Below are 115343 nucleotides of genomic sequence, written 5' to 3'. Positions count from 1 at the left end.
CCAGACCCCGTCGACGAAAAAACGTTTGAAGAGTCAAAGCTTCAATGGGATTTATTGCAGCAGCCTCAGCATAAGACGATGTTTGAGTATTACAAGACGTTGATCAGCCTCAGAAAGCAAGAACCAGCTTTGAAGCATTTAAACAGGAATCAGCTGAATGTAGAAATAAACGAGCAAAATCAAACGCTGTTGTTGCACCGGTGGCATGAGGGTGACCACATCTTATGTGTTATGAATTTCTCTAAATCTCCGCAACCTGCAACATTGCCAACATTTAAAAACGAATGGAAAAAATTATTAAACTCTGCTGAGTCAATATGGAACGGTCTGGCAACTGCTGAAGATCGAAACGGAGCGGTCGTTACCATTCAGCCGGAGTCAATTTTAATTTATAAGAACAGCCATGAATAATCCAGTATCTACATATCGTATCCAATTTCATAAAGACTTCACATTTTCCGATTTTGAAAAAATCATCCCTTATTTAATCAAACTAGGCGTAGGAACTATCTATGCCTCACCAATTTTTGAAGCAACACCGGGAAGTGTACATGGATACGACGGCGTTAATCCCCATAAGATAAACCCGGAAATAGGAACAGAGGAGCAACTACTAAGTATCAGCCAAAGGCTTAAGGAAGCAGGTATAAAGTGGCTGCAGGATATTGTTCCAAACCATATGGCGTTTGACCCCAATAATCCGTGGTTGAAAGATGTGTTGGAAAAAGGTCAGAAGTCCGTCTATGCATCTTTCTTTGATGTACCCTGGACCGGTAAGATTTATCATGGCAAAATAATGATTCCGTTTTTAGGCAATCCATTACAAGAGGTGATCAAAAACGGGGAGCTTACAATAGATTTCGAAGAACCAAGATTTGTCTTAAAATACTATGATAGTACCTATCCGCTAAGGCTTCGTTCTTATATCACTATCCTTCAGACCGGCGACGGGGAGCCAAACCAGGCAATACAACAGTTACTGGATCAGGTAAAAGACATCCAAAGATCCGAGGAGCCCGAGGCATACAAAGAGACACTCCATGAGTTTCAGCTACAGTTGAGCGCACTTACTAAGAGTAATACGACTAAAGGCTATTTAGAAAGTTGCCTGCAGAAAATAAACGAGGATCATGAACTGATCAAGCAGATTGCTGACGAGCAGGTGTACCAACTTGTTAACTGGCAAAAGACCGATCAGAAAATTAACTTTCGTAGGTTTTTTACAGTCAACGGTTTGATATGCCTGAACATGCAAGACAACGATGTCTTTTTGTATTACCACAAATACATAAAAGAATTGCTGGACAAGGGCGTTTTCCAGGGGCTGAGAATAGACCATATTGACGGCCTTTTTGATCCAACCTTATATCTGCAACAGCTAAGAGAACTGGCAGGCGAAGAAACATATATAGTGGTTGAAAAAATTCTGGAACCCGGGGAAGGCTTGCCTGATTACTGGCCAATTGAAGGAAACACAGGTTACGACTTTTTGGGAATAGTAAACAATGCCTTCACAAATAAGACAAGCGAAAAACAGTTCACTGAATATTATGAGGACCTGGTAAAGGACGACAGGTCGATTCACCAGCAACTGCACGACAAGAAGTCCTACATTCTGCATGAGAACATGGGCGGTGAATTATCAAACCTGCACCATCTTTTTGAAGACATGAATTTGGTTGAGGATAATGAATTAAGCAACGTCGCTCCTGAAGTATTGAAAGAAGCAATTGGCGAATTTCTTATTCAATGTCCAGTGTATCGATATTATGGAAATAAACTTCCGTTAGATCAAACAGAAGCTGGTGATGTTCAGGACATTTTAAACAGGATAAAGCAAAACAAACCAGAACTAGCTCCGGCGATTCCTTTGCTTGAAACTGCCTTGTTGCATAAGCCCAAAGAAGGTGACAAAGCCTACAATGCACGGGCGCTAAGGTTTTATCAGAGGTGTATGCAGTTTACAGGTCCACTTATGGCGAAAGGGGCTGAAGACACGTTAATGTACACCTACAATCGTTTTATTGGTCATAACGAAGTCGGTGATTCTCCTGACGCTTTTGGTGACAGTCCTGAAGAGTTCCATCAAAAAATGCTGGACCGGCAGGAAAAGTGGCGCCTAAGTATGAACGGAACTTCTACCCATGACACCAAGCGTGGTGAAGATGTACGGGCAAGATTAAACGTACTAACTGACCTTCCTGATGAATGGTTTGCTGTAGTAAAAGAATGGCAGGAGCTCAATAAGGAATTGAAAGAACAAGAAGCGCCAGATGCCAATGATGAATACTTAATTTATCAGACTTTGGTTGGGGCATACCCTATGCCTACCCAGGGAGACGACGACTTTAAAAACCGAGTTCAGGAATATTTACAGAAAGCTTTACGCGAAGCAAAGACCCATTCTAACTGGACTACACCCAACGAAGAATACGAAACAGCCGCAAAAAATTTTGCCGTAAACCTCTTGCAGCAAAACAAACCTTTTTGGAAGCGTTTTGAACAATTCCATAAAAAGGTTTCTGACTTTGGCGTCGTTAACTCGCTTGCACAAGTAGTTGTCAAGTTTACTGCGCCTGGTGTTCCTGACGTTTACCAGGGGACAGAATTGTGGGATTTTAGTCTGGTAGACCCGGACAACAGAAGGCCTGTAGATTATGAACTTCGGCAGCAGCTAATGAACGAGTTAGAGGCCCAGGCAAATGACGAACATGAAAACCTGATGTCTCACTTATGGGAAAACAGGTATAGTGCTAAAATAAAACTTTGGCTGACGCACCAATTGTTGAATGATCGAAAGGAAAATAAAGAGTTTTTTGAAAAGGCTGAATATATTCCTTTAACCGTTCTTGGAGAATTTGCTTCAAATGTGCTGGCTTATGCCCGCCGTTATCAAAATGAATGGTACGTTGTTGCAGTCCCACTTCATCTGGCGGCTCTAAGTAAAGAGCAACAACAAGAGATTTTATCAATCGATTGGAAGGATACACGAGTAGCCCTACCCGCAGGCGCCCCTGCCACTTATCAGCATCTCTTCTCCAAAGTAAATAGAACGCACGAACAAGAAATTACTATTAAAGACATTTTTAAAAGCTTGCCATTGGCAGTGCTTAAACTCAAATAATTATGACTAACAATAAAAGAGGAGCGGGTATCCTGCTTCATATTTCCTCTCTTGCTTCACCGTTCGGCGTAGGCGATATGGGTCCGGAAGCATGCGCCTTTGCCGATTTTTTGCACCGCAGCAATCAAAAATATTGGCAGTTGCTTCCCCTAAATCCTACTGAGCAGGGACAGGGACATTCACCTTATAGTTCCATTAGTAGCAGGGCCGGGAACACACTTTTAATTAGTCCCGAACTAATGGTTAAGGATAATCTCTTAAATGCCGAAGAAATTAAAAAATACCATCTACCGCAGGAAGGAAAAACAAATTTTGCCGAAGTAGAACGGGTAAAGGCGGAAATCTTTGAACAAGCATGGCAGAATTTCAAACAGGGAAAAGGGAAAAAGTTAGAAGCTGACTTTAAACAGTTTTGTGAAAAAGAAGCGTACTGGTTGGATGATTTTGCTCTTTATATGCTGCTGAAAAAGCAGAACGAAAGTCAGCCGTGGTTTAAGTGGACTGAAGAATATAAGCTACGAAATGAAGTGGCTGTAAAAAAGTTGGTAACGGAAAATAAGGACGAAGTAGACAAAACTAAATTTCTTCAATTTCTTTTCTTCAAGCAATGGCATGAGTTAAGAAAGTATTGCAATAGCCTGAACATTAAACTTTTTGGAGACCTTCCATTTTATGTCAGCTATGATTCCGTGGATGTATGGTCTCATAAAGATCTTTTTAGCCTTGATAAAAAAGGTAATATGATTGGAGTTGCAGGAGTACCGCCTGATGCATTCAGTGAAGATGGACAGCTTTGGGGTATGCCTGTTTTCCTGTGGGATGTTCTAAAAAAACAAAATTACGCTTGGTGGATAGAACGCTTTAAAAAGAACCTGGAGTTATTCGATATTTTGCGTCTTGACCATTTTAGAGCCTTTGCAGATTATTGGGAAGTGGCTGCAGATGAAGAAACTGCAAAAAAAGGAACATGGAAGCCTGGGCCACGAGGCGATTTGTTTAAAGCTGTGAACAAAGCGCTGGGTGAAGTGCCCTTCATTGCTGAGGATCTTGGAGAAATTAATGATGCTGTATACGAATTGAGAGACGAGTTTGCGTTTTCGGGAATGAAGGTGTTGCAGTTCGCTTTTGGCGAAGGCATGCCTCAGAACCCTTATATTCCACACAACTACGCCGAGAACTTTGTTGCCTATACGGGTACCCATGACAACAACACGATCAGGGGATGGTACCGGCAGGAAGGAAGCAAAAATCATCACCAGATCGAACAATACGTTGGGAGAGCATTAACTGAGGATGATATTCCTGTAGTTTTCGGTCGGCTTGCTTATGCTTCCGTTGCAAACATTGCTATCTTACCTATCCAGGATGTACTTGGACTTGATGAAATAGCTCGTATGAATACTCCGGCTTCCGGCGAGAATAACTGGCAATGGCGTCTACTTCCCAACCAAGTAACCAGCGATGCGGAAACCTTACTTAAGGAATGGACAAAATTGTATAACCGGGTTTAGACACACAAGATTTCGAACTCAAAAACTCTTGTCCAACGACAAGAGTTTTTTTATGGGTAGTAGTGACTGGTTTGCTGCAGGAGCTCCGGGTAAAAACTGCAGTTTCTTAACAACAGTCAGATGAAGTGATTGCGCTGCAACTATTACGCTAAGGAGCAAACCCTGGGATTAAGATCCAAAAACAAAAAAGCCCCGCTTTATCAGCAGGGCTCTCATATAATTGATTATTAAAAAGCTTATTCTTCTTCTACCTTCAATTTTCCTTTTTGTTTTGACATTACAGTCTCAGCGACGTTATTTGGAGCCGGATTGTAATGGCTAAACTCCATAGTTGAAGTTGCACGGCCAGAAGACAATGAACGCAATTGAGTTACATAACCAAACATTTCGCTTAATGGAACTTTAGCCTTAATAACCTGCAAACCTGCACGACTATCCATACCTTCTAACATACCACGGCGCCGGTTAAGATCACCTGTTACGTCACCCATGTACTGGTCTGGCGTAGTTACCTCAACTTTCATGATCGGCTCAAGTAGTACCGGCTTAGCTTTTTTACCAGCTGCACGGAAACCTTGACGAGCACACAATTCAAACGACATTGCATCGGAGTCAACTGCGTGGAATGAACCATCGAATACACGAACTTTCATACTTTCAACAGGGTAAGCGGCAAGAACACCTGTGTTCATTGACTGCTCGAAACCTTTTTGAATAGCAGGAACAAATTCACGAGGAATAGATCCACCAAAAATGTCGTTTACAAACTGGTAAGTTCCTTTTCCTTCCTTCAAGAATTCTTCGTCTGCGGGCCCGATCTCGAAAACAATATCGGCAAATTTACCACGACCGCCCGTTTGCTTTTTTAAGGTTTCTCTATGCTCAACTTTTTGAGTGAAAGCCTCTTTATAAGCAACTTGGGGAGCACCTTGGTTAATTTCCACTTTAAATTCACGACGCATACGGTCAACAATGATCTCCAAGTGAAGTTCACCCATTCCACTAAGGATAGTTTGACCAGTTTCCTCGTCAGTCTTAACTCTAAGTGTAGGATCTTCTTCAACCAGTTTGGCAATAGCCATACCCATTTTGTCAACATCAGCCTGGGTTTTGGGCTCAATTGCAACGGATATAACCGGCTCTGGGAAAGTCATACTTTCAAGAGCCACAGGGAATTTCTCATCACAAAGCGTATCACCAGTCTTAATATCCTTAAAACCAACAGCAGCTCCGATATCGCCAGCTTCAATAAAATCAACCGGGTTTTGCTTGTTAGCATGCATCTGCATTATACGGCTGATACGCTCGTTCTTTCCGGTACGTACGTTTAATACATAAGAACCAGAGTCTAAGCGACCAGAATAAGCCCGGAAGAAGGCAAGACGACCTACGAATGGGTCAGTCATAATTTTAAATGCTAATGCAGCAAAAGGACCTTTAGGATCAGCATGACGAAGAACTTCTTCACCAGTGTCAGGGTTTGTACCTTTTACAGCCTCAATATCCAGAGGACCTGGCAAATATCTTACTACAGCGTCCAATGCAGTTTGAACACCTTTATTTTTGAAAGATGATCCACACATCATAGGAATGATGGAAAGATCAATAGTTGCTTTACGGATAGCTTCATGAATCTCGTCTTCAGTAATAGTGCTTGCATCTTCAAAGAATTTTTCAAGCAGCTTATCATCGTAATCCGCAACCGCCTCTATTAACTCCTGGCGATATTGATCAACCTCTTCTTGCATGTCAGCAGGAATAGGCACCTCTTTGAAAGTCATACCACGAGACTCTTCATCCCAGATAATTCCTTTCATTGTGATTAGATCAACAACACCTTTGAAATTATCTTCAGCACCAATTGGCAATTGAAGGGGAACTGCTTTTGCACCCAACATTTCACGAACTTGCTTAACCACGTTTAAGAAGTCAGCACCACTACGGTCCATTTTATTTACGAAACCAATTCTTGGTACTTTATACCTGTTAGCTTGACGCCAAACAGTTTCAGACTGAGGCTCAACACCGGAAACTGCACAAAACAATGCTAATAAACCATCCAGTACACGTAAAGAACGCTCTACCTCAACAGTAAAGTCAACGTGACCCGGAGTATCAATAATGTTGAATTTGTAAAGTTTAGTATCCGGACCTTTAACACCTTGAACGGTAGGAAAGTTCCAAAAACAAGTCGTTGCAGCCGAAGTAATGGTAATACCTCTCTCCTGCTCCTGTGCCATCCAGTCCATCGTTGCAGCGCCATCGTGCACTTCACCAATTTTGTGATTCACACCAGTATAATACAGAATACGTTCTGTAGTTGTCGTCTTACCAGCATCAATATGCGCGGCAATACCGAAGTTCCGTTGATATCTCAAGTCGCCCATGACTTTTTATTTGAAATTGTTATTGACTTTTTTTGTAGTAACCAACTATTGTACTGTTAGTACAACATCCTTGTGTCACTCCCTTCTACAGAAACTCTTTTTTCACCTATTAAGAATATGATTTGCAGAGAACGTGTAATTGGCAATCCTATTTAAATCTTCTCTAAAATATGGGAAATTAGATTTCGAGGCGCAAAGGTAATGATTAGAAATTTAAAAAGAGGACGCTACCGTTAATAAATGTCGAAAGTTTCATGTTTGGGGACTAGCACCTAATAATAAACTCCACCTCTTGAGGGTGGAGTTTTATTAAATGATGCAGTAGCTAAGCGATACCTTAGTAACCAGGATTTTGTTCCAGTAGATTGCCGGCAACCTGCGCAACCTGTATTTGCCTATTAGGAATAGGGAAATAATTATTCTTTGCAGCAAATGTACTGGCCGCATTCTTATAAGTTCTTCTCTCCTTTTCTTTAGTTACATAGGCATTTAAAACCTCGGGCGCAATGCCCCATCTTACAAGATCAAAGAAACGATGGCCTTCCATAGCCAGTTCAAGTCTTCTTTCAAAGCGAACAGCTTGTCTTGCCATTGCCTGATCCGCGAACGGTACTGTGTATGGTTTTATTTGATAATTAGCTGGAGACCCTGGCACTAAGCTTCCCGGATTAGCAGCTCTTGCACGTACACGGTTTATATATTCGCGAGCTTTTGTAAGCGAACCAACTTCAATTTCAGCTTCTGCGGCCATTAACAGTACATCGGCAAATCTGATAATATTGTAATTTTTAGCGGTTTGCCTGAAGTTGTTAATGTTAGTAAGGCCGCCAATGTCAGAATTTTTATTGACGTGTTTTTTAGGACTGAAAGGACCAGCATAAACCTGGTCACGGATCCAGCTTCTTCCGGGATGAGGGCCATAATCGTAATAAGGAATACCTCTTCTTCCAACAGTCCAATCCAATCGTGGATCGACTGGAATAGTTGCATCATTAGTAAAGGGATCGTTTGAAGTAATACCCTCATCATTTTTAATATTACTATTATTGAAAGAGCCATCTAAAAGAGGTAAACCATTTGCATCTACTTTAAACGCGTTTACCAGGTTTTGTGACGGCTGGTAAAAGCCGCAACATCCCCAGACACCGCCGTAAGGGTAGGCGAGCTCATAACTTGCTTCAGCAGCAGCAGCAACAGTGCCACTGGCGGCAGCTTGCATCGAAAAAACTGCCTCTTCGCTATTCTCAAAAGCAACATCAAAGTTCTTCCAATACTCCTTCTGCAAATCATATGTCTTACCGTTAGAGGTAACACCCTGGCTGATGATCACATCATATAGTGCCTTTGCTTCGGTAAATTTCTTCTCATACATTAGCACTTTGGCAAGTTGGGCACCTGCTGCCCATTTATTTACTTTACCAACAAGAGGTTGTGTAGCTGAAAGATTATCGTAAGCAAACTTACAATCTGCTTCTATCTTGGGCCAAATATCTGTTTTGTTGTCGTATTTGGTAACTGTCTCATCTATGTAAGGCACCTTGTTCCACATGCGTTTAGCCTCAAAGTGAAAAAGCGCTCTTAAGAACCTTGCTTGTGCGATGTAATCTTTTTTCTCATCAGCTGTAAGTACGGCGACCTGGTTAGCAAGATTAATTACATCATTTGCCCTGGCAACGCCATCATAGATCGAAATCCATTTATAATAAAAATAGGTATTGGCAGCCTGTGTATTCCATAGTTCTATTTCAGTCATTTGTGGCTGGTCTCCTGCATCGGTACCCTTATAAGCATCATCAGAAGCGACATCGCCATACACCCAATTAGTAACTCCAACCATCCATCCACTTGAACCCGGTGTTCCCTGTCCATCAAGAAGACCGTATGTTCCAAGCAACACTCCTTCAATACCTTTTTTGTTTTGTAATAACTCTGGCGCGTACCTTCCGTATGGCTTCGGGTCGAGAAATTCCTTTTTACAGGAATTGAATCCGACCATGAGGAATGCCAATCCTGCGATCAAACAATATCTTTTATTCGATTTCATAAATTTCTTTTTCAGTTTTTTAATTAAAAGCCCAAGTTGATACCAAAAATTATTGATTTATTGGTAGGGTAGTTACCAAGATCAACTCCTAAATTCCTATCTGCAAACCTTCTTGTATAGTCGTTGCGTCCAGTATTAGCAGTAGTAATTTCAGGGTCTAATCCAGTGTATTTAGTAATAGTAAACAAGTTTTGAACTTGTACATAAACTCTTAACCGATCAATACTAAACCTATCCATTATCTTTTTTGGAAGAGTATATCCTAAGCTAAGGTTACGTAACCTTAAATAACCACCGGGCTCAATGTAATAGTTAACAGGTAGAGTACCACTTGATGCATCATTACTTGTTATTCTTGGAAGCTTAGCATCATGGTTTTCCGGAGTCCAGCTTTCATACAATAAACGACGTGTTCTACCACCTTGGAAAGTATTAAAATCAGTCCAGTAACGAGTATAATTAGCTATCTCTCCACCCGCTTTCCAATAAAGGAAAGTTGCGAAGTCAAAACCTTTATAGCTCATATTAACGTTGAAGCCCATAATGAATTTGGGGTGAGGACTACCGATAAAAGTTCTGTCTTCAGGAGTTATCTTTCCATCTGGCTTACCATCGGGACCTGAAAGATCTTTGTATTTCCACCCGCCAATAAATTTGCCTGCTTGAGTAAGTGTCGCTAGTTCTGCCGCGTCGTCAAAAAAACCGTCTATCACATATCCGAAAAAGCTTGATATAGGTTGGCCCTCTACAGAGCGATTAAAGGGATCAATCCTCGTTCTATCACCCTCAAAAAAGGGATCAGCAAGTTTACCAACCCTGTTCTTGTATAAAGAAAAAGTAGTACTTAAATCGTATCTAAAATCCCTTCCAGCATTGCCTCTATATGATAATGAAAGGTCTATACCTTTATTGTTCATATTTCCAATATTAATTGGTTGCCTGGAAATAAATCCTCCATAGATACTTGCATCTAATTCTTTTTCAAATAGCAGGTCTCTTGTTTCACGGTTGTAAAGATCTAGAGTGATAGCAAGCTTATTATTTAATATAGTTGCATCAAAGCCTAAAGTAGATGTCTCGGTTTGTTCCCACTTGATATCAGGATTAGCTACCGTTTGATGACGCAATGCAGGGGTGTAGCTTGTATTGCTTCCATTAATAGGATAACCTGCATCATTTGCTATTGTAAAGAAGTTAAGGTAAGCAAAACTGCTGATGTTATCATTTCCTAAAACCCCATATCCAAAGCGAATTTTAAAATCGTTTATTCCTTTAATATTCTTGAAAAAACCTTCCTCAGAAACCCTCCAGCCTAAACTAAAAGCAGGAAAATTTCCGAATTGATGAGTGGGACCAAAAGCATCGGATGATCCATCTCGTCTGTATGACGCGCTTACCAAATACTTGTCTTTATAAGCATAGTTTACCTGGGCAATAACAGGAGAGTATTTTCTGCTTCTGAAAAGACTACTTGAACCAAATGGTGTAAGACTAAGAGAAGACGCAGTCTGTTGAAAGTTAGGGTCTAAGCTAAAGAAATCTGAAGCGCTCGCATTTATATTTCTTCCCTGATTTTGAACTATTTCGGTTCCTAATAGCGCTTTTACCTCATGTACATCGTTAAATGACTTTCTGAAATTTAGAGTGTTGTACCAGGTAGCTTGGTATCCGTATCCTTGCGCTTCAGCAAACTGTGCAATGTTTGTTCTTCCTTCCGGGTTCTCATAAATTGGAGGAGTAAAAAGGAAGCTGCTCGTGTTGCCAAAGTCAACACCCAAATTCGATTTAAAAGTAAAATACCGCAAGAAATCAACTTCAGCATAGATGCTTCCAAGAAGCCCTAACCTTTTTTCACGTCCATCTTTCCGTCTGTCCAAATTAGCATAGGGGTTTGAGGAATTTCCCAAATTGGCGCCCCTTGCCCCACCATAGTTTCCAGCTATATCAAAGACAGGAACAATTGGCTGTTGACGATATGAAAAGGAAATTGGATTGCCTTCATCCTGATTTGTAAACGCTTGAACACCTGATCTATTTGTGAAGTTTACTTGTAAATTCTCACCTACCCTTATTTTGTTTTTTATAACAAAGCTTGTATTGGACCGAAGGGCAATACGCTGATACCTCGTCGTGTATATAATACCCTTTTGATCGAAATAATCGAGACCAAAAAGGTAATTAGCATTATCTGTAGCACCTGAAACAGAAATTTGGTGATTCATTTGAGGAGCGTCTTGAAGAATAGCGCCAAGCCAGTCTGTACCCTCCTTGTTTGCAGGAACAATTTGATAAGTTCCAGGACCGTTTACATCAAATAAATCAAGTTTGTATTTGGTAGGATCTGCAGATGCCTCTCCAGCAAATATTCCACCGCTCTTTCCACCGGGAAGGCCGCCTCCGGCATAAATGAAGTCAGGGATTATGGGTCCTGTAGTACTTATACCAGTAGGACCGGCATATTGCCCATGTTTAAACTGGCCATTTACTACGTTTCCTGAATTAAGTGCTAACAAATAAAGATACTGTCCATACTCAGCGGTATTTAATAGATCAAAACGCTTTTTAAAAGTCTGATTGCCATAATAAGCATCGTAAGTCACTTTAGCTCGTCCCAGCTTTCCTTTTTTTGTTGTTATAATGATAACCCCACCCGCAGCAGCAGAACCGTAAATAGAAGCAGCTGACGCGTCTTTCAACACCTGCATGCTTTCAATATCGTTCGGATTTAGCTCGGTAATCGAACCTACCCGGGCACCATCAACCACATACAGTGGTTCGTTGTTACCAAACGTACTATAACCATGTATTCTTACATTCGCTCCTGCACCAGGAACACCAGATGTACCAACGTTAACACCGGCAGCACGACCCTGTAAAAGGTTTTGAATGTTAGATCCAGGGTTAGCAACCAATTCTTTTACGTTGACTACAGCGACTGAACCTGTAATGTCTTTTTTAGCTTGCGAGGAGTATCCTGTAACAACAACCTCTGTGAGTGTAACGTTGGATGGTTTGAGAGAAACATTTACCATACCGTTACCCGATGGTGTTATTTCTGTTTTTTCGAAACCAACGTTAGAGATTACGAGGGTTGACTGACCACTTGGAGCTGAAAGAGTAAAAGTTCCTTCGGCATTTGTTTGGGTAGCAATAGTTGTTCCTTTTACCGACACTGTTGCACCAGATACGGGTTCGTTATTGGCTCCCAAAACTTTGCCGCTTATTGTTCGTTGCGCAAACGTCGATGTAGCAAAAAAGAGGAGAAATGCAGTTATTAGAAAACTGCGAGCAGTTAAAAATTTTGGCATAGCAATCAGTTAATTGGCGTTAAAAAAATTAAATCTAATATTTGTTACCCTTATTAACAAAATTTTTTTATATTAAAAAACAATTAAAACCAAAAAAAATCGGCAAAAAACAGGTTTCATAGGTTAAACTTTAAATAAAAAAGGACAAAAAAAAGCCACCTCTTAGGTGGCTAAAAAAATTAAGTTATAACGTTTTAAACTTTAAAGTGAGAAAAAGCCTTATTTGCTTCTGCCATACGGTGCGTGTCTTCTTTCTTTTTGAAAGCTCCACCTTCACCCTTGCTTGCCGCAATTATCTCGTTAGACAATTTTTCTGCCATACTACGCCCGTTTCTTTCGCGACTAAAACGCACCATCCACTTAATACTTAATGAAATCTTTCTGTCTTGGCGGACTTCCGACGGAATTTGGAACGTTGCACCACCTATACGGCGGCTTCTAACTTCAACACCAGGAGTAATATTAGCTAGAGCTCTTTTCCAGATCTCATAACCATCCTCCCCGGTTTGCTTAGATACTCTGTCAATAGCATCATAGAATATTGTCAAAGCAATGCTCTTTTTACCTTGCCACATGATGTTGTTCACAAAACGGGTAACCAGCTTATCGTTAAAGCGAGGATCTGGGGCTAAAGGAATTTTTTTAGGTTGCGTCTTCCGCATGTTCTTTTATTTTATAGCAGCAAGCTGCTTAGTTTATTTAATTTTAAATACTTAGGGCTACTTCTTTGCTTTTGCTTTCTTAGTACCGTACTTAGAACGACTTTGCTTACGGTCTTTAACACCTGCAGTATCGAGGCTTCCGCGAACAATGTGATAACGTACACCAGGCAAGTCTTTTACACGACCTCCACGAATAAGAACAATAGAGTGTTCCTGCAAATTGTGTCCTTCGCCGGGGATGTAAGCAATAACCTCAATCTTATTAGTCAAACGCACCTTCGCTACTTTCCGTAAGGCCGAGTTTGGTTTTTTAGGAGTAGTTGTATATACCCTAGTACATACACCACGACGCTGAGGACAAGCATCAAGAGCTCTCGACTTGCTTTTTGCCTTTATAATTTCTCTACCTTTTCTTACTAATTGTTGTATTGTAGGCATCTTTACCTTTTAAATTTTTCGGATTGCAAAAGTAGCCCCGGTAAGTTGAAATTCCAAAACTAGAATAAAAAAATTTCGGGATCAGTCGAATTCCACTACTATTCTTAATAATTATCCAATTCTTTTAAGATATCTTTTTGAGTCTGGCGGTTTTAATATTTATCGATTTCTCTAATCTATCAATTAAACATGCAAACCTCGGGGCTTAAAAAAGTTAGTCTTTTAAACCCTAAACATCCAACCAAACCGATCTGCAACTTTTGAATTTCTAATGTCATTCAAATTTCTCTTTAACTCCGGGGAAACAATCCACTTTGAGACATCAAACTCCATCACGTAATCTTTATATCTTAATTCCTTTATGGGAGATATAGTCGCAGCAGTACCGGTACCAAAAACTTCCCTTAGTTCACCAGCTTTGTGAGCTTTAATGACATCATCAATGCTTATTCTATCTTCTATAATCTCAAATCCCATTTCTTTTAAAATAGTAATTGCACTATCGCGTGTTACACCTGCCAGGATTGTTCCTGATGTTAGCTCAGGAGTATAGGCTTTATTGCCAATTATAAAAAACACGTTCATTGTTCCGATCTCCTGCACGTATTTGTGTTCAACAGCATCTGTCCACAACACCTGGTCGTAACCAAGCTTGTGTGCTTCGGCCGCAGGAAGTAAACTTGAAGCATAATTTCCAGCTGCTTTTGCGAAACCAATTCCTCCTGGTGCTGCCCTTGAAAACTTTTCTTCCACATAAATACGCATTGGCTTACTATAATAAGGACCAGTGGGACTTAATATAATCATGAATTTGTAAGAGTCGGAAGGCTTCACTCCTAACGTAGCTTCCGTGGAAAACATAAATGGTCTTATGTACAAGGAATGGTCGTCTTGGTTCGGTATCCAATTCTTATCAATCTGTACCAGCAACCTCATTCCCTCCATAAAAACTTCCTCTGGAACTGGCGGCATTCTTAACCTTTCAGCCGAAATATTGAAGCGCTTGTAATTATCTATTGGACGAAAAATAAAAGCATTCCCCTCATTGTCTTTATAAGCTTTTATACCTTCGAAAATTGCCTGACCATAATGTATAGCAGCAGTAGACGGATCTAGCAGTAGGGGTTGATATGGTTTAATTTCAATATTTTTCCACTCACCATCTTCATAATCCGCTTCAAGCATATGGTCTGTGAAATATTTTCCAAAGGGTAAATTTTCGAAAGAAAAAGACTGAAGCTTACTCGTTTCCGCCTTTTGCACATTTATCTGGGGAGCTGCAACCATAACTATTAATTTTGTTGCAAAGAAACGAAAAATGCCTGCACAGGCAACAAATTTTGGTGTAATATGAGTGAAGAAAAGATTCAATTGCCTGACTTTTTAATTGCAGAATTATACAAGGGAAGCCTTGTTGACCTTCAAACTTTTAACTCAGATACTGACTACAGCAAGACAGAAGAAAAATCATTGGAAGTGAGGGAGCCGATAGCAACTACCCAAAAAATATCGTTTTTAGGAGAAAATAAAAAAGGTGTTATAGTTATAGTCTATCAACTTGATGCTGTTTTTTTGAAGGAAGAAGACCTTGCCTTTTTAACCAATATTTTAAAAGCCTGCCAATTGAACCTAGCGGATATAGCTATTATAAACCTTTCAAAGCAGGAGATTGACTATAATACCTTGCAAGAGCAATTGACTTCTAAAACCATTCTTTTGTTTGATGTTGAGCCATCAGCACTAAAGTTGCCTTTCATGATACCTGCTTTCCAGGCACAAAAATTTTCGGGCTCAACTATTATGGTCGCTCCTTCGTTGTCCCTTATTAACAAAGCTGGTTCAGAAGGCAAACTTTTGAAGACGAAATTATGGACAAGCCTTAAAGTTGTTTTTGATCTTTGACAGAAATCTAACTATTTAAACGATAAGAATAGTGCTGTGTTACCAAAGCTTGTGCAAAGCAACAGTGACAAATTAAATGTAGTGCTGATACTATAAAAGCTCAATCAAAATTCTGCGATCAAGTCTGCATTCTTTCTTTTTTGATAATTCTTGTTTTCTTAAATAAAAAATTTATCACCACTACATGGAAGATTTAATTTTTGCTACAAATAATAAAAACAAAGTTGAGGAAATAAAAAGCCTGGTTGGAAGTCGGTTTAAGGTAATTTCTTTGAAGGATGCAGGAATAGAAATAGACATTCCGGAGCCATTTGACACTTTAGAAGAAAATGCCGCAGAAAAGTCTAAAGCTATACATGCTCTTACCAGCAAAAACTGTTTCAGTGAAGATACAGGGTTAGAAGTAGATGCACTAAATGGTGAGCCCGGAGTGAAAAGTGCCCGATATGCAGGCGAAGGAAAAAGTGCAGATGACAACATAGAGAAACTACTAAACGCATTGATAGATGTACAGAACAGAAAGGCACAATTTCGAACAGTTATTTCCCTTATAATTAACGGCAGTGAGCACTTTTTTGAAGGAGTATGTGAGGGCGTAATTACAGAAGTTAAAAAGGGCAATATGGGCTTTGGTTATGATAGTATTTTTGTTCCAAACGGGGCTGATAAAACTTTCGCAGAAATGCAATTGGAAGAGAAAAATAAATTCAGCCATAGGAAAAAAGCAACAGAAAAAATGGCCTCATTTTTGTCCAGAATTGGGAAAAATAGTTGCAATTAGAGAATAGATTTCAAAAAATTGCAACCAAATGAATAATAGGGCCGTCATTACAATAAAGAAAGCATTTGCTATGTTATATAGTTTATAGTTTGCTGTTATCCTGAGACAAACGTTAAATTAATATGGTATCGAGTAAAACCAACGAATTATGAAAAACAGTTCTTTAGAAAGCCACCTTTACAGTATCCCATCTAACCTTGATCAAAAGGGTTTAGAAAACTTACAGAAAAAAAGTATATCTCCCTCCAAAACGTTTAATTCTACAATGACAGAACAGCTGATTGAACCGCCTGCGCGGGTTTGGGATAAGATTGAGAAAATTTTGGATGAACAAGATTACAGACGGAGTAATGCAAATAACATAATTGCATCTTCTTTTAGCAATAAGCCTAACTACAAAAAATCCAGGTTTTATCTAGCGTCTGTAGCTGGCTTAGGTTTGGTGGCCGGGTTATTTTGGATTATTCGTTAATTCTCTTGTTATCTCGTTTCTAGTAATAGGGCTGAGATCATTATTACATGGAAAGAATCAAAGTTTCCCTTCCGCAGGAGTTCCGTTTTTCTACTACTTTAAAGATTCGCATAACTGATTTGAACTATGGCGGGCACGTTGGCAACGACGTGTTTCTTTCGCTGGTTCATGAGGCACGCCAGCAATACCTTAATCAATTTGGTTATTCAGAATTGGATATGGAAGGGGCCGGATTAATTATGGCAGACGCTGCAATTGAATATAAACGCGAATTGAAATACGGTGATGAGGTACAAATATCAGTTGCGGCAGCAGGAATGGATAGGCTAGGTTTTGATATTTTTTATAAGATTGAGGTGAGAGTTGGTGAAAGCTGGGAAGTAGCCGGGAGAGTGAAAACAGGAATGTTATGTTTCGATTATACAGCCAACAAGAAGGTTTCTGTTCCGCAAAAAGCTATTGAAAAAATAGGTTTTTTATAGTTTTTTTAATCAAAGCTCCGTCGGTGGCAATTGCTTAATTTTCGTTCCAAATGTTCCAGCTTTCTTCTGCCTGGATGATCAACATATCTGCACCGTTTTTTATGGCCGCTCCCATCGATGCACCTTTTTTCAGAAACAAAGTTTCACCTGGATTATAGACGAGATCGAAAAGATAATGATCAGTAGTTAAAAATTGATAAGGGATATCAGGACAACTATCAACCTGGGGATACATGCCCAACGGAGTGGTATTAATAATAAGCTTGCTTTCTTCTACAATCTCCTTCGTTAATTCCTTATAGCTCACACTGTTCTTCTCTTCGTTATTTTTTCTGCTAACAAAATAGTAGTTGATCCCCAGTTCTTCAAGAACATATGCCACGGCAGCAGCAGAACCACCCGTGCCTAATATGAGCGCCTTCTTGTGAATTTTTAAAAGTTTGGGAGAAAGAGATTTTTTAAATCCTATTACATCAGTATTATAGCCCGTCAACTTTCCATCTCTTATTTTAATGCAATTGCACGCTCCCACTTTCCTAACTGGTTCAGTTTGCTGATGCAGAAATGGTATTACTGCTTTTTTATACGGAATCGTAACGTTTATTCCTTCAAGGTTGGGCTTGTCAGATAAAAGCTGGGGGAACTTATCAATGCTATCAATCGGATAAGCCTCATAAGAACATCCAACAATGCCTTCTTTTGAAAATTTTTCTGCAAAAAAAGCCGGGGAGAATGAATGGGATAACGGAAAACCGATTAGGCCGAATTTTCTCATTATTAATTTTTGTTTTCGAGGTATAAATGAAAAGTATCTCCCCGTAAACCAATTCGCATGGCTTCTAGCGGAATTATTTCAGTCGGTGCTATATTTCCAAGATTTACATTACAGCCAATTAATTCGAGAAAGTATAGTTGCTGATCTTTCTGAGGCGCCTCCCATATTATTTTCTCTGCCGGTATCTGGGTCAAAATTTCCTGCACCAACCCTTCCCTAACCTCTCCCGAACCCCTGTAAATACCTACAGTTCCTGCTTCCCTGGCTTCAGCAATCACGTAAGTCGATCCAGCCTCTAATTCAGCGCGCATTAGTTCAATCCATTTATACGGTGGAATAATATGAGCCGCGTCTTTGCTTCCAACCTCACTTAGTACAGTTCCAAATTTGGTAAGTTTTTCTATGTACCCACATTTCTCCGCATGCGGTATGGTTATAGATCCATCGCTTACTTCCACGTGCTCAACACCATAATCTTTTATCATCGTGATATATGCGTCAAACTGATTTCTTATTAAAAAAGCTTCAAAGAGAGTACCGCCAAAATAAACAGCCATTCCAGCCTTTTGATAAACCTCTATTTTTTGTCGGAGATTTGGAGTAACGAAAGCTGTACCGAAACCGAGCTTGACTATATCGATGTGACCAGAACCAACACTCATTAAATTTTCAGCTTCCGAAAGACTTAAGCCTTTGTCCATAATCATTGTTAATCCATTTTGCCTTGGTTTTGCTGTTCTTTCTGGTATTTGGCTCAAGTTAAAATTCATTTCTCCGGTAGTTAGTTTAGAGCGCCAAAAATAGTGATTGAAGGTGAAATTGTAATTTAACAATCGGCTAGCCCCAAATACATTTTCCTAAGCTGGTATTCTTTATTTTTGGTTGAATATTTGACAACTAATAATAAAATTCATGCGCTTTATAGTCATCCTATTTGCATCGCTATTTCTGTCTTTGTTTGTTACCGCTCAAACTAACACGAGCACGAGTGCACCTGATACATTGGCGCCATACCAAAAGAAGCCAACTATACCGCCCTTTAGAATTCAAACGCCAGATAGCAGTTGGTTTAGTAAGGTCAATTTGAAGGATAAAAAGCCAACGCTGATTTTATACTTTAGTCCCGACTGCGGCCATTGCCAGTTAGAGACAGAAGAGGTGATAAGTAAAATGAAAGATTTGAGCAACTTGCAGATTGTGATGGTTACCAGCCGGCCTTTTCAAGACATGGTCAACTTCGCAGACCATTACAAAATAAACCGCTTCCCATCCATAAAAATCGGAACAGATCCATCACGAATGGTAACCCAATTTTATGCAGTTAAATTTACCCCGTTTTCAGCTCTGTATGATAAAAACGGCCAATTGGTAAAAGCGTATGAAAAAGGAATTGACATGCCCGAGCTAATCAGCCTGATAAAATAATTTTCGGTCATGTTTTGAAATAGTGAGGAGGGTATAATTTCTGATACGAGAAATTATAATCACACCGTTATGAAAAATACTTTACTACCTTTTCTTTTATTGATTGCACCGGTATTTGTTGTTGCGCAACCCCTTATTTCATTTCAGCCTATTGTATCAAACTTGTCTCAGCCGGTAGATATGGTAGAGGCAAACGACAATTCTCATCAATTTTTTATAGTAGAGAGAACCGGTAAAATACGTCTCTGGAAAAATAATCTCCTTTCAACAGCACCTTTCCTTGATGTCACTCCTATAATTACCGCTTCCGGCTCAGAGCAGGGATTACTAAGCATGGCGTTGCACCCCGATTATAAGAACAACGGGTATTTTTTTATCTACTATACAAATACTGCTGGTGCTATTACTGTCGCCCGTTATCAGCGCGCTAATGAAAACACTGCAGACCCAGCCTCAGGTGTGGTTTTGCTAACAATACCTAAGCGATTTCCAAATCATAACGGTGGTCACCTATTATTTGGACAAGACGGATATTTATACTTTGCTACAGGTGATGGCGGCTCAGCCGGCGACCCGGACAACAACGCTCAAAACGGTCAATCTCTACTTGGAAAAATGATACGTGTTGACGTTAACAATCCTGTAGCTCCTTACTATAAAATTCCACCTACGAATCCTTTTATAGGAAGTTCTACCACAAGAGAAGAAATCATCGCTACAGGTTTAAGAAACCCATGGCGCTGGTCTTTTGACAGACAAACCGGGGACATGTGGATTGCAGACGTAGGTCAGAATTTATGGGAAGAAGTCAATGTGGTAAGTTCATCGAGCATATTGAATAAAGATTACGGCTGGTCGTGTTTAGAAGGCACCCATGCTTACAAGGGATGTGCTGCTAAAGAAAACAATGTCTCACCTATTTTCGAGTACCCCCACAACAACTCTAGCGGTGGATTTTCTATAACAGGCGGATATGTGTATAGAGGTTCAGAGTTTACTTCATTGCAAGGGTATTATATCTGCAGCGACTTTGTAAGTGGCAACGGATGGCTAATAAAACCAAATGGCAACGGAGGCTGGAGTGCTACAATGCAGGCATCATGGCCACAACTTTCTTCATTTGCAGAAGGGCTCGATGGTACACTATACGCCTTGGCGCTAAGCGGTACCATTTATAAAATTAACGCCGGCAGTGCTTTGCCTTTGAAACTAATTTCCTTTGTAGGAAAATCTGCCGGAAATATGTTCGAACTAAAATGGCAGGTGCAAAACGAGACGGCAGGAGACGTTTATATTGTTGAAAGAAAGACAAGTTCCAGCGAACCTTTTACCGAAATAAGCAGGACAAAAGCATCTATAAATTCATCGCTAAATAACTACTCTGTAAAAGTACCGGCCTCTCAAGGTCAAAGCTTTTACCGCTTGAAAACTATTTCTATGCAAGGCCAGTCCAGTTATTCCGCGGTCATCAGTGCTAATAATAAAATTCCTCAGCTGGTTAAGGCCACTGTTATCGGTTCAAGCCTTAGTGTCGCCATGCCTTCAGGTACAACGATGATAGAAGTTTTCGATGCATCGGGCAAAGCTTTGAAAAAGCAAAAAGTAAATGCGGGAGAAACTCACATCGTAATACCATTTAACAATATAGCCAAAGGAATTATTTCTTTAAGGGCTACAGTGAATGGCGAAAGGCAATCGATACAAATAGCCTATTGATGAGTGAACGGGTAGCGCAATGCATCAGCTGTGAGTAGAGTTTAAAAATGTTGTTACCGGCATTAGTAACTCTTCTCATCCTTTGTTGCGTCGCACTCTTGAACTATTATTTATATAGCGTCAAGATCAGGCTTTTCCGCAGGTTAATCGTAGCATTTTATTTGCTTCACATCCGTCAACAATCAATTGCGTGCAATGGAAGGATTTGTATAGCAGTATCAATCTATATGTTATTATTTTGTAGAATTTGGACTGCAGTTTGTGTCGCGGTTCGGTTTCTTTATTTTTACAAAAATCAAATTTTACTTTCTGAACAAATTTCTTATCATAACAGGGCGGATTGTTTTAAGCATTATTGCGTTATTGCTTTTTATATGGCTTATCATTCAAACCTCGTTTGTTCAGACAATTATAGTTAAAAAGGTTGCCAAACGCTTATCGAAAGACCTACATACTGAAGTAAAAATAGATCATGTTAATTTTACTTTATTCAACAGCATGAACCTCGAAGGTACCCTGGTTAAAGACCTTCGAAAAGACACCTTGTTATATGCAAACAAAGTAAAAGTCAGAATTACAGATTGGTTTTTTCTAAAGGACGAACTTGTTCTCAAATATATCGGTCTTGAAGATGCCTATGTTAACATGTATCGCAAAGACTCAGTTTGGAACTACCAGTTTCTTGTTGACTATTTTTCTCCCGCTACTCCGAAAGACAAAAAAAAGAAAAGCAACCTAAAATTTAATTTGAAGAGGCTCGATTTTAAAAACATTGCTTTCGTTCAAAAAGATGAATGGGTTGGAAACCTAATGGAAGTCAGGGCTGGCAACTTACAGTTAGAAGCCAACGATATCAACATAGATAAGAACCTTCTTGACATAAAACAGATTGATTTAGAAAGACCTTTTTTCTCTGTAACAAGCTTTAAAGGTTTAAGGCCTGTTTCTGCTATTACGACAAAGAAAGAAGCGAACGGGATGTACTTCAACAAAGGCGACCTTCGCCTGCTTGTTAATAAAATCAACATTAAGAATGGTACTTTCCAAAGCTTAAAGAGTTTAGATCGGGCTCCCTATTCTTACTTCGATCCGCTCAACATGCGCTTCGATAAAATAAATGGAACCTTTTCAAAAATCAGTTTCATAAAAGATACTATCAAAGCGAGCATAGACTTAGCCACAAAAGAAAGAAGCGGATTTGATTTGCGAAAACTGAGGACTTCCTTCAAACTTACTCCACAGATAATGGAGTTTGCAAAACTTGAACTAGTTACACCCAGAACGCGCTTGCAAAATTATTTTTCCCTTGGTTATAACGACTTCACGAAAGACTTTTCGAATTTCGTTGAGAAGGTTACGATGGATGCCAGGTTTAATAACTCGGAAATTGATAGTGATGACCTGGCATACTTTGCGCCTGCGGCCAAGACGTGGAAAAAAAGAATAAGTTTATCAGGAAACGGAAAAGGAACGATTGGAAATCTTTCGATAAAGAACTTGTTTGCAAGAGCCGGTGGTAGCACGTCGGTCAGTGGCGACCTCACTATGGTTGGGCTTCCTGATATTAATAAAACCTTTTTCAATTTTCAGTCTGGAAATGTTCAAACTACTTACCGTGATGCTGTGGCTTTTTTACCTGCCATCGGCAAGATTGAGAACCCTTCACTTTCCAGTTTAGGCCAGGTAAAGTTTAAAGGCAACTTTAAAGGAACGATTACAAAGTTTGCCACTACCGGTGCTTTCAGTACGAACCTTGGCGGTTTCCATACTGATATTCAAATGGAACTTCCAGCCAAAACTGCAGCCGTCTATCATGGTCACCTGGGGACAGATAAATTTAATCTTGGAAAATTTCTACAAATCAAAGACATGGGCACCTTGTCTTTTGATGGAAGCGTAACGGGAGTCGGATTAACAGTTAACAGTCTGAAAACAAGTGTGACCGGAAAAATTAGCCAGTTCAACTTCAAAGATTACAACTACCATAAAATAGATATTGAAGGAACATTTGCGCGCCGGCAGTTTGATGGAACAGTGAAGATCGACGATGAGAATATAGATTTCGTTACTACCGTTAAAATGGACTTTCGAAATGCACAACCTCATTTCAACCTGCTTGCAGATCTTGCTCACAGTGACTTTCAAAAATTACATCTGTATAACAAACAGCTTGAACTAAGTGGCTTGTTTGACTTAAACTTTAGTGGTAAAAACATTGACCAATTCCTGGGATCAGTAAAAGTCTTTAATGCTAATCTCATCCAGGACAGTGTACAGTTAAACTTCGACTCTCTAAGCCTGCAGTCAAAGTTTGAAGGCAGGCGCCGATTACTTTCTTTAACCAGCAACGAATTTGATGCATCAGTCGAAGGGGAGTACAACATCCTTGATTTGCCTAACACCTTCCAGATCTTCCTCAATAAATATTACCCTGCTTACATCAACAAGCCGAGGACTAATGTGAAGGATCAGCAATTCAACTTTATAATCAATACAAAAAATATTGCAGGCTATACGCTGCTCTTCAATAAAGATTTGACCGGTTTTAGCAATAGTAGTATATCCGGTACCATCAATACAATTGATACAGTATTTGAATTGAATGCAGACGTACCGGCTTTTGCTTTCAAGAAGTATAGGTTTAATAACATAGCCATTAATGGAAGAGGAAACCTCGACATCCTACAGCTGAATGGAAACATTGAAAACATCTGGCTTAGTGATAGTTCAGGATTTCCAAACTCAACTATTAGCATTTTGTCTCAAAAAGATTTATCACAGATAAGTATTAAAACAAAGGCAAATAGCACACTTAATGAACTTAACCTTAATGCAGACCTGACCACTTTTTCTGATGGAGTAAAAATAAAATTCAACCCGTCGGACTTCGTTATCAACGACAAGCGTTGGATACTAGAAAAAGAAGGGGAAATCAGCATCAGGAAAAATTTTGTTTCCGCGGAAAACGTAAGGTTTACTCAAAATGAACAGCATATTGAGGTAAAGACTACCTACGATGAAGAGTTTAATAAGAGCAATTTGCTTGTGACCTTGCAAAGTTTAAATATTGGTGACTTTGCACCGTTCCTTACTACCAACCCGAGGTTAGAAGGGCTGGCTTCGGGACAAGTAATTATGAGGGACTTTTTTGGAAAGTTTAAAATAGATGCCGACATAAAAGCAGAACAATTTAGAATTGATAATGATTCAGTCGGAGTTGTAGGTATTAAAGGAAACTACAACAGCAGCAATGGCAAGATCGGCTTCAATGTTGCCTCTGATAATGAGTTTTATAAGTTTATGGCGGACGGAAGCTACGACCTCGCTGATACGACCGGCATTCCTTTGCTTACTTCCATCAAGCTGAATAACACTAAGATTAATATTCTTAATAAATTTCTTAGTACCATTTTCACCAATGTCCAGGGCTTAGCTACGGGAGAATTACACATAAACGGTAATCCTAAAAGGCCCGAACTTCTGGGGCAGGTTACTTTAACAAAAGGAAGCCTTTTAGTGAATTTTACTAAGGTTGAATACTTTGTTGATGCGGCAACCTTCAATTTTACGGAAGGGGCAATAGATTTTGGAACATTCAATATCAAAGACAAGTTTGGAAACGTGGGCCAGGTTTCCGGAAAGCTATATCAGCACCAATTTAAAGACGTAAAATACGATCTGGATCTAACCACAAAGCGGATGCTTTTAATTGATACAAAGGCTAACGACAATAGTCAGTTCTATGGTACTGCAATTGGCAAAGCATCTTTAAACATCAGTGGTCCGCAGGAGAACATGCGGGTTAAGATAACGGCGGAACCTGTTGATAGTTCTCATATTTACATTCCTACCAATACAACCCGGGAAAGTGCCGAAGCAGACTTTATCGTTTTTAAGAAATATGGCACCGAGATGAAGGAAGCTGTTGTAGAGACAGAAAGCAATATAACCGTCGACCTTGACCTTACCGCAAATTCGTTTGCCAAGATTGATGTGATTCTGGATCCTGTAACAGGTGACATTATTAAAGCTGTTGGAAACGGAAGATTAAGAATACATGCGGGTACAACTGATAACATGACGATTAACGGTCGTTATGATATCCAGAAAGGAAGCTACGATTTCAACTTTCAGTCTTTTATAAAAAAGCCATTTATTTTAAGAGAAGACGCTGGCAGTTTTATAGAATGGAATGGCGATCCTTTCAATGCGAAACTATCTGTGGAGGCGTTATATGTTGCTGAGAATGTTCGTCTCGGCGATTTGGTAGGAACGCAAAACTTGAGCGGAACAGTTCAAAGCTACCAGGGAGATGTATACGTAGTGGCGAACATTACCGGCAACCTGCTAAAACCAAATATTGATTTCGCCCTTGATTTTCCCGCTGGCTCCCAGGTAAAGAGCGATGAGACTTTCAACCAATTTTTAACCAAATTGGAAAAAGACAATAATGAGATGTTGAAGCAGGTTACTTACCTCATTGTGTTTGGTTCATTTGCGCCTTACGGCGAAGGAAGAACTCTGGGGGCAAATTTTGCTACCCTAGGTTTCAATACTATTTCGGAGTTAATTTCAAAACAGGTAAATAATGTAGTGTCCGGCATTCTATATAAAATTACGGGCGACCGAAGTTTACAGTTTGATGTAAGCACCTCGGTGTACAACAGTAGTAATCTGTTCAGTGGAAATGTAACAGCGACCAATGCGATTGACCGACAAAAGGTGAATTTTAAGTTAGGCAAGAGCCTCTTTAATAATAAAGTGATTGTAACGTTTGGCGGCGACATCGACTTTAGAATGGGAACCAATACCGCCACTTCACAACAGCTAGGAAACCTTCAATGGTTACCTGATTTAACTGTAGAAATCGTTCTGTCTAAAGATCGAAAAATCAGGGCAATTGTGTTTAGCCGAAACAACCTCGACATTTCTACCGGCGCGCAATCAGTTGGCCGTCGCAACAGGCAGGGAGCAAGTATTTCTTATAGAAAAGATTTCGAGCACATTTTCCCAAATAACAAAGAAAAGCCCGTTGAAAAACGAGACACTGTGCCCGCTGCAGTTCTGCAACCGGTCACTATGATTAATAGTGAGGAAGAGAAGAAGTAAGATTTATTGCCTTCTCTGTAAGAGTGACTTGATCGACTAGTTGTTTTCCAATAAATCATTTAGAATTTCGTGGCCAAGTTTATCCTTCTTAGTCTGGAGGTACTTTACGTTGTGAGGATTTGATTTTACTTCGATTGGTATAATGTCGATAATCTCGATTCCATAGCCTTTTAAACCTGCACGCTTTTTAGGATTGTTGCTCATTAGCTTTAAACGGGTAGCTCCCAGGTATCTTAAAATTTGAGCTCCCACCCCATAATCCCTTTCATCGCTTGCAAAGCCAAGATGAATGTTTGCCTCTACAGTATCCATTCCTCCTTCCTGCAGTTTGTAAGCTTTCAGTTTATTAACCAGGCCAATTCCACGACCTTCCTGGTTCATGTACAAAATAATTCCTTTGCCTTCTTTTTCTACCATTTGCATAGCCTTGTGTAATTGCTCGCCGCAATCACATCTAAAACTTCCCAGGATATCACCTGTAAAACAACTGCTGTGCACCCTTGTCAGTACCGGCTCGCTCTTTTCCCATTCTCCTTTAATCAAAGCAAGGTGTTCCCGCTCGGTACTTTTTTCACGAAACGCAACAAGCTTGAAGTGCCCCCATTTTGTCGGCATGTCTACCCGCACAATTTCTTCTATAAGGGAGTCTTTTTTAAGCCTGTATTCAATTAAATCTTTAATCGACACAATCTTTAAATCAAACTTCTTAGCTATTTCTTCTAGTTGAGGCAACCTTGCCATGGTGCCGTCTTCATTCATAATTTCTACCAATACGCCTGCCGGCTCAAAACCTGCAAGTCTTGCTAGGTCAATCGTCGCTTCGGTATGCCCTGTTCTTCGAAGCACCCCCCCTTTCTTTGCCCGTAGCGGAAAAATATGCCCGGGTCTTCCAAGCTCTTCAGGCTTTGTCGCCGGATCAACCAATGCTTGTATTGTTTTTGCCCGATCGTGGGTAGAAATTCCTGTAGTACATCCATGACCAAGAAGGTCGACAGACACGGTAAAAGGCGTTTCGTGAAGAGATGTATTGCTATTTACCATCAGTTCAAGCCCTAATTCATCACAGCGATCTTCTATAAGCGGAGCGCAAATGAGACCGCGGCCTTCCCTGCTCATAAAATTGATTACTTCAGGAGTAACCATTTTTGCAGCGATTACAAAATCACCTTCATTTTCTCTATCCTCGTCGTCGACTACTATAACCATTTTACCGCGACGAATATCCTCAATAGCACTTTCAATTGTATCTAACATATACCGGTTTGTACAAAATTACAATCAAAGAAGTAAAGTGTTTAAAATATAACAATTCTCCTTTTTGCACCAGTGGCAAATAAAATAGTGACAATTTTAAGCAGCAGATAAATGTGAATAAATGTCTCGCTTTCGTTACGATTTGTTAACAATGCACGGAATTAGATAAAGTTTTATTTGTTTTCTTTGCAGCCAAAAATTTAGCCCCATTTATGCTTATCAAAAGAATTTTACCCCTTATTCTGGTATTCTTTGCACCATTTCTTGTAATTGGTCAGGTTACTACCAGTAATATTTCAGGTACAGTAACCTCTTCAAGTGGCCCTCTGGCAGGCGCTACAATTACTGCTACCCATTTACCCACAGGTACCATTTTTCGCAGCAGCAGCTTATCGAAAGGAGTGTACAATTTGGTGAACATGATACCTGGTGGACCTTACAAACTAGATGTTTCATTTGTAGGTTACAGCACATTTTCACAAGACAGCATATATCTTGCTTTGGGTGAAAATACCCGCATCGATGTTCCATTAGCTAATACCAGCAGCACGTTAGCTGAAGTTGTAGTAACCGGAATTGGAGGAGGAACAAGGAGAAAAACCGGTGCGGCTACCAGCATCAGCCGGGCGCAAATAAATGCTCTACCTACCCTAAGCAGAAGCTTACAGGATTATACACGTTTAACTCCACAAGCCAATGGCAACTCCTTCGGAGGTGCAAGTAACAGGTATAATAACATCACTATTGATGGCGCAGTAAATAACGACGTTTTTGGATTATCCGGTTCCGGAACTCCTGGTGGACAGGCAAGTACTACACCCATTTCTTTGGATGCCATCCAGGAGATCCAAGTAGTATTGGCCCCCTATGATATTACTTACGGAAACTTTACTGGAGGGGGGGTAAATGCTGTTACCCGTTCAGGTACAAATAAAGTTGATGGTTCTGTTTACTACTTTTTAAGAAATCAAAACACAATTGGCAAAGACCCAATTACTCGCGAAAAAGCAACAAGTTTTAGTGATAAGCAATACGGGGCAAGATTTGGCGGACCAATCATTAAGAACAAATTATTCTTCTTCGTTAATGCTGAATTGGCAAGAAGAACAGCGCCAACTTTATTTAATGCAGGCGAGAACCAGTCATTATTAACCACGGAAGAAGCTAAAACTTTAGCTGCTTACATGCAGACAAAATATGGTTACGATGCCGGTTCTTATGATACCTATAATGCCCAAACTCAAAGCAATAAGTATTTTGCCAGGATAGATTGGAACATCAATGAAAAGAACAGGTTAACTATTCGTCATAACTACATTAAAGCTTATGATGACAACATTTCGCGTTCGGCAACTTTGTTCCGTTTTGGAAACAATACTTACAGGTTCAACAATAGCCAGAATATTACCGTAGTTGAATTAAGAACACGTTTCAGCAATACTTACTCAAATGATTTGATTTTGACTTCACAAAGAATTAGAGATTTCCGTAGTACTTACGGTTCTTTATTCCCGCAGGTTGAAATATCTAAAGGGTCAGGAACTATACAACTTGGTTCAGAGAGAAGCTCTACAGCAAATGAGCTTGATCAAGACATCTACGAGCTCACTGATAACTTTAAAATCTTCAAAGGTAAAAACACCTTTACTATCGGTACCCACAATGAATTTTTCAAGTTTAGAAACCTCTTCATCAACAACCTCTACGGAAGATGGAACTTCAACAGCCTAAACGATTTTTATAACAATAATCCGCGGCAGGTACAGGTAACATATTCTAACATCCCCGGTGAAACAAAACCTTCGGCAGCGTTTAGCGCAGCGCAATTAGGATTTTATGCTCAGGATGAAATCCAGGTAAACCCTCAATTTAGAATTACCGCAGGTTTACGTCTCGACGTACCTGTTTTTGGAGACAAGCCAGGGTACAATCCGATAGTCGACACGACTTTCAAAGGGAAATACAATACATCTAACATTCCTAACGGGCAGCTATTGTGGTCTCCAAGAGTTGGTTTTAACTACGACGTTACCGGACAAAAAAGTCTGATTATCAGGGGTGGAGCCGGTATCTTCTCAGGTCGTGTTCCATTTGTATGGATCTCCAACCAGTTTTCTAACTCAGGTTTGTTGCTGAATACTATAAACGTTTCTGACAATACGGCTACTCCGGCCAACGAAGTAAACAACGGTAATGGCTTTCAACCTGATCCTTTAAAACAAAGCACTTTAGGTACCGCAGGTAAAACTTTTGAAGCGGACGTGATTGATCAGAAATTCAAATTGCCTCAAGTGGCTCGTTTCAATCTTGCCACTGACATAAAACTTCCTGGTGGAGTAATGGCGACTTTTGAAGGCATTTATTCTAAAACCCTCAATAACATTTTATACCAGGATGTAAACTTAACTGCACCTGTAGGTGTCGTTGACCCGGTGTATAATAATGGAGCTGATAAAAGAATAGCCTACTCAACTTCTACAAACGGTAGAAGACTTAATCCAAATATTACTAACGCAATTTTAATTACAAATACAAACCAGGGTTATACTTACAACCTGACTGCTCAGTTTAGTAAGACATGGAAAAATGCATTCGTACAGGTAGCCTATAACCACAACGACTCAAAAGACGTAAACAGTGGAGCAAGTTCGACTGCCCTGTCCAACTGGGAATTTGTGCAGGTGGTAGGTAATCCCAATGCACCTCAGCTATCGAAATCCAGTTATGCTTTAACGCATCGTATTACGGGAGTGATGTCATTCAACCTGAACTACACTAAGTTTATGAGAACTTCTCTTGCCTTCTTCTATTCAGCGAATTCCGGCCAGAGATTTACTTATGTTGTAAATGGTGATCTTAACAGTGACGGTCGTTTTGGTAATGATCTTATTTACATACCAAGAAATACAAGTGAAATTAATTTTGTTGATTTCCTTAATACCAACAACACCGTTAGATATACTGCCGCACAGCAGGCTGCTGCATTTGAATCATTTGTTAGAAATGATAAATATCTAAATAGCAGAAGAGGTGATTATGCTGAAAGAAATGGTAGCAGCACACCTTGGGAGCATGTAGTTGATATGCGTTTCGCACAAGATTTTTTTGTTACGAAGGGCGAAAATAAACACACGCTTCAACTAACTTTTGATGTTTTCAACCTTACCAACCTTTTAAATAAAGATTGGGGAAGGCAATACTTTGTAGGTAATCAGGCCTATAATGTATTAACAGCAGTTAATAGAACAACCGGAGCAAATATTGGTAAAGGGTATAATTTCAGTATCGGACAAGATCCGTGGAATATGAACTTTAGTTCAAGGTTCCAGGGGCAAATTGGCCTTAGATATTCTTTCAACTAATACAACAACTTTTTGTTTCTCGATTAATAAAAGCTTAATTGAAGCGCTTTTAACAGTTTGTAAGTATTTTTGTTTCTCTAACGAAAGAGGCTGCCGGACAAGCAGCCTCTTTTTAATTATATTAAGATATAAGATAATAAGATCAGCTCCTTTTGAAGTAGGTAGGTAAATCACAAGTAAAAAATAAACCCCTAAATATGCTAACTAAGAGAATTACAAAATTTATTCTCGTTCTTTTTACGCCCCTCTACCTGTTTGCGCAGGAAACTACATCCGAAATAACGGGAACAGTGACAGATGGTAAAGCACCGCTTGTCGGCGCGACAGTGACTGCGCTGAATGTTCCCACCGGAACAAAGGCGGCGACCACAACGAGAAAAGAAGGACGTTACAATTTACCCAACCTTCGTGTCGGCGGTCCCTATCTTATCACGGTCTCCTATGTGGGGTTTGAAACAGCAAAACATGATAGCGTTTTCCTTTTGTTGGGCCAGGAGTTCAAGGCAGATTTTGATCTAACTGCATCTTCGGGAGCATTGCAGGAAGTAGTAGTAACTACCATGAGACAGAACTCAGTGTTCAACTCGAGTCATACAGGTAGCCAGGAAATAATTGGGCGCAGCCAGATTGAAAGATTGCCGACGATCAACCGCTCATTGCAGGATTTTACAAAACTTGAACCTAGTTCTAACGGCTTAAGTTTTGGTGGCAGAAGCAGCCAGTATAATAACCTCACAGTCGACGGTGCTAACTTCAACAATTCGTTTGGCTTATCAGGAACTTTGGGAGGTCAAACAAGTTCTCAACCGATTAGCATAGAAGCTATCGAGCAAATCCAGGTAAACGTTGCGCCTTACGATGTTAGGCAAGGAGGCTTTTCGGGTGCGGGCATCAACTCGGTAACACGTAGCGGAACTAACCAGTTTAAAGCTTCTGTATACACTTATTTGAAAGGAGCAGGTACGCAAGGTTATCATGTAGGCGCTGTTGACGTTGCAAGAACTCCGATTAAATATAACTTAAGCGGTTTCACTGTAGGCGGACCGATTATAAAAAACAAGTTGTTCTTCTTCTTTAGTGGTGAACAGGTAAGACAAGAATTGCCGGCTACGAGTTTTACTGCATCAAATGCTTCAAGCCCTGCGGTTACAGGAAGTGTTTCCCGCGCTAACTCAGATTCTTTGAACGCATTATCTGACCTTTTAAAGAAGACTTACAATTATGATCCGGGTGCATACCAGGGATATAATTTCAAGACAACCAGTAATAAAATAACGGCCAAAATTGATTGGAACATCAATAGCAAAAATACATTTACCATTAAGTACAATTATTTGAAGTCGTATGCTGACCAATTTCCAAGCAGTAGCAGGCCAAATAATGGTACTAGTCTCGTAACTAGTGGAGCGGGTTCGGCCAATAATACTGGCTTGCCTTTCTTCTCAGCTGGCTACGGAATCAACAACAACTTTAATATTGTGATTGCCGAGTTAAATTCGAGAATTAGCAGCAAGTTGTCTAATAAGCTACAGGTCGGCTACACAGCTTTGCGTGATTTCCGTTCTCCTCATTCGCCTTCAGCGACTATGCCATTCGTTGATATTTTAGATGGCTCAGGTAACGTCTTTACTTCGTTTGGATACGAAATGTACACGTATAACAATATCCTGAATACGGACGTGTATCAGTTCTCCGACATCGTTACGCTGTACAAGGGAAAACACGAAATCACGGCCGGTACGCAAGACTATTACCGTAAATACGAAAATGCTTTTGCACCAGGATACCAGGGAGTTTACCAGTACAACAGCTTGAATGATTTTAGGAACAGCGCTCTTTACGGAGCAGCGAATTCAAGAAATTATTATCTGCAATATTCTGCTCTGCCAGGTGGAGAATTTCCTTTTGCTTACGCTGGTTCCACTGAATTAGGTGTTTTTGCACAGGACAAGTGGCGCGCTACAAATAATTTCACTTTGACTTATGGTCTTCGTTTCGACATGACTATTTATAGACAAGACTTTACTGATAATCCATATTTTGATGCATTAAAATTCAAAAACGGAGAATCTTATAATATCGGCCAGGCTCCTGGTAATGCTGTAATCTTTTCTCCAAGAGTAGGATTTAACTGGGATGTGAAAAGCGACAAAAGCTTACAAATCAGAGGCGGCGCGGGTATTTTCTCAGGCCCCCCTCCTTTCGTGTGGTTAAGTAACCAGGCAAGTAACAATGGTATCCAATTTGGCGCAGTACAAACTATTGGGACTCCATCGGTAGCTACCAATGCAAATAGCCCTATAGTAAACGGGTCAGGTGTAGCTTATAATGCAAGCATCGCAAAGCCTACTGCTGGAAAGGCAAATACAAGTTATAGTGTTGCCTTAACTGATAAGAATTTTAAATATCCTACAGTTCTAAAATCTAGTTTAGCTATTGATAAGAGGTTAGCGGGTGACTGGATATTTACAGTTGAGGGAACGTACTCTAAAGATATTAATGCAGTTTATTACCAGAACCTAAATCTGAATGAGTCAAATGGGTTTACGCTGTCAGGCGTAGATAATAGGCCCCGTTATATTGCCGCAAGCGGAACGTCTTACCAGATGTATGCAAGCAACAAGTACTACTACAACAAGCCAACCGCAAGTAGTTTTGCTAATAACACTTTAGCAGATCCTTCAATTGGTACGGCTATCCTGATGAAAAATGCTAATGCAGGTTATTCTTACACACTTACAGGCCGTGTACAAAAGAGCTTTAAAAACTTGTACGTAAGTGCAGCTTATACCTACAGCGATGCGAGAAATATTGCGGAAGGTGGTAGTACTGCCTCTTCGTTGTGGAGCGCAAGAGCGGTTAGCAATACCGATCCTAATGCACCGACTTTAGGTTATGCTTCTTTTTATCAACCGCACAGGGTGATTGTTGCAGCGTCTTACAAAGTTGCCTACGCTAAACATTTTGCTACTTCACTAGGGGCCATTTTTGAAGCCTCTCCTTCTGGCACCAGTTCATATATTTATAGCAATGATTTAAATGGAGATGGTAATACAAATGACCTAGTCTACATTCCTAAAGATCAAAGCGAAATTAACCTTGTGAAAGTTGGGTCAGGTGGATTAGGAACGGGTACAAGTACCGACCTTAGAACTCCTGCACAGATTTATTCTCAGCTGGACAATTACATCAAACAGGATAAGTATTTAAGTGCTCACAGAGGTGAATATGCGCAGGCTAACCAGTTCGTATATCCATTCTACAAAAGACTTGATTTAAACCTTACACAGGATATTTATTTCAACTCCGGAAAAGATAAGCACACGCTACGCCTGACTGTAGATTTGATCAACGCAGGAAACTTTGTAAACAAGTATTGGGGATTGCTTAAAACCCCGACGTTGTCAAGCAATGCTTCCGGATACCAGTTGTTGACTTTTGAAGGTTTGACTGCAGATGGAAAGCCGAGCTTCTCGTTCCCTTACCAAGACGCGACAAATCAAATTCCACGTACTGCAAGTTTTACTAACAGTACGAGCATTCTTTCTCGTTGGCAGATGCAATTCGGGATCAAATACCTATTTAACTAATAACAATAAAAGCATAAAAAAGAGCCGAACCTGTCATCCAGGTTCGGCTCTTTTTTATGCAAATTTCGCTAAGCCGAATAAATAGAAAAAGTACAAGAGCGCGACGCAAGAGAAGCTGAAAACTGCTTTGCTGCTGGCTTCAAAAAACTTCCTGCCATTACCGATCTACCTTTTCCCCCAACCCCATTTTAGAAACTTTGGAAAAGCGCTTGCCCAGGTTTCAATGTTGTGTTTACCGTCTTCAAGTTGTAGGTAACGGATTTGATCGTCGTGGTAACCGATGTTTTTTAAATCTTCAATAAGGTCTGTTGTGTCTTCAATTGAATCTATTATACCATTGTTATTTCTGTCTGCTGTCTCATCAAGACAACCGCATTCGAAAAAGAACCGGAGCGACGGATGATAGCTTCCTTTCTGCACCTGCAAATGCATAATCCGATCCTTATCCCAGTCGTAACCTTCGTCTTCGTAACCACGCCTTCGCCACCAAAGAGATCCGCTAAATACCCCCGCATTTGTAAACTCTTGATAGTGATTCCATACCATGTCTAACGCGCTTAATCCACCGAGAGAGAAACCGGCAAAAGATTTATTATTGAAGGAAGATACGGCAAATTCGCTTTGCAAAAACGGCAGCAATTCATCTAAAACAAACTTGCTATACAAGCCTGCCCTTGCTCCCCTCCCTTTGTAATCGGCGCTATAAACTGTTCCGTATTCGTTCATTCTATCCGGGCCGCAATGAATGGCCACATAGAGTAGGGGCTGAATTTGTCCTAAGAAAATCAAAGGGTCAAGGATAGCCGCAAACTCCATTGTTCTCAAATCTTGTCCATCATTAACTAGCAGTAGATCGACGCCTTTTGTAAGATCCAATTTATTAGGAAGGTAGACGTCAATGATTACATCCCTTTGCAAATATTCTGAATAAAGTTTTCGTTCCTCGATCCTTAATGTAGAGTAAGTTTTTTCTTGAATTGCTATATTTCCTTGCACCATAATTATAAGTAAAGCTAAAAGTAATGTTGCTTCTAAAATTTTCGTTGCTACAATTAAGCCGCCTCTATTGAGATATTTATTTAAATAATCCCTTACGCATTAAAGGTGAGGAATGATTGTATCAGGTAAACCAGTTATATAAAAAATTAAAATAATCTGGCAGCAGCTAAGGTACGTGGTACATTATTTATGTCTAGATACCTGTATCTTGAAAAATCAAAATAGCAACAACAGCTCATTCTATACATTTTCAAAAACAAACAGCTTATGAAAAAGATTGGCATCCTTCATGGAAAAGAAAGAAGTTTTCCTACAGCATTTATTGATAGGGTAAACAGCAAAGGAATAGACGGAATTATCGCTGAACCGGTAAGAATAGAAAAAGTTGTGCAGGGAGAACCAACGGAGTATGCGGTTATCATCGATCGTATCAGCCAAGATGTTCCTTTCTATCGTGCTTATCTTAAAAATGCAGCTTTATGCGGAACGGCTGTTATCAATAACCCCTTTTGGTGGAGTGCTGACGAGAAGTTTTTCAACAATTGCCTCGCTACTAAAATAGGAGTTCCGGTTCCAAAAACCGTCATACTACCATCTTACCAATTACCTCCTGACACTACCGGGGAGTCATTCAGCAATCTTGCCTATCCTTTAGACTGGGATGGGATTTTTAACTACATCGGATTTCCTGCTTATATGAAACCATTTGCCGGTGGCGGTTGGAAAAGCGTATACAGGTTAGAAAACAAAGACGAGTTTTTGCAAAAGCATGGAGAAACGGGCGAACTGGTTATGTTGCTGCAGGAAGAAATCATCTTTGAAGAATACTACCGTTGTTATTGCATTGGCGGAAAGTACGTTCGCATAATGCCTTACGAGCCAAGAAATCCATTTCATCTTAGGTATGTAGCTGATTTTTCTCCAAGTGCAGAAAAGCTGAAAGAAATGGAGGAAATTGTTTTGCGAATAAACAAATACCTCGGCTACGATTTTAATACAGTAGAACTGGCGTTACGTGATGGCGTTCCCTATGCTATTGATTTTTGCAATCCGGCTCCTGACGCAGATATAAATAGTGTTGGACAGGAAAACTTTGACTGGGTCGTAGAAACAGCCGCAACTTTTGCAATAGAAAAAGCTCAATCTAACGAACCCGCAAAAGATAACCTCACTTGGGGTGAATATGTAAAACGAAGCAGCAGCAGTCAGAACCTAATTTGAACCAATTTGAAAATAACTCAATATCTCAATGTCTCAGTTTTTGGAAAAGAAATGAATTGACCACGAGTTAGCGCGAAGCAGATACATTTTCAAATCTTCACATTTTTAAATTTTCACATTAGTAACTATGGGACCAATCAATTATAAGCACTTTACTTTAGGTATAGAGGAAGAATACATGGTTATGGATCCACAGTCGCGTGAATTGAAAAGTCACGAACAGAAAATCGTTTCTGAGGGCCAAAAGGTTATTCGCGACCAGGTAAAGGCCGAGATGCACCAGGCAGTGGTTGAAGTAGGCACTGATATTTGCGAAAATATAGACGTTGCATTACGCGACGTAACGACGCTAAGAAATACCATCTCGCACATTGCGGGAGACCTGGGATTATGGGTGGGTGCATCGGGTACACACCCTTTTAGCCATTGGGAACGACAACTAATTACTGACCACGCGCGGTACAACGCGATAGTTAATGAATTGCAGGAGGCTGCACGCAGCAATCTTATTTTCGGTCTACACGTGCATGTGGGAATGGAGAGCCGCGAAATGGCCATTCATATTGCTAATTCTGCCCGTTATTTTCTTCCGCACGTGTATGCACTCAGCACGAACTCTCCCTTTTGGGAGGGCAGGCTAACAGGTTATAAATCATTTCGAACAAAGGTATTTGACAAGTTTCCCCGCACCGGTATACCTGACTTTTTCGAAAGTATAGAGGCTTATGACAGTTATATAAAACTGCTTGTAAAGACCAATTGTATCGACAACGCTAAAAAGATCTGGTGGGATTTAAGAGTTCATCCGTTTTTTAATACGGTTGAATTTCGCATTTGTGATGTACCAATGACGATTAATGAAACGATCGCTATTGCTGCTTTGTTCCAGGCCATCTGTGCGAAGCTTTACCTGCTTCGTAGTAAAAACTTAAATTTTATCATGTACTCTCGCCTGCTGATTAATGAAAATAAATGGCGCGCTGGCAGATATGGTATTGATGGAACAATGATAGATTTCGGAAAAGAGTCAGAGGTAAACACGCGCGTGCTAATTTACGAGTTACTCGATTTCGTTGACGACGTAGTAGACCAGCTGGGAAGCAGGCATGCCATTGCCCACGTACATAAAATGCTTGAAAATGGCACGGGCGCCGACCGTCAGCTAGCTGTATTTAAAGAAACTAATAGTCTCGTTTCCGTGGCAGATTTTATTCACGACCAGTTTCTGGCGACTTAGTTTCACCAAAGCACAATTTGATTCCTTTCCAATATGTATGATTTATTAACCCAGCGTTGGTAATGCTATAATGCTTTTGTTGCGTCGCACTCTTGTACCTTAGTTTAAACAAATTCAGCCTGTTTTTGCTGCTTTGAGAATATGCGGTTGAAGGGTGTGACACAACAAAAGAACCACAATGAAAAGATGCTTGAACCAAATCAAATACTAGCTCCCGTTGCATAACTTCTTTCCAGATTGAAAAGCAACAACGGGTAAACGACTTGCTCCGAAACAGCAGCTTCTCGTTGAAGAACGAACTAGCACCTCTCTCCTATTTTCGTTAGCTACCTGAAACTTTCCTAGACCCACATGGGCTCGTTCTTGGTGATCTAAAAAACTTACTGCACGTTTCCTTAGGTAAAGCAGTGGTGATTTAAGCCGGCTTTTTCCGTTTACACTACTTGCCAGATAGAATTAGTATGAGTTCCTATCCTTGCCCTTAGCCTATGAACTTTCAACATTTTTATTAGTAAATCTTTGAAAACTGAAAAAATCTTTTCCGCCGAATCTCCCGTAATTTTTACTATGAAAATAACGGCCCATATAATTTTATTAACTTTATTAATCATGCGCGGATTGGCCGGGGAAAAAGTTGATGGCAAGTTTCAGGGAGTAAATATTATTGAAACATCACAACAATTATTACTACAGGCAAAGACCCGTGAACCAACAGACTCGCTTGTAAAAGTAATTGAGCGCATAACAGAAGGTGACCTTACGAGCCAACTTACTAATGACACTTATAAAAAAACTTTTTGGATAAATATTTATAACGCTTTTACCCAGGTTATCCTTACGAAAAACCCCGATAAGTACAAGAACCGAGGTTCATTGTTTGGAGACAAACAAATTAACATCGCCGGTCAAAAGTTAAGCCTCGACGACATTGAACATGGTGTTTTAAGACATTCAAAAGTGAAATGGAGTTTGGGGTATATCAACAAATTGTTTCCTTCTTCATTCGAGAAAAAACAAAGAGTTGACAGCCTGGATTACAGGATTCACTTTTCATTAAACTGCGGTGCGAAAAGCTGTCCGCCAATTGCCTTTTACAATCCTGAACAGTTAGACAAGCAATTGAACATGGCGACCAGGGTGTATTTGCAAGGCGAAGCTGAATACAACGAAAAAGAAAACCGTGTGGCCCTGCCGGCAACTATGGGTTGGTTCAGGAAGGACTTTGGCGGCAAGAAAAAAATGTTAGAACTATTGCATCAGCTAGAAATTATACCGAAAAGTAAGCAGCCGGCGATCGAGTTTAAAAAGTATAATTGGAACCTTTTTCTGGAGAATTACAAGGCCGAATAAAAGGGTTGGAAAAATATTAAATCGATATTGAGGTAAAAATGATAAAGGACACAAAATCGTTAAAAGCTAAAGGAAACATATTAGCAGACGCACAATACCAGGTGGAGTTATTGGAAAGCGATAACCACAATTTATACAGGCTCATTCCTTTTCAGCAGAACTTGGAAAGAGCTGGATTGTTTCCTTTACGCCCAACCGATCTTCAAATTTTCCAGGTTAATGTTGGCAAAATGTGTAACCAGGTTTGCAAACATTGCCACGTAGATGCAGGCCCTGATCGAAAAGAAATTATGACGAAGGAAACGATGCAACTATGTATTGATGCATTGGTTCAAAACCCATCTATAGGCATAGTTGATTTGACAGGCGGCGCACCTGAACTAAATCCTGATTTCCGCTGGTTTGTAGAGAACATAAAAGCACTTGGACGACATATTATTGTACGCTGCAACCTTACAATCATTCTTGCTAATAAGCGTTTCAACGACCTTCCTGAGTTCTTTAAATTACATCGAGTGGAAGTAGTATCGTCGCTTCCCTCCTATTCCCGCGAAAGAACAGACAGGCAGCGGGGCGACGGAGTTTTCGAGGATTCAATAAAAGCCTTAAAAATGCTTAATAGTGTTGGATATGGACAACCGAATTCCGGCCTGATTTTAAACCTTGTTTACAATCCCGCAGGTGCTTTTCTTCCACCCAACCAGGCGAGCCTCGAACTTGAATATAAAGATGCTTTATTAAAAGACTTTGGAATTGTATTCAACAACCTGTTTACCATTACCAACTTGCCCATTAGTCGATACCTGAATTACCTGCTAAATAGCGGCAATTACGAAAAATATATGGAGAAGCTAGTAGCTGCTTTCAACCCTGTTGCAGCAGCAAATGTTATGTGTAGAAACACAATTTCAATTGGATGGGATGGCTTTCTATATGACTGCGACTTTAACCAAATGCTCGATCTTAAAGTTAGTTCTTCTGCGAAGCACATTTCTAAATTCAGCAGTTCGGAATTAGGCGACCGAGAAATCATAGTTAATCAACATTGCTATGGTTGCGCGGCCGGTGCTGGCTCAAGTTGTGGAGGCGCAGTAACTTAGGTTGAATTAGGCTTGTGCAGTAGGTCCCCCGAAGTTTAAAGGGATCTCGACCTGCTCCAAATCTTGTATCGTACCGTTAGCGGCCTCGTAACGATTGACATTGTCTTCAAGCGCTTTTAGGAAACGTTTGGCATGCATTGGAGTAAAAATAATGCGGCTCTTTACTTTGCTCTTTGGAGTCCCCGGCATTACGCTAACAAAATCTATTACAAATTCTGCATGGCTATGAGTAATAATAGCGAGATTAGCATAAGTTCCTTCGGCAACTTCTTCGCTTATCTCAATATTTATTTGGTTGGGAGCTTGTTGGTCAGCCATGTTTTAAATTTGGTAGCAAATGTAAAGAAACATGTTGTTACAAATCCATAATCGTTGCCCGTGACCGAGAGACTTAATTCTGTTCTACAGGTTGTTATTATAACTATTAATCAAGATGACCAGCTCCGCTTCTTTAGAGAAATCAATCTCTCTGTTGGTAGTATAACTTTTAATGAAAGGATCATCGCCAAATTCTTTTAAAATGTCTTTTTTCCTGGGTTTAATACTATGTAGCGTTTTGTCACCTTTCAAATAAATATAATATTCACTATACTGCTCAAAAACCTTCAAACTCTTATCCATATTATTAATAGGATCAGCAATCAATCTGATTTTAAATTGCTTAAGAAGCGTCGCTTTTTTCCCGTCCTCCAATACGTTCAGATAACCCTTCATTTCAGGCTTCCCATATACGAATCCGCTATGGAACAAAAGCTTCTGCTTGCCCATGTGCTCGGGAAGACTCATGACAAAACTTTCAATTGGAATATCTCTTTCAAATATTTCTTTTTTGATATCAATTCCGGCTTTCTGGTTGTAGAGGTCGTAGAGAATTTTTTCGTCAGTTACCGTCTTACCATCCTTATAAGTTATCACACCCGGGAAAGCCTCTCCTAATAAGTATGGCGACCCTTTAACTTTAAATGCCCCAATCCGCAAGTAATCTCCTGTCCATTTCTCAAAAACATGCCGATTGAAACTGCCAACGGGGTCCACCTGGCTAAATACGTGATCACAGATCAGAAACAAAACGCCCAGGACAACAACTATTTTTTTGACATTAATAATAAGACTTCTCAAAACTTTTTTTATTAAATATAACCAAAAAGGAAACATTTTTTCATTGAAAATAATACTACGGTTTTTATAAACATTTTCCGCCTTAACACCAATTTCCAGCAATAAAAAACCACCCAATTATGGGTGGTTTTCTTTTCATTTATACAATATTTACTGTTTTGTAAATACCTCGTCTATTATACGGTCAGAACCGCCTGAGCCTCCAGCACCGTTGTTATATAGGGATACAATATGAAACTGCTTAGTAGCAGGATTATAAGTATGTACACAATAATTGACAACAGGTAAACCTTCTAAGAGAGTAGCATTAGATTTAACAATGGCATTATTAGGATTATTGGGATCAATGCTAATTAAATATTGATATCCACTTCCCCCAAGGTTAGCGTAATCTATTGAGATAGTTTTATCATCTACCGGCCTTGCTAATTTTGGGGAAGGACTTGCTGCAGTGGATCCATAGCCAGTTGGAATAGGAGCACCACAACTGTAACCGATTGTACCGGTATAGTTATACCTGGTTCCAACAACAGTATAGTTACCTGCAAGGGGGTTACCTATAATATTATAATATCTGGTATTTAAGTTACTACTCAAGGTAGCACCTGGAGCATCAAGTATTGTAATCGGTATCAAATAACTGGTAGCAGGGTCAAACTTCGCTTGATTAATGGTAAGTTTTGTAGTTACAGAACTTGCACCTGCCGGTATAGTCAAATCTGTACTACCCAGTTTTACCATCTCAGTCGTAACTGGCTGAAAATTCTTACTGTTGGCTGAATTATAACCAGCAATCTTAGAGTTGTCAATGCCTATTTTAACAGATTGCGGCTCTGTTGTTTTTGCCGCGTAATCCAGGTTAATAGTTACATCTACAGTTATTGCGCTGTCTTTCTGTGTATTAATTAAGATACTTGACTTAGAGAAGTTTTGAAGTCCTCCTATTCCAACAGAAACATATTTCTTACCTTCTGTATCCCTGATCGCTCCATATAATCCTTTATCGTATCCGGCATCTTTAAGACATGAACTTAAAGTAACAGAGATCGAGAGGATTAACAAAAGACTATTAAAAAATATTTTTTTCATTTTTCTTATTTAGATTATTCAAGTTTATTATTTATCCCAAAACACTTTTGGAGAATAAGGTGTAACCGTTCCTACATTCTTAATAGTTTCTGCATTATAGCTATATTCTGAAGTTGGATAAAGTAATCTTCTTGGGATTAAATTGGTACCTCTTTCAGGTGCTATTGACAACGGTGGCTGCACTATACCAAGTCTTCTCCAGTCGTTATAAGTCTCGTTGGCTTGAATGCCATTTAAAGCAAAATACTTCTGCCAAATGATGGTGGAAATCTTCTGATCTAAAGTACCTGCCGCAGGGAATGCGACGCGTGGATCTGAACTTGTAAGATATGTATTAGCCTGCGCAGCAGTTAAACCAAGAAAAGTGAAAGATTCCCGCACGGCATTTTCATAAGCTGCCTTTGCATCACCAGAAAGAAAACCTCTCGCAGTTGCTTCTGCTACCAGGAATTGGCTTTCAACAGATGTCATTATCCACATTGGTGCTGAAGGTGATGAAGCAGGGCCTGGACCAGGTCCGGAAGTATTGTCACTTCCGTTAGTAGTAACAGGATCAGCTCCGTAATCGGTTCCCTTGAAAGCACTACCTGTTTTTGACGGACGGTAAACCTTTTGTACTCTAGGATCAGCTAATGAATTCATTATACTAAGTGAAAAATTGTTAGCCCTATTATAGTTATCGGCCTCGTTTCCATTAGAAAGGAAAAGATGTGCATTATAGTAAGGGTTTGGCTTGTCTGTTGTATAGCCTGGTTGAACAGAAGCGCTTACTCCATTACCAAGAAATCCAGAACCTTCTGCAACAATTTTTGCAACTTCCGCTGGAATATTAAAAGTACTTGTCTTAGTTGTATGAAGCAGTAAGCGAAGTTTTAGCGAATTTGCAAATTTTGCCCAGTTTGTTTTGTTTCCTTTGAACACTATATCCTGTGTGGCAATATTTGCATCATTACCTGTTGCACTTTTTATAAGTGCCAAACCAGTATCAACTAAGGGTACTAATGTTTTATAGATATCTTCACCCTTATCATAAGTTGGCCTGATGTTACCTACTAAATCAAATGCTGTAGAATAAGGAGCATCACCGTAAAAATCTACCACGATAGCCATTTCATGTGCTTCCATTATTTTAGCTATCCCCTGGTAGAATTTCCAGTTTAGTCCGGCAGCTTTTTTTCCAATAGACCGAAACTGACCTACTATGTAATAGCTGTTCTCAAACAAGCCCGCCATTGTACCGTTTGTTATGTTGTAACTCATCTCAACTGTAGACCTGGAAAAAGATCCTGACGCACTCCAATAACCCATCCATCGATTAAGCATATCATATGTACTCGCATTTTGTGCTGCTACATTGCTTAACTGGGCTGCAGTTGCGAGATCTGGAGTAATGGAAGATTCAGTTGGCCTGTTTGGATCCGTGTTAATATCTAAATATTCCTTTTTACAACTGCCGAGTAACATAACGAGGCCAATTGCTATTATTGATAAACTATATTTTCTCATTTTTAATATTTATATCGATTAAGATGATTAGAAGACTAATACCGCGTTGAAACCATAAAGCCTGTTTGGAGGCAAGTTGGCTGTAGTATTTACTCCTAATCCATTTCCAGTGCTTGTGTTGAATTCAGGATCAGTCCATTGATTAGACTTTGGTAAGAACGTGAACATGTTACGCGCAGTTAAACCAATCGTTGCAGATTTAAGGAATTTAGCGCCTTGTATAAACGAAGTCGGTAAACTGTATATCAAAGAAATCTCACGAATTTTGAAAGCAGCGGCACTAGTAAGATAATTTGTATTGATACCCCTGTTGGTATTTGTACCCTCATAGAAGCCATAGCCACCGTTTGTAGTTAGTATAGAGGTGTTCTCTATATATTTTCCGCTTCCGTCGTCATACACTGAATTAGGCACAACAAAACGTTGGCGATTGTTGCTTCCACTTCTGGCAGAACTTCCGGTAAAATCCATGTCGGATCCAATCGCGTTATAAACCTGGTGTCCGCCTCTATAATCAGCAGTTACATTTAATGTTAAACCTTTCCATGCAATAGAAGGCACTAGACCAAGAATAGTCTTAGGCATTGTATTTCCGAACGTCTTTAAATTTGGATCCAAAGAAGGATAACCTGTATTACGGTCAACGATAATACGACCTTGCGGGTCACGTACGTAATCAGTCAATTTAAACATAAAGGCCGGATAGCCTACAATTGCGTAGTTGCTGTTACCAACAGGTAATTCATTCAATCCTTGGTAAACTGAGTTTACCCTACTATCCATCAAGCTTAGGTTAGCATTAAAATTCACTCTAAAATCGCCCAGATTAACAAGTGGGGTTAGACGTAAATCAAATTCAAGTCCCTTATTATCAAAGTCAGCAGCATTAACTGTGGTAGATCCTACGCCTGTTGCACGGGATACGTTTACATTAATTATCTGGTTGGTATTGTTTTGCAAATAACCAGTCACTTCCAGGTTAACCTTGTTCTTTAATATTGAAATTTCAAACCCAGCTTCTTTTGAGTTTACAAACTCAGGCTTAATATCTGGATTATTTACAGCAGTTGAACCTTGGAAACCAGGAAGGTTGCCATAAGGGAAACCGGCTGCAACACCGTAAACACTTTCAAGCTGATAAGCACCAAAAACAGGATCCTGGTTTCCGCTTAAGTTTACGTTACCTGACTTAACAATTGAACCTCTTACTTTTAAGTAAGAAATCAAAGAGCTGTTTTTAATTGCAGGTATTGCATCACTTAACACAATCGAAGCATTTGCTCCTGGGAAGAAGAATGATCGATTATTAGAAGGAAGTCTCGAATCCCAGTTGTTTCTTCCTGTAAGTTCTAAAAACGCCCACTTTTTGAAGCCGAACGTTACCTGGCCATAAGCACCTAATAAACGTGATTTATAATTACTTCCCCCCGCACCAGGTTCGCCAGTTCTATTTGCTACGTTGAAAAGAGTTGGAATAATAAGATTAGAACCGGAAATACCTACTGAGGTATACCTGTCTTCTCTTAACGACTGCCCTACAAGTCCGTCAATAGAAAAGTCACCAAACTCTTTCTGAGCAGTTAAGAAAACCTCTGAGTTTAACCTGTTGAATTTTGTTTCGTTGTTGCTGACACTCGCTTTGATATCATTTGAAGCATTGTACTTATGAGTTACGTTGTGCGCATAATCAGAAAACGTAAATGCTTCACTCGTGAACATTTCGTCGTTACTACGCATATTTGTGCTTGCCCTGTAAGTCAGGTTAAGCCAATCTGTAACCTTTAATCCTAGCTGAATTTGAGCAAAAAGGTCGTCGTTTAAACCGGTTCTCCTGTTTGCATCTTTTATGAAGTAAGGATTAGCGTAATATTCGTTGTAGTAATGATTAGGGCTAGAAGCGGGGTCGTTTCTCCAATCTTTATACTTCTTCAGATCTATCCAGCCAGCTGTATTAAAAACTTCCCAGTAAGGAGATACCGAAGCAACATTAAATTGCTGACGAGTATATGATAGATTGAAGTTTGTTGAAAACCTGCCGTATTCATTACTGGCATTGAAACGCAAAGTTGTACGACGGTTTTTATCTCCACCTAAAGTGCCGGAGATGTTTGCGTCTTGCGCAGAAAACAAAAAGTTTTTAGCCGAATACGAAATATCGTTTTGAATAGTTCTACCAGTTTCAAAGAAGTCTAATCTTCCTCTTTCTTTGTAAGAGTATTGCTCCATTTGAGGAATATTTCCTGGAAGAGGATGTCCTATTTCTCTCATAGAACCATCGTAAGGATCACCATACTGCTGGTTTTCCAAACCATCGAAAACACCAATTCCGGTAACCGGATCTACACTTGAACCAGAACCGAATTGCTTTTGAAATTTAGGTAAGAAAGATACTCTTTCAAATTGTGTTGAATTGCTTACTCTAACTTGAGGAGCACCAGTTTTAGAGCCTCTTAGCGTCTTTACGAATATAACTCCGTTTACTCCATCAGGACCATACAAAGCTGCTGCAGATGCACCTTTAAGAATGGTAATATCTTCTACGTCGTTTGGATTTAACCTGCTTAATTGATTTAAAGGAACAGGAGCACCATCAACAACCAATAGTGGTTGGTTGTTACCTGTTAAAGAACGAATACCACGGAGCGTGATACGTGTATCACCAAAAACACTGCTGTTTGTAGAAGCGATGTTAAGGCCGGATACTTTACCGGTTAAACCGTTTTGGATGTTTACAGGAGAAGCTTGCGTCAGTTCCTTGTTACCCAGTCTTGAAACTGAATATCCCAATTCCCGAGGTTGCTTTCTTACACCCAACGCAGTTGTTACAACTACTTCAGATAAACTTTGAGTTTGCTTAGCCAAAGAAATTGTCAAATTAGAAGTAGAAGTCACTGTCACTTCTTTTGCAGGGGCGCCTACTGCAGAAATAATTAAAACATCACCAGTTTTAGCATTAATTCTAAAAGCGCCATCTACATCAGCAGATGTTCCTACTGTACTTCCTTTAATGGAAACTGAAGCGCCGCCTACAGGCTGACCAGCTTCATCTAGGACTCTTCCGGTAATCGGACGAGTTTGTGCAAATACTAGAATTGACACTAGCATTAACACACTAAAAAGTGATAGAATTTTTCTCATGTGCATTTTTAATTTTAAACAATGACCGTAAAAATACTTAAATCAGGAATTGTTAACCAAATATTAATTCTAGAAATACTTTTCCTGAACGGTAAATAAGATTGACAAGCGGCAAAAAAGAAATGCTGCTTTAAAGATTTAAATAAAAAATTGTTTTTTTTGGCATTGGCGCTTCAACCACGGCATAAAGAAAAAAAAGAAGAAGAGAAATAAAAAGAAGTAAATGCTTTGTCACGTGGAGTACTCGAATACAAATATCAAGGTCATTTTAAAAAGTAACTCGTAATAAAAAAAAAGCAAAGGCAGTCAAAAGACTGCCTTTGCTTTTTTAGATTAATAATTCTTTCTAAGGATTTAGTTTATCCCACTGCACCTCCGCATCAGGGCGTGCAAAATTATCAAACACAACAAAGGTGTTGGCTCCAATAGTACCTTGTAATGGTAGAATACTTTTCTTTCCATACCTCAACACATCAAACCAGCGCTGTCCCTCAAAAAATAGTGAATACCGTCTTTGATTTAGCACTTCATCAATTAGACCGTTTTTATTGGCAAGGATTGTTGGTTTTGCAACAGCTAAAGGTCTTAAACCGTAAGCCGTTCTTATTCTGTCTAAAGCAACAATCGCATCTGCAAACTGATTTGACTGAATTTTCGCCTCCGCATACATCAATATCAACTCCTCATTTCTAATAATAGAAATAGAAGACGTGTTGGAAGCATACAGGGTAACGTCATGAGTAGAGGTTACGGCTCCTGAAGTTCGGGGAGAAGTTCTTTGGGCGACCTTCGCACTTGGGCCAAAAACTCTTGTATCTCCCGGCTCTGCATCAGTAATGAACTCATTAAAAGCTACAAAAGGAGCGCCCGAACTATTAGGCACGTGGTATAAAGGATTTACCTGGTCATTTGTCGTAGTTGAAAAAGTCATTACGGGACCAGTTTGCAAAGGACCTGTAAGGCTGAGAAAACTTTCATTTAGCGCAGCAAGCACGCCAGCCCAATCTTTCTGATACAAAAATATACGAGCAGCAATTGCCCTATTAAATTTCTTAAAATCAGGAACAGTTGTAAAGCCTGTATAGCCACTTGTCATGGTAAAAGGAAATTCTGTACCCCCTGCCGCCAAATCTGCATTTGCTTCATTCACTAACGTTTTTGCCAGGGCTAATCCTGATTCATATGTTCCGAACTTTCCCGGCTTTAGTAAATCACCCGGTGCTGACAAATCAGAAAATGTTTCGCGTATGCCGTTTTTACCCTGCATGTTTACCAGCACCCACACAGAATAGGCTTGCATTGTTTTTGCAAATCCACGTGTAGCTGCTTTTTCCTGGTCCGTTAACGCAGTCGTATTATTAGCAGACCTGATAAGGATTTCTGCGCGACGACGTAACGACGAGTAGTTTAGATAATAGGTATTCATTATACCAGCAGGATCGTTCATTCCATTGTACTGAGCTGCCTGCGTACCCAATAGTTCATTAAAATACCTGCTTTCAGTAGAAGCAGAATAAATGATTTCGCGTCCTACAGTTCCAGTTTCTCTATAATAACTCAGAATGCCATTCCGCATGCTTGATTGTACGCCCACAGCTAACTGGCTAATTTGTCCGCGTGTTGCATTGTTTAAAACAGACTCAACTGACGCGCCGTTTGGGTCGACCAGTACGTCTTCGTCATAAAACTGCTTTTTGCAGGCTGTCAGGCCAACAATGGCCAATACAACCAATATCGATGTATTTATTCTCATATACTATTTTTAAAAGTTTACGTTGAAGTGGAAGAAAAACCTTTTTGATGAAGGAAATGATAGAAGATCAACTGTTGCACCTGTTGGCCTGTTACCAAAATTTGCAGCCTCAGGATCATAACCATAATATGGCGTCCACATAGCAATATTGTTTCCTGAAACACCAACTCTTATGCTTTCAAACTTGTTGGCAAAGCTTCCAAAAATTGTTTTAGGAACTGTATAATACAAGCTAATCTCCCTGATCTTGGTATAGCTGGCGTCTACGATAAATTGTCTTGTTGTAATCCCAGGTTTTCCTAGTTTTCGTGATTGCCCAAGTGGATTGTTGTCTTTATCAATAGTGCTCCAATCTGGCGAACTGCCACCTTCATCGGTAATTTCCTGGTTCAAAGTTGAATTAAAATTCTTGTGACTTCTGTGAATCAAAATTGAAAATTCAAAGTTTCTTAAGAATGTAATTGAGTTGCTCCACGATGCTTGCCATAGAGGCTGAGAGTCTTCGTACAAGGTAGGAACTCCGTTTACATTTGGTGTACCATACCATGCAGTTGGGGAAGCACCTTCACGAAGTCTTTGCGTACCAAAGGAACCAAAACCTGATGAGGCAACGACTTTCTCGGGAATGATCAAACGCGTCATTAAGCTCCTGTTTCTCCACCAGTTGATATTCGTGTTCCATGTTACATTTCTACTTCTTACTGGCGTACCTCCAAGGGATAACTCTATCCCTTTGTTTTGCAAATCTCCTACAGGAAATACCTGGATACTTGACACCCCCGTACCAGTTGACAGATTATAAGATTCTATTAGATTCTTTACCTTTTTATTGTAGACCGTAAATTCAATTCTTAGCCGGTTGCTAAACGCGCCTATGTCAACACCTGTTTCAAACTCGGTTGCTCTTTCGGGTTCGATACCGGCGTTACCCAGAATAGTTGGATAACCGGCGCCTGCCTGACCGCCAATTATCAGGTCAGTTAAGGTCGTGAATGTTGAATTGAAGGAAGCTGATCGTCCTGTTTCACCGTAGGCTGCACGAAGCTTTAACTGAGAAATAGCAGGTATTTTCCAAAAGCCAAAATTGGCAACGTTTACTGCTAAAGAGGCTTTAGGAAAGGTGAAGTATTTTTTAGGATCTCCGTTCAAAGTAGAGCGATCCTGGCGTACTCCGGCAGTTGCAATGACGATATCGTTCCAGTTTATCTCCTCCTGTACCACACGGCCAAGTTCTTTTTCACCCTGGAACGTTTCCGAAGCTTGCTGCACAGTACCTGTGCTCGGATTTCTTTGAGCTGGCTTTAGTCCCTGTCCCTGGAAATAATTTAAACGAACATCTCTTCTAAGCTGCGTTAACCCGGCAGATGTGGTAAAAGAAAAGTTGCCAACGTGAGCGTTATAAACCAAAAAGCCTTGAAGGTTTGTGTTAAGCGCCCTGTTGGTCGTATATCGCGAAGCACCCGGATTTGCGGAAGCAGCCTGGAACTGAACATCATCTGGGATGTATACCTCATCTTCAGCAGTTAAAAAGTCGACTCCACCGGTTGAGGTTAGGCGCAGATTATGAATATCATTCTTCACCAGTTGCACTCCAACAGTATAATTAGAGATCATCCTGTTGACCTTCTCATTATTAACAGTCCTATCTACTATCTCCAGTGGGTTTTGCCCTGTTAATGGTTGTTTTGGATAGACTCCGTTCACCGGCAATTGTGGTAACCAGTTTGGTAGATAGGCCAGATTGTATCCGATTGCTACACCGTTATTGTCGTTACCACTAAAGCTCCTGTCACTGTTCGAGTTGATGTAGTTAGCGCCAACAGCGATGTCTATAAACGAAGTAGGTTTCAGATCTACATTTAGACGAAATGAATTTTTAGAGTAACCTGTGTTCTTTTGAATGCCCTGTTCGTCCATTACGTTGCCACCTGCGTAAAAACGAATTTTATCAGTACCTCCTGATAAAGCCAAACGCGTGTTTCTTAAAGCACCTGTATTGCCGTACACAATCTTTTCATAGTCCCATGTTTCGTCCGTCGGGTTCAAAGTGCTTTTAAGGGTAGTAAGCCTTGCTGCGTTTGCAAGTTCGGTTCCAAACTGAAATTGTTTATCCCATTTTGTTTTGTGTAAACCAATCAGCTTCAAAGCTTTTGCAAACCCAACATCCTGACCAAAGTTCACAGTAAGTTTTCCAGCCCTGCCCTTCTTAGTTGTGATCAGAATAACCCCTGCATTAGCCCTTGTTCCGTAGATGGCTGCAGCACTGGGGCCTTTCAAAATTTCAATATTCTCTATGTCTTGTGGATTGATGTCTGCGATACGATTAGCCGAGTTGTCTTGAGACCCGGTTGGAGTTCGCGCAGCCCCGGTGAAAGCATTTGTGCCGGCACCTGTACCAAATTGGCTGTTATCCATATACACTCCGTCGATAATATACAACGGTTCGGCACTCTGTGTTAGTGAAGATGCACCGCGTAAGCGAACTAAAAAACCGCCGCCCGGTGCACCACTATTCGACGTAATCTGTACGCCCGCAACTTTACCTTGCATCGCTGCATCAAGCGTTTGCGAACGGGTAGAGCCTGTTAATTGTTTGGCCGAAATAGTAGCTACAGCGTTCGCTGCATTTCCCCTTCGGGTTGTTGTTGCGAGACCCGTAACAACCACTTCACTAAGTGTCGTGTTTTCTTCGTCTAAAGACACGTTCATACTTTCTGCAGCATTCACTGTTTTAGGCGCATATCCAACATGAGAAATTACGAGCCTGGCTCCGTTGCTAACCCTGATAGAAAAATTTCCGGTTGCATCAGTAACAGTTGAATTATTGCTGTTCGCAACACTTACCGTAGCGCCAGATAAAGGATTGTTTTGAGCCCCGGTAACTCTACCTGAAGCAACAAAACCGCTTTGAGCGAAAACGGTAAAAGGCATCAGAAGAATAAGTAGTAGTAAAGGTTTTAATTTCATAATTTTTTAGTTTAGTGTAAGAATTTTTGTTTCGTTTAATAGGAGAATGTCTGTTAGAAACATGTTTGTGAGGTTTGGATAAAAAATAAAGGTTATTGCTTTTTTGCGAAAATTATATTTAAACGTAGGTCTATAAAAACCTGTGATTCCAAATCTATTTTACTTAAAAACCAACAACAGAACTTTTTTGAGGGCGGATTTTACAAAGACTAAAATAGGTAATTCGATATTTCAAGTCAATAGTATATAAGCATGTTGAACTATGAATTTGAGACATGACATATCGGAAAACGCTTGTGCTGCTTATAGAACAAACAAGTCTGATAGAAATTTTTTCTTACAGTTTGTAACTATCAACGATTAGCATAAACTCTCACTAGAAATTATATAGTAGTTGCAGTTTTATCTCAGTTCTCTTATTTCCTTGAATTTTATCCAAACCACTGCTTATGGAGTTTTGATTTGAATAGATTGTCTGCGACCACCTGGCCCACACTGTCATTTTCTTGTTTACATCCCAGCTAGCATTCATATAGTAGCGGAGCCCTTTTCCCATAAACTGCGGAATGGAATAACTGTATAAAACATCGTTCTCAAAAGCATACAGACGGCTGTCAAAACCATCCGTTTCAAAATATTGCACACGGGCATTAATAGCAAAAGGCCTTGTTTTTGGTTTAAACCTTCCATCCACATACAGTAAAAAACCCTGCTCGCTTCTGCTCTTTTCATGCCGATCAAACCACATAATTTCTACTCTTTGATGATAAGTAAATTGACGACTCACGTTATAAGTTATTTGCGTTCGCCAGCTATCTTTTGGCCGCAAATAAACCTGGCGAGTGAATGAGTTAAGACCTGTGAGGTTGAAAGCCTTATTCTCATTTTTGAACCTTGTATATACTTCTATTTTCTTATTCGGTTTATATGAAACCTGCAATAAATATTCTGATCCTTTGCTGGGCGCATCGACTCTGTACTTCAACCATGGGAAGCTAAAAACATCGGCGTAAGCATCTATTTTTAAAAAAGTATAAGGTCGGATTGAAATGCCTGTAAATAGGCCTTTCTCGTTAGTAGGAAATGTACTTTCGGTGAAAGCATTTCCGTACAATGTCTGATAACTCTGATCTATATTTCTATACACTACTGAGGCATCAATTTTTTCATCAAGGCTTGCCAGCAATCCTCCTACAAAAGCTTTCGATTTATTTTGATCAATAGCTGCCTCGCCAAACAAGTGAAAGTTGCGGTAAGTATAACTATAATCAACACTGTAATTAGACCAGCTTTTTCCTGTGATCGCATACTGGTTATAGCTAGTAACATTTCTAATTAGTGGAGTTAAAAAATTAAAGGCAATAGCATTGATGCCTATGTGAAGAGCATCTTTTTTAAAGGAAATGTTTCCTCCAAATGAACGTTGAATAATTCTGTTTTTCTTTTCGACTTCAGCCGGAGTACGATGATAGCCGGAGTTTAATATAGAGGATATATAGTCATCGTTTGTCTGCGAAGTATCGTTATTTAAACTTCCATCTAACTTACGAGAAGATGCAAACGCGGTAAAGTCAAAAAGCTTTGTACCGACAGTAATACCGGCACCCCGCATAAAGTTATATTCCCCGGGAGAATTGTATGGACGCAAAATATCAGCTTGCCTTTTAACTGAAGTGATGTCGGCGCTTTTTTTGAAAGCCAGGCTTTGCCAATGTATTAATCCCTGACCAAGGTTAACCGTAAAGTCTCCTAACGCAAGTAGTTTAATCGGCCCCAGCTTTCTTGCAAATAAATGGAATGAATAAAAATCAAATCCTTGTTTTTGATTTCCTTTTAAGAACTGTTCACCCGCATCTTTATCGCCTGTAATTCCAAATTGAAATAGGTTTCGAAAGACATACTTATATCTGAACAACACCTTGCCAGAGCTTCCCGGGTACCTGTTCGCAATACTATCGGCTCTGATGAAGCCGTTGCTTTTCTCGAGAACCTGCTGCAATCTTAATAGTACCGAATGTCGCCCTGATGTTAATCGTTGCCTTAAATTATCTAACAACGATTGACTGGTCGATACGGTTACAAACGGCAGTAACTTCTGTATTGTTACAACGTCCCATCCCGGTATTGATTGTAACTCATAAATACTAATTAATTGTCCCAATACTCTTTTATAACTTATTAAGCTTTGTACCTGTAGTTCAGAAAGCAAATGAAGACGTTTCAAGTCATCTTCATCAGCGGTATTAAGATTCAATTTGTTTTTTCGGTACTGATCCATTGCCTGCAAGTACGCGTCATCTTCGGGCTCACCGTTCTGCCGTTCGGCCAGGTTTTCCAATTGCTGTATGGCATCATCTTCCAATTGCGAAGTATTTTCCTGTCGGGCAAAAGCGCCCGGCAAGATGAAAAATGCAACGACTATTAGCGTTACTTTTCTCACTCTTCGGCAAGTTTCTTAAAATTGAACAGAAGCGAAATACCCGGAGTAAATCCTATTTGTGGATGGTAGGCGGTACTGAGATCTACACGCCCAAAGCCGATGTTCACTCCTACACCCGCGTAGCCATTGTCATTGTTCGTACAAATTCCACCTCGTATAAAAACTTTCGCGTGAAGGTTGTACTGCATACCTGCAATTACACCTACCGGCTGGTCTTCATGTTTTATTATTTCGGTACTGATAAAAAGCCTTTCAGAAGCTTCATAGCCCAAGCCGCAAGTGTAAATCGACTCTAACTTTTCTGTCCCTATTTTACCCAGCTTACTGCCGGAGGGATTGTAGATATGAATGCCTGAATAAAGCTTTTCCGTTAGATGAAAAATTGCTCCTACATCGAAGTTCATTGCTGATACATTTCCATACCCTGCAATTCGTACTGTATGGTAGTTGAATTTAGCTCCTACCTCCACTACCTCTGTGATTTTACGGGCGTAAATAATTCCTAATTCAGTGGCGTTAAAAAAGGTTGAGCCGAAATAATCAACCTGCAATCCAAAAGTTCCTGAAGATGTTGGCACCGCTACTATTGCGGTATAGTTTGAAAGTTCCTGGAGCATAAATCTCTTTTCTCCATAAACTCCAAAAGCTCCTGTTTTCAAGCTTGCAAGAGCTGCCTGGTTTGACGTAGCTGAAAAAATGTCTGAAAAATTTTTACTGTAAGCGCCCAATGCAGCATAACGATTAAAAGAAGACGGTCTAACTACCTGCGCATTTAGTTGTACAGAAAATAAGAGCACTAATACTAAAATAACTTTTGCTGCTAAGAACATACAATAAGAAAAGTAATGAGAAAACACATTAAAGTATATTTTATTTTATTTGCAGAACTATCAAAGGCGGTTAATTCAATTCTACCTTAATACCTTTGATTTATGTTAATACTAGATGGAAAAGTTGCTTCTCAATCAGTAAAGGAAAATCTTACTGAAGCGACGAGGCAGTTGAAAGAACAAGGTAAACGGCCGCCACATCTTGCTGCCATTTTGATTGGAAACAACGGAGCAAGCGAAACTTATGTCGCGAGTAAAGTAAAATTTTGTGCTGAAATAGGATTTACCTCTACACTCATCAGGCTCGATGATACTACCGAAGAAAAGGAGTTACTTGCAAAAATTGAAGAGCTAAATACAGATGATCGGGTTGATGGCATACTGGTTCAGCTGCCTTTGCCAAAACACATTAGTGAGGCAAATATCATCAATAGTATAGACCCCGATAAAGATGTAGACGGCTTTCACCCTGTAAGTGTTGGCCGCCTCGTGCAAGGGCTGGATACGTTTATTCCGGCAACTCCTTATGGCATTATGTTGATGCTTGAACATTTTCAATTAACTACTAAAGGCAAGCACGCAGTGGTTATCGGGCGTAGTAACATTGTAGGTCGCCCCATGAGCATTTTACTTAGCAGCAATATTCCCTTTGGCAACTGCACTGTTACTATTTGCCATAGCCATACTCCTGATCTAAGACAAATGACGCTGCAGGCCGACATAATCATTGCAGCGCTCGGTAAACCAGAATTTGTAAAAGCTGATATGGTAAAACCAGGCGCCATCGTAATCGATGTCGGTATAACAAGAGTCGACGACGCGACCGCAACAAGAGGATATAGAATTAAAGGCGACGTTGATTTTAAAGCAGTGTCTTCAGTGGCTTCTGCTGTTTCGCCAGTGCCCGGTGGTGTTGGTCTGATGACTATTGCCGGATTAATGAAAAATACCTTGTCAGCATACGAAAGAAGAAATCAATGAAACAAAGAGAAATAACTGACAGCGAAAATACCAGGTGGACATGTGTGCAGGCTTTTAGTATGAGCAACAAAGAAGCATCAGAAAAAGCCGAAGCAATTACTGAAACAGAGCAAGGTAAAGTGACGGTAGTATGTACACCAACCGGGGGAGCTAAAACAGTGAGACTAGAGCTGGATGCAAACTGGGAAGAACAAATGACAGATGAGCATTTGTCGAAAGCAATTACATCGTCTGCCGGGTAAGTAGTTTTTGTAGCGGGCTTAATAACTCTGTTCAACTTCGTTGTGTCACACCCTTGTGCTCACAAATTTTATTCGACTGCCTTGTTTTGTATTTATCTCTTTAAAGGATAACTGCCCTAAAACATCCTAACCGTGAACAGATAAAAACCCGGTCTTATCTACCTGATTAATGTAACATCTCCTTTAAAACTAAAGACTTGCCCGGTTTCGCAGATCACTTCTATTTGATAGACAAATACATTCGGCTCTTGCGGCTTTCCGTTAAAAGTTCCATCCCATCCCGAAGACGGATCATTGATTGCAAAGTCTGTTTTCTGAAAGACCTGGCTTCCCCACCTATTAAAAATTTGCAAGCTTTTGACTCCCGCAATTCCTTTACCCCTTGGATAAAAGATGTCGTTGCTTCCATCGTTGTTAGGCGAGAAGGTATTCGGAACGAAAAGATTACCATTGTTGCAAAAGACATTAATAGTTATTCTATCCTCAGCCTTGCAACCACCTTCATTGGTAGCGATCGCCTTATAAACAATTGTATTGGTAGGAGTAGTTACTGTTTCAGCACAATTGCTACAACTTAAGCCTGTGGTTGGAAACCATTGCCAGTTTATAACATCCGCAGAACTTTTGGTTTTAATTGGTGCACTGTTTCCTATAGCTATGGTGATATTATCTTCAATAATATTGAAAACAGGTATAGGATACACCGTTATAGGAATGGTAGCAACATCGGTAAAACAATTGAGGTAATCATGGCCGGTAACTGTATAAGTCGTAGTGCTGCGGGGAGTTGCAACGGGTGTTGAACTGGTAGGATCATTTAAGTCTGCAGCTGGTGTCCAATTATAAGTATCGGCCCCCGTAACAAATAGTTTTACGGACTCTCCAATGCACAAAGTATCAGTAACTGTGGTAGTAATTTTAAAAGGCTGAACAACTTTGATCTGAACTGAATCCGTTTTTTGACACGACGTAGCAGCATCGGTGCCTGTCACAGAATAGTAGACGACGGGGTTTACAGGCGTCGCGACAGGAGTTGAACAAGTGGAGCAGCTTAAGGTAGTATTGCTCGTCCATAAATAATTATCGGCGCCGGAAGCATTTAAAGTAATTGTTGCTCCAAGGCAAATGGCCGAGTCTACACCTGCGCTAACATTAGGCAGAGCATTCACCTTTTGAGGGGTTATTTTGCTAGTCGTACAACCTGACGTATTAGTGACAGAGGTATTAATTGAAAAACTGCCGGCAGTGGTATATACCTGTGCTGGTGGCGACGGGTTAATAGAGCTGGCTCCATTACCAAAATTCCAATTCCACCTGACGGCAGATGTGTCTTTTACAGTAGCAGAGTATTGCGCTGGTTGATTAATGCAGACCGCAATTGGTCCGGTTACTTCAAGTTCAGGGCTTTTTACAATTTTGACAAAACTGCTTGTTGACGAGTCTGTACAACCTGCAGTAGTTGTTACTGTTAATCGCACAGGGTAAATACCGGGAGCAGTATAATTATGAAACGGACTTACCTCGTCAGATGTAGTACCGTCACCGAACGACCATTGATAATTACTTATCTGGTCAAACCGTACTACCGAAGAGTCAAAAAATCGCAATGTAGCACTATCACAAAACAAATTTTTAGGGGCCTTCATATAGCTGATAATTTCGGGCACAATAATACTATCAGAACCAAAAATCGAAACGGTACACTTAAGCTTAGTATCAATCAACAACAATTTTGGAAGGTATTTTCCTATTGACGTGTACTCGTGAGAAATTGCAGGTTCACTAGTGGTTACTGCTGTTCCATCTCCAAAATCCCATGTATAGGTGTTGTCATTGTTAGCCGCGGTACCCGTAAAGTTTATCAAAGCCGGCAAACATTTAATAATGGGATCATATGCGATAGTGCCGCTCGGGCCCTTCACAGTTACAGTTCTTACCAGCGAATCAGCGCAAGCTCCATGGCCGTAAGCTGTCAGCTTTATATTATAATCACGGGCAGCTAAAAAATAGTGCGATGGATTTGAAATATCTGAGAAATTTCCGTCATCAAAATCCCATTTAAGCGAGGTTGCATAGGTTGAATTATCAGAGAAATTTATTTGAGCGGGAGGACACGAAATATTAGAGTCGCTCATGGCGAATGCAGCCTTCGCGTTCTGAATAATAATGGCATTTAGTTTTTGCAGAGTGTCTGTGCACCCGTATCGATCCTTTATAGCTAAAGAGATATTATAAGTTCCTTCTGCTGCAAAGGGATGAGAGGGATTTGCAACAGTTTCAGGCTGGCCATCACCAAAATCCCAAGCATATGAAAGATCAAAACCATTTGATTGGTTGCTAAAATCAATGTTTGAATTACTACACGAAATTGAATCCTTCAACGAAAACAAAGCCTTGGGATCGGTAATGTTAACTCCACCAGGACTAAATAAAGTATCCTTACACCCCGAGTCGTCGGTCACAACCAGGAAAACTTCATAGTTCTTAACACCTGTATAAGTATGAACAAATGTGGGATAAACAGTTTTAGAAGTATCAAACTTCCCATCTCCATAATTCAGCATCCAGGAAGTAATAGGGTGATTGGCGGTGGCAATGCTACTATCTAAAAATGTAAGGCTTGAGTTGATACAGGTGCCTTCAGGATGCGTAAGTTTTGCTATCGGTCCATAAATAGTAATGCTCGCTGGCTTTTGCACCCGCTGCGTACAACCAAGCCGATCGGTGATAGTCAATGCCGGACTGTAAGTACCAGCAATAACATAATTGTGATCTATTGTAGGACTGGTAGTGGTAACAACATTTGAATTATCTCCAAAGTCCCAACTATAGGTGGCTACATTTTGAGAGTTGGTAATTTTTGCGGTAAATACAGTTGGATTATTCCTGCAGAGTAAACTACTACTAACAGTAAAGTCAGGATTTTCACCAATAACTTCTAATGTATCAGTAATATCATCAAAACAGTCCCCATTTGTTACATGCAAACGAACATAATAAATGCCGGAGGCCGCAAAAGTGTGCGTAGGATTTTCATCAGTAGAAACTGCGGAGCCATCTCCGAAATTCCATTCATATGTCTTTGCTACAACTGATTTATTTTGAAATCTTCGGGTTAAAGGAGAGTCGCAGTTAAAGAGAACACCGAAGTTGGCGATAGGCGGCTTAACATACACATAGTCCTTCATCGTGAGCGAATCGTAACAAGCCGTGTTGCCAATAATTAGTTTGACTGTAAAATGACCTGTATCAGCATAATGGTAAAGAGGATCATTTGCTTCAGAAGTCGAACCATCACCGAATTCCCATTTCGTGCTGGTAAAAGTACCAGTTGTTAAATTTTTAAACTGTACACTTTCAGAAGCGCATGCGCTTAGTGGTGCTGCGGAGAAACCAACTTTTGGCTTGTCACTTATAGAAACAGCATTCTTCAATTGGAAGCTGTCTGTGCAACCGGTGGCAGTTGATACTTTTAAATACATATCATAGCTACCGGCCTTAGAATAATTGTGTATTGGATTTGCTTCAGTGGATGTTTGTCCGCCGCCAAAATTCCACAAATAAGAACTAATGGGATTGGGTGTAGTAATGTCTGCTGAAAGAGCAGGTTGATAGGGAACACAACCGGCATAAGGCAAGCCCAAAAACCGATTAATCTTCACCTTTATAATCGAAACAACATTAGGTTTCACAATACTATCAGAACAACCATTAATAGCAGTGACTTTTAGTTTCGCAGAAAATATACCGTAACTATTGTAAGTATGTGTTGGGGAACTGGCGTTTGAATTAGTGCTATCTCCAAAATCCCAAAGGTAAGAAGCTGCCGAAGAGGCCTGCGAGGTAAACGAAGCAGTTACTGGTAAATTACAGCCTGGCGGAGGTGCGTTGTAAGAAAAGTTAGCAACAGGCTTAGGAATGATGGTAATACGTTTTGTAATAGAATCTTTGCAACCGCCAAAATTGTTAACCAGTTTCACAGTATAAGAGCCGGGAACATCAAAACTTTTTACAGGGCTAATTTCAGACGAAGTCGTTCGATCTCCAAAATCCCACAAACTCGACGCAACAGCTGGCGTGGAAGCATTTAAGAAACTTGTTGGGGCGCCCTGGCAGATAACATCAGGTACAGTGATGCGGGAAGTAACGGCCCCAATTACCGTAGGTTTTCTAATTGAATCTACACATCCGTTCTCGTTTGTAATAATAAGAGTGACGGGATAGTTTCCTGCAGTAGTATAATTGTGAGAAGGATTTTGATCAAAAGAAACGAAGCCGTCTCCGAAGTTCCATTTATAACTCTTTATTCCCGGGCCGGTAGATGTATTTATAAAATTAACCATCACCGGAGGATTACAACTGGTTGCAGATCCCGAGGTAAAATTAGCTTTAGGTATTTCGTTAACCTTGATGTAAGAAGTTTTGGTATTCACCTCCACGCAACCAAGACTATTAGTGACTTTTAGGGTGATCGTAAAATTTCCGGTTACATCAAAAGTATGAGATGGCGAGCGAAGCAAAGAAGTCTTACCGTCGCCAAAGTCCCACTCCCACTTAGTGATGTTTCCAGAACCGGCAGTACTTAAGTCGGTAAACTGAACCGTGAGTGGGATACAGCCGCCTGTCCTACTTGCAGCAAAATTTACCGCAGGACTCTTGTTAACGGTAACAAAATTGCTTTTTACCACAGAGTCTTTCCTTCCCGTAGCATCCCTAACTACCAGTTTCACCGTGTAGTTGCCGTCCGCAAAATATATAACACCGGGATTTAACTGAGTACTTGTATTTCCATTACCAAAACTCCAGAGATAAGTCAGACCTGTTCCCTTACTAAGGTTTGTAAATTTTGGAACAACAAAGGGAGCGCACCCCTGTCGGATATCAAGCGTAAAATCAGCAACTAATTGCCCTTTTGCTACTGAGCAAAAAAGGATGAATAGGAAAAAAAGAAATTTTTTCCAGTAGATATGTAGTGATAGTAGAGACAAACGTTTGCTAAAATATAAAGCCGGACCTTTCGAAAGACCCGGCTCAATATAGTCACGTATTAGATTAAAAAGGTTGCAGCTACATAAAAAAAATTTAATATCAGTTCGCTGCAACGTTCTTACAAGAAGCCGCTAGTGCATAGGCTTTTCAAATTTTATATTTTTTATAACTGTTTGGCTAGAACTCAGTTTGCATGTTTTTAACCATGATTCCTCTAACGGATCAATGATACATTTCCTTTAAAAGGGAATATGGTATTGTTGGCACAAACAACGTCAATCAGGTAAACGTATACGTCTGGCTGAAGGGGTGCACCATTCAGATTACCATCCCATCCATCAAGCGGATTGTTAGCCCCACCACCATTTTTCTGGTAAACAAGCTGTCCCCAACGGTTGAATACTTTGAACGATAAGACATTAAAAAGTCCAGAACCCCTAATATAAAACACGTCATTGATACCATCCCCATTTGGTGAAAACGTATTAGGAATGAACACGTTGGTATTATTACAGATAAGATTTATACTTACCTTATCTGTTGCAGTACAATTGCCTTCGTTAGTGGCGGTAATACTATAAGTGATATTTTCTTTAGGAGCAGCCAGCGGCTCGGTACAAGAGGCACAACTTAGCCATTGAGAAGGAAACCATTTCCAACTAATAATGTCTGGTGAGTTCTTCGTATTGAGTTTAATACTTCCGCCTACCTGCACCGTTATGTTATCTCCATTTGTAATATCGACAGAAGGGAGCGGATAAACCTTTATCCTGATATTCTGTGTATCTCTAAAACAGCCATTGTTGTCTTTTCCAATTACCTGGTAAGTAATGGTCGTATCCGGCTTTGCCCTTGGAGAGGCAATGGCGGGGTTGTTAAGCCACAGAGCAGGGGACCATTGGTAGTTGTCAGCGCCAGACGCAGTTAGTGTAGCCACCTCACCTTTACATAAAGTATCTGCTTTGCCAACAATCATTTTAAATGTCTGCTGCACTTTAAGGGTTACTGAATCCTCGTTAGTACATCCAAACAGGGTTTTGCCGGTGACATAGTAAGTAGTTAAAGAGTCAGGTTTTGCTATCGGTGTTGCACAGTTTGCACAGCTTAAAGTAGGATTTGATCGCCACGTATAACTGTTTGCTCCGGTCGCCGTCAGTTTATAAGTATCAAAGCGGCAAATACCGGCATCTGGTCCTGCATCAACCATCGGTTTAGGGTGAATTACAGCTGTTCTTGTTACCTCGTTTGAGCAACCATCGCTATTAGTCGCCTTTAAAGTCACCTGGTAAGAACCGCTACGAACGTAGTTTTGGCTATCAGGTTTTTGTAAACTCGAAGCACTGCCATTACCAAAACTCCATGCCCATGTGATCGCGGAAGTATCTGCCCGCGCAAAATCTCCTGTCAACTTTATTTTGGCTGGTTCGCACGCAGAAGTATCTCCTAATATCTTAACCAGGGGTGAATGAACCACCTTGACATAATCTTTAGAAACAGCCGTGTCGGTACATCCGAAAGCGGTAGTAGTTATAAGCTTGATAGAATAAAACCCGGTATCGGAAAAATTGTGTGTTGGATTTCTTAGTGTTGAAGTGATCCCATCACCGAAGTTCCACAAGAAGCCTTTCAACCCATCGTTCGAAGTAGTAGAGTCTCTGAAAGCAACAATTCCGCTGTCGCAAACCATTCTGCTGTCGCTTAAAATATTCGTATTTACAGAATATATCCTAATTGTATCCAAACCTTGTAAAGCTACTTTACATCCAAGTCCATCTTCTAAAATCACCTTAGGAACATAGTTGCCCGGATTAATGTAAGTATGCGAAACACCATCTTTGACCGAAAAGATAGTATTACCATCATTGAAATCCCACACATAACTAACCGTATTCTGAGCAGTAATCTTGTAATCAACTTTACCCGGCATACATGCTTGTTTCGGCGAGTAGTCAAAGGCTCCCGTAGGGCCTTGTATGACCACCTTCTTTGTTAGTTCATCCACACAACCACCGTTATTCTTTACAGTGAGTCTTAAAGTATAATTACCGGGGTAAGTATAAATATGGGAAGGATTTGTCAATTGAGAATTACCGCCATCCCCAAAATCCCAATTAAGATCTATATAATTTTTTGACTGGTTTGTTACGTTAACCACGAGCGGAGGACATGTTGAAAAGGAGTCACTCAACAAGAAGTCAGCCTTGGCAGTATAAATGTTTATTGTAGTTGAATCTGAGGCAGAACAACCGTTTTTGTCTATCATCACCATCACCACATTGTAGGTACCAGGACTGCTGAAAGAGTGAACAGGAGAAACATTAGCCGAAGTTGTGCCGTCACCAAAGTTCCACTCGTAGGTAGCGCCCACCCCTTCTGATTGATTGGTAAAAGTGATAGGCAAAGAAGGACATAAAGCCGAATCTGATGTAATAAACTTAGCTACAGGTTTTGTAATACTAACAAAGCTTGCCTTGGTAATGCTATCTGTACAACCATAACTATCCTTAATTACAAGCTTAACATTGTAGCTTCCGAACGCTGCATAATTATGAGAAAAAGGCCCATTGGAATATTTCTCGGGATCTCCTTCACCATAATTCCATAAATACTCTGTGATTGGGTGAATGCCATCAGTTTTAGACGAGTCAGTGAAGTTGACCGTATTGCCAAGACACGTATTAGGTGATATACTTTCGAAGGATGCTTTCGGACCGTAAAACTTTAAAGGCACGGTTGCATATAAAGTATCTGAACAATGAAGTAAGTCTGTAATAATTACTGCAGAGTTGCGTGTACCGGGTGTATTAAAGCTAACAGTAACCGGGTTATTAGTGGTGGTGATTACATTTTCAGTAATGCCGTTAAAGTACCAGTTGTAACTGGAGATATTTGCAGGGTTTACGTTTTTCACATCAAAAACGACGCGAGTATTAACACAATTAATGCTATCGCTTACCGCTAACTTTCCTTGCTCGTTCAATACAACCACATTCTTTTTAACCGTATGCTGACAGTCGCCATTAGTAACAGTTAAAATTGCAGTATACCCACCTTGAGCTGAATAAGTATGTGAAGGATTTTGTTCTGTTGAAGTAGATCCGTCTCCGAAATTCCAGGCCCAGGTCATAGCACCGAGAGATTGGTCAACAAAGTTCCGGGTGAAGCGATCGTTACAACTATAAGCAGTATCAAACTTAGCAATCGGAGGTTTTATGTGAACAAACTTTTTCATTTCCAATGTATCACTACAACCAAAGTTTGTGGCTACCAACTTTACATTGAAGTAACCTGTGTCGTTGTAATTATGAATAGGATTTTGTGCTCCTGAAGTTGCCCCATCTCCAAAAAACCACTTCCATTCTTCTACAGTACCCTTTGGCGTCATGTCGGTAAAAGAAACAGGCAAAACAGCACACACATCCCTGGGATCTGCAGTAAATTTTGTTTGAGGCTTGTTACCTGCTTTTACTGCCTCTTTATAAACGAGCGTATCCGAACAACCACCACCAGCGGAAACGATCAATGTCACATCAAAAACTCCGGCTGTAGTATAAGTGTGGGTAGGTGTGGCGCTTGTAGAGGTCGACCCATCACCAAAATTCCATAAGTATGATGAAGCTGACACATTTTCTTTCATACTGGCAACCGGCGAAACTATCACAGGCATACAACCTTTAACACCAAGATTATTTATTGAAGCAATTTTTAGCGGAATAAACTTAACAAGGTTATCCTTAACAAGAGTGGTAGTACATCCATTTGTATTTGTAACCGTCAGGCTTACTGAGTATGTGCCGGGTGTGGTGTAATCGTGTGTAGGATTTTTAAGAGTTGATGTAGCTCCATCTCCAAAAGACCATTTGTACGAAATTGCACCAGTCGAGGCATCCTGGAAAGAAACAACGAGAGGACCTGTACATCCCGAAGTATTAGATGCAGTAAATGCTGCTATTGGCCTTGGAAGAACAGTAATAGTTTTTACAGCAGAGTCCTGGCAAATACCAAAAGTGGTAATCAATTTTATTTTATACACTCCCGCGTTCGCATAAATTCTGCCTGGGTTAGTTTGAATGGAAGATCCGCCATCGCCAAAATCCCACTTTACACTGGTAAAAGTTGCAGGGGTTGAAGTATTTGTTAGTTCGAGATTGTTGCCCGCACAAATACTATCAAGGCTTGAAAAACTTGCATGTACAATGCCTACATTAATAGCATTTGGTTTAATAACAGTATCTGTACATCCATAGCTGCTGGTTGCAACCAATTTTACGGTGTAAATGCCATTATTATAACTATTAGCCGGATTGGCAGCTGTCGAATTCTTACCGTCGCCAAAGTCCCAGAAGTAGCTTAGCGTGCCGGTTCCTTTAGATTCATTTATAAAGTTTACAGGTGCCGGACTGCTACAACCGGGAACGGTCGTATAGCTAAAGGCAGCATTTACACCATCACGTATTGTTATCAACGAAGGTTTAGTAATCACTGCAGAACAACCATTGCTATTGGTAACCCTTAAAATAACAGTAAAATTACCGGGGCTGGTGTACGTATGCGAAGGGTTTTGTTCCGTAGATAAAGTACCGTCACCAAAATCCCATTGCCATTTTTGTACAGTACCAGATCCTGCAATGCTACTGTCTTTAAATGCAACTTTCAAGGGAAAACAGCCAGTCGAGTCCGATTGATTGAAGTAAGCCACGGGCAGCGCGTTAACTACGATGTATTGGCTTTTTATTACGGAGTCTTTGCCCGCTAAATTCGTAACTACGAGTTTAACATTATAACTACCAGGTGTAAAATAAGTTGCGATTGGATGTTGAAGAAAAGAAATGGTTCCGTTGCCTAAATCCCACTTCCACGAAGTCGGGTTACCTTTTGAAGTATCGGTGAAACTAACCACCATTGGAGGGCACCCTGTAAGCGGCGTAGCAAGAAAACCAGCCCGTAATTGCGCAGATCCTGCTGTTGTTATAAAGATTAGTACAGTTAGTTGCAGCAAGTGCAACCATGTACCTTTAATGGTTTTCATAGAAAATTCTAATAATTTTTAACTGGATATAGGACTTTGCTCAACTCAATCTTATATAAACTTTTTTATCGCTCTTTTATTTTGTTCCCCCGATTATTTTTTCATTAGCCGACTTGCAAGAGTTATTATGAGAGGTTTTAAATAGCGGATGTCAGCTGAGTAGTATTTACAAAGCCCCAAAAGGAACTGTAGAAGAAGTTTTGAGGTACAAACAAGAGATCTATTGGCAGCAGTTGTTGCGACGCATTTCGTTCATCTCCTGTATTTCAATTATGCTTTTATCAATTTTTGCCCTGTTTTCTGTTTAAAGTAAAACCTCCTGCTTTTGAATAAGATTTAGCAATAAAAAAAGCTGCGTTAAAAGGCAGCTTTAAAAATTTGTATTAGATCTGAGGTACAATCGGAAAATTTCCTCTGTCAGGACTGAAACATTTTATCCCCTAAAACTCCCGCCTACTTTAAATCATTTAGCTTCTCTTTTAGATAAGACACAAAAACTTTGCTGTCAAGTTCGTGACCGGTAACTGCCGCGCAAAGCTCATTGCTGTTGTAAAATCTTCCGTGTTTGTGTACGTTGTTTCGTAACCACAGTAATAGCGATTTTGTTTTTCCTTGCTGTGAAATTTCGGTCTCTAAACCGGGAATAGTTTTGTTTGCATGTTGCCACAATTGCGCAGCATAAAAGCTGCCGAGGCTATAGGTGGCAAAATAGCCGAAGCTTCCATGGCTCCAGTGTACATCCTGCAGACAGCCGCTTTTATCATCCGGAACATCAACCCCCAGCAAGGCTTTGTACTGATCGTTCCAATACAACGGTATTTCTTTTACCTGTAATGATCCTTCGATCAATCTTTTTTCAAGTTCATAACGCACCATTACATGAAAATGATAGGTCAGCTCATCTGCCTCAGCTCTAACGAGCGACGGTTGTACTTTGTTAATAGCCTTCAGGAACTGATCCTTTGAAACATCTTTAAACTGTTCGGGAAAAAACTGCTTGAGCTGAGGGAGGTAATAGCTCCAGAAAGCATTTCCTCGTCCCACACAATTTTCCCAGAGACGCGATTGCGATTCGTGAATACCTAATGAAGCGTACTCGCCCAGCGGCAATCCATATTGCTCTGGCGGCAACCCTTGTTCGTACAAAGCATGACCGACTTCGTGAATAGTGCTCCAGGTCATATTTGCAAAGTCATGCTCATCTATACGAGTAGTAATTCTTACATCCTGGCTACTAAAGTTTGTTGTAAAGGGATGCTCCGATATATCTTGCCGACCTCTTTCAAAATCAAAGCCCAGTTGCTTCGCGAGGTACATACCCCACTCCCATTGCTGCTGTTTCAGAAAATGCTGGCGAAGAAAACTATCATCAACAGGTCGATCATTTTGTATCTCTGAAAGAAGTTGACGCAGCGGTAATTTAATGTCTTCAAAAATTGTATCGATTTTTTGTACGGTCGCTCCTTTTTCATATTCATCCATCAACGCATTATACGGGTGACCTTCATATCCATACAGTTCCGCCTCCTGCCGCTTTAAATCAACCAAAGGAGCTAGTTTAGGCTCGAAGATTTTATAGCTATTTTGCTTCCTTGCTTCAATCCATGCAAAGAAGCTTGCAGATACCGTCTCACTCATCTTCCTCACAAACTCGGGAGTTAATTTTTTCAACCTGCTATAGTCTTCCCATGTCAACGCTACATTTCTTTTTTGTTCCTGAGGCAAGTCCTTTGACAGCAAGTCTTTTAGCAGACCTTCATTCTTGTCGTTAATAAACATTTCATGACTTATCTCACTTAGGGTGGCTAACTGCCTCCCCCGGAACTCTGCACCTTTTTCTGGTAAATATGTTTCCTGGTCCCATTGTAACACTGCTGCGGCATACTTTACGTCCGCGACCTTTTGCATAACACTTTTGTATTCGAGATATAACTTTTCGGTAGAAGACATATTTTTTAAAAAGCTCAAGTTAAATCGAAAACGAAAGGATATGGCGGAATTCAAGAATTAGCACAGGTAAGCTTTAAAGGACTTAAGAATAAAAAGTGGAAACTCCATTAAAAAGAATTTGAACCTTTTGTTTAAAAGGTTGTTCTTAAACGCTAAACAGTAATTATGAAGCCGTGTTTAATTGAAGTATGGAAAGATGGAGATGAACCTCTTTTTCTAAATATGAATAATGTAATTTCTATTAAAAAAGACCTGATCAGTCGCAACGCTTCGACAGTTCTTACCTTTTCTAATAATGAAACTTTTAGAGTAGTTCAGACAGTAGAAGAAGTATTTGCATTAATAGAATCTGCCTGCCAAAATTCTCTTTGTTTAGCTTGAAGTTGATTTTCCGATAAAAAAAGCGCCTATATTTGCAGCCCTAAATGCCGAGGTAGCTCAGCTGGTTAGAGCATCGGATTCATAACCCGAAGGTCGGCAGTTCAAGTCTGCTCCTCGGTACTAAAGCTCAAGTATTGTTTTTCAATGCCTTGGGCTTTTTACTTTGTAGGCTCTATAATAGCTTCATTTTTTTGGCAGTTCGATTATAAATTCAGCATATTCTCCTGCACTTGTTTGCACCTTTAATTCGCCATTATGCTCGTTTGTAATAATATCATAGCTTAAAGATAAGCCAAGACCCGTTCCTTGGCCCGTAGGCTTGGTCGTAAAAAAAGGTTGATATATCTTATCTAATATATTGTCGGGTATACCCATTCCATTATCTTTTATGCGTATTTGTACACTCTTTAATTCCCCATTTTTTACAGAACCTTTAGTCGTTATCCAAAGCTTAGGGACATATTCGTCGCTATATTGTTTTGCTTTTTCATGTAAGGAATAAAAAGCATTGTTATATATATTTATAAGGACTCTCCCGATGTCTTGTGGAACAATTAATAGCTCTTCTATATTATCATCAAAGTTTGTTTCTATAGAAACGTTGAACGTGTTGTCTTTGGCTCGTAAGCTATGCACGCTTAACCTTAGGTATTCATTAGCCAAATCATTTATATTCGTAAGCTCTTTTTTATTTGAAGTAACGCGCGAGTGTTGCAGCATCCCCTTTACAATAGAATCGGCACGTTTACCATGATCATTGATTTTCCGTTCGTTTTCTTTCAGATAATTTGAAATAGAAAGCGCCTCTTGAGCATTTCCTGCGCTAAGTTGGGCTTGTAACTCTTCAAGAAGTTCGGTGTTTATTTCAGAAAAATTATTGACAAAATTTAAGGGGTTCTCAATTTCATGAGCGATACCTGCCGTCATTTGTCCTAAGGAAGCTAATTTTTCTCGCTGCACCAGTTGAGCTTGTGTAGCTTTAAGTTCGGCTAACGTAAATTGTATTTCTTCCTTCTGCTTCGTGAGCAGAACGTTTGCTTTCTGCTTTTGTTTGTTGTTCCGCCATTGAATAAAGGCTATTAAGACAGAAACAATGACGAGAAACCCCAACAGCACAAATGAAAAAAACCGTCTGCTTTTTTTTTGCTGCTCTTCTAACTCTTCTTTGTACAACCCGTATTGAACTTTAGCTTGTAATGCTTTTCTTATATTTTCTTCGTTGATCAAATTATCTCGATACAGTATATACTTTTTATAGTTGTCTAGTGCTTCATTCGTTTTTTTCTCTGCGCTGTCTAAGCTGAATAAATTATAGTATGCGTCTTTAGTAGTTTCTTTATCGTTTAGTGATTTTGATAATAACAATGCCTTCTCAAGAAACTGCCTTGCTTGAACGAAACGGCTTAGCTTTAGGTTAACCTCGCCTAGCTGTATGTAGGATTGTGCGACATCCAATTTGTTCCCGGCTTTTTCTGAGCCTACTGAGGCAGCAAAATAATTTTCCATTCCCTTAGAAAACATCTTAATAGCCGTTGCAGTATCTTTTTTTGCAAATGCCCTTTCGCCCTGTTTTTTATAAACATCGCCAATGCAGGAATAGGAAAAAGGAACACCCCAACTAGGCGCACCAGGTTCTTCAAATATGTTCTTTGCTGCTAAATGCAATTTCAACGCTTCAAGGTATTTGCCTTGATCTGCATAAATCTTCCCAATACTATTTGAAGATTGTGCAATTCCAAATCGTTCGCCCGTTTCTTCAAATATTTCTAGAGCTTTTTTAAAATACTTTAGTGCTTCTTCTTCATTTTTTAGATATAAGTAAACTGATCCCATCCCATGTAAAGCGACTCCAATACCAGGTTTGTAATCTATTTGTTCATAAAGCTTTAACGCTTCATATTGATTTTTTAGATGTTCTCCGTAATTTCCTTGATTGAAGTAGAGCCCGGCTATATTTAAATACATATCGGCAATACTTTTTTTATCACCTGTCTTAGTAAGTATAGTCAGTGAAGTAAAATAGTTCTTAAAGGCCTCTGAGTAATTTAACTGCACCTTGTAATACCAACCCAGGCTAAAATATGCGTCCGCTATGCCTTTTTTGAAGCCTGCTTTTGTTGCCCTTGTTAATGCTTCTTTTGCATATTTCAAAGCATTTTCATAATTGCCTTTGGTTGACAATACAACGCTAATAACATTCAAAGTATTTATAATAGTTGTGTCTTGTTTACTAGTGTGAAGTATGCGTCGTAGAGAATCGATATTTTGATTATATGCTGTAATAGTACAGATGGCCAAAATGCAAGAGAAAATGCTTCTCTGAAGTAAGCTTTTCATTTTAAAAAATTCAATTAATACACTGAATAGTAACTTCACTATAGACTAACACACTTCCCGCTTCCGAAATAACTTTTATTTGACCTCCAGTTATTTGATAATTTCATAACCTTAGACAACCCTAAGAACCTTCCTTGTCCAATTAGCCAAGTTGGCAATAGAGGCTAGAATCTCTATAACTTAATTTCTAAAAAGTCTAACGCTCTTATCACTTATTGAAAAATTTACTCTGTCTTTGGAGAGTACGCCCAATAATTTTTACCAGTAATTACTTCCTCCTCTTTAAACCTAGCTCCAAAAAAATATTCTGTTTAATATAAATTTGCAAGTTCATTTTAACTCAAAACTCTCAACCTGCTTCTCCTCACGCTTATAGCATTAAGTAGTAAAAAGCATTTATTAAATGTTACTATACTAAAGCTTTATAATTTCTTATAAATATGTAAAATGCTTTTTATTAGTGCAAGGATTTGCTTAACAAATCAGGATTTAATTTAAATAGAGTTTTTAATAAGCTCCTTTTTAATCATTGTACTGTTGTTATATAGTTTTAATAACAGTTTCCAAATTTTCAGTCCCATACCAATTCATAACCTGAAAGTCGGCAGTTCAAGTCTGCTCCTCGGTACTAAAGCTCAAGTGTTGTTTTTCAATGCCTTGGGCTTTTTGCTTTATGTGCGTTAGATGATCGATTACGATATGTCTAGCTTGTGTGTTGTAATAGAGGGAGGAGAAAACTAAAGTAGTATAGTTAGTCGATCATTTATATCGCACCATAACAAGTTGCCTAATTCCCTTTTTAGAGTCGTAGAGATTTCCGGTTATTATAATCTTCCCCTGTTCCATGGAAATAGAATTAGTCTGGGCATAATAATTAGTTCCAAAATGGGTTCTTTGTATACCGTCGTTACCAAAAGTTTTATCTAAAGCTCCATTAGAGTTATAACAGAAAACAATAAAATCATCGGTTCCATAAGCTGCTACTAAAATTTTGTCCTTTTGTACAATGAGGGAAGCGGAACTGCTAATACCTGTTGTTTGCAAACCGTCGCCACTAAAAGATTTATCTAAAGAGCCATCGCTATTATACCTTGCTATAGCTGTTGTTAGGTAACCGCTGCTTGATGATACAGCATCTCCAGCCACTACAATTTTATCGCCCTGTAGTGCAATGGAATTAGCATAGTCACCAAAACCGAAAAAATCTGTTTTCTGAATTCCATCGTTGCTGAATGTTTTATCTAAAGAACCATCAATATTGTACCTGGCGACAATGAAATCGCTCTCCTGAATAGGTTTATCTATATATGAATATCCTGCTACTAATATTTTATTCCCCTGGGTTGCTACCGCATTGCATATAGCAATGGCATTAAAATTAGTTGTCTGTAATCCATCGCTGCTAAAAGTATCATCTAGAGAACCGTTAGAGTTATACCTCGCTATGGCAAAGCTGGTATTACCTACCCTTGATGCACAACCGGCTACAACAATCTTATCTCCCTGAAGTGCTACTGAGTAAGCTACATCGTTAGCGGTGCCGAAATCTGTGATTTGCTGTCCGTCGTCACTGAAAGTTTTATCTAAAGATCCGTCGACATTATATCTAGTAACGCTAAAGTCGTCTCCAAGTTTTCCCCGCACACTTCCGACCACTACAGTTTTCCCGTCAGGTTGAGTTACTTTATTGTTTGCGTCTATTTTGTCCGACATACGGTAGTCACGAAATAGCAGCCCGTTGTCGCCAAAAGAAGAATCGAGGGTTCCTACTTGTGCCGAACACAAGCAGGAAGAAATTAATAAAAATATTATTAGGTAAAATTTATCCATAGGGTAATTAACTTATATCCGGCGTTGCTATTTCAATTTAAATTATCAATAAAGATAAAATAGAACTTAGTGATTTCCAATTTTGGGAATGGATCGCTAACAAAGTATAGCTCTACTAATTAAAGAAGAATTATGGCATTAATAAGTTGCAGCACGAAACTCTGCAAATGAATTTAATAAAAAGCGTATGGAGGAATCGAAAGAAGTAAAATTGGTATGAGTCACTGCATTTTGAGAAGATCGCAGTCATCTGTCTCAAAGAAGGATAACTGCAACCAATGTTATTAATACGAGAAGTAATGTAAAAATATCGTGCACGTCTACCTTGTTTAACCCCTTCTTTTGAAGTTTTACTAAATTGTCAAACACAGAATTCGTCATTTGCTAAAATTTGCTTCTAAATTTAAATATTGCATCCGCTCACATTTTCGTTTGTTAATACTTTAAAGCTTTCTATTAGTTATTAACAAATTTGATACACTATAAGAGGAATAAGGTTGATTTAAAGTTGCCTGAGCAATAAACAAAATGTACAAGAGTGCGACGCAAAACTGATGATAGTAGCAGAAATGCCAGTCCCTAACCCATTGCTCAGGTTGTATGAATTTAAGTATAACTACAAATCCCTACTTTTAATTCATGAAATGGAAAGAAGCCTTATTAGTCGTTGTTTGTTTTCTTTTTACTCTTATTTCTAAGGCTCAGCTTATGGAAGAAAAAAATCTTTTTACAAAAGCGGATACCCTAAGAGGAACTATTACGGAATATAGAAAAGGATGGGATGTTATCAGGTATGACCTAACTGTGCAACCTGACATCATTACAAAGAGTATTGAAGGAAAAAACCTGATTACTTATAAAGAAGACTTGCCGGTGCGTGTAATGCAAATTGATTTGCAGCAACCCCTTGCAATTGATAGTATCACTGGCAATAATAATAATTATAAATTTAGAAGAGACGGTAACGTATGCTTTGTTTATTTACGCGATAGTCTTGCCAAATACAAATTTGCTCCCGGCATAAGGCAGCTTACTGTCTATTACCATGGTACGCCGAAAGAGGCAAAAAGAGCTCCATGGGATGGCGGCTTAATCTGGAAAACTGACCTGAATAACAATCCCTTTATTGCTACAGCCTGCCAGGGATTAGGAGCAAGCATTTGGTGGCCGTGCAAAGATCACCAGAGCGACGAGCCTGATAGCGGAATGAGTATTCGTATAATCACCCCCGATACTTTGGTTGCCATTTCTAATGGGAGATTACAAAACGTCTCCAACTCCAAAGGTGGTTATAAGACATGGACATGGCAGGTGAAAAACCCGATCAACTCCTATGATGTTACTATGAACATAGGTAAATACACCAAATGGAGTGATACATTAATTGGAGAAGGCGGTAAACTGGATCTTGATTATTGGGTTTTAGATTATAACCTCGAAAAAGGTAAAAAGCAGTTTGAGCAAGTTAAGCCCATGATACGAAGCCATGAATACTGGTTTGGTAAATACCCATTTTACCAAGACAGTTATAAGTTGGTTGAGTCCCCTTTCTTAGGAATGGAGCACCAGAGTGCCGTAGCCTATGGAAATAAATTTGAGAATGGATACCTGGGGCGTGACTTGAGTGGATCAGGCTGGGGATTGAAATGGGATTTTATTATTATTCACGAAAGCGGACATGAGTGGTTTGGCAACAGTATAACTACTAAGGATCTAGCTGACATGTGGGTTCACGAGGGATTTACAAGCTATAGCGAGACTTTGTTTACTGAGACAATATTTGGTAAGCAAGCCGCCGCAGAGTACAATTTCGGAATAAGAAAAAATATAAGAAATGACAAGACCATTATTGGCTTTTACGGAGTAAATAAGGAAGGTAGCGGAGACATGTATTATAAAGCCTCGAATATGCTCAACATCATTAGGCAAGCAATTAATGATGATGCAAAATTTAGAAGCATTTTAAGAGGGATTAATTCGAAATTTTATCATCAAACCGTTACTACAAAACAAATTGAAGATTTTATTTCAAAAGAAAGTGGTCATGATTTCACAAAAATATTTGACCAGTATCTAAGATCTACTCAAGTCCCAACACTTGAATATTACTCGTCAAAAAATAAAAAGAAGCTTTTTTTTAGATGGGCTAACTGTACCAGCGGTTTCAATTTACCAATTATGATTTCTCAAGGAAAAGAAGACGTTGCCATTACGCCTACTGAAACCTGGAAAACTGCTACTTTACCAAAAAAAATTATGCTCTCAAATTTGTCTGATATTATAGAGAAGCGCTATTATGTAACAACAAAGCAAGTAAAAGAATAATTTTCAAGTTACCCATCAATGGCGAATATCCGCAAACAGGCAATCCTTAGTAGTATAATCGTTTATTTTGGTTTTTTTATCGGAGCTGTTAATACTTACTTCTTTACCCGCAACGGTTCTTTTTCGCCCGAGCAATTTGGTCTAACACGCATTTTTTATGATTTGGGCCAAAACATTTTTGTTTTTGGAAGTCTAGGTGTACTTCCTATCATGTATAAATTTTATCCCTACTACAAAAGTAACGTAGAGGATAAAAAGAACGATCTGCTGACATGGGCACTTACAGGCTCTTTTATCGGGTTTACCCTTGTCTTAATTTCCGGCTATGTCTTCGAACCGTTAGTTATTAAAAAATATATTCAACGCGCGCCTCTTGTACTAACCTATTACCACCTCATTTTTCCTTTTGGCTTCGGGATGCTATTCTTTTCAGTGCTTGAGGCTTTTTGCTGGACACTGCACAAAACCGTTGTCTCCAACTTTCTAAAGGAGACAGGAATGCGTTTGATTGTTTTTGCCCTGATTCTCTTATATCTCACAAAAGTTGTAAGCTTCGATACTTTTATAAAGCTATTCAGCCTGGTATACCTCATATTATTTTTTGCGATACTCTTATACCTCATAAAGCTTAAGAAATTCCACCTCACTTTCACTGTTAGTCGTCCGACAAAAAAGTTTAAAAAGAAAATGCTAAGTATGTGGGCGTTGGTTTACGGTGGAGTGATGATACAAATCGTCGCACAGACTATAGATACATTTATTATAGCAAGTCTAAAGGGATTAGGAAGTACAGGTGTGTTCAATCTTGCGCAATATGCAGCTAACCTTGTGCAAGTTCCGCAAAGAAGTATTCAGTCTATAACTACCGGCATTTTGTCGCAAGCTTGGAAAGACAAAAACTACGCGGAGATCAATAGAATTTATCAAAGAAGCTGTATTAATCTGTTGTTGTTGGCTGCTTTCATTTTCGGAAATATCTGGCTAAATATCAATGACGGCTTTGCTGTGTTCAATATACAGAAAGACTACAATGAGGGAATTTATGTTGTATTTGTTTTAGGGATAGCGAGGCTAATCGATGCAGGTACAGGCGTAAATGGAACTATTATTGGCACTTCTATTTTCTGGCGCTTCGATTTCATTAGTGGTGTTGTTCTACTTGCCTTCCGAATCCCTGTTACCTATCTTCTCATTAAGCACTACGGAATCATCGGCTCTGCCTTTGCCGAGGTTTTTTCGTATACCATTTACAACGGAATTCGTTTCGAGTTCCTCAGAAGAAGGTTTAATATGCAGCCCTTTACCATTAAAACTGTTTACTCTATAATAGTGGGTGCTGTCGCCTTCGCTGTTGCCTTCTTTTTATTCCGATCTACCACCGGATGGTTTAGTATAATAGGTAGATCGATTGTTTTTACTACCATTTTTATTACTGGCATATTTTACCTTCAACTTACCCCCGACGCTATCCAGTTGTACCATAAATTTAAGGAAAGATGGATGCCAGGTAAGTAAAAAAACCAGAGGGACTATTTTTATTAGAACGGTCTCTAGATCTTAGTTCAACTCCGGCTGTGTCACTCCCTTGTACGGTATAGCCAGTAGCAGCTTCTTCAAAAGTTGCTTTTAACTCTAAGATGTTCGGCGAAAACATGTAAGGGCTACATGTTTTCCCGAATGTCCTGCATTATTTTCCTGGCTATATTTTCAGCCGTAGTTTCAAAATTACTTTCAGCATAAATCCTGATAATAGGCTCGGTATTACTCGTGCGTAAATGAACCCAATCATTTTCGAATTCTATTTTCAAGCCGTCTTCTGTATTAATAGGGTTGTTTTTATACTTCGTTTTTATTTTGTCGAAGATCGATTGAACGTTTACCCCTTGGGCAAGTTCAATTTTATTTTTGCTTATAAAGTAATCAGGAAAAGTACCTCGGAGTTGTTTACTGCTTTTTTCGGTTTTGGCTAAAAAGGTCAAAAATAATGCAATACCTATTAAGGCATCACGACCATAATGCAAATCAGGAACGATGATACCACCATTTCCTTCCCCTCCAATCACTGCATTTACCTCCTTCATCCTATTCACCACATTCACTTCACCCACTGCACTCGGGAAGTACTCACCCCCATGTTTCAATGTAACGTCCTTGAGTGCTCTGGTGCTCGACATATTACTTACCGTATTACCGGGCCTTTGTTGTAAGACAAAGTCTGAAATGGCCACTAATGTGTATTCTTCGCCAAACAACGATCCATCCTCATTCACAAAACACAATCTGTCTACATCCGGGTCAACAGCAATTCCAAGATTTGCTTTTTTGCGGTTCACCTCTTTACACAACTCCATTAAGTGCTGAGGCAGTGGCTCGGGGTTATGTGCAAACTTGCCATTTACTTCTTCGTTCAGTATTGTTATGTCCTTCTCTCTAACACCTAAAGCCTTCAACAAAGCCGGTACTGCTATAGCTCCTGAACTATTGATTGCATCTATGACAATTTTAAATCTCTTTTTAGTAATAGCTCCCACGTCAACCAGAGGATAGTTGACTACCGCATCTATGTGCTGCTGTAAAGAAGTTTCATTTTGAGTATAAGTGCCCAGCTTATCAACCGTCGCAAATGTGAAATCTTCTTTTTCAGCTAAAGCAAGTATAACCTCTCCGTCTTCCCCACTAATAAATTCTCCTTTACCATTTAGTAATTTTAAAGCGTTCCACTCTTTAGGATTATGGCTAGCGGTAAGTATAATTCCGCCTGCGGCTTTTTCAAACAAAACAGTCATTTCAACTGTCGGGGTAGTGGTTAAAGCAACATTAACAACATCTAAACCTAATGCAGTAAGTGTGCTTACCACCAGACCTTGCACCATCTCGCCGCTTATTCTACCATCCCTCCCAACAATTACCTTTTTACCTCCACCCTGTTGTAAAAGCCAGCTTCCATAAGCCGCAGTAAACTTAACAACATCGAGTGGACTCAACGTATTTCCCGGCTTTCCTCCTATTGTTCCCCTTATGCCCGATATACTTTTAATAAGTGCCATTGGCTTTTTTATTCGAATGCAAACATAAAAGAAAAAATCCTTGTTAAAGCATTGCGGGTAAAAGCAATTGCACTTTAAATCAACAAAGGATTATCGTAAGAAAGAGGTACTCGAGAATAAATGAAACTTCGAAAAACCGTCCATGTTTTTATTAAGAACGGGATACAAATAAAGAGTAATAAGATTGGCAATTCAACGAGAGCAGTAGCCCCTGATTAAATATTATTGCATTGAAACTATAGCTTATACCATGCTTCCGGAAGCAAATCGTTTGAATTTTTTGAGGTAGTATTAAACCAGTTTTTGGGAGCAACAACAATTTTTTCATTATAGTTATTCAGGTAAGCGCTCCACCAGCTGAAAGTACTATTCGCAATTATATTGTGTTTGCAATGTTGCATTAAATAAAAGTCTTCGTAATTCCTGCTTGTTATTGCTCCTGAGACAAATTCAAAGTCATAATTCAGCGTCATATTTTTTCCTACAAATTCAATATCATCAGAAAAAAAATAGACCTTCAAATTCCCTGTTTTCTTTTGCAGCAAAGACAATGCTTTCTTGTAATAATCTAAACGCAAAAGACCCATTACTTTTTCGACGTTCGGGTTAGTATAATCCCCTCTCCTAATATGCACTGCCACAGAGTTTTCTTTACGCATAGCCTCTGCTTTAGGCCTAAGGTGTATTACCAGCTTATCTTTCAAAATAAACTCATGCCGGATGGTGTCTTTAATTGAGGAAAAATATTTTTCGCTTTGCCATAAACCTTTCAAATAGGAATTAGAAGGAGCACTAAAGAACTTGTTATAAAAATGGGAATAGGGCTCAACAAAAAAGATTTTCTTATGTACTGGAAGAATTTTTGAGCATGCCTTCGTAAAGAAGTTCTTGCTATTAAATTTTTCTATTTCGTCCACCGACGCTAACTGAACTTGGGCATTAAAACGTTCTAATTCAAAGCTTGCAAAATCTACGGTTTTATAAAAAGAATTTTCAATTTTTAGAGGAACTTGGTGATACTCTGCAAGTGCCCTCCCTGCGGCATATTGAAAAAGTTGATTTCCTAATCCTCCATTTATTTGTGTAATTATCAAGTTTTATTGTTTAATAAGATCTATAATTTGATAGGAAGGATAAAGAGTACGTTATAATAACCCTGTTTAAAACTATACAACAATTACGAACGTCTATAAAAACGACTAATTAACGCTGCCATGGATATTTTAAAAAACTTTCTTTTTATATAGCTATCACTATAAAGCCGTATTGGACTATTTGAATTTTGCCAATAGCCCCGGTCAGCTTGCGTTGGCCCTATAGCTTTAAAAGCAGAATAAATAAATTTCTTATTCCAAGGTTTAACGCGTCCAATCGCGTGAGACATGATAAAACCCCCGGGAACAAAATCCATTCCTTCTGGTCCGACTTCGCTAAGGGGCGAAACACAGCACATAGCAGCAGTGTTGAGAGCATCTTGATCAGCATTATAAAACAAGTAAGTTCTATCTTTCGTTTGAAATCCTTTTGTCGGTTTGAGATTAAAATGGTCTTTTGCTATTTCTATTACTCTCGCCCAAATTGTTAAAAACTCTATATTTTCTTTATTCACACCACAAAAGCCACTGTTGAAGTATCCTGTTACATCCCTTGTAGTACGGAAGTTTATTTTATCAATAACTTTTTTCCATTCACCTCTCAGGGGATGAGTTGCTGGAAAACTAGGATTTTCCTGCACAAGGCTGACACCATGAGTCATCCAAGTTTCAAAAGCTATCCATTTACATTTAATAACAATATCCGGATCGAAGTAAGCAATAGCATTTGCATGACTAGCAATTCCATTAAATAACTCAATCAGAAAAGTAGGCTTGTAAAATGCTAAATGATACGTGGATTTAATAGGTAAGAAATGAATTTTTAAGTCTTCCGCCACCTTTAATGTTGATGCATCTTCCCAAGACAATTCTGTATTTTTTTTTCTGTCTGAACACCAGGGCGGTAGTTCGCCCTTATACCCTACATAAACTGCTCCCCTATAATTATTGTTGTAGAGCGAGTTAACGAGGGCAGCAACACCATAGTGATGCTGCTTTTCGAAAAGGGTACAGGCTATGAATGCCATCGATGAAAGTTAGTTTTGATTAAGTGTGGCTTCGGAGAGTAAGTATAAATAACTTCCGCGGACAATTTGACGATTTATTCCAATCAAACGTTGCTCCGCGGATAATTTAGGTCTTTAAGTAGCCTACCGACGTGTATTTTTAATACCCTACTACTCCCGAAAAGACACTCGCTTTACTCCTTTTTTCGCAATGGCGTTATAGAACTTGGTTGATTAATGCAATTTCCTTCTCTAATTTAATAATTAGGGTTGACAATTATAAAAGTTAAATAAATTACAGTATGAAAGCGTTTCTTACTTCCACGTACAACTATAAAGACTATAGTCCAGCCAAATGGCTAAAGTCGAAAAGCACATCCCAAAACTGTACATGTATTGATAATGGTGAGGACGCCGATGTAATCATTTTTGTAGAGTCTCATCCAACAATTGACCCTTATTTTAGAAAGTTGTTTCGCGATAAGACATACTTAGCTTATAAAAGAAAGTGTGTACTATATCATGACGCTGATTTATCGATTACGCCTCTACCAACGATTTCGCCCTCAATTGAAAGATGGCAATATAACCCTAAGCATAAAAGATCAGCGCATTATATAGCCCGGTATCGTGAAAACAAAACGATTGATAACGCCCTAATAAACTATAATAATAGTCGTAAATATTTATACAGTTTTATAGGGTCAAAAACCCATGCTGTACGAAATGCCATAATTAATATAGCACCCCGTCAAGACGTTTATATTAAAGATACAACCGGGTCACAAGCATGGGAGCTCAATGTAGAAGAAGCATTAAAGTATGAAAGAGAATACCTGGAAGTGATGGATGAAAGTTACTTCATTCTTTGTCCTCGAGGAATTGGCCCAAGTACATATCGGTTGTTTGAGGCAATGCAGCTTGGCCGCGTCCCCGTAATTATTTCCGATTCATGGGTGGAAATACTTGGTGTAGATTGGGATTCGTTTTCAATAAGAATTCCCCAGTCAAAAGTTTCGCAGATAGAACAGATATTACAGGATAGAAAAGAAGAAGCTGTCGCTATGGGTAAACAAGCTCGAGAGGCATGGGAGAAAAACTTTTCACCTGAAGTTTCTTTGGATCGTATTGTAGGAGCTGCGATTGAATTAATCAAAAACGAGTATTCATATTACGACTCTATTAAAGATTATCTACAATTTTTACAAGACCCTTTTCACTTCAAGAACCTTCTGAGATATAAAAAAAATAAACTTCGAAGAAAATACAAACTGTAACACCAGGATTAAAACGGCTACTCCCTACTCATAATCTTCATCGAATAGCTTCGAAATAAAAGGTTTTAATATTATGAGTAGTAGAACTAGTACGATTATTATTAGTAGTTTCATTTTAGCAGGTTTAGCCTAGATAGACTTCTTTAACATAAAAATGTTTAAGGTCCTTGTAAAGTTTTTTTTAATATAATTTCTTTCAGGGTTGATGAAAAACTTATAAATATTGCAAATAAGTGCTTTTATTGTACAAACTAGTTGGCACTAAAAATCAAACTTAAACCTTGTCCTTATTCCCCATTGAGATACTTCGGGATGATTTAAATAAGTGAGCCTTTTAACCACATCCACTCTTACCAGCTTGAAAATATTGGCTATGCCTGCACTTACTTCTACATAGGGCGTACTACCTAAAGTATAAGTATCGGCTGCACCACTTTCGGCGTCTGTTGGAAACTTAATGGCGGCACTGTTACTTACCGGATTGTTTTCGTTTCTTACGCCGCCATATAATATTTTACCCGTTATCACCTCACGTAGTTTCAACCTTTTTATTAGAGGAATTTTATTAAAGAAAAATCCGTTGAAGTAATGATCTACATTCACTCCTGCAAAATGATCACTTACAAACTCCATAAAGTTCATCATGTTGTACGAATTGAGCTGGTATGAATACGTTTGGTTTGCCCTATGTATTGTTAACAATGGGAAAGGCACTTTTCCAAAGATATAACCTCCTTCAACTGCGACATCTGTATAACCAAACTGGGAAAGATAAAACCGCTTCGCTATGTTCAAATTCAGGTTATGGTAGTTGTATTCTCCTTTAGCCAGTCCTTTAATTCCTGCTATATATCTTAATTTAAAAATTGGGTATTTATTGATGATAGGTATCCGGTACACCTTACCTTGGTAAAACTGCTCGTGCGGCGCCCAGCGGATCTCTGCAGATAGTTCTGAAGTAGTTACATCAGGTATGTTATTGATGTGACCCTCACTTACTTTTTCATATACAATAGAGCCTGCGGGTGTTTGTTTCCAGTTTTTAAAGCCCGCTGTTACTGACCAGTTTTTTGCAAACTCCCTTACATATTCTGCTTTGAAAATATTATTGTACAACCATTTATCGTTGTTGCCTCTTTTAAAAGAAAGGAAGAAGTTGTCCTCCTGCACGAACTGTAGTTCCTGCCCCGGGATCTTTGTGTCATATTGATAGCTGAGCCTCAAAAAATTGAGCGGGTAACCATAAACAGACTCATGATTAAAAGAGTACGTTCCGGATAAAAAGTATTTCAACTTTTCGTCTTTAAAACCATAAGCGAGGTAATTTTCAAAATACAATGACTTGTTGAAGTTCGGAGTGGAGCGGCCACCTGCACGTAAACGAAATCCTTCAACCGGGTTGAAACTGTAAAAAGCACTTACCGGTCCAACTTCATAATTAGGTCCTGCCTGCTTGTAACCTGCCAATACTAATGTCGCAATATCCATAAACCTTTTGTAGGATTTAAGGTTTTGCAGGCTATCAATGTTCTTATACACTTTCGCTTCTACATCTGTTAGCTGAGGATGGCGATGTGCTATCCAAAAAGTATCAGACAGACTGTTATTATTCACGCTTATATCACTTACGACCGGTGCGCCTGCATACACACTTTCAGCTTCAGGTTTGTTTATTGTGAAATTCTTAAACGAAACGGTACGCTCTCCAACAATACCTCCACCAGAATTTTTTGCCAGGGCAAATTCCGTAGCAGTGTTGGTGCTAATGACATGATAACGGCCGTCAGGTCCTTTTTCAAAATCCTGTTTTATTTGGAGGTCTCTTACCCAGTTTAGATTCGCATGTTTGCTTATGCTCATGTTGATCTTCTGTATCGAGTAGTTGCCGTCGAGCGTAATAAACATAATCCCTTTAAAAAGAAGATCAGTTGGATTCTTTGGAGCGAAGCTTAAACGGATCAATTTTATCCCGTCATTCTCCACTGTATCCGTTATATAAAACCGGTAAAAAGTCGGGGCAAGGTCTGCTATCGGGCTAAGGAACTGGTTAGTTAGTAAAGCGATGTTATTTTGATAAATATCCACATCCTCATACAACCGGTTCAGGTAACTCTTTATACCGTTATTGTCGAGGAAGTCACCATAGTTCACCTGCTTCTCACCCAGCACATACGTCTTCTGCTTTTCAGGATTCTTACGGTAATACTTCTGTGATAGTTTCTCGGCCAGGTAAACAGGCAGCAAATATTTGCCTTCCAATTTCGACGTATCAACATTATCAAAAACAAACGTAAAGTTTTTAACCAACTTGTTTTTTAAAAGCTTCTCCGGTTTGTTGGTAAGAGACAGTTCCATCTTTTCATACTGCTCATATTCTACGAAGTCATAGCTGCTAATCCTGTTCTTGTCTTTGTTAGCAATTACCTTTCTTATCAGGTCTACTGCTGGGTTATTCTTATTAGAATATTTACCCCTTTTCGACTTTACAGTTACACTGTTTTTCGCATCAGTAACAGCGAGTTCAACATCTAATGTTTGCTCCTGGTTTGGAACAATTGCTTTAGTTATTGTTTTGTATCCCACATAAGAAAACTTAATGCTCTTTGCAGCCGAATTATTCGTTGCATATATATAGCTGCCATCTTCTTTAGTCGTAACCCCTTTGCCATCCTGCACATAAACGCTTACCGACTGAAGCGGCTCTTTTGAAACCGCATCACGTACCACGCCTTTTACAATTGTTTGTGAATATGAAACACTACCGGTGGTAATGATTATTATTAAACCATATAAAATAGCCTGTGTAAAATTTTTCATCTTGTTCAATTTTAACGCCCGTAGGAAACGAGCTTTTTTAGTTGATTTTTCTATTTAATAGAAATTGGATTTTTTTGATTGCCTGCATTTTCTCTTGTGGCGACATCCTTGCGTCGCACTCTTGTACTTCAAAACCTGGAGGAACAAAGCATCTTATCGAACAGTCATTAAAACGTGCAGGTAGCTTCGTTCCTCTAAGTCCTGGCGAACTCATTCAATAGCCCACATATCCAATTCTAACTCCTTTTTTCTCCTCGTAGTTTTCCAACTTGTAATTGAAAATTTGTCTACAAACATTTTAATAAATATGAAGGCAGTAGTTATGGTTGCTAGTAGTTGAAGCAAGTTTGCTTCGGGCAGATATAATGCTATAAATTGAAATAAGAGTTTCATAATGCAGTGATATATTTTTATAAATAAAAGTGTATGCAACTGCTATTACTAATCATGGGGCTTGATGGTAATAACAGCAAATCTTCGTAGGCAAGTAATCGTAATAAAGGCAGGTCCGGCTCTATGGTACGCCGTAGTTTCAAATCTCCTCCATCAGGAGGTTTGAACTTTTATCGTACGTATTTTCTTTTTTCAAAAAGAATGATTGTAATAGTGGATTAGCAATAGCGGAGGGCACTACTCCGAAGCGCTGGTTGACTTTTCCTTTCTGTTCATTGCCCATCCACCGCTGCAACGGTTCTTCCATTCGGCTTTAAATTTTTCTCTTTCTTCAGGCGTCATGCTACCAAATTTTTCCCTCATGCTGTTTTTCCAGTTATGATCTCCTCCACGTTTCCAACCACCTCCACGTCCAAAACCGCCGAATAGAATCTTACTCAATACAAGTATTCCTAACGCTTGTGTAAACGTGATGGTATTTACTCCTATCACAGCCGGTAGAATTGCATTCCATAGTGCCATCACAATTGCTCCAAAAACGATGAGAGCTGCAACAAAACACATAGCTATCATCAAACCTTTTTTAAACCAAAACCTTTTCATCGTAATATTTTTAATAATGATTTTAATAATTCAATAACTCATCCCTCAAACTTTGTAACCTTACTCTTAAGTGTAACACTGCATATCGCTTTCGGCTAATGAGCGTTGCTACACTTACCCCTGCTTCCGCAGCCATTTCTTTAAATGGAATGTCTTCAATTTCATTTTTCACAAATGCATCTCTTTGTTCCGCCGGCAGTTCATCCAGGGCAAGCTGCAGCTCCTCCCAAAATAAACTGCGCACATATTCAGTTTCAGGATTGTCGTCAGTAGCAAGCAACATCTCTTTCCAGTCAAACGTTTCGTCCTCGCTTACAGACGTACTAAATACATCGTCAGCCAAGGGCAAAGAATGTTTGCGGTACTTATCGGTTATTTTATTTCTTGCCACTTTAAACAACCAATTTCCTGCTTGTTCTATCGGTTCTGTGTTTGCAGCAAACTGGTAGAAAACATCCTGCAGAATATCTTCAGCGTCTTCATTTCCTGAAACCCTTTGTTTAATAAACCCAAGCAACCGCCTGCTATATTCTTTTATTGTTTGCGATATAGTATTGCTTTGCCCGGCTAACATTTGTGTTTCTATGTGGAGACTATCATCCATGTAAAGAAGTAGACGAATGGTGATCTACAATGTTTTAAAAGTTTGAGAAAAAGTTATAAAATATATTATAAGCATTATTTGTTGCCCCTCGCCCTAAAGGGAGCTTTCAAAGAGCAGATCCTTTTGGAACAGTATATCTCCCTCCTCCCTTCAGGGCTGGGGCGTCTCCTCTATTTCCATCCCCCACCCAACGACCTGTATAACTCAACCTTTGCGCTTAATTGTTCACGTGTTATTGAAGCGAGTTCGAGCTCGCTTTGTAATACATTGCTTTGAGCGGTGATTACTTCCAGGTAGTTTGCCATGCCCGTCTTGAACAACATGTTTGCATTTGATATGCCTTTCTGTAAAGTATTTACACGTTGTAGCAGGATGCTCTTTTCTGTCTGCAGTTTTTCAATTCTTACCAATGCATCAGACACTTCACCCACTGCATTTAGTACCGATTGCCTGAACTCAATTACCGTTTTTTCCCTGTTAACCCTGGCTAAATCGTATGCAGTTGTTAGTTGCTTTTTCTGAAATAATGGCTGTGCTAAACCACCAGCTACAGCACCAAACAACGAGGCAGGAATATTGAACCAGTTGCTTGTTCTAAAGGAGTTCAGACCACCACCGGCAGTAATAGTAAGCGATGGATACATGTTTGCTCTTGCAATACCAACCTGTGCATTTGCAATGTCTAAAGCAAGTTCATTACTCTTTACATCAGGTCTGCGACTTACCATTTCTGAGGGAACACCAGCGCTCAAACTATCAGCAACATTTACTTGACTCAACAACCCATTTCTCTGTATGCTATCTGGCAATTCGCCTGCTAAAATGCTTAAAGCATTTTCCTGTATCTCAATGTTTTGCTCCAGTTGTGGTACGAGTGCTGCGGCTGTCAGTTGTTGAGCTTCTGCCTGCTGAATGGCTAATGCAGTTACCTGTCCTGCATCGAACTGTAATCTTATAATTCTTAATGTGCTATCGTTTAAAGCGATGTTTTTCTTTGCAATCGCTATTTGTGCATCAAGCATTAACAGGTTATAAAAGCCTTGCGATACACTTGCCACGATGTTGGTTTGAATTGCTTTTTTAGCTTCTTCAGTTTGCAGGTAAGCCGCTAATGCACTTGCTTTCTGGTTTTTTATTTTGCCCCAGATATCTGCTTCCCATGACAAGGCTATGTTTGCTGAATAATCTTCGACGTGAGTGGTGTTTAAAAAAGATTTAGCACTCAAACCGTTTAAACTATTGTCTGAAGGACGGTTAGAATTTGCGGTAACCTGTAACCTTGCGTCTGGCAGGTAGTTCCACTTTGTTTGTTTCATTAACAACTCGGAAGCTTCAATATTTTTTACAGCCAGTTGCATGTCATAATTTTTTGCAATGGCTTTATCAATCAGCCTTTGCAATGAAGCGTCTGTGAAAAAACGTTTCCATTCTATATCTGCAATGCTTGACTTGTCTTCTGTAGCTGCGTTTCTAAAGTTGGTTGGTAGTTCTGCTATGGGCTTTTCAATATCCTTAGATACATTACATGCCGCCAACACTACAAGCATCAGGATAAAAGCAACACTATTTTTAATTCTGGTCATTTTGTTAGTCTTTTAATTTTTCGTTTAAGTTCTTCGTCATTGCGAGGCACGAAGCAATCCCCTTCATTATTCAACGACTCAGGAGATTGCTTCGTCATCGTTCCTCCTTCTCGCAAGGACGAACAGTAAGAGCAGTACTGCTCCTAATAATACCATAAATCCTACACATCCCGGTTCACGCAAGTACTCCATTTGATTGATGTATCGGTTCTACATAATGCCTTGGAATAACCACTTTCGGTCTACCGGTTATTTTCTCCTGCAAGTATTGGAAAATGACAAAGAGCACAGGTATGATAAAGAGACCTAAGATGACACCTGTTACCATACCTCCAGCGGCACCAATACTGATAGAATGGTTACCTTGGGCCGATGGGCCAGTTGCGATACTCATCGGGAATAGCCCGAATACAAAGGCCAGCGACGTCATGATGATGGGACGCAATCTTAACTTTGCTGCCTCTATTGCGGATTGCACCAATCCCAGTCCTGCCTTACGCCTTTGCACCGCAAATTCAATAATCAGTATGGCGTTTTTAGCAAGTAAGCCTATGAGCATTATCAGGGCTACCTGTACATAGATGTTGTTTTCGATACCGGTTAAACCCAGCACTACAAACACACCGAAAATACCTGTAGGGATAGAGAAGATAACCGCGAGTGGCAACAGGTAACTTTCGTACTGGGCAGCGAGCAGGAAGTAGACAAACACCAGGCAAAGTATAAAGACAATGACTGCCTGTCCGCCTGATGAAATTTCCTCACGTGTCTGGCCTGAAAATTCGTAGGCATAACCTGAAGGCAATTGCTCTTTCGCTGTTTCCTCAATTGCCTTGATGGCATCTCCCGAACTAAAGCCAGGCTTAGGAATGGCATTGACTTGTATTGAATTAAACAGGTTATAACGAGAGGCAGTTTCTGACCCATACACACGAGTTAGTTTCACCAGTGTATTTATAGGCACCATATCACCTAATTTGTTTTTTACAAACACACGGTCGATAGATGCAGGGTCAGTTCTGTCGGCAATATCCGCCTGAACAACTACCCGGTAATATTTACCAAAGCGGTTAAAGTCTGATGCCTGCGCACTACCAAAATAAGCCTGCATAGTCGCTAAAACATCCTTCACACTTACGCCCAGTTGATTGGCTTTATCATCATTAACCTCTAATTGCAATTGTGGATAATCTGCTTTGAAAGTGGTAAAGGCAAAGGCTATTTCCTTCTTCTGCATGAGCTTGCCGATGAAGTTGTTCGCAACACCGCTGAACTTATCCAGCTTGCCACCGGTCTTATCCTGCAGGACAAGGTCTAACGCTTCTACGTTGCTAAATCCCGGTACGGTCGGAAAGCTAAAGACGAAGAATGTACCACCAGCTACAGCCGCTAACTGTCCACGTATGATGTTTTGTATAGCGTTGATGTCCTTTACTTCTCCCCTGTCTTTATTTGGTTTTAACAGCACAAATACTACCGCTGCTGACGGGCTGTTTGATGAAGTCAACAGGTTAAATCCTGATATCGCCGTAACAAATCTTGCTGACGGTAATGCCCTTAATTTTTCTTCGGCCTGGCTAAGAATTTTTGTAGTTCCATCAAGTGATGTTCCTGATGGCGTTGATACAGAGATGGCAACAAATCCCTGGTCTTCTGTTGGAATGAAACCTGACTTCGTAGTGGTCACCAAATAGAAGGTAATCAAAGTGACTAATGCAAGTGCACCCATGCTAATCCATTTATGTCTTATCAAGAACTTGATACTTCCAACGTAGCGATTAGTAACGGTATTGAAGCTGCTGTTAAAACCATCGAAGAACTTTTGTTTGAAGCTTCTTTTTTTGGTGATAGTACCGTCGTCGTGCACCGCATGTTTATCTTTTAAAAACAAGGCTGCCAAGGCCGGACTTAGTGTCAAAGCATTCACCGCTGATATCACAATAGCGATTGCCATTGTAAAGGCAAATTGCCTGTAAAATATACCGGTTGAACCACTCATAAAACCAACCGGCAGAAACACGGCAGCCATAACGAGCGTGATGGAAATAATAGCTCCCGTAATTTCATGCATCGCTTCTGTTGTAGCTGCTTTCGGAGCGAGATGTTTCGTTTCCATTTTTGCGTGTACAGCCTCTACCACCACAATGGCGTCGTCCACCACAATACCGATTGCCAATACCAATGCAAACATGGTTAACAGGTTTATGGAAAATCCAAAAAGGCTCATGAAAAAGAAGGTTCCTAAAATGGCTACCGGAACTGCTATTGCAGGTATAAGTGTTGACCTGAAATCCTGTAAGAAAATAAACACTACGATAAATACCAGCGCAAAAGCTTCCAGCAACGTATGTTGAACCTGTGAAATAGATTCATCGAGAGCAGTTTTGGTACGATAAAAATTATCGTATTTAATACCGGCAGGAAAGTCTTTTGATGCTTTTTCCATCAGCTTGTCAATCGCTACCTGGATATCGTTGGCATTTGAACCTGCCAATTGAATAATACCGATACCAATACCGTCTTTACCATTTAAGTGTGTTGCGCTGTTATATGAATAGGAACCTAACTCAACATGGGCGACATCTTTTAAATGCAACACTGAACCATCAGCGTTTGCACGGAGAGCGATGTTTTCATACTCCTCAGGTTTCGTCAGCTTGCCTTTGTATTTAATCACGTATTCGAACACTTCGCCGCTCTGTTCGCCCAATTTTCCAGGCGCTGCTTCAAGATTTTTATCCTGTATAGCTGCCATCACTTCGGCAGGTGTTATTTTATAAATTGCCATTTGGCTCGTATTAAACCATACCCGCATCGAGTAATCTTTCACCCCACCAAATATGGTCGCAGAACCAACACCCGGAATACGTTTTATTTCAGGAATAATATTAATCTGCGCATAATTGGCAACAAACGTCTGGTCATATTTTTTCGGGTCTTCCGTATAAATGCCAATTGCTTCTATGAAACTGTTTTGTTGTTTGGTAGTGGTAATTCCTTGTTGTACCACTTCTGCCGGTAATTGGCTGGTTGCTTGTGTTACACGATTTTGAACGTTCACTGCTGCCTGGTCAGGATTGGTGCCTTGTTTAAAGAAAACGGTGATGGCCAGTGAACCATCATTGCTGGCGGTAGAACTGATGTAGCTCATGTCTTCAACGCCGTTGATGCTTTCTTCAAGTGAAGGAGCCACGGAACGTAAAACGGTTTCAGCATTTGCGCCAGGGTAAACTGCTCTTACCAGAACAGCCGGCGGGGCGATATCAGGAAATTGTTGCAGGGGCAAACGGATTAACCCCATCACGCCTAATACGACCAGTAGAATTGAAATAACGGTTGCTAAAACCGGTCTTTCTATAAATTTTTTGAACATGGTAATTGAATTGAGATTGTCTGAATAATCAGTGGTAATAGTTTTTTATTGGGCCATCATAGGTTCGCTGTGCATCTCCGGTTGTGTCACTCCCTTGTACGGTATCTTTTCGTGGGCCCCCTCTGAACTGGGATTTATGGGATTTGTTGGATTTATGGGAAATGGAGAAAAAGTGTTGATTTTCGTTTAATCCGTCAAATCCTTTTAATCCTACAAAATCAAGGCTCAGACAAGGGCATAGGTTTGGCTGTTTAGGCTTTTCACGGCTGTTTTTGTCTGAACCAGGATTTATGGGATTTGTTGGATTTATGGGAAATCGAGAAAAAGTGTTGATTTTCTTTCAATCCTTTTAATTACTTAAATCCTACAAAATCCAGGTTCAGACAAGGGCATAGGTTTGGCCGTTCATGCTTTTTTAACAGCCTGAATAGAGGTTTTCAGTAAAAGTGAGTGACACAACGATGTTGAGTGATGTTGTTTTAGCTCACTACCAAATGGATGTTTTTGAAGTGTTTTTACAATTTTGCCGATTTTTCCGGCGTGGTGACTTGAGCAGTATTTTTTGCTTTTTCCGGCTTTATAACCAGGCCTTCCGTCAGATGGTCAAGGCCACTGAATACGATTCGGTCTCCGGGTTTTACGCCATCTTTTACAATATAATCGGTGCCACTTTTCCCAACAATGTTAAGTGCCTGCTTGCTTACCCTGTTGCTATCGCCAACTGCGTAGACAAATACTTTATCCTGCACTTCCATTGTAGCTGTCTGCGGAACCAATAAGGCATCGCTGTGTTGTTGCTGCAATCTTATCCGCCCGGTATTGCCCGAACGTAAAAGGCTTTGTGTATTTGGAAACACAGCACGAAGGGTAATTGCGCCGGTGTTCTTGTCGAAACTCCCGTCAACCATATCAATTCTTCCCTTTTGCGGGTAGATGCTGTTGTCGGCCAAAACGAGTGAAACGGGCGGTAAACGCTTCAACTTATCGTTCAACGAGTTGCCACTGTACTGTGACTTGAAATTGATGAAGTCGCTTTCGCCCAGAGAGAAGTAGGCATACACTTCGTGTACATCAGATAGCTGGGTAAGTGGTTCAGGGTCGGTGGGTGAAACGAGGCTACCACGCTTTTTAGGAAGCCTTCCAATGTAACCACTGACCGGTGCTTTTACGAGCGTATAACCGACATTGATCTTTGCAGAGGCGACAACAGCTCTTGCTTGTGCCGCATTAGCTACAGCTATCTTGCGTGCAGCTTGCGCCACCTTTAACTGGTAGTCTGACACGACTTTGTTCTCGACGAGGGGAGTTAGTTTATCAATCTCTAACTGTGCATTTGTAATAGCAGCCTGCGCAGCCTGCAGACTTGCAGACGCATTGCTATACTGGGCATTATAAGTTTGAGAGTTGATTTTGAAAAGCGGTTGTCCGGCTGCTACGTACTGGCCTTCATCTACCAGCACTTTTTCAAGAAATCCTTCTACCTGCGGCCTGATTTCTACATCAACCTTTCCCTGTATTGATGCAGTATAATCTTTTTCTGTAATAGCAGATGCGGTGGCGACAGTAATTACTTCTGCTGAAGGAGCTTCAGCAACGGGAGCAGCGGTTTGTGGTTGTGAACATCCAAACAAAAGGATGAGAGCAGTGAGAGTGATAATAGTTTTCATAATTAAATCATTTAACAGCGTTAAGCTAGTTGGTCAAAAAAAACGGTTTTTCAAACCGGCAAAACAATCGGGTAAAATAGTGGAACAACACAAACAGTAGTAAGTCATTTAACGGCGTTAACCGGCAGGGCAAAAAAAAGGGTTACCCACTAATAGCCCTTATAATTCCTCCAATCGCATCCTTCAGCACCTGTTTGTTCATCTCATCTGATGTACCCTGGTTCACCAGGTTGATCGAAACAAGACCGTGAACAACAGACCAAAAAGTGTAATACCTTCTGCAAACGTCATCTTCAGAAAGGACTTTACCATCCATTAATTTTCTGATCGCATCTGTGATTAATTTGGCCGGCGCTTCTGCTTCCGGCGATTTTTGCACCGAGCAACAATTCATAGATACACCAAACATCAATTGGTAGAGTTCCTTTTTCTTAAAAGCGAAGTTCCAGTAAGCCATCCACATCGCTTCCAGCTGTTGAGCCGGATGTTCGTGTTGGTTTCTGGCTTCTTCCATTTCCTTTGCTAAATACAGATATCCTTTTTTATTCAGTTCTGCTAATATTGCTTCCTTGTTAGAAAAATACTCATAAATAATGGGCGCTGTATATTCAATCTCGTCAGCAATCTTCCGCATGCTCAACGCTTGCCATCCTTCTTCTTTCACAATTTTATAGGCAGCTTCCAAAATACTTGTTTTGGTTTCTTCCTTTAATCGTTGAATTCTTTCTTTGCTTGCCATTATTCTTAATCTTTACGCACTTAAATCATTTAACACTGTTAAGTAAAGGTAATATTGTTTTTATTTAATGACCAAATAATTTCTAAAATAATTTAAGAAAAAAGAAAATGTGTTATTAAAAGCTCAATACCTACATTGGTTGAAAACCTTTATTCGGTCTCGGAAGCTGATCTAATTGTCCGTGGCAGTGTTGTCTACCACTCAAGTTTTAATAGCGATACACCTTGCCTGGGTAAAGAGATTTTGATTAATGCAGTTCCTGATTTTGAAGCAATTGCCTGAGAACCATTCACCGTTTGCAGTGCTCCTGCCTTTTCCAATTGTTTAACCTGCGACGTTGTGGGGGCTTGAGGAGAGCCCATCTTTTTCCAGACTTCGTAAGAATTGCTGTGCTTCTCGTCTATTCTGTACTCCGTAAGCCTGCAATGTGTTGCCGGGATGTTATTAATTGTTATCTCTATCGGCGTTCCTGCTTCACGCCTGTCTTCATCGTGATAGTTCCACACCATAACAGCCGCTGTTTTGCTATCTTTTGCTGCCAGCACGCCTATATCGGTTTGCCCTCTCACACTACTATCTAATACTTTTTTCAACTCATACATCCGGCTACTTTCTGCGAATACCCGTTTTCCTTTCATCTTACCAAACATGCGAAAAACATTTAAAACAGGTTTATCTACACCGTTGGTTGCAAGATCGCGAAAGCCATAGAACCATGGTTGGTTTTCAAATTCGAACGACCAAGAAACAGCACCTACCAGGTTTGCTTTGTACTTATCATTCAATTCATATTTTCTTGCAAATGTGGCAGCAGTATAACTTGAATACATAGTGCCGTTACGATAAGCATTAGAAGGATTGGTAGCCATACCACAAGCTGCACAACCTTCGGGATCAGACTCCCCCACAATCAAAGGCAGGCTTCTAGTCTCAGGGTATGACATTGCTACCTTAATTCCGGCCTCTATATCTCGCAACTGCGGGGACATATTCATCCAGACCACGCCGTTCTTCAATGTAGGGTTTCCTTTCGCATGAAACAAAAGTGCTTCTAACGGCGAGCCCTTTTTTCCTGTTGCAAAATTTGTTTCGTACAAGCAATGCTTTATAAAATCATTCAACCATTTTGTTGCGCCAGCACTTGAAGTGCCGGCTATATTTAGACCACCAATTCTAGCAGTGGGTAGGGCGCGCTTTAGCCCATCTGCTGCATAATCATATAATTTAAAAAATTCTTCTTCGGTGCCTTTCCAGTAACCGTTTGGTTCATTCCATACTTCCCAGTACCAGCTTTCGACTTCTTTTTTACCATACCGTTCTACTGTATGCTTCACCCATTGATAAACCAGCTCGCGCCATTTGTTATAATCTTTGGGAGGATACGCCCAGCCCGTAAAAATTTTACTGTATGGCTCTCCCGGCTTCCAGTCGTGCTTGTAAGGTGTAGGGTGTGAAGACAAGGCTTCCGGCATAAAACCTATTTGCGCCAGCGGCTTCATTCCTCGTTTTATGTAAGTATCAAAAATGCTGTCTACTATGTTCCAACTATACACAGGGTTTCCATTTGCATCTTCTGTATAGGCATTTGTTGAGCCCCATTTTAAAGCAGGGGTTCCGTCTCCTGTACATAGCAAACTATGAGCACGTACATAAACCGGCACCGGACTTAAAGCTGCAAGTTCTGAAAGAAGCTTTTTGCCATCTTTCATGTAGGTATAGTTAGGCTCGTCGTACCCAAACCAAGCCCAGATTGGCGTCATATCGCCTTTCTCTTTGGCTAAGTCAACCTTAATTTTCGCCGCAGCATTCTGCTCCCGGGCAACTATCCCGGTGCTCACTATAAACACTAAAAAGGCTGTAATTAATCTAAATTTCATGGCTTCATCATTCAAGATGCGTCAAGGTAAAGAATTTAAGCTGTAGGATTAGAATACAGTTTATTTAGAAAGTCCTTTCGTGTTAGAGCCATTATATTTTTCCTTTTATTCTCCCCTAGGTATGTAGCAAAAAGCAAAGATTTTGTAAGAAAGGCTAAAGCATATTGCACAGCAGCATGGAGAAAATGTAGGTCTTACTAGATACTTAAATCTTTTCGAGGATAGTAAAGTATCAATTGACGAAATGATGCAAAAGCTTTTAAAAGCAATAAAAAAACCCTTGTACTTGAGTGTTATTAAGTACAAGGGTTACTTGGTGCCCGGGACTGGAATCGAACCAGCACATCCTTGCGAACGGCAGATTTTGAGTCTGCTGCGTCTACCAATTCCGCCACCCGGGCAGCATTTTCCTTTGGGCTGCAATATTAAGTCATCGATCCATTGTGGCCAAAATCCTACGGAGATATTTTTTCTTGTAATAATAATCCTTCACACTCACCAATTCTTCTGTAGTTGTTTTGCCTTCTTCATATTCTTCTATAATTTCCTTAACAGGTGCATAGATTTCTGCTTCCACCGCTGCAACAGCTGTTTTTAATTTCTCCGTAGCTTCTAGGCTTCCCTCCATCTTGGCTTCCATCATTTGCTCATTTAAATCCATCATCTCCATTAAAAAATCCGGCGGCAAATTGTATTTCTCCTCTTCCTCAAGCAAACCCTTCAACTGTAAAACATATTTAATCGTTTCGTCCCTATTTTGAAAAACCTTAAATGCCTTATTAACCTGCGACGAAACCTCTAAAGCATCTGCCTGTTCGTTTTCATTTTCCTGTGTATAAAAGTCGGGGTGGTACTTCCTGCTTAACGAGTAAAACTTTTTTTTTACCTCACTTGTGTTAGGGGTGAGGGTAACGGGAATTTCAAATAATTCGAAATGATTCATTCTTAAATTTTTTTCCGAGCGTTTTAAAAACAAGCTTTAAGATTTTAGGCAACTTTTAATAAAACAACAAAAGCATGCAAAAACATTATAAGTACAAATAGTAGTCTTTTAAAAGACGGACGAATTCTTCTGAATAAGCATTGTCTTTTTTAATAACCAGTTCAGATTGGACTTGTGCTGAGATCGACCTCGAAAATAGAAGCATAGACCGAAAGTAGCCATGTTGTTCCGTTTGCCTGACATGTATTTGTTCTAATAAAAATAACTTATGTTTTTCTGCTGATAAGATGAAATCTTTTGACTTGAAAAAAGGTAAAAGAACAGCAAAAAAACTATGTGCTTGTAAAAGCCTATTTACCTGAGATAATAGCTCGTCGAAGCTTAGGTCGATACTATGCATTGCTACATTGCGGTGTTGATCTTCACTTTTTAAATCGTTGTTATAGAAAGGTGGATTTGTAATGATCAGATCAAAACACCTACGAGTTATTGACTTCCTGATATCGTCTTGAACTACTGTAAGTCGCTTTGCATAAGGAGATAACTTGAAATTTTCTTCTGCCTGTTCTGTGGCTGCTTCTTCTATTTCCACTGCAGTTATTTCAGCGTTAATCTTTTGTGCAATCATAAGAGATAACAGCCCAGTCCCGGTACCAATGTCTAGTACCCTTTCAACTTTTCGTCCTTGCATTCTAGCGGCTACCCATGCTCCAAACAAGCAAGCATCGGTGCAAACTTTCATAGCTGCTTTTTGTTGATGAACAGTAAATTTTTTAAACTGAAAATATGAGTTGGACATGCTTTAGAAATGACAGTCGAAGGATAACTGATGACAGTTGACGGAACGTAATTGAAAGAAAGTATGATGAAATTTAGGGAAGAATACAATGTCGACAAGCATTTATCAAAAAAAATGATTTACAACTCTACGTAGTAAAAGTTACTTGCTGCAATGATAGATAATGATGAACGAAATGCATCGCAACAATGCTAAATCGACGAACAACTGTTTGTGCCAACACCTACTAAATTTCTTTTAACAACCCCTCTAAATCTAACGCCTCTGTCACCATTGTTAAATTCCCCTCATTGTCAACGGGCCATTGTTCCCGGGGCTTGTCCCAATACAACTCCACTCCATTGCCGTCGGGATCATTCAAATACAAAGCTTCTGAAACGCCGTGATCAGCAGCTCCTGACAAAGGATATTTTGCTTCAGCAAGCCTTTTCAAAATTGTAGCCAAATCTTTTCTTTCCGGATAAACTATAGCGGTATGATACAATCCACAAGCATTGACAGGAGCAGGCGCTGCATTCTTACTATGCCACGTGTTTAAGCCAATGTGGTGATGATAGCCACCGGCAGAAACAAATACGGCAGACTTTCCATAGTACTGCGTAATCTGAAAACCTAACAGGCCATGATAAAAGTCAAGCGCTTTATCTAGGTCTGATACCTTCAAATGTATATGGCCTATTCTTGTATTAGAGGGAACTACATAAGACATAATAATTGTTTTAAAAAAGAAAAGCCATCCGGTGAAAGATGGCTCTTGCAGTATAAAGTTTCCTATTAATTCTCTTTGTCGATAGTGAGTGCAGCAGATAGATATTCTGCATTCAGTCTGGCTATGTTGGTCAGGCGAATTTCTTTTGGACAAGTAGCTTCGCATGCACCAATGTTGGTACAAGATCCAAACCCTTCTTTATCCATTTGCGCAACCATGTTGATTGCCCGTGTTTTTCTTTCCGGCTCTCCCTGCGGAAGTAAAGCGAGGTGAGAAACCTTAGCAGATACAAACAACATGGCTGAAGAATTTTTACAGGCAGCTACACAAGCGCCACAAGCGATGCAAGCCGCCGCTGCGAAAGATTTATCAGCTTTATCCTTATCTACAGGAATAGCGTTACCATCAACAGCATTTCCGGTATTTACACTAATGTATCCTCCGGCCTGAACTATGCGGTCAAAAGCAGAACGATCGACACAAAGGTCTTTGATCACGGGGAATGCGTTTGCTCTCCAAGGCTCTACTACCACCGTTTCACCGTCCTTAAATGCACGCATATGCAATTGGCAAACGGTTGTTGCTTTCCAAGGGCCGTGTGGCTTTCCATTGATGTACATTGAACATGATCCACAAATACCCTCGCGGCAATCGTGATCAAAAGCTATAGGATCTTTTCCTTCCGTTATGAGGTCCTCGTTTAAAACGTCAATCATTTCTAGAAAAGACATCTCGGAGGAAATATTTTTTACCTGGTAAGTTTCAAAACCACCCTTCGCCTTTGCATCCTTCTGGCGCCATATTTTCAGCGTCAGATTCATATTGTAGTGTTCCATAAAAGACTTAATTAGTCAATTTGAAAGTTTGAGAATTATTAATTGAAAACAAAGTGAACCAGGTAAAGTTTTAATGCTACTGTTGGTTCAAAGAGGTTTACAATTTATTTATAACTTCTTGCCGTTGGCTTAACAATTTCATACTTCAACTCCTCTTTATGCAACTGCCAATCGTGGTCAGCCTTGTATTCCCATGCCGCCACATACATAAAGTTTTCATCGTCGCGGAGTGCTTCACCTTCTTCAGTTTGGTGTTCTTCCCTGAAGTGCCCGCCACAACTTTCTTCACGTTGCAGTGCGTCTATGCACATTAATTCACCTAATTCAATAAAGTCAGCAACACGACCAGCTTTATCCAGTTCAAAGTTCATTTCTTTTACTTCGCCTGGAATTCTTACGTCGCTCCAGAACTCTTCTTTCAGCTTCCGTATTTCTGAAATTGCCTCCTGCAGTCCTTGTGCATTTCTCGCCATTCCGCATTTATCCCACATAATCTTTCCAAGACGTTTATGGAAACTCTCAACGGAGGTTTTGCCTTTGATGTTTATCAACCTGTTGATCCTTTCTTCCACGTCTTTTTGTGCTGCTATAAATGCAGGGTGATCAACTGAAGTTGGAGGATTGCGGATCTCATCTGCAAGGAAATTTCCAATTGTGTACGGAATAACAAAATAACCATCAGCAAGACCTTGCATTAATGCAGATGCACCTAAACGGTTTGCACCATGATCGCTGAAGTTAGCCTCTCCGAGAGAATATAAACCCGGAACTGTTGTTTGTAATTCGTAGTCTACCCAAATGCCTCCCATGGTATAGTGAACAGCAGGATAAATTCGCATGGGCACTTCGTAAGGATTTTCGCCGGTAATCTTTTCATACATATCGAAAAGATTGCCGTATTTCTCTTTAACTACTTCCCTACCCATCGCAATGATGTCTTCAGCAGAAGCGTTTGCAATACCTTTCTTACCTGCTTCAATTTGTCCGTAACGCTCGATTGCGTTTCCGTAGTCGAGGTACACTGCTTGCTTTGAAGTTCCTACTCCATAGCCTGCATCACATCTTTCTTTTGCAGCTCTCGATGCTACGTCACGGGGTACAAGGTTACCAAAAGCCGGATATCTTCTTTCGAGGTAATAGTCTCTCTCCTCTTCAGGAATTTCACTTGCCTTGCGAGTATCGTTTTGTTTTTTGGGAACCCAAATACGACCATCATTACGTAAGCTTTCACTCATTAGCGTTAGCTTACTTTGGTGCTCACCACTAACAGGTATACAAGTAGGATGGATTTGTGTGTAACATGGGTTAGCGAAGTATGCACCTTTTTTATGGGTTTTCCATGCAGCGGTAACATTACTTCCCATCGCGTTGGTAGAAAGGTAAAACACGTTACCGTAACCACCCGAGCAAAGCAACACAGCATAACCTGAATGTCTTTCCAGTTCTCCGCTTACAAGGTTACGAGCAATTATTCCTTTGGCCTTCCCATCGATCGTAACCAATTCGAGCATCTCGTGCCTGTTATACATCTTTACGTTACCAAGAGCTATTTGTCTTTCCAAAGCCTGGTATGCACCTATCAATAATTGCTGTCCTGTTTGTCCTGCAGCATAAAACGTTCTTTGAACCTGGGTACCTCCAAAGCTCCTGTTACTAAGCAAGCCGCCATATTCACGTGCGAAAGGAACGCCTTGCGCCACACATTGGTCAATGATATTTACACTCACTTCTGCAAGACGATGCACATTACCTTCTCTTGCGCGATAGTCTCCACCCTTGATCGTATCATAAAAAAGACGGAAGACACTGTCACCGTCATTTTGATAATTCTTTGCCGCATTTATGCCTCCCTGTGCAGCAATACTGTGCGCACGGCGAGGACTATCCTGGTAACAAAAGGCTTTTACTTTATAACCAAGCTCACCTAAAGAAGCAGCCGCTGAAGCACCTGCGAGACCTGTACCAATAATAATAATTTCCATCTTCCGCTTATTAGCGGGGTTTACCAGTTTGCAATGGCCCTTGTAGTCTGTCCACACATGATCTAAAGGTCCTTCCGGTATTTTCGCATCTAACATATATGCAATTTGAAAATTTGAAAATTTGAAAACTTACCTGATCCATCCCAGGTAAATGCTGATTGGCATCATTGCAAAAGCAATACTGATGATGATAGAATATCCGCGACCGACATACCTCAACATTTTAAGATAACGGTTATTGTGAACACCAATCGTTCTGAAAGCACTTTCGAATCCGTGCATTAAATGATAAGCAAGAGATATACAGCCAAGCACGTATAAAATAACAACAATAGGGTTTTGAAATACATTAATCATCTCCGCATACAAGTTATGGTATTGCTTGCCCAGGCCATTGGTATAATCCACCTCTTCCAACGGTTTTATATTCCACATACCACCCAGTCTTGAAGGAACCCAAAAGTGATAAATATGCATAATTAGGAAAAGCAATAAAAGAGTGCCTAAAAGGCCCATACTACGACTATACCATTTGCTACCGCGCTCACCATATTCAATTGCGTACCCGATTTTTCTTTTAGACTTATTTTCAAAAAACAATAAAAGACCCTGGATAACGTGGATAATTATACCTGCAAAAAGTCCAATTTCCATTATTCTTATAACAAGCATCGAAGACATAAAGTTTGCACCAGTATTAAACATTTGGCCGCCGTCATTTGCCCAAATGCAAGCATTTAAACCAACGTGAACTATTAAAAAAGTGATAAGAAAAAGTCCGGTGAGAGCCATTGTAAGTTTCTGGCCAATTGAAGAAGTGAACATCTGCTTCCAGGTCATCGTAGCAATTTTAATTTGAGAAATGCGATGCAAAAATAGTACACGAACAGAAGTAAAACTTTTTTATCTTAAAATAATTTAAGCTGTAAGAGGGTTTAAAACAAAGGAGTTGCATGTTATAACGTTTCGTTTAACAAAAGTTGTTAAGGGCCGGATTTTGATCAGACAACAAGCAAAAAATAAGCAGTGGTTGCAGAGAAAAGATGAAAAAAGATTTGCCGTAAAAGTGAGTGACACAACGATGTTGAAGCAAGTTATAACAGGTGAAAAACCAGCAGTAAAAACTCCTTTTAAGCATTTTCAAATACTATCTAAAAAGCGATCAAAGCTTTAAATAATATTTACCGGACGTTTTTAAACTCTACTTACATTTGAGTAATGCTTAAGGTAATATCTATAGTATGGAACAGCTTTAAAATGGCGTTGCAGGAGTTGAAGAATAATAAACTCCGCACCTTCTTATCGTTGTTTGGAATCACCATAGGAATCTTTTGCATCATCGGCGTTTTGGCAACGGTAGAAAGCCTGCAAACAAAAGTTCAGGGCGATTTAAAAAGCCTCGGAACCAACACCATCTACATCGACAAATACTCTTATGCCAATCATGGTCCTGATTTTCCGTGGTGGAAATTCTTGAAGAGACCTTACGTCAAGTACCACGAAATGGAGGCTATAAAAGCCCGGGCAACATTGGCTTCAGCAATTTGCTACACAATAAGATCTAATGGTAACCTGGAGTATACTGACAATGTCTTGAATGGGATAAGTTGTTATGGTGTGACCGAAGAATACAACAAGGTTCTTACAATTAATATTGACTACGGCAGGTACATAAGTGAAGCCGAATTTAAGCAGGCAGCCCCGGTAACACTGATTGGCTATTCGAATGCAGAAAATCTTTTTGGCACCGCTGAAAGGGCTCTTAACCAGGAAGTGAAATTCAAAGGAAGAAATTTACGAGTGGTAGGGGTCATTAAAAAACAAGGAAAGAGCATGGTAGATGCGTGGCAGTTTGATGAGTGCATTATTATGCCGTACAAGCAAATGTCAGCAATGTTTATAGTAGAAGACTCTCGTCCAACGATTATGGTAAAAGGGCGCGAAAACATCTCCACTGCGGCGCTGTTAGATGAACTGAAAGGTATCATGCGTTCCATTCACCGCCTCAGTCCAAGGCAGGAAGATGACTTTTCTTTGAACGATATTAACATGTTCACCGAACAAACCAATTCTATCTTTGGATCGATCAATTTAGGCGGTTGGGCAATAGCGGGTTTATCGCTAATTGTCGGTGCTTTCGGTGTAGCCAATATCATGTTTGTAACCGTACGTGAAAGAACGGGCCAGATCGGGCTAAAAAAAGCCATAGGCGCCAAGAGTTCAACTATTTTGACGGAGTTTTTACTAGAGAGCGCATTTCTTTGTTTACTGGGCGGCTTAATCGGCTTAGTGCTGGTCTTCATTCTTACAAAGCTTTTGAGCACCGTCATGCCGTTTCCAATAAACATCTCCTTAAATACCCTTACGCTGGCTATCTCCATCTGCATGGTAGTGGGTGTTCTGGCGGGAATAATTCCTGCTTCCATCGCTGCTAAAATGAACCCGGTTGTTGCTATTAGAACGAAGTAGTTGAAGCGCAGGCGTACCGTCTCGCACCACAATCCTAAATTGTTTTATCAATTATTAATTATTAATTATTAATTATTGTTCTGGCAGTCGTTCCTAGTTCAACATCCTTGTGTCACTCCCTTGTGCTTGTATAACCAGTTTCATCATTTCTCACCTGATATTAACTTCAGTTTGATTACTCATTGTCTATAATTTTGCCAGTGTAGTCGCAGTGTTAATTTAAACTGCTGCTGATCTCGCTAACAATGTCTACTACTATCCTAGCTATAGAATCTTCCTGCGACGATACCGGTGCAGCGGTTTGTATTGACGGAGAAATTCTGTCTAACATCATTGCTTCTCAAAAAATACACGAACAATATGGAGGGGTAGTTCCCGAACTGGCTAGCAGGGCACACATGCAAAACATTGTACCTGTAGTAGATGTGGCTTTACAAAAAGCAAACGTACAATTGAGCCAATTAGATGCAGTAGCATTTACACAAGCTCCCGGGTTGATCGGAAGTTTATTGGTCGGTGCGCAGTTTGCAAAATCGCTTGCGTTGTCTTTACAAAAGCCATTGATAACTGTTCATCATATGCAAGCCCATGTGTTGGCAAACTTGATAGACGAACCGCGGCCGTCTTTCCCTTTTTTGTGTTTGACTGTTAGTGGAGGGCATACACAAATTGTACTTTGCGAAAGTCCCTATGATATGAAAGTTATTGGCGAAACTATTGACGATGCTGCGGGCGAGGCCTTCGACAAAAGTGCAAAATTGCTGGGCCTACCCTATCCCGGCGGACCTTTGATCGATAAGTATGCAAAAGAGGGCAACTCAACTCGTTACCCTTTTCCTGAGCCTAACATACCCGGCCTTAATTTTAGCTTCAGCGGTTTAAAGACTTCTATCCTATATTTCTTACAAGCCGAAAAAAATAAGAACAACAATTTTGTAGAGGAGAACCTGCGGGATATCTGCGCTTCCATTCAGCAGCGAATTGTTACCATTTTATTAAATAAGCTGCAAAAAGCTTCAAAGGAGACCGGCATCAAAAACGTTTGTATCGCGGGAGGTGTGAGTGCGAACAGTGGCCTTAGAAATGGCTTGACTGAATTAGGTAAAAGACTAGGCTGGCAAACGTTTATACCAAAATTTGAGTACTGCACCGACAACGCAGGGATGATTGCTATAACGGCCTATTACAAATACCTGAAAAAAGATTTTGCTGATATTACTGTTAGTCCGACTGCAAGAGCAGAATGGTAATAACGTTGGTACTATCAGCAAAATCAAGGTGATTTTCGAAATAAGGCAAAAGCTGCTCAAAGATTTGGAGAAGAACGGATTGCGTCGCAACGATGATGCTATCAGAACTTCTGCCGGCGACCTAATGAAAAGACTCAATCATGCTTTTGTGCAACGTTGAAGCGCTCCAATAGCCACTTGCGATAATTCTTCTGATGGTGTATAGAGGATCGTCGGGATCCCTTTTGGTGCTTAAAATATACGCAGATCTAACACCTCTCTTTTTCAATTGTGGGATCGCCTCCCTATTCCAGAGTCCAAACGGATAAGCAAAATCAACGGCTTGTTTGCCGGTAATATCTTCGATCGTTTTCTTCGGCTTTTCGATCTGTGTTAACCAATCCTGGTCAGTCTTGTACCCTTTTACACTGTGGTGATCCCATGTGTGCGAGGTTACGACGTGGCCTTCATCAGCCAACTGTTTTATCTGATCCTTGGTCATATACTTAGGACGATTGATCGAAACAGTCATAATGAAAAAGACACCCTTAAAGCCATACTTCTTCATCTCGGGGCCGGCAATATTAAATTGGTCATCATCCGTATCATCATAAGTAAGCATGACTGGCTTGGCAGGTAAAGGCGAACCATAAGCAAGATAATCGTACAACTGGTCCGGCAAAACAGTATGGTAACCGCTGTCAGCCAACAGTTTTAAATCAGCCTTAAATGCGTCAACGGGTCTGATATAATCCCTGGCTCCTTTGGAGTCGCTTCCCGCCCAATCCCTGATTTGGTGATAACATAAAATAGGAACCTCTTTTCTTGCAATAATCGTAGCTGCATCCGCCATCACTTTCGGTCCGGTAGACTTAGCAGGGGCGTCGTTAACAACAGTACTGTCTTTTTTAGTTTCTGAGTCTTTAGCAGGAGATTCATTACAAGCACTCGAGCATACAGAAAGAAACACGATCAATGGAAGAAATAACTTTTTCATAGGTTCCTGGGTAAACAGTAATATTTAAAAATTGTGGGTAATTGTTTCGTTTTTTATCAAAGCGCTGCGAAAATAAAAGCAAAGTGTTCAAGTTGGCCAAAAAATTACGAGGGTGTGGAGCACCAGTTGAAAAAACAATTTATATAATATTTTCCCCTACTGCATAAAAAGATAATAATTAAAAGCTTTTACGTATTACCCAATAAATATCTTTTGTACAATAGCACAATTTGTGTGTAAATAATTTTTTAAAAAATTACAGAATGAGACTTTTTAATGCAAATAGTAAGGTAAACGAAAAGGAAGCGATCGAAGTGATAAAAGAAAATTCGATACTTCTTGATGACACGGGTGGACTAGATGCTTTGTTTGATAAAATTGGTGATGCACGCATTGTAATGTTGGGCGAAGCCTCGCACGGTACCCACGAATATTATACCTGGAGGAGTCACATCACCAAAAGACTGATCACCGAAAAGAACTTCGAATTTATTGCTGTCGAGGGTGACTGGCCCGATTGCTATAATATCAACAAGTTTATAAAAGGACAGGGTGACCCGGGAACCCAAATACAGCAGGTACTAGGAAGCTTTGACCGGTGGCCAACCTGGATGTGGGCAAACTGGGAAGTAGCAGCACTATCGAATTGGCTGCATCAATACAATAACAATCAGCAAAAGAAAATAGGCTTTTACGGTCTGGACGTCTACAGCCTTTGGGAGTCTTTGGAATCTATTCGGAAGTACTTAGAAAAAAATGAACCCGAGGCGCTGACGAAAGCGACTGAAATTTTTCGCTGCTTTGAACCCTATAAAGGAGACGAGACCTCTTATGCCTATGCTAGCCGCATTGTTCCAGAGTTATGTGAGGATAAAGTGTTAGAGCTGTTGCAGGAGATCCAAAACCGGCTTCCGCAATACCAGCTGAAAGACGAACAGATTTTTAGTACAGAGCAAAACGCGGTAATAGCCGTAAATGCAGAAAAATATTATAGAGCGATGATCAAGAGCAACGAAGATTCCTGGAATATCAGGGACAGCCATATGCAGGAGACTTTAGAAAGATTGTTAGACTTCCACGGCAAGGACTCGAAAGCTATCGTATGGGCACACAATACCCACGTTGGAGACTCGAGTGCAACCGACATGGCAGACGAGGGCACTTATAATATAGGCGAATTGGCCAGAAAGGCGTTTCCAGGTGAAACGTTTTTAGTTGGCTTTGGCTCGTACAACGGCAGTGTGATTGCCGGCGATAGTTGGGGTGCAAAAATGCAGTCTATACTCGTGCCAGATGCAAGACAAGGAAGCTGGGAGTATTTTTTGCACAAGGCGAGCCCTCAAAACAAACTTTTGCTAATGGATCAACTTAAAGACAGTTTTTTTGGCGAAAAGAGGATTGGTCATCGTGCTATTGGCGTAGTATATCGGCCGGAGTATGAGCGCTACGGAAATTATGTTCCAAGTGTATTGCCAGACCGTTACGACGCTTTTACCTATATCGATAAAACACAAGCACTTCATCCACTACATATACATCCCAACGCCATTACAGTTCCTGAGACCTATCCTTTTGGAGTGTAGCTAAAAAGGACTTGAAAAACCTTCAAAGCACAGGTAACTGCGGCCGTTACAAAGTTTTTCAAATTGATACGAGGCTGCCCCGACAAACCAATATTGGATAAAAAAGAAAAGAGCTTTTTAAAGCTCTTTTCTAAAAATATGATGGATGAATGTTTGAATTCTATTTAGCAGCGGGATACCAGTTCCTTAATCGCACATCAATGTTTTTATCTCCTGTATTAACCAGGGATTTGAAAGTGTTTACGTCTTGCCCACGGTAGTGGTAAGGGTAAATTACTTTTGGTTTAAAAGCCAGCACACCTTGCGCCGCCTGCGTTACATCCATGGTGTATGGGAGGTTCATACAAACAAAAGCAAAGTCAATATTTTTTAAAGCGCGCATCTCTGGAATGTCTTCGGTATCACCTGAAATATAAATATTCTTGTCACCAATGTTCAAGACATAACCGTTGCCTCTTCCCTTTGTGTGAAAGGCGTCTGCGGCCTCAGGAAGATTATACATTGGAACAGCAGTAATTGAAACTCCCTCGAGGTTTTTGCTATCTCCATTTTTTAAAATCACAAGTTTTTGTTTATCCATTTCCGCAGGAAGTTTATCGGCAACAGCCTGGGGAACGACCAGTGTAGCTTTATTGGTATTAATGGCTTGAATGGTCTTAAGGTCAAAGTGGTCGCCATGAATATCAGTGACCAAAATCATATCAGGAGCGGCAAGACCTTTGAAAGCTTCAGCACCGCCGGTAGGGTCGATATAAATGTTCTTTTTGTGATAGCTCAACACCATGGTAGCGTGGGTAACAGGTTGAAAAGTCAAGTCACCTCCCCGTACCTTTTCTACATCTGCCTGTGGTAGCTGCGATTGCGCAAACACAGTAGCAAGTGAAAAACAGAAAGCGATTGCAATTTTAAGTCTCATACTTTGAATTTGAATTGAAAAATATATTGTGATACCTATACAAACAACTTACAACTTTTGTTTTATTAATCCCGCTGCAAGGGTTTCTATGACATGGTGTAATTTGGATTTTAGGGAACTATGATTGGAAATGCACTTAAAAGTTTAAAGCCAACAAACGAAGAATCGATGGCAGATCAAGTAGGTAAAATAAAATTCAGGACAACGATATTGCAAGCCAGGAAAACTGCAACGGGTAGCGCTGACAGTTGTTGGATGACGGTTGACAGAAGTTTGGCTGTTATCTACTTCGCAACAAGTTTTAAATAGGCCTGTGCATATCGTTCGCCTAAAGTCCTTTGGCCTTCTGAATCGAAATGAATTTTGTCTCCTTTATTTTTTAAATCTTCTGTTGACACCACGGCCATCTTTTTATCAACCGTAGCATGAGTTCGAATAATTTGATTGATAGCTGCCCAATCCTGCTTGTTGTCTGAATACGAACCTAATTCACCTGCTATAATTGGCAAAGCATCGTTTTTGATTATTTCCCGAAAAGTGCCAAATAATGTTGAAAGCCTCTGATCGTATAATGGTATGGATACCGTGTTGGCGTCGCTTTCTCCCTGGTGCCATAAGATTGCTTTTATAGTTCCATACTGTTTTGCAACGTGAACCTTTTCTTTGAAATTAGTCAGCAGTTTTACTTTTCTATAAACTGAATCCCCTATCCATTGTTGAATAGAACTTCCACCAACTGCTGTAGGTATAAGCAATACTGAAATGTTTGATGGAATACTTTTAAGTAGTGTTTTACCGAATGATAGACCAGCGTCTAAACCGGTTAGGGTGGGTTCATAAAAATGCAGGGGCTCCTTTGCATAAATAAGTTGCCCTTCTGCATTTATGGTTAATATCCGTTTGTTGGAGATCGTGTCTTGTGGTTCCACCAAACCACGACCAGCCATATTCGATTGACCGGCCATTATAAAAACCCATACTTTACTTTTTTCGGGAACTTTTTCAACGCGCTCAATTGCCGTTGGGAAATTAGCAGTTCTATTATCCTGGCTAAATACCACGGAACTAACTATTAAAAACAACGAAGTCAGCAAAGTGTTTTTCATGATGTAGTCTCCCTGTTAATTTATCAAATCCGCATTGGTTGATTTATAAAGAAATAACAAGGTACTTAAATTGTCTTTGCTTACTCCGAGGTGACCTAAGTGTAGATGAAAAGTGGTTAGCAGTTATTTAATTGTTTTGAATATCCGGTTCCACCTTGGGCCCTTGTCTGTGCTGAACCAGATGAGAGAGGGTTTGCCTACAATTCGATCCTCTGGCACAAATCCCCAAAAACGAGAGTCTTGCGAATTGTGACGGTTATCCCCCATCATCCAATAATAATCCATCTTAAAAGTATAAGTGGTGGTTTCTTTTCCATCGATATAAAAACGGTTGTTTTTGTTCTCCAGTAAATGATGCTCGTAAACGTTTATAGCGCGCTCATAGATAGGATAATTTTCTTGCGTAAGTGTTAGGGTTGCTCCTTTTTTCGGGATCCACACCGGACCATAATCGTCCAACGTCCAGGAATGATGGGAGTCGTATGGAAACAAGATACCCTGGTAACGCAAATCCCCCGGTGTATCTGTCAACAGTTTTACTTCTTTAGCGAAGCCATTGTGTTTCATCTTTTCCGCTGCTTCTGCAGTTAAAGTCATGGCAAAAGTATTATCGCCGGTCATTGTCGCCTGGCCGGGATCTGAAAGGTCAACGTCATATTCATCCTTCATAAGACTTTCATCAAGTTGCTGTCCATTTGTTACAACCTGGTAAAGCATCAGTGACGTGGGTGGCATTTGCTGTGGAACTCCGTTTATGTAAACAACGCCTCCCCGGATCGATAAATTATCTCCTGCAACGCCGGTACAACGCTTAACGTAATTGTCTGTTTTATCGAAAGCATGCACGGCTATCGGATAGTCATCTTGATTTGCCAAAATGCTTTGTGCGCTTTCCTCGCCCCGGGCTGCTTCTCTCTTAATATCATAATAGGGTCTAACGGTTTGAAAGTCCTCTCTATTAATTACAGTATCTCCTGCAGGCATATTAAAGACTACAACATCACCTCTTTTTACCGGAGATGCAAACCACCTGATATAACCAAGTTGAACAAGATCGCTGTACGATTTAAGAGGAGTTCCCGGAATATAATTATGTACGAAAGGAATGGCCAGGGGTGAATTGGGAACACGAGGGCCGTAACTGATTTTATTTACAAAAAGATAGTCGTTGATTAGTAGTGTTTTTTCCATAGACCCTGAGGGGATCGCATATGCTTCGAATACAAAAGCCCTGATTAGAGTTGCGGCAATCGTAGCAAAGGCTGCTGCATCTACCCATTCTCTCCACGCCGGTTTTTGATACCGTTGTACATCAGCTACCCCTCTGTAAGTCGTGGCAGGCGAGTAGCCAACGTAAAGAAAATAAATGGGAGAGGCAAGAGCAGTAAGGATGTGTTGGGTTAAGTTGAATTTGCCAAAAAGTTTTACAAACTCTATATAAATACTAATGGTAATAAACCAACCGACGACAGGAATAACCTGCCAAAAAACCCAATGACGCGAGCGTTTGCCCAGTGTCACCATCACCCAGGTATTATAAAAAGGAACGTAAGCTTTCCAGGCGGGAATGCCAGCTTTCTGAAACATTTTTGAGATCCCGAACGAGGGCAGTAAGAACAGAAGTAAAGGAATAAGACAAATAGTAAGTAAATGTTGTACAGGCATAGGTCTCGATATTTTTCTATAAAGCTTGGCAAAAGCCGACACTATTGCAATTGACGCCTGTGAAACTTTTGCAAAGTTTGATCAGTGGCAAGTTCACGAGTGTGAGTTGGTAGACAACAGATTGCATTCAAATGATAGATGTTGAATGACGGTATACAAGTACAAGAGAGTGACACAACCGGAGCAACATAAAAGCACTTCTGCTTGCCCCAAAAGAAACGCAACGAGAGAAATGGAAATAAGTGCTAAAGTGAAAAATGCGCCAATTTTCATCAATACTTTTGCACCCTCTTAGAAAGTAAAAGTTTTATCATGTTGAAGAAATTTACATTTTCCCTCCTCGTTTGTTTCTTTGCTATAGTAGTAAACGCCCAGGAAAAAGCGGCGGGAAATGGAAAGATTGTGGGAACGATCATCGATTCTGTATCTAAGAAAGCCATCGAATATGCAACCATTAGCATCATTGATCCGGCTACAAAGAAAGTGGTGAACGGTACGACCTCTAGTGCTACCGGAACCTTTGCTATTACGAACATTCCACTGGGTACCTATACTGTTGAAGCTGACTTTATCGGGTACAAAGCAAGAATGATTAACGAGGTGTCTATTGCAAAAAAGAACGACGTTATCGATCTTAAAAACATTGCGCTGCTTGCAACAGCGACTACCCTGCAAAACGTAACCGTTACCACGCAAGGAAGGTTGATTGAGAATAAAATTGATAAACTGGTTTTTAATGCTGAAAAAGACATAACCTCTCAAACCGGTGTAGCGACTGATATACTTAGGAAAGTGCCGCAGGTAACAGTGGGTATCGATGGAAATGTTGAACTGGCCGGCAGCGCAGGCATCAGGTTTTTAATAAATGGGAAACCATCATCCGCTTTTGGAAGTAGCATCGCAGACGTGTTGCAATCGATACCCGCCAACCAGATTAAGAGTATAGAGGTGATTACAAATCCCGGCGCCAAGTACGATGCACAAGGCATGGGTGGCATTATCAATATCATTTTGAAAAAAAGCAATGCGCAGGGCGTTAACGGAAATATTTCGCTTACCGGCGGAACAAGAACAGAAAATGGTTCATTCAACTTTAATGCGCGAAAAGGCAAGCTTGCTGTGAATGCTTTTGTTAGTGGCAATACGCGCTTGCGTACCGGCACACCTTCTTATTCTGACCGCATAACAACCGACACTGCGGCAAGCACTACTATTTTTTTGCACCAGGACGGATTAAGCAGAATAGCTCGTCATGGTTTTCAAACGGGGGGAGGTTTTGATTACACCATGAACGATAAGAATAGTTTTACAGGTTCGTTTTCCTATAACAGTTTTGGAAACAACGGAACTGGACTAACGAATCAAACTCAAAACATAAAAGGTGGCATCGGGTCTCAGGGTGTTTCAAGCATAGCGTCTGTTAACAACATCGACAATGCTTTTCATATTCATGATATTGATGCAAGCCTTAACTATAAGCGAACTTTTGCAAAAGAAGACCAGGAGTTAAATGTTGAGCTTAATTCCACTTTTGGAAACAATTATAATACTGCGGCAAACATGCAGTTTTTACAGCCCGCTCACCAATTGTATTATGGCACTAACAGTACTAATCCGGGTACCAATAACGAACATGAGTTGATGATCGACTATACGCAGCCGCTGCAGAAGGACGTAATACTTGGCTTCGGAAGTAAAGTTCAATTGATGGATATTGTGACGAGTTCTGATGTGCTTAAATACAAGAGCAGCGCGAATACTTACCTGCCTGATCCTTATCTAACCAACAACCTAAACTATCATCAAAAGGTATACGCACTTTATTCTGAACTGACCTTTCCGGTAGGCAAATTGTTTGACGCAAAGGCAGGCGGACGATACGAACGAACAGAAATTGATGCTTTTTATTCAAACGCTCAAACTCAACGGAAGATACCCGGATACAACACGTTTGTTCCTACTATTTACTTGTCTAAAAAGCTCGGTGAAGAAGGTGGCACATTGAAGCTTAGCTATTCAAAAAGGATTGGCCGTCCCGAGTACCAGGAATTAAATCCTTTTATTAATACCAGTGATCCTAAAAACATTACAACTGGAAACAGCAATCTCGTTCCCGAAGAAAGTCATCGTACCGAGCTCGCTTACAACCGCGACCTTGGGAAGTCTGGATCTTTTATGGTCAATTTATTCTACCGGCTTAATTTTGAGGATATCCAGCCTTTTGTAACTTATTATCCTGAGTACCGGGTCGGAGATAGTACCTACACTCATGTAACCGTTTCGAGCAGGCAAAATATAGGTACTGAGAAAAATGTGGGTATAAATGTTTTCAGTGATCTGAGGGTTATCGAAAAGATGAGTATTCGTACAAACCTGTCTTTTTTTCATCGTGATATTATCAATGCGATTGATAAAGGCTATAATACTTCGAGCTTCAATTACAGGTTTAACCTGAACACAAGCTACCAGTTTAGTAATACGCTTGCTGGTGAGTTTTTTGGAAACTTCAATTCACCCCGCAACGAAGCGCAGGGAAAATATCCTTCATTCACCAACTACAGCTTTGCTTTGAGAAAACAATTTTGGAAGAAAAATGCCAGCATTGCATTTACTACCACCAATCCTTTCAAAGATGCTGTCGAGCAGAGAACAGAATTGTACGGTCCTAATTTCGTAGTTACCAACGTGCGGAGTATACCTTTCAGATCATTTGGTCTCAACTTTACCCTCAAGTTCGGCCACCTTGAGTTTAAGAGAGATAGAGAGAGAAGTGAGGATGTAACTGCGCCGGTGGAGTAGGTTTTTGGTAGCGTCAATTGCCAAGTACGTTGATCGCTAGTAAACGTTAATCGCTAGCGAGGTACGTTGATCGCTCGCTAGTACTCGTTAATGGCTAGTGAGGTACGTTGATCGCTAGTAATCGTTAATCGCTAGTGAGCTAGATTTACCTCCCGCGAGCTTGCGATTTACGATCCAAAAACTTGCGACTAACGATTCAAAGAAACTCCCGATTAACGATAAAAACTAACGACCATCGAAAAACAACCACTTTCACTAACACTTGCACATTTTTAATAATTTAGCCACAAAATTAGATAATGAAAAGACGATCGTTTGTAAAGGCATCAATGCTCACAGGATCTTTAACAGGTTTATCAGCTATGGTAGCCAAAGCTTCTGAAAAAGATTTTTTTGCCAAAAGCTCTCCTGAATTTTATGAACTGAGGGTATATACTTTGAAGAATTCTGCGCAGCAAAAACTGGTGGAAGATTATTTTCAGAACGCGGCCATTCCAGCTTTAAACCGGTTGGGAAGTAAAAACATTGGCGTCTTTACCGAACAAAAGCCAGAGGGACAATCAAAGTTATACGCCGTCATTCCATTTAACTCTGCAAAGGACTTTATGGATATAACAGATAAGCTTGCAAAGGATACAACTTATCAGCAAGCCGGAGCTGCCTACCTAAATGCCCCTGCAAAAGAGCCTGCCTATGATAGAATACAAAGCTCTTTTTTAAAGGCTTTTTCAGGAATGCCTAAAATTCAAGTACCAGAAAACAAGAGCAGAATATTTGAATTACGTCGCTATGAAAGCGCAAGTGAAGCTGCGGGCAAGAAGAAAATTGACATGTTTGATAACGTAGGTGAAATAGCTATATTCAAACGAGTTGGACTAACTCCCGTGTTTTTTGGTGAAACGATTATCGGTGAGATGAGACCCAACTTAACTTATATGCTTACGTTCGACGATATGGCTGAGCACGACAAAAACTGGAAGGCATTTGGATCAGATCCTGAGTGGGCAAGAATAAAAGCAATCCCGGGGTATGAAGATGCCAATATAGTAAGCAGGATAACCCGCACGTTTTTGGTTCCTACCAGTTTCTCGCAGGTGTAAAAAAGAATTAGTTATTTATAAAAGCTGTTAGTAATGAACTAGCGGCTTTTTTTATGCATGTTTGCGACAAGCTTAAGAAGGCAAAGAAGCAAAAAATATCTTCGTAATTTTAGACAAAGTATTTTTATGGCAAACGAATTTGTAGAGTATAGACCAGGTATTTTAAGAGGAAAAGCCGTGATAAACGGTACCAGGATAGGTGTAGACTTAATCCTGGAAAAGATAGGCGCAGGGGAGACAATTGAAGAACTTTTGGTAGCCTACCCTTTTCTTACCCGAGAAGCTATTTTAGCTTGCATTTCTTACGGTGCTGCATTGGTAAGGAATGAAATATTATTGGATGTCGAATAGCTTCCCACTAATAATTATAGATGAAAGTACTGATGCAAGAATAACAGCTGCATTGCAGAAGGAAGGCTATAACGTTCTTTCTGTTCAACAATTAATGCCAGGGATAGACGATTTAGCTATAATTGTAGAAGAATTATTAAATGCTTTCGCAGTCTTGGATAAACGTAAACTAAGAATTAAAAAAATGAGTTAAGGCACATGTAAGTTTGAATGTTTTTATAACGTTTTTACTTTTTAAGACAATATCAGTTTTTACTTTTCTTCCTCTTTAAGTCCTAAGCAAAAGCCGCAACTCCCTTACTTTTACAAATGACTTTTTGGAAGAGCTTGTTTAGCAAAGAGAAACCCGGTAAAACACCTACAAATCAATTAACCCTAAAAGAAAGACTTTCTGCGCTTCGTAACCTTCCAAGGTTTTTTAAGCTTGTTTGGGAAACCAGCAAATGGATGACCATTATTAATGCGCTTCTACGCATTATTAAGTCTGCTACACCTCTTGCTATTCTGTACGTTGGCAAACTGATTATTGACCAGGTTATCCTGATAAGTCAACATAAGACTACCTTTTCTTCTTATCATCTCTGGACCCTTGTTGCTATTGAATTTGGACTCGCCATTCTTTC

General features: G+C 40.0%; 77 protein-coding genes and 2 tRNA genes (2 of these 79 running past the window's edge). 32 read left to right on the top strand and 47 right to left on the bottom strand.

The window, feature by feature from the left end; all coding sequences use genetic code 11:
• The 3 genes in view from treZ to malQ are tightly spaced (at most 2 nt apart) and all read left to right on the top strand, a layout consistent with a single transcriptional unit that may run on beyond the window.
• On the top strand, window positions 1–411 hold the 3' end of the coding sequence (gene treZ, locus SAE01_RS08390; protein WP_147203301.1) for a malto-oligosyltrehalose trehalohydrolase. It extends 1428 nt beyond the left edge of the window; the window shows 411 of its 1839 coding nt (coding positions 1429–1839); its start codon lies off the left edge, out of view; it ends in the stop codon at window positions 409–411.
• Complete coding sequence (gene treY / locus SAE01_RS24790; RefSeq protein ID WP_218029119.1) at window positions 404–3124, top strand: malto-oligosyltrehalose synthase; 2721 nt, start codon at window positions 404–406, stop codon at window positions 3122–3124. Before treZ ends, treY begins: the two co-directional genes overlap by 8 nt.
• A gap of 2 nt (window positions 3125–3126) precedes the next feature.
• On the top strand, window positions 3127–4635 hold the full coding sequence (gene malQ, locus SAE01_RS24785) for a 4-alpha-glucanotransferase (protein ID WP_218029118.1): 1509 nt from the start codon (window positions 3127–3129) through the stop codon (window positions 4633–4635).
• Window positions 4636–4871: 236 nt separating this feature from the next.
• Here the strand turns inward: malQ and fusA are convergent, their stop codons facing one another.
• From fusA to SAE01_RS08355, 6 genes are all read right to left on the bottom strand, one after another.
• Window positions 4872–7022 carry an elongation factor G gene (fusA, locus tag SAE01_RS08380; RefSeq protein ID WP_147203300.1) on the bottom strand — a complete coding sequence of 717 codons (2151 nt, stop codon included), beginning with the start codon at window positions 7020–7022 and terminating at the stop codon, window positions 4872–4874.
• A 337-nt stretch (window positions 7023–7359) separates the two neighbouring features.
• The gene (locus SAE01_RS08375; protein ID WP_147203299.1) at window positions 7360–9066 is read right to left on the bottom strand and encodes a RagB/SusD family nutrient uptake outer membrane protein; all 1707 of its coding nucleotides are present in this window, start codon (window positions 9064–9066) and stop codon (window positions 7360–7362) included.
• 23 nt (window positions 9067–9089) lie between these two features.
• Window positions 9090–12374: a SusC/RagA family TonB-linked outer membrane protein gene (locus tag SAE01_RS08370; RefSeq protein WP_147203298.1), complete on the bottom strand. Its 3285-nt coding sequence runs from the start codon at window positions 12372–12374 to the stop codon at window positions 9090–9092.
• 194 nt (window positions 12375–12568) lie between these two features.
• A complete protein-coding gene (gene rpsG, locus SAE01_RS08365; protein ID WP_147203297.1) occupies window positions 12569–13036 on the bottom strand; it encodes a 30S ribosomal protein S7 in 468 nt (155 codons plus the stop codon).
• A 57-nt stretch (window positions 13037–13093) separates the two neighbouring features.
• Window positions 13094–13474 carry a 30S ribosomal protein S12 gene (rpsL, locus tag SAE01_RS08360; protein WP_147203296.1) on the bottom strand — a complete coding sequence of 127 codons (381 nt, stop codon included), beginning with the start codon at window positions 13472–13474 and terminating at the stop codon, window positions 13094–13096.
• 222 nt (window positions 13475–13696) lie between these two features.
• Window positions 13697–14761, bottom strand: coding sequence for a branched-chain amino acid aminotransferase (locus tag SAE01_RS08355; RefSeq protein ID WP_147203295.1), 1065 nt, complete (start codon window positions 14759–14761; stop codon window positions 13697–13699).
• A 63-nt stretch (window positions 14762–14824) separates the two neighbouring features.
• On the opposite strand from SAE01_RS08355, the gene SAE01_RS08350 reads away from it, so the two are divergent.
• The 4 genes from SAE01_RS08350 to SAE01_RS08335 all read left to right on the top strand — a co-directional run bounded on the left by SAE01_RS08350 (window position 14825) and on the right by SAE01_RS08335 (window position 17111).
• Window positions 14825–15376, top strand: coding sequence for a hypothetical protein (locus SAE01_RS08350; protein WP_147203294.1), 552 nt, complete (start codon window positions 14825–14827; stop codon window positions 15374–15376).
• A gap of 184 nt (window positions 15377–15560) precedes the next feature.
• The gene (gene rdgB / locus SAE01_RS08345) at window positions 15561–16157 is read left to right on the top strand and encodes an RdgB/HAM1 family non-canonical purine NTP pyrophosphatase (RefSeq protein WP_147203293.1); all 597 of its coding nucleotides are present in this window, start codon (window positions 15561–15563) and stop codon (window positions 16155–16157) included.
• A gap of 148 nt (window positions 16158–16305) precedes the next feature.
• A complete protein-coding gene (locus tag SAE01_RS08340) occupies window positions 16306–16629 on the top strand; it encodes a hypothetical protein (RefSeq protein WP_147203292.1) in 324 nt (107 codons plus the stop codon).
• A gap of 47 nt (window positions 16630–16676) precedes the next feature.
• The gene (locus SAE01_RS08335) at window positions 16677–17111 is read left to right on the top strand and encodes an acyl-CoA thioesterase (RefSeq protein ID WP_147203291.1); all 435 of its coding nucleotides are present in this window, start codon (window positions 16677–16679) and stop codon (window positions 17109–17111) included.
• 34 nt (window positions 17112–17145) lie between these two features.
• Here the strand turns inward: SAE01_RS08335 and SAE01_RS08330 are convergent, their stop codons facing one another.
• On the bottom strand, window positions 17146–17886 hold the full coding sequence (locus tag SAE01_RS08330) for a shikimate dehydrogenase family protein (RefSeq protein ID WP_147203290.1): 741 nt from the start codon (window positions 17884–17886) through the stop codon (window positions 17146–17148).
• Between the two features lie 2 nt (window positions 17887–17888).
• The gene (locus SAE01_RS08325) at window positions 17889–18656 is read right to left on the bottom strand and encodes a phosphosulfolactate synthase (RefSeq protein ID WP_147203289.1); all 768 of its coding nucleotides are present in this window, start codon (window positions 18654–18656) and stop codon (window positions 17889–17891) included.
• Between the two features lie 142 nt (window positions 18657–18798).
• Here SAE01_RS08325 and SAE01_RS08320 point away from each other — a divergent pair, with 142 nt between their 5' ends.
• From SAE01_RS08320 to SAE01_RS08310, 3 genes are all read left to right on the top strand, one after another.
• Window positions 18799–19311, top strand: coding sequence for a peroxiredoxin family protein (locus SAE01_RS08320; protein ID WP_147203288.1), 513 nt, complete (start codon window positions 18799–18801; stop codon window positions 19309–19311).
• Window positions 19312–19380: 69 nt separating this feature from the next.
• Complete coding sequence (locus tag SAE01_RS08315; RefSeq protein ID WP_147203287.1) at window positions 19381–21027, top strand: PQQ-dependent sugar dehydrogenase; 1647 nt, start codon at window positions 19381–19383, stop codon at window positions 21025–21027.
• Window positions 21028–21525: 498 nt separating this feature from the next.
• Window positions 21526–26136: a translocation/assembly module TamB domain-containing protein gene (locus SAE01_RS08310; RefSeq protein ID WP_218029117.1), complete on the top strand. Its 4611-nt coding sequence runs from the start codon at window positions 21526–21528 to the stop codon at window positions 26134–26136.
• 36 nt (window positions 26137–26172) lie between these two features.
• Here SAE01_RS08310 and SAE01_RS08305 read toward each other — a convergent pair whose 3' ends face one another.
• Window positions 26173–27390, bottom strand: coding sequence for a bifunctional 3,4-dihydroxy-2-butanone-4-phosphate synthase/GTP cyclohydrolase II (locus SAE01_RS08305; RefSeq protein ID WP_147203285.1), 1218 nt, complete (start codon window positions 27388–27390; stop codon window positions 26173–26175).
• A gap of 212 nt (window positions 27391–27602) precedes the next feature.
• Between SAE01_RS08305 and SAE01_RS08300 the strand changes: the two genes are divergently transcribed.
• Window positions 27603–30752 (top strand): TonB-dependent receptor, encoded by a 3150-nt coding sequence (locus SAE01_RS08300; protein WP_147203284.1) that lies wholly within the window; start codon window positions 27603–27605, stop codon window positions 30750–30752.
• Between the two features lie 197 nt (window positions 30753–30949).
• A complete protein-coding gene (locus SAE01_RS08295) occupies window positions 30950–34342 on the top strand; it encodes a TonB-dependent receptor (protein ID WP_147203283.1) in 3393 nt (1130 codons plus the stop codon).
• 165 nt (window positions 34343–34507) lie between these two features.
• Here SAE01_RS08295 and SAE01_RS08290 read toward each other — a convergent pair whose 3' ends face one another.
• Entirely contained in the window at window positions 34508–35260 is a 753-nt protein-coding gene (locus SAE01_RS08290; RefSeq protein ID WP_246113187.1) for an alpha/beta hydrolase, read from the bottom strand.
• Between the two features lie 348 nt (window positions 35261–35608).
• Between SAE01_RS08290 and SAE01_RS08285 the strand changes: the two genes are divergently transcribed.
• The 4 genes from SAE01_RS08285 (at window position 35609) to arsS (ending at window position 40249) form a co-directional block, all read left to right on the top strand.
• Entirely contained in the window at window positions 35609–36562 is a 954-nt protein-coding gene (locus SAE01_RS08285; protein ID WP_147203281.1) for an ATP-grasp domain-containing protein, read from the top strand.
• A gap of 127 nt (window positions 36563–36689) precedes the next feature.
• Complete coding sequence (locus SAE01_RS08280) at window positions 36690–37799, top strand: carboxylate-amine ligase (protein WP_147203280.1); 1110 nt, start codon at window positions 36690–36692, stop codon at window positions 37797–37799.
• A gap of 567 nt (window positions 37800–38366) precedes the next feature.
• Window positions 38367–39149 carry a DUF547 domain-containing protein gene (locus tag SAE01_RS08275; protein WP_147203279.1) on the top strand — a complete coding sequence of 261 codons (783 nt, stop codon included), beginning with the start codon at window positions 38367–38369 and terminating at the stop codon, window positions 39147–39149.
• 38 nt (window positions 39150–39187) lie between these two features.
• Window positions 39188–40249, top strand: coding sequence for an arsenosugar biosynthesis radical SAM (seleno)protein ArsS (gene arsS / locus SAE01_RS08270; RefSeq protein ID WP_147203278.1), 1062 nt, complete (start codon window positions 39188–39190; stop codon window positions 40247–40249).
• Window positions 40250–40255: 6 nt separating this feature from the next.
• Here the strand turns inward: arsS and SAE01_RS08265 are convergent, their stop codons facing one another.
• The 9 genes from SAE01_RS08265 to SAE01_RS08225 all read right to left on the bottom strand — a co-directional run bounded on the left by SAE01_RS08265 (window position 40256) and on the right by SAE01_RS08225 (window position 55058).
• Entirely contained in the window at window positions 40256–40567 is a 312-nt protein-coding gene (locus tag SAE01_RS08265; protein ID WP_147203277.1) for a DUF3467 domain-containing protein, read from the bottom strand.
• A gap of 84 nt (window positions 40568–40651) precedes the next feature.
• Window positions 40652–41368, bottom strand: coding sequence for a hypothetical protein (locus SAE01_RS08260; RefSeq protein ID WP_147203276.1), 717 nt, complete (start codon window positions 41366–41368; stop codon window positions 40652–40654).
• Window positions 41369–41518: 150 nt separating this feature from the next.
• Complete coding sequence (locus tag SAE01_RS08255; protein WP_147203275.1) at window positions 41519–42457, bottom strand: DUF1735 domain-containing protein; 939 nt, start codon at window positions 42455–42457, stop codon at window positions 41519–41521.
• A 27-nt stretch (window positions 42458–42484) separates the two neighbouring features.
• Complete coding sequence (locus tag SAE01_RS08250) at window positions 42485–43963, bottom strand: SusD/RagB family nutrient-binding outer membrane lipoprotein (protein ID WP_147203274.1); 1479 nt, start codon at window positions 43961–43963, stop codon at window positions 42485–42487.
• Window positions 43964–43990: 27 nt separating this feature from the next.
• A complete protein-coding gene (locus SAE01_RS08245) occupies window positions 43991–47101 on the bottom strand; it encodes a SusC/RagA family TonB-linked outer membrane protein (RefSeq protein ID WP_170234114.1) in 3111 nt (1036 codons plus the stop codon).
• Between the two features lie 346 nt (window positions 47102–47447).
• Window positions 47448–48854 (bottom strand): RagB/SusD family nutrient uptake outer membrane protein, encoded by a 1407-nt coding sequence (locus tag SAE01_RS08240; protein WP_147203272.1) that lies wholly within the window; start codon window positions 48852–48854, stop codon window positions 47448–47450.
• Window positions 48855–48863: 9 nt separating this feature from the next.
• Window positions 48864–51821, bottom strand: a complete 2958-nt coding sequence (locus tag SAE01_RS08235; protein WP_147203271.1) for a SusC/RagA family TonB-linked outer membrane protein — start codon at window positions 51819–51821, stop codon at window positions 48864–48866.
• 376 nt (window positions 51822–52197) lie between these two features.
• Window positions 52198–54261 carry a ComEA family DNA-binding protein gene (locus SAE01_RS08230; RefSeq protein ID WP_147203270.1) on the bottom strand — a complete coding sequence of 688 codons (2064 nt, stop codon included), beginning with the start codon at window positions 54259–54261 and terminating at the stop codon, window positions 52198–52200.
• The gene (locus SAE01_RS08225) at window positions 54258–55058 is read right to left on the bottom strand and encodes a hypothetical protein (protein ID WP_147203269.1); all 801 of its coding nucleotides are present in this window, start codon (window positions 55056–55058) and stop codon (window positions 54258–54260) included. Before SAE01_RS08225 ends, SAE01_RS08230 begins: the two co-directional genes overlap by 4 nt.
• Before the next feature lie 135 nt (window positions 55059–55193).
• On the opposite strand from SAE01_RS08225, the gene SAE01_RS08220 reads away from it, so the two are divergent.
• Both SAE01_RS08220 and SAE01_RS08215 read left to right on the top strand, forming a co-directional pair.
• Entirely contained in the window at window positions 55194–56072 is an 879-nt protein-coding gene (locus SAE01_RS08220; protein WP_147203268.1) for a bifunctional 5,10-methylenetetrahydrofolate dehydrogenase/5,10-methenyltetrahydrofolate cyclohydrolase, read from the top strand.
• On the top strand, window positions 56069–56314 hold the full coding sequence (locus tag SAE01_RS08215; RefSeq protein WP_147203267.1) for a hypothetical protein: 246 nt from the start codon (window positions 56069–56071) through the stop codon (window positions 56312–56314). Before SAE01_RS08220 ends, SAE01_RS08215 begins: the two co-directional genes overlap by 4 nt.
• Before the next feature lie 158 nt (window positions 56315–56472).
• Here the strand turns inward: SAE01_RS08215 and SAE01_RS08210 are convergent, their stop codons facing one another.
• From SAE01_RS08210 to SAE01_RS08200, 3 genes are all read right to left on the bottom strand, one after another.
• The gene (locus tag SAE01_RS08210; RefSeq protein WP_170234113.1) at window positions 56473–61302 is read right to left on the bottom strand and encodes a PKD domain-containing protein; all 4830 of its coding nucleotides are present in this window, start codon (window positions 61300–61302) and stop codon (window positions 56473–56475) included.
• Between the two features lie 215 nt (window positions 61303–61517).
• Window positions 61518–66332, bottom strand: a complete 4815-nt coding sequence (locus tag SAE01_RS08205; protein ID WP_147203265.1) for a PKD domain-containing protein — start codon at window positions 66330–66332, stop codon at window positions 61518–61520.
• A 453-nt stretch (window positions 66333–66785) separates the two neighbouring features.
• Entirely contained in the window at window positions 66786–68282 is a 1497-nt protein-coding gene (locus SAE01_RS08200) for a carboxypeptidase M32 (RefSeq protein WP_147203264.1), read from the bottom strand.
• A 165-nt stretch (window positions 68283–68447) separates the two neighbouring features.
• Between SAE01_RS08200 and SAE01_RS08195 the strand changes: the two genes are divergently transcribed.
• Together SAE01_RS08195 and SAE01_RS08190 are read left to right on the top strand one after the other, a co-directional pair.
• A complete protein-coding gene (locus tag SAE01_RS08195) occupies window positions 68448–68663 on the top strand; it encodes a hypothetical protein (protein ID WP_147203263.1) in 216 nt (71 codons plus the stop codon).
• A 46-nt stretch (window positions 68664–68709) separates the two neighbouring features.
• Window positions 68710–68783 (top strand) — tRNA-Met (locus tag SAE01_RS08190).
• Between the two features lie 63 nt (window positions 68784–68846).
• Here SAE01_RS08190 and SAE01_RS08185 read toward each other — a convergent pair.
• Both SAE01_RS08185 and SAE01_RS08180 read right to left on the bottom strand, forming a co-directional pair.
• Window positions 68847–71000, bottom strand: a complete 2154-nt coding sequence (locus tag SAE01_RS08185) for a tetratricopeptide repeat protein (protein ID WP_147203262.1) — start codon at window positions 70998–71000, stop codon at window positions 68847–68849.
• Between the two features lie 759 nt (window positions 71001–71759).
• Window positions 71760–72830 carry a delta-60 repeat domain-containing protein gene (locus SAE01_RS08180; protein ID WP_147203261.1) on the bottom strand — a complete coding sequence of 357 codons (1071 nt, stop codon included), beginning with the start codon at window positions 72828–72830 and terminating at the stop codon, window positions 71760–71762.
• Window positions 72831–73469: 639 nt separating this feature from the next.
• Here SAE01_RS08180 and SAE01_RS08175 point away from each other — a divergent pair.
• Together SAE01_RS08175 and SAE01_RS08170 are read left to right on the top strand one after the other, a co-directional pair.
• Window positions 73470–75155, top strand: a complete 1686-nt coding sequence (locus SAE01_RS08175) for a M1 family metallopeptidase (protein WP_147203260.1) — start codon at window positions 73470–73472, stop codon at window positions 75153–75155.
• Between the two features lie 18 nt (window positions 75156–75173).
• A complete protein-coding gene (locus SAE01_RS08170) occupies window positions 75174–76670 on the top strand; it encodes a polysaccharide biosynthesis C-terminal domain-containing protein (protein WP_147203259.1) in 1497 nt (498 codons plus the stop codon).
• A 146-nt stretch (window positions 76671–76816) separates the two neighbouring features.
• Here SAE01_RS08170 and glmM read toward each other — a convergent pair whose 3' ends face one another.
• The 3 genes from glmM to SAE01_RS08155 form a co-directional block, all read right to left on the bottom strand.
• Window positions 76817–78202, bottom strand: a complete 1386-nt coding sequence (gene glmM, locus SAE01_RS08165; RefSeq protein WP_147203258.1) for a phosphoglucosamine mutase — start codon at window positions 78200–78202, stop codon at window positions 76817–76819.
• Window positions 78203–78438: 236 nt separating this feature from the next.
• Entirely contained in the window at window positions 78439–79296 is an 858-nt protein-coding gene (locus tag SAE01_RS08160; RefSeq protein WP_147203257.1) for an alpha-1,2-fucosyltransferase, read from the bottom strand.
• An 83-nt stretch (window positions 79297–79379) separates the two neighbouring features.
• Window positions 79380–80324: a hypothetical protein gene (locus SAE01_RS08155; protein ID WP_147203256.1), complete on the bottom strand. Its 945-nt coding sequence runs from the start codon at window positions 80322–80324 to the stop codon at window positions 79380–79382.
• Window positions 80325–80605: 281 nt separating this feature from the next.
• Here SAE01_RS08155 and SAE01_RS08150 point away from each other — a divergent pair, with 281 nt between their 5' ends.
• Window positions 80606–81580, top strand: coding sequence for an exostosin domain-containing protein (locus SAE01_RS08150; RefSeq protein ID WP_147203255.1), 975 nt, complete (start codon window positions 80606–80608; stop codon window positions 81578–81580).
• Between the two features lie 261 nt (window positions 81581–81841).
• Here SAE01_RS08150 and SAE01_RS08145 read toward each other — a convergent pair whose 3' ends face one another.
• The 16 genes from SAE01_RS08145 to SAE01_RS08070 all read right to left on the bottom strand — a co-directional run bounded on the left by SAE01_RS08145 (window position 81842) and on the right by SAE01_RS08070 (window position 101345).
• On the bottom strand, window positions 81842–84397 hold the full coding sequence (locus SAE01_RS08145) for a DUF5686 and carboxypeptidase-like regulatory domain-containing protein (protein ID WP_147203254.1): 2556 nt from the start codon (window positions 84395–84397) through the stop codon (window positions 81842–81844).
• A gap of 210 nt (window positions 84398–84607) precedes the next feature.
• On the bottom strand, window positions 84608–84790 hold the full coding sequence (locus tag SAE01_RS08140; RefSeq protein ID WP_147203253.1) for a hypothetical protein: 183 nt from the start codon (window positions 84788–84790) through the stop codon (window positions 84608–84610).
• A gap of 237 nt (window positions 84791–85027) precedes the next feature.
• Window positions 85028–85393, bottom strand: coding sequence for a hypothetical protein (locus SAE01_RS08135; protein WP_174834606.1), 366 nt, complete (start codon window positions 85391–85393; stop codon window positions 85028–85030).
• A 22-nt stretch (window positions 85394–85415) separates the two neighbouring features.
• On the bottom strand, window positions 85416–85997 hold the full coding sequence (locus tag SAE01_RS08130; RefSeq protein WP_147203252.1) for an RNA polymerase sigma factor: 582 nt from the start codon (window positions 85995–85997) through the stop codon (window positions 85416–85418).
• Between the two features lie 170 nt (window positions 85998–86167).
• Entirely contained in the window at window positions 86168–87580 is a 1413-nt protein-coding gene (locus tag SAE01_RS08125) for an efflux transporter outer membrane subunit (RefSeq protein WP_147203251.1), read from the bottom strand.
• Between the two features lie 175 nt (window positions 87581–87755).
• A complete protein-coding gene (locus SAE01_RS08120; protein ID WP_147203250.1) occupies window positions 87756–90953 on the bottom strand; it encodes an efflux RND transporter permease subunit in 3198 nt (1065 codons plus the stop codon).
• A 515-nt stretch (window positions 90954–91468) separates the two neighbouring features.
• Window positions 91469–92620, bottom strand: coding sequence for an efflux RND transporter periplasmic adaptor subunit (locus tag SAE01_RS08115; protein WP_147203249.1), 1152 nt, complete (start codon window positions 92618–92620; stop codon window positions 91469–91471).
• Window positions 92621–92762: 142 nt separating this feature from the next.
• On the bottom strand, window positions 92763–93359 hold the full coding sequence (locus tag SAE01_RS08110) for a TetR/AcrR family transcriptional regulator (protein ID WP_147203248.1): 597 nt from the start codon (window positions 93357–93359) through the stop codon (window positions 92763–92765).
• 194 nt (window positions 93360–93553) lie between these two features.
• Entirely contained in the window at window positions 93554–95236 is a 1683-nt protein-coding gene (locus tag SAE01_RS08105; protein WP_147203247.1) for a GH39 family glycosyl hydrolase, read from the bottom strand.
• Between the two features lie 314 nt (window positions 95237–95550).
• A tRNA-Leu gene (locus SAE01_RS08100) sits at window positions 95551–95637 on the bottom strand.
• A gap of 29 nt (window positions 95638–95666) precedes the next feature.
• Window positions 95667–96179: an iron-sulfur cluster co-chaperone HscB C-terminal domain-containing protein gene (locus tag SAE01_RS08095; protein WP_147203246.1), complete on the bottom strand. Its 513-nt coding sequence runs from the start codon at window positions 96177–96179 to the stop codon at window positions 95667–95669.
• 85 nt (window positions 96180–96264) lie between these two features.
• Window positions 96265–96978 carry a tRNA1(Val) (adenine(37)-N6)-methyltransferase gene (locus tag SAE01_RS08090; RefSeq protein WP_147203245.1) on the bottom strand — a complete coding sequence of 238 codons (714 nt, stop codon included), beginning with the start codon at window positions 96976–96978 and terminating at the stop codon, window positions 96265–96267.
• Between the two features lie 226 nt (window positions 96979–97204).
• A complete protein-coding gene (locus tag SAE01_RS08085; RefSeq protein ID WP_147203244.1) occupies window positions 97205–97687 on the bottom strand; it encodes a VOC family protein in 483 nt (160 codons plus the stop codon).
• Between the two features lie 65 nt (window positions 97688–97752).
• Entirely contained in the window at window positions 97753–98523 is a 771-nt protein-coding gene (locus SAE01_RS08080) for a succinate dehydrogenase/fumarate reductase iron-sulfur subunit (RefSeq protein WP_147203243.1), read from the bottom strand.
• 104 nt (window positions 98524–98627) lie between these two features.
• Window positions 98628–100601, bottom strand: coding sequence for a fumarate reductase/succinate dehydrogenase flavoprotein subunit (locus tag SAE01_RS08075; RefSeq protein ID WP_147203242.1), 1974 nt, complete (start codon window positions 100599–100601; stop codon window positions 98628–98630).
• Window positions 100602–100634: 33 nt separating this feature from the next.
• The gene (locus SAE01_RS08070) at window positions 100635–101345 is read right to left on the bottom strand and encodes a succinate dehydrogenase cytochrome b subunit (RefSeq protein WP_147203241.1); all 711 of its coding nucleotides are present in this window, start codon (window positions 101343–101345) and stop codon (window positions 100635–100637) included.
• A 378-nt stretch (window positions 101346–101723) separates the two neighbouring features.
• On the opposite strand from SAE01_RS08070, the gene SAE01_RS08065 reads away from it, so the two are divergent.
• Window positions 101724–102974, top strand: coding sequence for an ABC transporter permease (locus tag SAE01_RS08065; protein ID WP_147203240.1), 1251 nt, complete (start codon window positions 101724–101726; stop codon window positions 102972–102974).
• Between the two features lie 245 nt (window positions 102975–103219).
• Window positions 103220–104224 (top strand): tRNA (adenosine(37)-N6)-threonylcarbamoyltransferase complex transferase subunit TsaD, encoded by a 1005-nt coding sequence (tsaD, locus tag SAE01_RS08060; protein WP_147203239.1) that lies wholly within the window; start codon window positions 103220–103222, stop codon window positions 104222–104224.
• A 121-nt stretch (window positions 104225–104345) separates the two neighbouring features.
• Here the strand turns inward: tsaD and SAE01_RS08055 are convergent, their stop codons facing one another.
• Window positions 104346–105200 (bottom strand): polysaccharide deacetylase family protein, encoded by an 855-nt coding sequence (locus SAE01_RS08055; protein ID WP_147203238.1) that lies wholly within the window; start codon window positions 105198–105200, stop codon window positions 104346–104348.
• Between the two features lie 263 nt (window positions 105201–105463).
• Here SAE01_RS08055 and SAE01_RS08050 point away from each other — a divergent pair, with 263 nt between their 5' ends.
• On the top strand, window positions 105464–106783 hold the full coding sequence (locus SAE01_RS08050; protein ID WP_147203237.1) for an erythromycin esterase family protein: 1320 nt from the start codon (window positions 105464–105466) through the stop codon (window positions 106781–106783).
• Window positions 106784–106943: 160 nt separating this feature from the next.
• On the opposite strand, the gene SAE01_RS08045 is transcribed toward SAE01_RS08050, so the two are convergent.
• Window positions 106944–107699: an MBL fold metallo-hydrolase gene (locus SAE01_RS08045; protein ID WP_147203236.1), complete on the bottom strand. Its 756-nt coding sequence runs from the start codon at window positions 107697–107699 to the stop codon at window positions 106944–106946.
• Window positions 107700–107867: 168 nt separating this feature from the next.
• On the opposite strand from SAE01_RS08045, the gene SAE01_RS24435 reads away from it, so the two are divergent.
• Entirely contained in the window at window positions 107868–108008 is a 141-nt protein-coding gene (locus tag SAE01_RS24435) for a hypothetical protein (RefSeq protein WP_170234110.1), read from the top strand.
• On the opposite strand, the gene SAE01_RS08040 is transcribed toward SAE01_RS24435, so the two are convergent.
• The gene (locus SAE01_RS08040; protein ID WP_147203235.1) at window positions 107984–108805 is read right to left on the bottom strand and encodes a sialate O-acetylesterase; all 822 of its coding nucleotides are present in this window, start codon (window positions 108803–108805) and stop codon (window positions 107984–107986) included. The two genes, SAE01_RS24435 and SAE01_RS08040, sit on opposite strands and share 25 nt — an antisense overlap.
• Window positions 108806–108928: 123 nt before the next feature.
• Complete coding sequence (lepB, locus tag SAE01_RS08035; RefSeq protein ID WP_246113186.1) at window positions 108929–110392, bottom strand: signal peptidase I; 1464 nt, start codon at window positions 110390–110392, stop codon at window positions 108929–108931.
• Between the two features lie 390 nt (window positions 110393–110782).
• On the opposite strand from lepB, the gene SAE01_RS08030 reads away from it, so the two are divergent.
• The 5 genes from SAE01_RS08030 to SAE01_RS08010 form a co-directional block, all read left to right on the top strand.
• Window positions 110783–113269 carry a TonB-dependent receptor domain-containing protein gene (locus SAE01_RS08030; RefSeq protein ID WP_147203233.1) on the top strand — a complete coding sequence of 829 codons (2487 nt, stop codon included), beginning with the start codon at window positions 110783–110785 and terminating at the stop codon, window positions 113267–113269.
• A gap of 299 nt (window positions 113270–113568) precedes the next feature.
• Complete coding sequence (locus SAE01_RS08025) at window positions 113569–114369, top strand: NIPSNAP family protein (RefSeq protein WP_147203232.1); 801 nt, start codon at window positions 113569–113571, stop codon at window positions 114367–114369.
• Window positions 114370–114495: 126 nt separating this feature from the next.
• The gene (locus SAE01_RS08020; protein WP_147203231.1) at window positions 114496–114720 is read left to right on the top strand and encodes a DUF433 domain-containing protein; all 225 of its coding nucleotides are present in this window, start codon (window positions 114496–114498) and stop codon (window positions 114718–114720) included.
• Complete coding sequence (locus tag SAE01_RS08015) at window positions 114710–114913, top strand: hypothetical protein (protein WP_147203230.1); 204 nt, start codon at window positions 114710–114712, stop codon at window positions 114911–114913. Before SAE01_RS08020 ends, SAE01_RS08015 begins: the two co-directional genes overlap by 11 nt.
• A gap of 116 nt (window positions 114914–115029) precedes the next feature.
• On the top strand, window positions 115030–115343 hold the start of the coding sequence (locus tag SAE01_RS08010; RefSeq protein ID WP_147203229.1) for an ABC transporter ATP-binding protein. 1546 nt of this gene lie beyond the right edge of the window; only the first 314 of its 1860 coding nucleotides appear in the window; its start codon is at window positions 115030–115032; its stop codon lies beyond the right edge, outside the window.

It is taken from the genome of Segetibacter aerophilus, from assembly GCF_007991655.1.
Classification (GTDB): domain Bacteria; phylum Bacteroidota; class Bacteroidia; order Chitinophagales; family Chitinophagaceae; genus Segetibacter; species Segetibacter aerophilus.
This window is presented reverse-complemented; position numbering and strand designations above follow the sequence as displayed.

Coding starts and splice junctions, on each gene's coding strand:
- treY (WP_218029119.1), top strand. CDS start 404: ATGAATAATCCAGTATCTACATATCGTATCCAATTTCATAAAGACTTC.
- malQ (WP_218029118.1), top strand. CDS start 3,127: ATGACTAACAATAAAAGAGGAGCGGGTATCCTGCTTCATATTTCCTCT.
- fusA (WP_147203300.1), bottom strand. CDS start 7,022: ATGGGCGACTTGAGATATCAACGGAACTTCGGTATTGCCGCGCATATT.
- SAE01_RS08375 (WP_147203299.1), bottom strand. CDS start 9,066: ATGAAATCGAATAAAAGATATTGTTTGATCGCAGGATTGGCATTCCTC.
- SAE01_RS08370 (WP_147203298.1), bottom strand. CDS start 12,374: ATGCCAAAATTTTTAACTGCTCGCAGTTTTCTAATAACTGCATTTCTC.
- rpsG (WP_147203297.1), bottom strand. CDS start 13,036: ATGCGGAAGACGCAACCTAAAAAAATTCCTTTAGCCCCAGATCCTCGC.
- rpsL (WP_147203296.1), bottom strand. CDS start 13,474: ATGCCTACAATACAACAATTAGTAAGAAAAGGTAGAGAAATTATAAAG.
- SAE01_RS08355 (WP_147203295.1), bottom strand. CDS start 14,761: ATGGTTGCAGCTCCCCAGATAAATGTGCAAAAGGCGGAAACGAGTAAG.
- SAE01_RS08350 (WP_147203294.1), top strand. CDS start 14,825: ATGAGTGAAGAAAAGATTCAATTGCCTGACTTTTTAATTGCAGAATTA.
- rdgB (WP_147203293.1), top strand. CDS start 15,561: ATGGAAGATTTAATTTTTGCTACAAATAATAAAAACAAAGTTGAGGAA.
- SAE01_RS08340 (WP_147203292.1), top strand. CDS start 16,306: ATGAAAAACAGTTCTTTAGAAAGCCACCTTTACAGTATCCCATCTAAC.
- SAE01_RS08335 (WP_147203291.1), top strand. CDS start 16,677: ATGGAAAGAATCAAAGTTTCCCTTCCGCAGGAGTTCCGTTTTTCTACT.
- SAE01_RS08330 (WP_147203290.1), bottom strand. CDS start 17,886: ATGAGAAAATTCGGCCTAATCGGTTTTCCGTTATCCCATTCATTCTCC.
- SAE01_RS08325 (WP_147203289.1), bottom strand. CDS start 18,656: ATGAATTTTAACTTGAGCCAAATACCAGAAAGAACAGCAAAACCAAGG.
- SAE01_RS08320 (WP_147203288.1), top strand. CDS start 18,799: ATGCGCTTTATAGTCATCCTATTTGCATCGCTATTTCTGTCTTTGTTT.
- SAE01_RS08315 (WP_147203287.1), top strand. CDS start 19,381: ATGAAAAATACTTTACTACCTTTTCTTTTATTGATTGCACCGGTATTT.
- SAE01_RS08310 (WP_218029117.1), top strand. CDS start 21,526: ATGAACCTCGAAGGTACCCTGGTTAAAGACCTTCGAAAAGACACCTTG.
- SAE01_RS08305 (WP_147203285.1), bottom strand. CDS start 27,390: ATGTTAGATACAATTGAAAGTGCTATTGAGGATATTCGTCGCGGTAAA.
- SAE01_RS08300 (WP_147203284.1), top strand. CDS start 27,603: ATGCTTATCAAAAGAATTTTACCCCTTATTCTGGTATTCTTTGCACCA.
- SAE01_RS08295 (WP_147203283.1), top strand. CDS start 30,950: ATGCTAACTAAGAGAATTACAAAATTTATTCTCGTTCTTTTTACGCCC.
- SAE01_RS08285 (WP_147203281.1), top strand. CDS start 35,609: ATGAAAAAGATTGGCATCCTTCATGGAAAAGAAAGAAGTTTTCCTACA.
- SAE01_RS08280 (WP_147203280.1), top strand. CDS start 36,690: ATGGGACCAATCAATTATAAGCACTTTACTTTAGGTATAGAGGAAGAA.
- SAE01_RS08275 (WP_147203279.1), top strand. CDS start 38,367: ATGAAAATAACGGCCCATATAATTTTATTAACTTTATTAATCATGCGC.
- arsS (WP_147203278.1), top strand. CDS start 39,188: ATGATAAAGGACACAAAATCGTTAAAAGCTAAAGGAAACATATTAGCA.
- SAE01_RS08265 (WP_147203277.1), bottom strand. CDS start 40,567: ATGGCTGACCAACAAGCTCCCAACCAAATAAATATTGAGATAAGCGAA.
- SAE01_RS08255 (WP_147203275.1), bottom strand. CDS start 42,457: ATGAAAAAAATATTTTTTAATAGTCTTTTGTTAATCCTCTCGATCTCT.
- SAE01_RS08250 (WP_147203274.1), bottom strand. CDS start 43,963: ATGAGAAAATATAGTTTATCAATAATAGCAATTGGCCTCGTTATGTTA.
- SAE01_RS08245 (WP_170234114.1), bottom strand. CDS start 47,101: ATGAGAAAAATTCTATCACTTTTTAGTGTGTTAATGCTAGTGTCAATT.
- SAE01_RS08240 (WP_147203272.1), bottom strand. CDS start 48,854: ATGAGAATAAATACATCGATATTGGTTGTATTGGCCATTGTTGGCCTG.
- SAE01_RS08235 (WP_147203271.1), bottom strand. CDS start 51,821: ATGAAATTAAAACCTTTACTACTACTTATTCTTCTGATGCCTTTTACC.
- SAE01_RS08220 (WP_147203268.1), top strand. CDS start 55,194: ATGTTAATACTAGATGGAAAAGTTGCTTCTCAATCAGTAAAGGAAAAT.
- SAE01_RS08215 (WP_147203267.1), top strand. CDS start 56,069: ATGAAACAAAGAGAAATAACTGACAGCGAAAATACCAGGTGGACATGT.
- SAE01_RS08205 (WP_147203265.1), bottom strand. CDS start 66,332: ATGAAAACCATTAAAGGTACATGGTTGCACTTGCTGCAACTAACTGTA.
- SAE01_RS08200 (WP_147203264.1), bottom strand. CDS start 68,282: ATGTCTTCTACCGAAAAGTTATATCTCGAATACAAAAGTGTTATGCAA.
- SAE01_RS08195 (WP_147203263.1), top strand. CDS start 68,448: ATGAAGCCGTGTTTAATTGAAGTATGGAAAGATGGAGATGAACCTCTT.
- SAE01_RS08185 (WP_147203262.1), bottom strand. CDS start 71,000: ATGAAAAGCTTACTTCAGAGAAGCATTTTCTCTTGCATTTTGGCCATC.
- SAE01_RS08180 (WP_147203261.1), bottom strand. CDS start 72,830: ATGGATAAATTTTACCTAATAATATTTTTATTAATTTCTTCCTGCTTG.
- SAE01_RS08175 (WP_147203260.1), top strand. CDS start 73,470: ATGAAATGGAAAGAAGCCTTATTAGTCGTTGTTTGTTTTCTTTTTACT.
- SAE01_RS08170 (WP_147203259.1), top strand. CDS start 75,174: ATGGCGAATATCCGCAAACAGGCAATCCTTAGTAGTATAATCGTTTAT.
- glmM (WP_147203258.1), bottom strand. CDS start 78,202: ATGGCACTTATTAAAAGTATATCGGGCATAAGGGGAACAATAGGAGGA.
- SAE01_RS08155 (WP_147203256.1), bottom strand. CDS start 80,324: ATGGCATTCATAGCCTGTACCCTTTTCGAAAAGCAGCATCACTATGGT.
- SAE01_RS08150 (WP_147203255.1), top strand. CDS start 80,606: ATGAAAGCGTTTCTTACTTCCACGTACAACTATAAAGACTATAGTCCA.
- SAE01_RS08145 (WP_147203254.1), bottom strand. CDS start 84,397: ATGAAAAATTTTACACAGGCTATTTTATATGGTTTAATAATAATCATT.
- SAE01_RS08140 (WP_147203253.1), bottom strand. CDS start 84,790: ATGAAACTCTTATTTCAATTTATAGCATTATATCTGCCCGAAGCAAAC.
- SAE01_RS08135 (WP_174834606.1), bottom strand. CDS start 85,393: ATGAAAAGGTTTTGGTTTAAAAAAGGTTTGATGATAGCTATGTGTTTT.
- SAE01_RS08130 (WP_147203252.1), bottom strand. CDS start 85,997: ATGGATGATAGTCTCCACATAGAAACACAAATGTTAGCCGGGCAAAGC.
- SAE01_RS08125 (WP_147203251.1), bottom strand. CDS start 87,580: ATGACCAGAATTAAAAATAGTGTTGCTTTTATCCTGATGCTTGTAGTG.
- SAE01_RS08120 (WP_147203250.1), bottom strand. CDS start 90,953: ATGTTCAAAAAATTTATAGAAAGACCGGTTTTAGCAACCGTTATTTCA.
- SAE01_RS08115 (WP_147203249.1), bottom strand. CDS start 92,620: ATGAAAACTATTATCACTCTCACTGCTCTCATCCTTTTGTTTGGATGT.
- SAE01_RS08110 (WP_147203248.1), bottom strand. CDS start 93,359: ATGGCAAGCAAAGAAAGAATTCAACGATTAAAGGAAGAAACCAAAACA.
- SAE01_RS08105 (WP_147203247.1), bottom strand. CDS start 95,236: ATGAAATTTAGATTAATTACAGCCTTTTTAGTGTTTATAGTGAGCACC.
- SAE01_RS08095 (WP_147203246.1), bottom strand. CDS start 96,179: ATGAATCATTTCGAATTATTTGAAATTCCCGTTACCCTCACCCCTAAC.
- SAE01_RS08090 (WP_147203245.1), bottom strand. CDS start 96,978: ATGTCCAACTCATATTTTCAGTTTAAAAAATTTACTGTTCATCAACAA.
- SAE01_RS08085 (WP_147203244.1), bottom strand. CDS start 97,687: ATGTCTTATGTAGTTCCCTCTAATACAAGAATAGGCCATATACATTTG.
- SAE01_RS08080 (WP_147203243.1), bottom strand. CDS start 98,523: ATGGAACACTACAATATGAATCTGACGCTGAAAATATGGCGCCAGAAG.
- SAE01_RS08075 (WP_147203242.1), bottom strand. CDS start 100,601: ATGTTAGATGCGAAAATACCGGAAGGACCTTTAGATCATGTGTGGACA.
- SAE01_RS08070 (WP_147203241.1), bottom strand. CDS start 101,345: ATGACCTGGAAGCAGATGTTCACTTCTTCAATTGGCCAGAAACTTACA.
- SAE01_RS08065 (WP_147203240.1), top strand. CDS start 101,724: ATGCTTAAGGTAATATCTATAGTATGGAACAGCTTTAAAATGGCGTTG.
- tsaD (WP_147203239.1), top strand. CDS start 103,220: ATGTCTACTACTATCCTAGCTATAGAATCTTCCTGCGACGATACCGGT.
- SAE01_RS08055 (WP_147203238.1), bottom strand. CDS start 105,200: ATGAAAAAGTTATTTCTTCCATTGATCGTGTTTCTTTCTGTATGCTCG.
- SAE01_RS08050 (WP_147203237.1), top strand. CDS start 105,464: ATGAGACTTTTTAATGCAAATAGTAAGGTAAACGAAAAGGAAGCGATC.
- SAE01_RS08045 (WP_147203236.1), bottom strand. CDS start 107,699: ATGAGACTTAAAATTGCAATCGCTTTCTGTTTTTCACTTGCTACTGTG.
- SAE01_RS24435 (WP_170234110.1), top strand. CDS start 107,868: ATGGCAGATCAAGTAGGTAAAATAAAATTCAGGACAACGATATTGCAA.
- SAE01_RS08040 (WP_147203235.1), bottom strand. CDS start 108,805: ATGAAAAACACTTTGCTGACTTCGTTGTTTTTAATAGTTAGTTCCGTG.
- lepB (WP_246113186.1), bottom strand. CDS start 110,392: ATGTTTCAGAAAGCTGGCATTCCCGCCTGGAAAGCTTACGTTCCTTTT.
- SAE01_RS08030 (WP_147203233.1), top strand. CDS start 110,783: ATGTTGAAGAAATTTACATTTTCCCTCCTCGTTTGTTTCTTTGCTATA.
- SAE01_RS08025 (WP_147203232.1), top strand. CDS start 113,569: ATGAAAAGACGATCGTTTGTAAAGGCATCAATGCTCACAGGATCTTTA.
- SAE01_RS08020 (WP_147203231.1), top strand. CDS start 114,496: ATGGCAAACGAATTTGTAGAGTATAGACCAGGTATTTTAAGAGGAAAA.
- SAE01_RS08015 (WP_147203230.1), top strand. CDS start 114,710: ATGTCGAATAGCTTCCCACTAATAATTATAGATGAAAGTACTGATGCA.